Annotated in this window: 101 protein-coding genes, 8 tRNA genes and 2 pseudogenes; 45 read left to right on the forward strand and 66 right to left on the reverse strand. The window is 58.4% G+C overall.

Annotated features, from left to right (window positions below):
- The 5 genes from Q8X51_RS17525 to Q8X51_RS17545 form a co-directional block, all read left to right on the forward strand.
- A partial coding sequence (locus Q8X51_RS17525; protein WP_407694972.1) for an alkaline phosphatase family protein occupies positions 1–670 on the forward strand: 670 nt, incomplete at its 5' end.
- Positions 667–1512, forward strand: a complete 846-nt coding sequence (locus tag Q8X51_RS17530; RefSeq protein WP_027607116.1) for an ABC transporter permease — start codon at positions 667–669, stop codon at positions 1510–1512. The genes Q8X51_RS17525 and Q8X51_RS17530, both read left to right, overlap by 4 nt.
- Positions 1499–2299, forward strand: coding sequence for an ABC transporter permease (locus Q8X51_RS17535; RefSeq protein WP_065924531.1), 801 nt, complete (start codon positions 1499–1501; stop codon positions 2297–2299). Before Q8X51_RS17530 ends, Q8X51_RS17535 begins: the two co-directional genes overlap by 14 nt.
- Positions 2296–3285: an ABC transporter ATP-binding protein gene (locus tag Q8X51_RS17540; protein WP_065924530.1), complete on the forward strand. Its 990-nt coding sequence runs from the start codon at positions 2296–2298 to the stop codon at positions 3283–3285. Before Q8X51_RS17535 ends, Q8X51_RS17540 begins: the two co-directional genes overlap by 4 nt.
- 30 nt (positions 3286–3315) lie before the next feature.
- Positions 3316–3969, forward strand: a complete 654-nt coding sequence (locus tag Q8X51_RS17545; protein WP_027607113.1) for an HAD family hydrolase — start codon at positions 3316–3318, stop codon at positions 3967–3969.
- A 97-nt stretch (positions 3970–4066) separates the two neighbouring features.
- Here Q8X51_RS17545 and Q8X51_RS17550 read toward each other — a convergent pair whose 3' ends face one another.
- Positions 4067–5029 (reverse strand): zinc-binding dehydrogenase, encoded by a 963-nt coding sequence (locus Q8X51_RS17550; protein ID WP_407694057.1) that lies wholly within the window; start codon positions 5027–5029, stop codon positions 4067–4069.
- 138 nt (positions 5030–5167) lie between these two features.
- Here Q8X51_RS17550 and Q8X51_RS17555 point away from each other — a divergent pair, with 138 nt between their 5' ends.
- A complete protein-coding gene (locus Q8X51_RS17555; protein WP_174562728.1) occupies positions 5168–7249 on the forward strand; it encodes a carboxy terminal-processing peptidase in 2082 nt (693 codons plus the stop codon).
- A gap of 118 nt (positions 7250–7367) precedes the next feature.
- On the forward strand, positions 7368–9137 hold the full coding sequence (locus Q8X51_RS17560; RefSeq protein ID WP_043293707.1) for a bifunctional diguanylate cyclase/phosphodiesterase: 1770 nt from the start codon (positions 7368–7370) through the stop codon (positions 9135–9137).
- On the opposite strand, the gene Q8X51_RS17565 is transcribed toward Q8X51_RS17560, so the two are convergent.
- The 4 genes from Q8X51_RS17565 to Q8X51_RS17580 all read right to left on the reverse strand — a co-directional run bounded on the left by Q8X51_RS17565 (position 9134) and on the right by Q8X51_RS17580 (position 11436).
- Entirely contained in the window at positions 9134–9505 is a 372-nt protein-coding gene (locus Q8X51_RS17565; RefSeq protein WP_005786715.1) for a hypothetical protein, read from the reverse strand. The two genes, Q8X51_RS17560 and Q8X51_RS17565, sit on opposite strands and share 4 nt — an antisense overlap.
- On the reverse strand, positions 9502–9840 hold the full coding sequence (locus Q8X51_RS17570) for a helix-turn-helix domain-containing protein (RefSeq protein WP_065924556.1): 339 nt from the start codon (positions 9838–9840) through the stop codon (positions 9502–9504). The genes Q8X51_RS17565 and Q8X51_RS17570 overlap by 4 nt, the downstream gene beginning before the upstream one ends.
- Before the next feature lie 93 nt (positions 9841–9933).
- Positions 9934–10392 (reverse strand): YkvA family protein, encoded by a 459-nt coding sequence (locus Q8X51_RS17575; protein ID WP_027607108.1) that lies wholly within the window; start codon positions 10390–10392, stop codon positions 9934–9936.
- Positions 10393–10704: 312 nt separating this feature from the next.
- Positions 10705–11436 carry an FKBP-type peptidyl-prolyl cis-trans isomerase gene (locus Q8X51_RS17580; RefSeq protein ID WP_012723274.1) on the reverse strand — a complete coding sequence of 244 codons (732 nt, stop codon included), beginning with the start codon at positions 11434–11436 and terminating at the stop codon, positions 10705–10707.
- A 258-nt stretch (positions 11437–11694) separates the two neighbouring features.
- Here Q8X51_RS17580 and Q8X51_RS17585 point away from each other — a divergent pair, with 258 nt between their 5' ends.
- Positions 11695–13503: a di-heme-cytochrome C peroxidase gene (locus tag Q8X51_RS17585; protein WP_065924527.1), complete on the forward strand. Its 1809-nt coding sequence runs from the start codon at positions 11695–11697 to the stop codon at positions 13501–13503.
- Positions 13500–14666 (forward strand): catalase family protein, encoded by a 1167-nt coding sequence (locus Q8X51_RS17590; protein ID WP_065924526.1) that lies wholly within the window; start codon positions 13500–13502, stop codon positions 14664–14666. Before Q8X51_RS17585 ends, Q8X51_RS17590 begins: the two co-directional genes overlap by 4 nt.
- A gap of 337 nt (positions 14667–15003) precedes the next feature.
- On the opposite strand, the gene Q8X51_RS17595 is transcribed toward Q8X51_RS17590, so the two are convergent.
- The 4 genes from Q8X51_RS17595 to Q8X51_RS17610 form a co-directional block, all read right to left on the reverse strand.
- Positions 15004–15080 (reverse strand) — tRNA-Asp (locus tag Q8X51_RS17595).
- Positions 15081–15099: 19 nt separating this feature from the next.
- Positions 15100–15175, reverse strand: a tRNA-Val gene (locus Q8X51_RS17600).
- A gap of 176 nt (positions 15176–15351) precedes the next feature.
- Positions 15352–15428: transfer RNA gene (locus Q8X51_RS17605), tRNA-Asp, on the reverse strand.
- 19 nt (positions 15429–15447) lie between these two features.
- Positions 15448–15523: transfer RNA gene (locus tag Q8X51_RS17610), tRNA-Val, on the reverse strand.
- A gap of 159 nt (positions 15524–15682) precedes the next feature.
- Between Q8X51_RS17610 and rdgC the strand changes: the two genes are divergently transcribed.
- The 3 genes from rdgC (at position 15683) to sugE (ending at position 18083) form a co-directional block, all read left to right on the forward strand.
- Positions 15683–16603 carry a recombination-associated protein RdgC gene (rdgC, locus tag Q8X51_RS17615; protein ID WP_065939896.1) on the forward strand — a complete coding sequence of 307 codons (921 nt, stop codon included), beginning with the start codon at positions 15683–15685 and terminating at the stop codon, positions 16601–16603.
- A 92-nt stretch (positions 16604–16695) separates the two neighbouring features.
- Complete coding sequence (locus tag Q8X51_RS17620; protein WP_407694056.1) at positions 16696–17661, forward strand: bile acid:sodium symporter family protein; 966 nt, start codon at positions 16696–16698, stop codon at positions 17659–17661.
- A 107-nt stretch (positions 17662–17768) separates the two neighbouring features.
- A complete protein-coding gene (gene sugE / locus Q8X51_RS17625) occupies positions 17769–18083 on the forward strand; it encodes a quaternary ammonium compound efflux SMR transporter SugE (protein ID WP_027607103.1) in 315 nt (104 codons plus the stop codon).
- Between the two features lie 56 nt (positions 18084–18139).
- Here sugE and Q8X51_RS17630 read toward each other — a convergent pair whose 3' ends face one another.
- From Q8X51_RS17630 to Q8X51_RS17640, 3 genes are all read right to left on the reverse strand, one after another.
- Complete coding sequence (locus tag Q8X51_RS17630; RefSeq protein ID WP_065924523.1) at positions 18140–20014, reverse strand: MFS transporter; 1875 nt, start codon at positions 20012–20014, stop codon at positions 18140–18142.
- Between the two features lie 57 nt (positions 20015–20071).
- Complete coding sequence (locus tag Q8X51_RS17635) at positions 20072–21220, reverse strand: TDT family transporter (protein WP_407694055.1); 1149 nt, start codon at positions 21218–21220, stop codon at positions 20072–20074.
- An 88-nt stretch (positions 21221–21308) separates the two neighbouring features.
- Complete coding sequence (locus tag Q8X51_RS17640; protein WP_323146948.1) at positions 21309–22508, reverse strand: MFS transporter; 1200 nt, start codon at positions 22506–22508, stop codon at positions 21309–21311.
- 91 nt (positions 22509–22599) lie between these two features.
- Here Q8X51_RS17640 and Q8X51_RS17645 point away from each other — a divergent pair, with 91 nt between their 5' ends.
- Entirely contained in the window at positions 22600–23139 is a 540-nt protein-coding gene (locus Q8X51_RS17645; protein WP_323146949.1) for a TetR/AcrR family transcriptional regulator, read from the forward strand.
- A 128-nt stretch (positions 23140–23267) separates the two neighbouring features.
- Here the strand turns inward: Q8X51_RS17645 and Q8X51_RS17650 are convergent, their stop codons facing one another.
- The 4 genes from Q8X51_RS17650 to Q8X51_RS17665 form a co-directional block, all read right to left on the reverse strand.
- Positions 23268–24047, reverse strand: coding sequence for an ABC transporter permease (locus Q8X51_RS17650; RefSeq protein ID WP_012723134.1), 780 nt, complete (start codon positions 24045–24047; stop codon positions 23268–23270).
- Positions 24044–24976, reverse strand: coding sequence for an ABC transporter ATP-binding protein (locus Q8X51_RS17655; RefSeq protein ID WP_027607098.1), 933 nt, complete (start codon positions 24974–24976; stop codon positions 24044–24046). The genes Q8X51_RS17650 and Q8X51_RS17655 overlap by 4 nt, the downstream gene beginning before the upstream one ends.
- A gap of 134 nt (positions 24977–25110) precedes the next feature.
- The gene (locus Q8X51_RS17660; RefSeq protein WP_407694054.1) at positions 25111–25728 is read right to left on the reverse strand and encodes a glutathione S-transferase family protein; all 618 of its coding nucleotides are present in this window, start codon (positions 25726–25728) and stop codon (positions 25111–25113) included.
- A gap of 56 nt (positions 25729–25784) precedes the next feature.
- Complete coding sequence (locus Q8X51_RS17665; RefSeq protein WP_065924519.1) at positions 25785–26444, reverse strand: transglutaminase-like domain-containing protein; 660 nt, start codon at positions 26442–26444, stop codon at positions 25785–25787.
- A 191-nt stretch (positions 26445–26635) separates the two neighbouring features.
- Here Q8X51_RS17665 and Q8X51_RS17670 point away from each other — a divergent pair, with 191 nt between their 5' ends.
- Both Q8X51_RS17670 and Q8X51_RS17675 read left to right on the forward strand, forming a co-directional pair.
- Complete coding sequence (locus tag Q8X51_RS17670; RefSeq protein ID WP_407694053.1) at positions 26636–29083, forward strand: acyl-CoA dehydrogenase; 2448 nt, start codon at positions 26636–26638, stop codon at positions 29081–29083.
- Between the two features lie 75 nt (positions 29084–29158).
- Positions 29159–29566, forward strand: coding sequence for a PA2817 family protein (locus Q8X51_RS17675; RefSeq protein ID WP_200625087.1), 408 nt, complete (start codon positions 29159–29161; stop codon positions 29564–29566).
- A 69-nt stretch (positions 29567–29635) separates the two neighbouring features.
- On the opposite strand, the gene Q8X51_RS17680 is transcribed toward Q8X51_RS17675, so the two are convergent.
- Positions 29636–30568: a LysR family transcriptional regulator gene (locus Q8X51_RS17680; RefSeq protein WP_074844743.1), complete on the reverse strand. Its 933-nt coding sequence runs from the start codon at positions 30566–30568 to the stop codon at positions 29636–29638.
- An 89-nt stretch (positions 30569–30657) separates the two neighbouring features.
- On the opposite strand from Q8X51_RS17680, the gene Q8X51_RS17685 reads away from it, so the two are divergent.
- Both Q8X51_RS17685 and Q8X51_RS17690 read left to right on the forward strand, forming a co-directional pair.
- Positions 30658–31284 (forward strand): hypothetical protein, encoded by a 627-nt coding sequence (locus Q8X51_RS17685; RefSeq protein WP_065924517.1) that lies wholly within the window; start codon positions 30658–30660, stop codon positions 31282–31284.
- A gap of 145 nt (positions 31285–31429) precedes the next feature.
- Entirely contained in the window at positions 31430–33169 is a 1740-nt protein-coding gene (locus Q8X51_RS17690) for a dipeptidase (protein WP_407694052.1), read from the forward strand.
- 64 nt (positions 33170–33233) lie between these two features.
- Here Q8X51_RS17690 and Q8X51_RS17695 read toward each other — a convergent pair whose 3' ends face one another.
- The 5 genes from Q8X51_RS17695 to Q8X51_RS17715 all read right to left on the reverse strand — a co-directional run bounded on the left by Q8X51_RS17695 (position 33234) and on the right by Q8X51_RS17715 (position 34530).
- Complete coding sequence (locus Q8X51_RS17695) at positions 33234–33971, reverse strand: hypothetical protein (RefSeq protein ID WP_065924516.1); 738 nt, start codon at positions 33969–33971, stop codon at positions 33234–33236.
- A gap of 144 nt (positions 33972–34115) precedes the next feature.
- Positions 34116–34191: transfer RNA gene (locus Q8X51_RS17700), tRNA-Gly, on the reverse strand.
- 3 nt (positions 34192–34194) lie between these two features.
- Positions 34195–34270 (reverse strand) — tRNA-Glu (locus tag Q8X51_RS17705).
- Between the two features lie 105 nt (positions 34271–34375).
- Positions 34376–34451 (reverse strand) — tRNA-Gly (locus Q8X51_RS17710).
- A 3-nt stretch (positions 34452–34454) separates the two neighbouring features.
- Positions 34455–34530 (reverse strand) — tRNA-Glu (locus Q8X51_RS17715).
- Positions 34531–34889: 359 nt separating this feature from the next.
- On the opposite strand from Q8X51_RS17715, the gene Q8X51_RS17720 reads away from it, so the two are divergent.
- Positions 34890–35660, forward strand: a complete 771-nt coding sequence (locus Q8X51_RS17720; protein WP_027607090.1) for a hypothetical protein — start codon at positions 34890–34892, stop codon at positions 35658–35660.
- A 126-nt stretch (positions 35661–35786) separates the two neighbouring features.
- Positions 35787–36599, forward strand: a complete 813-nt coding sequence (locus tag Q8X51_RS17725; protein WP_065924515.1) for an alpha/beta fold hydrolase — start codon at positions 35787–35789, stop codon at positions 36597–36599.
- A gap of 36 nt (positions 36600–36635) precedes the next feature.
- On the opposite strand, the gene Q8X51_RS17730 is transcribed toward Q8X51_RS17725, so the two are convergent.
- The 4 genes and pseudogenes from Q8X51_RS17730 to Q8X51_RS17745 all read right to left on the reverse strand — a co-directional run bounded on the left by Q8X51_RS17730 (position 36636) and on the right by Q8X51_RS17745 (position 41095).
- Positions 36636–37517 carry a methyl-accepting chemotaxis protein gene (locus Q8X51_RS17730; protein WP_371914624.1) on the reverse strand — a complete coding sequence of 294 codons (882 nt, stop codon included), beginning with the start codon at positions 37515–37517 and terminating at the stop codon, positions 36636–36638.
- Positions 37497–38603: pseudogene (locus tag Q8X51_RS17735) on the reverse strand (HAMP domain-containing protein); the annotation flags it as partial. The pseudogene Q8X51_RS17735 and the gene Q8X51_RS17730, both read right to left, overlap by 21 nt.
- A gap of 115 nt (positions 38604–38718) precedes the next feature.
- Entirely contained in the window at positions 38719–40131 is a 1413-nt protein-coding gene (locus Q8X51_RS17740; RefSeq protein WP_065924513.1) for an aminotransferase-like domain-containing protein, read from the reverse strand.
- A 202-nt stretch (positions 40132–40333) separates the two neighbouring features.
- The gene (locus Q8X51_RS17745) at positions 40334–41095 is read right to left on the reverse strand and encodes an SDR family oxidoreductase (protein ID WP_065924512.1); all 762 of its coding nucleotides are present in this window, start codon (positions 41093–41095) and stop codon (positions 40334–40336) included.
- A 228-nt stretch (positions 41096–41323) separates the two neighbouring features.
- On the opposite strand from Q8X51_RS17745, the gene Q8X51_RS17750 reads away from it, so the two are divergent.
- Complete coding sequence (locus Q8X51_RS17750; RefSeq protein ID WP_065924511.1) at positions 41324–42331, forward strand: NADP-dependent oxidoreductase; 1008 nt, start codon at positions 41324–41326, stop codon at positions 42329–42331.
- A 49-nt stretch (positions 42332–42380) separates the two neighbouring features.
- Here the strand turns inward: Q8X51_RS17750 and pyrF are convergent, their stop codons facing one another.
- Positions 42381–43079, reverse strand: a complete 699-nt coding sequence (pyrF, locus tag Q8X51_RS17755; RefSeq protein WP_065947279.1) for an orotidine-5'-phosphate decarboxylase — start codon at positions 43077–43079, stop codon at positions 42381–42383.
- A 259-nt stretch (positions 43080–43338) separates the two neighbouring features.
- On the opposite strand from pyrF, the gene Q8X51_RS17760 reads away from it, so the two are divergent.
- Positions 43339–44103: a response regulator gene (locus Q8X51_RS17760; RefSeq protein WP_065924552.1), complete on the forward strand. Its 765-nt coding sequence runs from the start codon at positions 43339–43341 to the stop codon at positions 44101–44103.
- On the forward strand, positions 44103–45140 hold the full coding sequence (locus Q8X51_RS17765) for a sensor histidine kinase (RefSeq protein WP_065924509.1): 1038 nt from the start codon (positions 44103–44105) through the stop codon (positions 45138–45140). The genes Q8X51_RS17760 and Q8X51_RS17765 overlap by 1 nt, the downstream gene beginning before the upstream one ends.
- On the opposite strand, the gene Q8X51_RS17770 is transcribed toward Q8X51_RS17765, so the two are convergent.
- The 8 genes from Q8X51_RS17770 to Q8X51_RS17805 all read right to left on the reverse strand — a co-directional run bounded on the left by Q8X51_RS17770 (position 45137) and on the right by Q8X51_RS17805 (position 51334).
- Positions 45137–46198, reverse strand: coding sequence for an AI-2E family transporter (locus Q8X51_RS17770; RefSeq protein WP_065947278.1), 1062 nt, complete (start codon positions 46196–46198; stop codon positions 45137–45139). The genes Q8X51_RS17765 and Q8X51_RS17770 overlap by 4 nt on opposite strands.
- Positions 46199–46269: 71 nt before the next feature.
- Complete coding sequence (locus tag Q8X51_RS17775; protein ID WP_065924507.1) at positions 46270–47088, reverse strand: DUF4892 domain-containing protein; 819 nt, start codon at positions 47086–47088, stop codon at positions 46270–46272.
- Positions 47089–47190: 102 nt separating this feature from the next.
- Positions 47191–48045, reverse strand: a complete 855-nt coding sequence (locus Q8X51_RS17780) for an alpha/beta hydrolase (RefSeq protein WP_065924506.1) — start codon at positions 48043–48045, stop codon at positions 47191–47193.
- A complete protein-coding gene (locus tag Q8X51_RS17785; protein WP_027607078.1) occupies positions 48042–48845 on the reverse strand; it encodes an alpha/beta fold hydrolase in 804 nt (267 codons plus the stop codon). Before Q8X51_RS17785 ends, Q8X51_RS17780 begins: the two co-directional genes overlap by 4 nt.
- 97 nt (positions 48846–48942) lie before the next feature.
- Complete coding sequence (locus tag Q8X51_RS17790; RefSeq protein ID WP_065924505.1) at positions 48943–49386, reverse strand: hotdog fold thioesterase; 444 nt, start codon at positions 49384–49386, stop codon at positions 48943–48945.
- Positions 49387–49504: 118 nt separating this feature from the next.
- Entirely contained in the window at positions 49505–49954 is a 450-nt protein-coding gene (gene sixA, locus Q8X51_RS17795; protein WP_065924504.1) for a phosphohistidine phosphatase SixA, read from the reverse strand.
- Complete coding sequence (locus Q8X51_RS17800; RefSeq protein WP_065939916.1) at positions 49951–50298, reverse strand: DUF4389 domain-containing protein; 348 nt, start codon at positions 50296–50298, stop codon at positions 49951–49953. Before Q8X51_RS17800 ends, sixA begins: the two co-directional genes overlap by 4 nt.
- 10 nt (positions 50299–50308) lie before the next feature.
- Positions 50309–51334: an NAD(P)H-dependent glycerol-3-phosphate dehydrogenase gene (locus Q8X51_RS17805; protein ID WP_065924502.1), complete on the reverse strand. Its 1026-nt coding sequence runs from the start codon at positions 51332–51334 to the stop codon at positions 50309–50311.
- 195 nt (positions 51335–51529) lie between these two features.
- Between Q8X51_RS17805 and Q8X51_RS17810 the strand changes: the two genes are divergently transcribed.
- The 5 genes from Q8X51_RS17810 to fabB all read left to right on the forward strand — a co-directional run bounded on the left by Q8X51_RS17810 (position 51530) and on the right by fabB (position 58476).
- On the forward strand, positions 51530–53650 hold the full coding sequence (locus Q8X51_RS17810) for a TonB-dependent receptor plug domain-containing protein (RefSeq protein WP_323146955.1): 2121 nt from the start codon (positions 51530–51532) through the stop codon (positions 53648–53650).
- A 1-nt stretch (position 53651) separates the two neighbouring features.
- Entirely contained in the window at positions 53652–54581 is a 930-nt protein-coding gene (locus Q8X51_RS17815; RefSeq protein ID WP_407694051.1) for an ABC transporter substrate-binding protein, read from the forward strand.
- A complete protein-coding gene (locus Q8X51_RS17820) occupies positions 54578–56479 on the forward strand; it encodes an ATP-binding protein (RefSeq protein ID WP_407694050.1) in 1902 nt (633 codons plus the stop codon). The genes Q8X51_RS17815 and Q8X51_RS17820 overlap by 4 nt, the downstream gene beginning before the upstream one ends.
- Before the next feature lie 249 nt (positions 56480–56728).
- The gene (fabA, locus tag Q8X51_RS17825; protein ID WP_003210552.1) at positions 56729–57244 is read left to right on the forward strand and encodes a 3-hydroxyacyl-[acyl-carrier-protein] dehydratase FabA; all 516 of its coding nucleotides are present in this window, start codon (positions 56729–56731) and stop codon (positions 57242–57244) included.
- 11 nt (positions 57245–57255) lie between these two features.
- Positions 57256–58476, forward strand: coding sequence for a beta-ketoacyl-ACP synthase I (gene fabB, locus Q8X51_RS17830; RefSeq protein ID WP_027607070.1), 1221 nt, complete (start codon positions 57256–57258; stop codon positions 58474–58476).
- Between the two features lie 105 nt (positions 58477–58581).
- On the opposite strand, the gene Q8X51_RS17835 is transcribed toward fabB, so the two are convergent.
- Positions 58582–59604, reverse strand: a complete 1023-nt coding sequence (locus Q8X51_RS17835) for an amidohydrolase family protein (RefSeq protein WP_407694049.1) — start codon at positions 59602–59604, stop codon at positions 58582–58584.
- A gap of 141 nt (positions 59605–59745) precedes the next feature.
- On the opposite strand from Q8X51_RS17835, the gene Q8X51_RS17840 reads away from it, so the two are divergent.
- Positions 59746–60162: an OsmC family protein gene (locus tag Q8X51_RS17840; protein ID WP_065924497.1), complete on the forward strand. Its 417-nt coding sequence runs from the start codon at positions 59746–59748 to the stop codon at positions 60160–60162.
- A 64-nt stretch (positions 60163–60226) separates the two neighbouring features.
- Positions 60227–61093, forward strand: a complete 867-nt coding sequence (locus Q8X51_RS17845) for a pirin family protein (protein ID WP_065947273.1) — start codon at positions 60227–60229, stop codon at positions 61091–61093.
- 46 nt (positions 61094–61139) lie between these two features.
- Here the strand turns inward: Q8X51_RS17845 and Q8X51_RS17850 are convergent, their stop codons facing one another.
- From Q8X51_RS17850 to Q8X51_RS17865, 4 genes are all read right to left on the reverse strand, one after another.
- Positions 61140–61868, reverse strand: a complete 729-nt coding sequence (locus tag Q8X51_RS17850; protein ID WP_065924495.1) for a dienelactone hydrolase family protein — start codon at positions 61866–61868, stop codon at positions 61140–61142.
- Between the two features lie 179 nt (positions 61869–62047).
- On the reverse strand, positions 62048–63952 hold the full coding sequence (gene htpG / locus Q8X51_RS17855; protein WP_065947272.1) for a molecular chaperone HtpG: 1905 nt from the start codon (positions 63950–63952) through the stop codon (positions 62048–62050).
- 89 nt (positions 63953–64041) lie between these two features.
- A complete protein-coding gene (locus tag Q8X51_RS17860) occupies positions 64042–64494 on the reverse strand; it encodes a PaaI family thioesterase (protein WP_065924493.1) in 453 nt (150 codons plus the stop codon).
- Entirely contained in the window at positions 64491–64967 is a 477-nt protein-coding gene (locus Q8X51_RS17865) for a PaaI family thioesterase (protein ID WP_407694048.1), read from the reverse strand. Before Q8X51_RS17865 ends, Q8X51_RS17860 begins: the two co-directional genes overlap by 4 nt.
- A gap of 158 nt (positions 64968–65125) precedes the next feature.
- Here Q8X51_RS17865 and Q8X51_RS17870 point away from each other — a divergent pair, with 158 nt between their 5' ends.
- The gene (locus Q8X51_RS17870) at positions 65126–65377 is read left to right on the forward strand and encodes a hypothetical protein (RefSeq protein ID WP_010211724.1); all 252 of its coding nucleotides are present in this window, start codon (positions 65126–65128) and stop codon (positions 65375–65377) included.
- A gap of 97 nt (positions 65378–65474) precedes the next feature.
- On the opposite strand, the gene Q8X51_RS17875 is transcribed toward Q8X51_RS17870, so the two are convergent.
- The 11 genes from Q8X51_RS17875 to sdhC all read right to left on the reverse strand — a co-directional run bounded on the left by Q8X51_RS17875 (position 65475) and on the right by sdhC (position 79466).
- Entirely contained in the window at positions 65475–66212 is a 738-nt protein-coding gene (locus tag Q8X51_RS17875) for a DUF599 domain-containing protein (protein WP_027607062.1), read from the reverse strand.
- A gap of 143 nt (positions 66213–66355) precedes the next feature.
- Positions 66356–67669, reverse strand: a complete 1314-nt coding sequence (brnQ, locus tag Q8X51_RS17880; RefSeq protein ID WP_065924491.1) for a branched-chain amino acid transport system II carrier protein — start codon at positions 67667–67669, stop codon at positions 66356–66358.
- Positions 67670–68086: 417 nt separating this feature from the next.
- Positions 68087–68968 carry a succinate--CoA ligase subunit alpha gene (gene sucD / locus Q8X51_RS17885; protein ID WP_003172813.1) on the reverse strand — a complete coding sequence of 294 codons (882 nt, stop codon included), beginning with the start codon at positions 68966–68968 and terminating at the stop codon, positions 68087–68089.
- The gene (gene sucC, locus Q8X51_RS17890; RefSeq protein WP_003233235.1) at positions 68968–70134 is read right to left on the reverse strand and encodes an ADP-forming succinate--CoA ligase subunit beta; all 1167 of its coding nucleotides are present in this window, start codon (positions 70132–70134) and stop codon (positions 68968–68970) included. Before sucC ends, sucD begins: the two co-directional genes overlap by 1 nt.
- Positions 70135–70338: 204 nt before the next feature.
- Positions 70339–71775, reverse strand: coding sequence for a dihydrolipoyl dehydrogenase (gene lpdA / locus Q8X51_RS17895; protein ID WP_065924490.1), 1437 nt, complete (start codon positions 71773–71775; stop codon positions 70339–70341).
- Positions 71776–71876: 101 nt separating this feature from the next.
- Entirely contained in the window at positions 71877–73100 is a 1224-nt protein-coding gene (gene odhB / locus Q8X51_RS17900; protein ID WP_065924489.1) for a 2-oxoglutarate dehydrogenase complex dihydrolipoyllysine-residue succinyltransferase, read from the reverse strand.
- 44 nt (positions 73101–73144) lie between these two features.
- Positions 73145–75976: a 2-oxoglutarate dehydrogenase E1 component gene (locus tag Q8X51_RS17905; protein WP_065924488.1), complete on the reverse strand. Its 2832-nt coding sequence runs from the start codon at positions 75974–75976 to the stop codon at positions 73145–73147.
- A 261-nt stretch (positions 75977–76237) separates the two neighbouring features.
- Complete coding sequence (locus tag Q8X51_RS17910; RefSeq protein WP_003172807.1) at positions 76238–76942, reverse strand: succinate dehydrogenase iron-sulfur subunit; 705 nt, start codon at positions 76940–76942, stop codon at positions 76238–76240.
- An 11-nt stretch (positions 76943–76953) separates the two neighbouring features.
- Positions 76954–78726, reverse strand: a complete 1773-nt coding sequence (gene sdhA, locus Q8X51_RS17915; RefSeq protein ID WP_065924487.1) for a succinate dehydrogenase flavoprotein subunit — start codon at positions 78724–78726, stop codon at positions 76954–76956.
- Between the two features lie 3 nt (positions 78727–78729).
- Positions 78730–79098 carry a succinate dehydrogenase, hydrophobic membrane anchor protein gene (sdhD, locus tag Q8X51_RS17920; protein WP_003172805.1) on the reverse strand — a complete coding sequence of 123 codons (369 nt, stop codon included), beginning with the start codon at positions 79096–79098 and terminating at the stop codon, positions 78730–78732.
- Positions 79092–79466, reverse strand: a complete 375-nt coding sequence (gene sdhC / locus Q8X51_RS17925) for a succinate dehydrogenase, cytochrome b556 subunit (protein ID WP_003172804.1) — start codon at positions 79464–79466, stop codon at positions 79092–79094. Before sdhC ends, sdhD begins: the two co-directional genes overlap by 7 nt.
- A 365-nt stretch (positions 79467–79831) precedes the next feature.
- Here sdhC and gltA point away from each other — a divergent pair, with 365 nt between their 5' ends.
- Entirely contained in the window at positions 79832–81121 is a 1290-nt protein-coding gene (gene gltA / locus Q8X51_RS17930; protein ID WP_003222994.1) for a citrate synthase, read from the forward strand.
- A gap of 179 nt (positions 81122–81300) precedes the next feature.
- On the opposite strand, the gene Q8X51_RS17935 is transcribed toward gltA, so the two are convergent.
- From Q8X51_RS17935 to Q8X51_RS17945, 3 genes are all read right to left on the reverse strand, one after another.
- Positions 81301–82959, reverse strand: a complete 1659-nt coding sequence (locus Q8X51_RS17935) for a cation acetate symporter (RefSeq protein ID WP_065924486.1) — start codon at positions 82957–82959, stop codon at positions 81301–81303.
- A complete protein-coding gene (locus Q8X51_RS17940) occupies positions 82956–83267 on the reverse strand; it encodes a DUF485 domain-containing protein (protein ID WP_024074297.1) in 312 nt (103 codons plus the stop codon). The genes Q8X51_RS17935 and Q8X51_RS17940 overlap by 4 nt, the downstream gene beginning before the upstream one ends.
- 263 nt (positions 83268–83530) lie before the next feature.
- Positions 83531–84382, reverse strand: a complete 852-nt coding sequence (locus Q8X51_RS17945; RefSeq protein ID WP_027607053.1) for a glycine betaine ABC transporter substrate-binding protein — start codon at positions 84380–84382, stop codon at positions 83531–83533.
- A 332-nt stretch (positions 84383–84714) separates the two neighbouring features.
- Here Q8X51_RS17945 and Q8X51_RS17950 point away from each other — a divergent pair, with 332 nt between their 5' ends.
- Complete coding sequence (locus tag Q8X51_RS17950) at positions 84715–86268, forward strand: glycoside hydrolase family 17 protein (RefSeq protein ID WP_407694047.1); 1554 nt, start codon at positions 84715–84717, stop codon at positions 86266–86268.
- Between the two features lie 35 nt (positions 86269–86303).
- On the opposite strand, the gene Q8X51_RS17955 is transcribed toward Q8X51_RS17950, so the two are convergent.
- On the reverse strand, positions 86304–86672 hold the full coding sequence (locus tag Q8X51_RS17955) for a hypothetical protein (RefSeq protein ID WP_065924484.1): 369 nt from the start codon (positions 86670–86672) through the stop codon (positions 86304–86306).
- A 236-nt stretch (positions 86673–86908) separates the two neighbouring features.
- Between Q8X51_RS17955 and Q8X51_RS17960 the strand changes: the two genes are divergently transcribed.
- Together Q8X51_RS17960 and Q8X51_RS17965 are read left to right on the forward strand one after the other, a co-directional pair.
- On the forward strand, positions 86909–88207 hold the full coding sequence (locus Q8X51_RS17960) for a serine/threonine protein kinase (RefSeq protein ID WP_027607050.1): 1299 nt from the start codon (positions 86909–86911) through the stop codon (positions 88205–88207).
- Positions 88200–88988, forward strand: a complete 789-nt coding sequence (locus Q8X51_RS17965) for an MlaA family lipoprotein (protein WP_027607049.1) — start codon at positions 88200–88202, stop codon at positions 88986–88988. The genes Q8X51_RS17960 and Q8X51_RS17965 overlap by 8 nt, the downstream gene beginning before the upstream one ends.
- Before the next feature lie 55 nt (positions 88989–89043).
- On the opposite strand, the pseudogene Q8X51_RS17970 reads toward Q8X51_RS17965, so the two are convergent.
- Positions 89044–89235, reverse strand: a pseudogene (locus Q8X51_RS17970) (DUF808 domain-containing protein); the annotation flags it as partial.
- Between the two features lie 269 nt (positions 89236–89504).
- Positions 89505–90425 (reverse strand): DUF808 domain-containing protein, encoded by a 921-nt coding sequence (locus Q8X51_RS17975; RefSeq protein ID WP_407694046.1) that lies wholly within the window; start codon positions 90423–90425, stop codon positions 89505–89507.
- Between the two features lie 700 nt (positions 90426–91125).
- Between Q8X51_RS17975 and Q8X51_RS17980 the strand changes: the two genes are divergently transcribed.
- On the forward strand, positions 91126–91776 hold the full coding sequence (locus tag Q8X51_RS17980) for a hypothetical protein (protein WP_407694045.1): 651 nt from the start codon (positions 91126–91128) through the stop codon (positions 91774–91776).
- Between the two features lie 332 nt (positions 91777–92108).
- Here the strand turns inward: Q8X51_RS17980 and Q8X51_RS17985 are convergent, their stop codons facing one another.
- The 3 genes from Q8X51_RS17985 to Q8X51_RS17995 all read right to left on the reverse strand — a co-directional run bounded on the left by Q8X51_RS17985 (position 92109) and on the right by Q8X51_RS17995 (position 100487).
- Entirely contained in the window at positions 92109–96452 is a 4344-nt protein-coding gene (locus Q8X51_RS17985) for an NACHT domain-containing protein (protein WP_407694044.1), read from the reverse strand.
- Between the two features lie 216 nt (positions 96453–96668).
- Positions 96669–99281 (reverse strand): UvrD-helicase domain-containing protein, encoded by a 2613-nt coding sequence (locus Q8X51_RS17990; RefSeq protein WP_407694043.1) that lies wholly within the window; start codon positions 99279–99281, stop codon positions 96669–96671.
- A 327-nt stretch (positions 99282–99608) separates the two neighbouring features.
- Entirely contained in the window at positions 99609–100487 is an 879-nt protein-coding gene (locus Q8X51_RS17995; RefSeq protein ID WP_407694042.1) for a helix-turn-helix transcriptional regulator, read from the reverse strand.
- Between the two features lie 357 nt (positions 100488–100844).
- Here Q8X51_RS17995 and Q8X51_RS18000 point away from each other — a divergent pair, with 357 nt between their 5' ends.
- The 7 genes from Q8X51_RS18000 (at position 100845) to Q8X51_RS18030 (ending at position 105351) form a co-directional block, all read left to right on the forward strand.
- Entirely contained in the window at positions 100845–100991 is a 147-nt protein-coding gene (locus Q8X51_RS18000) for a hypothetical protein (protein ID WP_010220512.1), read from the forward strand.
- An 89-nt stretch (positions 100992–101080) separates the two neighbouring features.
- The gene (locus tag Q8X51_RS18005; protein WP_407694973.1) at positions 101081–101413 is read left to right on the forward strand and encodes a 4-fold beta flower protein; all 333 of its coding nucleotides are present in this window, start codon (positions 101081–101083) and stop codon (positions 101411–101413) included.
- Between the two features lie 113 nt (positions 101414–101526).
- Complete coding sequence (locus tag Q8X51_RS18010; protein WP_122584835.1) at positions 101527–102117, forward strand: DUF6338 family protein; 591 nt, start codon at positions 101527–101529, stop codon at positions 102115–102117.
- Between the two features lie 606 nt (positions 102118–102723).
- A complete protein-coding gene (locus Q8X51_RS18015; protein WP_407694041.1) occupies positions 102724–103128 on the forward strand; it encodes a helix-turn-helix domain-containing protein in 405 nt (134 codons plus the stop codon).
- A gap of 200 nt (positions 103129–103328) precedes the next feature.
- Positions 103329–104141 carry an inositol monophosphatase family protein gene (locus Q8X51_RS18020; protein ID WP_407694040.1) on the forward strand — a complete coding sequence of 271 codons (813 nt, stop codon included), beginning with the start codon at positions 103329–103331 and terminating at the stop codon, positions 104139–104141.
- 293 nt (positions 104142–104434) lie between these two features.
- On the forward strand, positions 104435–104752 hold the full coding sequence (locus Q8X51_RS18025; protein ID WP_224795539.1) for a hypothetical protein: 318 nt from the start codon (positions 104435–104437) through the stop codon (positions 104750–104752).
- Positions 104749–105351 carry a hypothetical protein gene (locus Q8X51_RS18030; protein ID WP_407694039.1) on the forward strand — a complete coding sequence of 201 codons (603 nt, stop codon included), beginning with the start codon at positions 104749–104751 and terminating at the stop codon, positions 105349–105351. Before Q8X51_RS18025 ends, Q8X51_RS18030 begins: the two co-directional genes overlap by 4 nt.
- A gap of 754 nt (positions 105352–106105) precedes the next feature.
- On the opposite strand, the gene Q8X51_RS18035 is transcribed toward Q8X51_RS18030, so the two are convergent.
- Both Q8X51_RS18035 and Q8X51_RS18040 read right to left on the reverse strand, forming a co-directional pair.
- Positions 106106–106627 carry a hypothetical protein gene (locus Q8X51_RS18035; RefSeq protein ID WP_407694038.1) on the reverse strand — a complete coding sequence of 174 codons (522 nt, stop codon included), beginning with the start codon at positions 106625–106627 and terminating at the stop codon, positions 106106–106108.
- Between the two features lie 138 nt (positions 106628–106765).
- A complete protein-coding gene (locus tag Q8X51_RS18040) occupies positions 106766–107302 on the reverse strand; it encodes a hypothetical protein (RefSeq protein ID WP_407694037.1) in 537 nt (178 codons plus the stop codon).
- A 547-nt stretch (positions 107303–107849) separates the two neighbouring features.
- On the opposite strand from Q8X51_RS18040, the gene Q8X51_RS18045 reads away from it, so the two are divergent.
- Positions 107850–108827 (forward strand): HamA C-terminal domain-containing protein, encoded by a 978-nt coding sequence (locus Q8X51_RS18045; protein ID WP_407694036.1) that lies wholly within the window; start codon positions 107850–107852, stop codon positions 108825–108827.
- Positions 108824–111469, forward strand: a complete 2646-nt coding sequence (locus tag Q8X51_RS18050; protein WP_407694035.1) for a DEAD/DEAH box helicase — start codon at positions 108824–108826, stop codon at positions 111467–111469. The genes Q8X51_RS18045 and Q8X51_RS18050 overlap by 4 nt, the downstream gene beginning before the upstream one ends.
- A 56-nt stretch (positions 111470–111525) precedes the next feature.
- Here Q8X51_RS18050 and Q8X51_RS18055 read toward each other — a convergent pair whose 3' ends face one another.
- The gene (locus tag Q8X51_RS18055; protein ID WP_407694034.1) at positions 111526–112245 is read right to left on the reverse strand and encodes a DarT1-associated NADAR antitoxin family protein; all 720 of its coding nucleotides are present in this window, start codon (positions 112243–112245) and stop codon (positions 111526–111528) included.
- A complete protein-coding gene (locus tag Q8X51_RS18060) occupies positions 112245–112877 on the reverse strand; it encodes a DarT ssDNA thymidine ADP-ribosyltransferase family protein (RefSeq protein WP_407694033.1) in 633 nt (210 codons plus the stop codon). Before Q8X51_RS18060 ends, Q8X51_RS18055 begins: the two co-directional genes overlap by 1 nt.
- A gap of 378 nt (positions 112878–113255) precedes the next feature.
- Between Q8X51_RS18060 and Q8X51_RS18065 the strand changes: the two genes are divergently transcribed.
- Positions 113256–113750 carry a hypothetical protein gene (locus Q8X51_RS18065; RefSeq protein ID WP_407694032.1) on the forward strand — a complete coding sequence of 165 codons (495 nt, stop codon included), beginning with the start codon at positions 113256–113258 and terminating at the stop codon, positions 113748–113750.
- A gap of 84 nt (positions 113751–113834) precedes the next feature.
- On the opposite strand, the gene Q8X51_RS18070 is transcribed toward Q8X51_RS18065, so the two are convergent.
- Together Q8X51_RS18070 and Q8X51_RS18075 are read right to left on the reverse strand one after the other, a co-directional pair.
- Positions 113835–114638: a hypothetical protein gene (locus tag Q8X51_RS18070; protein WP_407694031.1), complete on the reverse strand. Its 804-nt coding sequence runs from the start codon at positions 114636–114638 to the stop codon at positions 113835–113837.
- Positions 114639–114816: 178 nt separating this feature from the next.
- A complete protein-coding gene (locus Q8X51_RS18075; RefSeq protein WP_407694030.1) occupies positions 114817–115281 on the reverse strand; it encodes a hypothetical protein in 465 nt (154 codons plus the stop codon).
- Between the last annotated feature and the right edge of the window lie 62 nt (positions 115282–115343).

Here is a 115343-nt window from a genome sequence, read left to right on the forward strand (position 1 = left end):
GTCCCGCCCGCTGTACGAATGCATCCTCACCGGCGTGCCACCGATCCACAGCGGTATCGTGCACAACAACGTCTCGCGCCTGTCCAACCAGCGCAGCATTTTCCATTACGCCACCGACGCCGGCCTTACCACCGCAGCGGCGGCTTACCATTGGGTCAGCGAGTTGTATAACCGCACGCCCTTTCTCGCCGCACGGGATCGTCATACCGACGACAAGACGCTGGCGATCCAGCACGGGCATTTCTACTGGAATGACCACTACCCGGATTCCCACCTGTTTGCCGACGCCGACAGCCTGCGGCTCAAGCACGCGCCGGACTTTATGGTGGTGCACCCGATGAACATCGACGACGCCGGCCACAAGCACGGCCTCGACACGCCGCAGTACCGCAACAGCGCACGTTCGGCCGACATCATCCTGGCCGACTACCTGCAAGCCTGGCTCGATGCCGGCTACCAGGTGCTGGTGACCGCCGACCACGGCATGAACAACGACCGCTCCCACAACGGCCTGCTGCCGGAAGAACGGGAAGTGCCACTGTTCGTGCTCGGCGATGCCTTCAGCCTGGACACCCACGCCGCACCGAAACAAACCGAGCTGTGCGGCACGGTCTGCGAACTGCTGGGCGTACCCCACGACAAACCTGTGTGCCGGGAGTTACTGAAGTGAGTTCAATATCCCGTGGCAAATGGCTGGCACTCCTGTGCCTGGTGCCTTTCGCGCTGTTCTTTATCGTGTTCGAAATCGCCCCGCTGGTATGGGTGCTGATCAATAGCCTGCAGACCGAAGACACTGGCTGGGGCCTGGACAACTTCACGCGCATCTTCAGTTCGAAGTTCTACCTGCAAGCCATCCAGTTCAGCCTGGAGATCAGCTTCTACTCGAGCATCTTCGGCATCATCATCGCCACGCTGGGCAGTTATTCCCTGCGCCGGGTGGATTCGCCGCTGCGCAACTTCGTCACCGCCTTCGCCAACATGACCAGCAACTTTGCCGGCGTGCCCCTGGCCTTCGCGTTCATCATCCTGCTGGGGTTCAACGGCAGCATCACCATCATGCTCAAGCAAGCCGGGATCATTCAGGACTTCAACCTGTACTCCAAGACCGGCCTGATCATCCTCTATACCTACTTCCAGATCCCCCTCGGCGTGTTGCTGCTCTACCCAGCCTTCGACGCACTGCGTGAAGACTGGCGTGAGTCGGCGGCCCTGCTCGGCGCCAATGGCTGGCAGTTCTGGCGACATATCGGCTTGCCGGTGCTCACCCCGGCGCTACTGGGCACGTTCGTGATCCTGCTGGCCAATGCCCTGGGTGCCTACGCGACGGTCTACGCCCTGACCACCGGGAACTTCAACGTGCTGCCGATTCGTATCGCCGGCCTCGTGTCGGGGGATGTATCCCTCGATCCAAACATGGCCAGCGCACTGGCCGTGGTGCTGGTGGCGCTGATGACCGTGGTCACCGTGGTCCATCAACTGCTGCTCAAGAGGAGCTACCATGTCTCGCGCTGAAGCCGGCCCGGCCTCCCTCTACCACCGCGTGGTGGTGTACCTGTTGTTCGCGATCCTGGTGCTGCCGCTGATCGGCACGTTCGTCTACTCCATTGCGAGCAGTTGGTCGGCAACCATTCTGCCGGCGGGCTTCACGGTGAAGTGGTATGTGCAGCTGTGGAGCGACCCACGCTTCCTGATGGCCTTCGGGCAATCGTTGCTGGTGTGCGTGGGTGCGTTGATCCTGTCGGTGGTGTTGATTCTGCCGCTGTTGTTCGTGGTGCATTACCACTTTCCCAGGCTCGACGCCTTGATGAACATCCTGATCCTGCTGCCCTTCGCGGTACCGCCGGTGGTGTCGTCGGTGGGCCTTCTGCAACTGTACGGTTCCGGGCCGTTGGCGATGGTGGGCACGCCGTGGATCCTGATCGGCTGCTACTTCACCGTGGCGCTGCCATTCATGTACCGGGCGATCACCAACAACCTGCAAGCCATCAACCTGCGCGACCTGATGGACGCCTCGCAACTGCTCGGCGCCAGCACCTGGCAGGCCGCGCTCTTCGTGGTGCTGCCCAACCTGCGCAAAGGCCTGATGGTGGCGCTGCTGCTGTCGTTCTCGTTCCTGTTCGGTGAGTTCGTGTTCGCCAATATCCTCGTGGGCACTCGCTACGAAACCCTGCAGGTGTACCTGAACAACATGCGCAACAGCAGCGGCCACTTCACCAGCGCCGTCGTGATTTCCTATTTCTTCTTTGTGCTGGTGCTGACCTGGGCCGCCAATACCTTGAACAAGGACAAAAGCCAATGAGCTTCGTCAGCGTCCAACATCTGCAAAAAGGCTACGCCGGCACCCCGGTGTTCAGTGACATCAACTGCGAAATCGCCAAGGGTGAGTTCGTCACCCTGCTCGGCCCATCCGGTTGCGGCAAGTCCACCCTGCTGCGCTGCATCGCCGGCCTGACCGCAGTGGACAGTGGGAAAATCCTGCTGGACGGCCAGGACATCGTTCCGCTGAGCCCACAGAAACGCAACATCGGCATGGTGTTCCAGAGCTATGCGCTGTTCCCCAACATGACCGTGGAACAGAACGTCGCCTTCGGCCTGCGCATGCAAAAGGTCAACGCCGATGACAGCCACAAGCGCGTGCAGGAAGTGCTGCAACTGGTGGAACTCAAGGACCTGGCCGGCCGCTACCCGCACCAGATGTCCGGCGGCCAGTGCCAGCGGGTGGCCCTGGCCCGCTCCCTGGTCACCCGCCCGCGCCTGTTGCTGCTGGATGAGCCGCTGTCGGCGCTGGATGCACGGATTCGCAAGCACCTGCGCGAACAGATCCGCCAGATCCAGCGCGAACTGGGGTTGACCACGATCTTCGTGACCCATGACCAGGAAGAAGCCCTGACCATGTCGGACCGGATCTTCCTGATGAACCAGGGCAAGATCGTGCAAAGCGGCGATGCCGAGACCCTCTACACCGCACCGGTGGATGTATTCGCCGCCGGTTTCATCGGCAACTACAACCTGCTGGACGCCGACAAGGCCAGCCAGTTGCTGCAACGCCCGATCAGCGGGCGCATCGCGATTCGCCCGGAGGCCATCGAACTGAGCCGCAGCGGCGAACTCGACGCGCTGGTGCGCAGCCATAGCCTGCTGGGCAACGTGATTCGCTACCGCATCGAAGCCCGTGGCGTGGAATTGGTGGTGGACGTGCTCAACCGCTCGGCGGACGATCTGCACCCGGACGGCCAGCGCCTGGCACTTTCCATCGACCCCAGTGCGCTGTGTGAAGTAGCCTGAGCAGCAGTGAATCTTGAGAGAGCGTAACGGATGGCATTGGTAATTTTTGATTTGGACGACACCCTGATCCATGGCGACTGCGCCACCCTCTGGAGCGAACAGATGGGGCGCCTGGGCTGGGTCGACCCGGCGTCGTTCATGGGCAGGAACAACGAGCTGATGGACGCCTACAGCCGCGGCGAGCTGGCCATGGAAGACTTCATGGACTTCAGCCTGGAGCCGATGATCGGCCGCACCCCGGAGGAAATCGAGCATTTGGTGGAGCCATGGGTCGAGGATGTGATTGAGCCGCTGATCTACAGCGACGCCACCAGGACCATCGCCCGCCACCGCGCCAACGGCGACCGGATCCTGGTGATCTCCGCCTCGGGGACTCACCTGGTGAAACCGATTGCGGCGCGTATCGGCATTGATGAGGTGCTGGGGATTGAGCTGGAAGTGAGTCATGGCGTGTACAGCGGCCGTACCGTGGGGGTACTGACCTACCGCGAAGGCAAGATCACGCGCTTGCTGGAATGGCTGGAACAGGAAGGTGAATCGCTGGACGGCGCGTATTTCTATTCGGATTCGCGCAATGACTTGCCGTTGTTGCTGAAGGTGGAGCACCCGCAGGTGGTGAACCCGGACCCGGTGTTGCGCGCCCACGCCGAAAAATCCGGCTGGCCAATCCACCACTGGGTCTGAGACCGCCTATCCCGACTTGAAATCCAATCAAAGGTGGGAGGGGCGGTGCGACGATTCGACTTGCCCCCTCCTACATCGACCCTATTCCAATCCGGGATCAGGTCAGGCTCTCGTCAATTACCAACACCAGCTTCCCGGCGATCTGGTTAGTCGCCAGCTCCGCAAACGCCGCCTCGGCATCCTTGATCGGGAACGTCCTGGCCAATTGCGGGCTCAGGCGACCTTCGGCAAACAACGGCCATACATGCTGGCTCAGGTCGCTGAACAGGTCGGCCTTGAACTGATCGTCACGGCTGCGCAGGGTCGAACCCAGCAGTTGCACACGCTTGGCCAGCACCTGGACCAGGTCCAGTTGCGCCTCGCGGCCGCCCATCAAGCCGATCAACACCCAGCGACCGTCCAGCGCCAGCAGCTTGAGGTCCAGCGCGGCGTAGTTGCCGCCGACCGGATCGAGGATCACATCGAATGGCCCGAAATCCCGCAGCCCTTCGATACCGTCAGTGCGTACTACGCCGCCCTGGGCGCCCAGGTCTTCACAGTAGGCCAGGCGCTGCGCCGAGCCGACGCTGACCCAGCACGGGCTGCCAAATGCCTTGCACAGCTGGATGGCCGCCGAGCCCACGCCACTGGCGCCGGCGTGCAGCAACACTTTCTCACCGGGCTTGAGGCACGCCAGTTGGAACAGATTCAGCCACGCGGTGCTGTACACCTCCGGCAGCGCCGCCGCTTCAATCAGCGACAAACCTTCCGGCACCGGCAGCACATGACGTGCATCCACCACCACTTCTTCGGCCATGCCGCCACCGGCCAGCAACGCACAGACGCGATCGCCCACCTGCCAGGACGAACCCGGGCCCACTTCACTGATCACCCCGGAACACTCAAGTCCCAGTACGGCACTGGCGCCAGGCGGTGGCGGATAGAGCCCTGCACGCTGCAATAAATCGGCGCGATTAAGGCCCGCAGCCGCCACACGAATGCGAACTTGGCCTACATCACATGTAGGACTTGGTTCGTCCAACCACTCCACATGACCTTCAACGCCTTGCAATGCTTTCACAGTGCCTCCATAGTGAGTCTGGACTGAGCCCGTAGCAGTAGCGCCGGGCTTTTTGCATTATGCGACCGGCCCCTATGGAACCGGCAACTTCAAAGACGGCCTAATATGCGTTATCAATTGCCCCCGCGTCGAATCAGCATGAAGCATCTGTTCCCCAGCACCGCCCTCGCTCTTTTCATTGGTATCGGCTTCGCGTCGATGTCGACCAATACGTTCGCAGCCAACAGCTGGGACAACCTTCAGCCGGACCGCGATGAGGTGATTGCCAGCCTTAACGTCGTCGAGTTGCTCAAGCGTCATCACTACAGCAAGCCGCCGCTGGACGACGCGCGCTCGGTGATCATCTATGACAGCTACCTCAAGCTGCTGGACCCGTCGCGCAGCTACTTCCTGGCCAGCGATATCGCTGAGTTCGACAAGTGGAAGACGCAGTTCGACGACTTCCTCAAGAGCGGCGACCTGCAGCCCGGCTTCACCATCTACAAGCGCTACCTGGATCGCGTGAAAGCGCGTCTGGACTTCGCCTTGGGTGAGTTGGACAAGGGTGTCGACAAGCTCGACTTCACCCAGAAGGAAACCCTTCTGGTGGACCGCAAGGACGCGCCTTGGCTGACCAGCACCGCCGCCCTCGACGACCTCTGGCGCAAACGCGTCAAGGACGAAGTGCTGCGCCTGAAGATCGCCGGCAAAGAGCCCAAGGCCATCCAGGAACTGTTGACCAAGCGCTACAAGAATCAACTGGCACGCCTGGACCAGACCCGTGCCGAAGATATCTTCCAGGCCTACATCAACACCTTCGCGATGTCCTACGATCCGCACACCAATTATCTGTCGCCAGATAACGCGGAAAACTTCGATATCAACATGAGTCTGTCCCTGGAAGGCATCGGTGCCGTCCTGCAAAGCGACAATGACCAGGTGAAGATCGTGCGCCTGGTGCCGGCCGGTCCGGCAGACAAGACCAAGCAGGTTGCGCCTGCCGACAAGATCATCGGTGTGGCCCAGGCCGACAAAGAGATGGTCGATGTGGTCGGTTGGCGCCTGGACGAAGTGGTCAAGCTGATCCGTGGGCCGAAAGGCAGCGTGGTGCGCCTGGAAGTGATTCCGCACACCAATGCACCGAACGACCAGACCAGCAAGATCGTGTCCATCACCCGTGAGGCGGTGAAGCTCGAAGACCAGGCCGTGCAGAAGAAAGTCCTCAACCTCAAGCAGGATGGCAAGGACTACAAGCTGGGGGTGATTGAAATCCCGGCCTTCTACCTGGACTTCAAGGCCTTCCGTGCCGGTGACCCGGACTACAAGTCCACCACCCGCGACGTGAAGAAAATCCTTACCGAGCTGCAGAAGGAAAAAGTCGACGGCGTGGTCATCGACCTGCGCAACAACGGCGGCGGTTCCCTGCAGGAAGCCACCGAGCTGACCAGCCTGTTTATCGACAAGGGCCCGACCGTGTTGGTACGCAACGCTGATGGCCGTGTCGACGTGCTCGAAGACGAGAACCCGGGTGCCTTCTACAAAGGCCCGATGGCGTTGCTGGTCAACCGTCTGTCGGCTTCGGCTTCGGAGATTTTCGCCGGTGCCATGCAGGACTACCACCGCGCGTTGATCATCGGCGGCCAGACCTTCGGCAAAGGCACCGTGCAGACCATCCAGCCGCTGAACCATGGCGAGCTCAAGCTGACGCTGGCCAAGTTCTACCGGGTTTCCGGGCAGAGCACCCAGCATCAGGGCGTACTGCCGGACATCGATTTCCCGTCGATCATCGACACCAAGGAAATCGGCGAAAGCGCCCTGCCGGAAGCCATGCCGTGGGACACCATCCGTCCTGCGATCAAGCCGGCCTCGGACCCGTTCAAGCCGTTCCTCGCGCAGTTGAAGGCTGACCACGATACCCGCTCCGCCAAGGATGCCGAGTTTGTGTTCATCCGCGACAAGCTGGCCCTGGCCAAGAAGTTGATGGAAGAAAAAACCGTAAGCCTCAATGAAGTGGACCGTCGTGCACAGCACTCCGACATCGAAAACAAGCAACTCGCCTTGGAAAACATCCGCCGCAAGGCCAAGGGCGAAGAACCCCTCAAGGAGCTGAAGAAAGAAGACGAGGATGCGCTGCCGACCGAAGCGGATAAAACCAAGCCGGAAGACGACGCTTACCTGGCCGAGAGCGGCCGGATCCTGCTGGACTACCTGAAAATCACCAAACAGGTGGCCAAGCAGTAAATGATGGCGATTTAATGTGATCGCTCCCTGGAGTGTCATCATATAGACATCATTCTGTCGTGAAATGAAGGACCGTCGGCGTAACGCCCACGGTCCTTTTTTTTCGATCGAGATCGCCATGACTATGACCGAACAGCTGAGTGCATTGGGCTCTATCCTGGCTCAAGGCAGTTTGCACAGCCTGTTCCAACCGATCATCTGCCTGTCAGAACGGCGCATCCTTGGCTACGAAGCCCTCAGCCGCGGCCCGTCGAACAGCCCGCTGCACTCCCCCATCGCGCTGTTCTCGGTGGCGCGCCATGCCGGTCGCCTCAGCGAACTGGAAATGGCCTGCCGCGAAAGCGCATGCCGCCGCTTCAGCGAGCAAAAGCTGCCGGGCAAGCTGTTCCTGAATGTCTCGCCCGAATCCTTGATGGAGACCGCTCATCAACCGGGCCGCACCCTGCAATTGCTGCGCGACTTCGGCATTCCGCCGAGCCAGGTGGTGATCGAACTCACCGAGCAGACCCCCACCGACGATTTCGACCTGCTGCAAACCGCCCTGCACCATTACCGCAACATGGGCTTTTCGATTGCCTTGGATGACTTGGGTGCCGGCTATTCCAGCCTGCGCTTGTGGTCGGAGCTGCGCCCGGATTATGTGAAGATCGACCGCCACTTTATCGACGGTATCCATCAGGATGCGCTCAAGCGTGAGTTTGTCGGCTCTATCCTGCAGATCGCCAGGGCCTCACGGGCCCAGGTGATCGCCGAGGGCATCGAATTGCCGGAAGAGCTGGCGGTATTGACCGAGATGGGCGTCGACCTGGTCCAGGGTTACCTGCTCTGCCGTCCACAGGAGCAGCCGCCACAGGAAGCGCGCCAGATGCTGCCCAAGCCCGACCAGGCCAATGTGGCCCTCAGCGAAGAAGCCGGCGACCTCAGCGCCCTGCTCAGCGAACAACCGGCGGTCGATCAGGACACCGCCACCGCCCAGGTGTTGGAGGCGTTCCGCCGCCAGGCCAACCTTAACTCCCTGGCGGTTCTGGATGGACGCGGCCACCCGGTGGGGATCGTGCACCGGCATTCACTCTCCGATGCGCTGCTCAAGCCGTTTGCCACCGACCTGTTTGCGCGCAAGCCCATCAGCCGGCTGATGAGTACGGATTTTCTGGCGGTAGAGTTGAGCCAGTCGCTGCAACAGGTCAGCCGCCTGCTGACCAGCCGCGCACGGCAACGTATCGAAGAAGATTTCATCATCACCCTCAATGGCGATTACCTCGGCCTGGGCCGGGTAATCGATGTACTCAAGCTGATCACCGAACTGAAAATCCAGCAGGCGCGCTATGCCAACCCGCTGACCCTGCTGCCCGGCAACGTGCCGATCCAGCAGTGCCTGACGCGACTGTTGCAGCAACAGCGAGAATCGGTGATCTGCTACGTGGATATCGACAGCTTCAAGCCGTTCAACGACATCTACGGCTACGGACGTGGGGATGAGGTGTTGCTGTGCCTGGCGCAGTGCCTGAACGACCGGGTCGACCCCAGCCGCGACTTTGTCGGGCACATCGGTGGCGATGACTTTCTGCTGGTATTGGGGCCACAGGATTGGCGCAAGCGGCTCAACCAGCTACTGGACGATTTCCATACCCAGTGCAGGCGCTTCTACCGCGCCGAGCACCTCGACGCCGGCTGCTTCGTGGCGCTGAACCGCCAGGGCGTACGCCAGGAGTTTGCGTTGCTGTCACTGTCGATCGGGGTGGTGCATTTGTATCCACAGGCCTGTGGACAACTCGATGCCAGCCAGTTGGCGGAACTGGCCTCGCAGGCCAAGCACCATGCCAAGGATATGACCGGCTACAGCATCCATGTGATCGACAGCATGGACATGTTGCCCCAGGCACTTTAAGCCTCGGCAGACTCCGGATACTCGTATTCGAATACCCGCACCACTTCCGAGGCATGCCAGGAGGCGGCGGCCACACCATCGGACGGCCCGCTGAAACGCCCCAGGCGCTCCACACACTCAAAGAACCCGGTACGCGGCAGGCGGCTGGCGCCCTGGCTGATCACCAGGGAGCTGCGCAACGGTTGCTCGGCCTTGGCGTCCAGCGCCGCCAGGTGCTCCAGGGCAGCGGCCAGGGTTTGCATCGCCGGCGTCGGAAATTGCAGGCGCTCCAACAGTGCTCGGTAGGTCAGCAGATGGCGCTGGCGGCGCGCCTGGTCCAGTTCGTTAAGTAACCCATCCCAATGTTGACGACTGATACGTAGGCTCAAGATTCATCCCTCCAACCTGCAACGCCTAATTCCCAGGCCAGGCTGCGGCGGATTGCGGCATCCGGCTGACGTTCACCACTTTCGATCAATCCTAGATACGAGGGGCTGATGCCCACGGTGCGGGCCAACGCTTCAATCGCCAGGCCCTTGGCTTCACGCAAGCCGCGCAGGTCTGCGAGCGGGCGCAAATCCTGGTCAGGTGCGGCGTGTGCAGTAGGAGAAGGCGTCGGTGAAGGCTGTTGCTGACCGGCGGCTTTTAGCAGCGCCTGGTACTGATCCCATGGCAACACCGCGTACTCGGGTTCGCCATTGCGTGAAATTATCTGAATATCCATGACCGCCCCGTAGGATAACTGCACTTACTGAGTAAGCTCTTTCCTTAGGAGTGTAATCCTAACAGCCACAAAGGTCGCAGGGGGATAGCCACGTCATCCGTTTTTTTGCGGGTTTTCCTTGGCCAGCAAGGCCGGGGTGGCAGGCAAACGCTCAACCACCGCGAGTTTTTCCGGGCGCTGTGCGTCACGCCAGGCGCGAAACGCGCTCAGTTCACCTTCCAGGGTCTTCATGACCCACGCCAGTACGGCGATGTCGTCGAGCATGCCGAACATGGGGATAAAGTCCGGGATCGCATCAATCGGGCTGAGGAAATACATCAACCCCGCCACCACAGAGATCAGCGCCTTGGGGCTGATGGCTCGGTACTCGCCACGCCAGTAGGCCAGGCACAGGGATTGAAGCAGCTTGAGATCATCCTTGAGCTTACCCAGGCGGTTGCCCTGGCTGGAGCCTTTGGCGGCGACAGCGAACAGCAGGGTCGGCAAACGTCCACGGCCCAGCAAGCGTGCCGCCATGGGCAGGAAACGGGTGAAATTGAAGGGTGGTTTCATCTGTCACTCCAGTTCCATCAAACAGAAAGGTTATCCACACAAATTGTGGATAACCTTGTGAACAGAGCCTGTTTTACCGGCTGAAAGCCACGGTCTACAAGGCTTCCAGTCAGATCGGGCGTTTTTTGCGCACATCAAAAAAACCCAAGAATTCATTGACTTGGCGCAGATGTGCCGATACCCGTACTCGAGTCTTACATCAGACTGTTACAGCGTACGGGCGTTCGATCGGATGTCTACAGGTACTGATTTTGAAAACCCCGAAAACAACAACGCCCCGTCAAGACGGGGCGTTGCGTGTTCAAGCGCCGATTACTTCTTGGCGGCAGGTGCAGCAGGGGCTTCAGCCTTGGCTGGGTCCTTGATGGCCAGCAGTTCCAGGTCGAATACCAGCACCGAGTTTGCCGGGATTGCCGGGCTCGGGCTCTGGGCGCCGTAGGCCAGGTCGGACGGGATGTACAACTCGACCTTCTCGCCTACGTGCATCAGTTGCAGGCCTTCGACCCAGCCAGGAATCACGCCGCTGACCGGCAGGTCAATCGGGCTGCCGCGATCCACGGAGCTGTCAAAGGTGGTGCCGTTGGTGAGCTTGCCGGTGTAGTGAACAGTCACCACGTCAGTTGGCTTAGGCTGTGGGCCGTCGGCTTTCTTGGTGATCTTGTACTGCAGGCCGGAAGCGGTGGTGACTACGCCGTCTTTCTTGGCGTTGTCTTCGAGGAATTTCTTGCCGGCGGCTGCCGACTCTTCGCTCATTTTGGTCATGCGTTCTTCAGCACGCTTCTGCAGTGCGGCAAACGCTTCAACCAGTTCGTCGTCTTTGAGCTTCTGCTCTTTCTTGCCGACGGCATCTTCGATGCCTTGGGCTACCGCTTTGGAATCCAGGTCATCCATGCCTTCCTGGGCAAGGCTTTTGCCCATGTTCAGGCCGATGCCGTAGGAAGCTTTCTGCGCCGGGGTTTTCAGCTCTACGCTGGTCTGCGAATCACAACCCGCAAGTACCAGGCTAACCAGGGCCACCGCCGCCGCCAACCGATGCTGTTTCATGCTATTTCCTTGTTCATGCGCCAAAAGGGCATTCGAATAAAGTCGCGAGCTTATCAGGCGGCCACGACCAATGGCTACCGGCATGTGAGCAGGAAACTTCCGATAAGTTCACGTGTTTAAAAGCATTTTCATTCATTATGGGAGCCCGCGACGGATCGCGGGACCGACTCTCATCTGACTCATGGCCACTTGCCGCACCCGTGGCGTAGTGGCATAACAACGCGACCACTCGACAAGGCCGAGACAAGGATAGCCATCTTGCGCATTTTTTCCCGTGTTTTACTGCTGATACTCATCGCGCTGGGCCTGATCCTGGCCGTGGTGCTGTACTACACCGTCAACCCCAGGCTGCCCGACTACGTGCCGGTGGAACAGGTGCGCTACCAGGACCAATGGAGTGCCGCCGACCGCCAGACCTATTACTTCACGCCCCAGGGCACCCAAGTAAAAGGCCTGCACTACAACTGGTTCACCGCCCTGGAACTGCCGTTCTCCGAGCGGCGTTTTGCCACGCCGGAGTACCTGGCGCGCTTCGGTTTCCTGGTGGACCCCAAGCAGGTACCCACCACGCAAAACCCCGGCAACCTGCCCGTGGGCTTCGCCCGGCACAAAAACGCCGACAGCAACGTCGAGTACCTGGATATTACCTGCGCCGCCTGCCATACCGGCGAATTACACTTCAAGGGCCAGGCCCTGCGTATCGACGGCGGCTCGGCCCAACACGTACTGCCTTCCAGCGTACCCACCTTGCGCGGTGGCAGTTTCGGCCAGGCCCTGGTCGCCAGCCTCGCCGCCACCTACTACAACCCCTGGAAATTCGAGCGGTTTGCCCGCCAGGTGCTGGGGGATCGCTACGACGCCGAGCACAGCCAGTTGCGCGAGGACTTCAAACAGTCGCTGAACCAGTTCCTCAAGGTCGCCTGGAACGACACCCACCGCGGCCTCTACCCCACCGAAGAGGGACCAGGCCGCACCGACGCCTTTGGCCGAATCGCCAATGCCAGCTTTGGCGATGCCATTTCGCCAGACAACTACCGCGTCGCCAATGCGCCGGTGGACTACCCGCAGCTGTGGGACATCTGGACCTTCGACTGGGTGCAATGGAACGGCTCGGCCCAGCAACCCATGGCGCGCAATATCGGTGAAGCCCTCGGGGTAGGCGCGACATTGAGCTTTTTCGACGCCGCCGGCCAACCGCTTCAGGGCGATGCGCGCTACCCGTCGAGCGTCAGGGTGCGTGACCTCAACCGGATCGAAGAAACCCTGCAACGCCTCAAACCACCGACCTGGCCCGAGGACTTGTTCGGCCCCGTCGACAAGCCCCTCGCCGCCCAGGGCCGCGCGCTGTTCGCCGAGAACTGCGCCGGCTGCCATGTACCGGCCGTCACCGAGGAAAATGGCCGCCCGGTGCAGCAGCTGAAAATGCTGCCGGTGGAGTACATCGGCACCGACCCCGGCACCGCCAGCAACATTGCCGACCAGCGCTATGACCTCAGTGCCCTGCAGTGGGACCCGGCGGAACTGGCCAAGCTCAATGTCGAACTGCACCCCACCCCCACCGAGCCGCTGGACCTGAAGAAAATGTCCGTGGCCAAGGGCCTGGCCTACGTCACCGCCTTCGTCGAAGATCACGCCTACCGCGCCGCCGGCGTCACCGCGGCCGAGCGCCCGCGCCTGGATGGCTACGGCCTGCCCATTGGCGTGCGCGAGTTGCGTGCCTACAAGGCCCGCCCGCTGGCCGGTGTGTGGGCGACCCCGCCGTTCCTGCACAACGGCTCGGTGCCGACGATCTACCAGTTGCTCTCGCCTCAGGATGAACGCAGCACCACCTTCTATAAAGGCACCTTCAACTACGACCCGCGTCACCTGGGCTTTGAGACCGCAGCGTTCAAGAATGCCTTCCTGTTCGATACCAAACTCACCGGCAACCACAACAGCGGCCACGAATTCCGTGCCGGCAAGCGTGGCAATGGCGTTATCGGCCGCAGCTTGCTGCCGCAGGAACGCTGGGCACTGCTGGAATACCTCAAAGTACTGGGCGGCCCGCTGGAGCAACAACTGCCATGATGATCCGATCTCGATACGACCAACCTTCCCTGCTCGCCCGCCTGTGGCTGGGCCTTGGCCGGTTTCTCGGCAAGACCCTGTTGTGGCTGGTGGGCCTCGGCCTGCTCGGCTGGCTGGCGAGCACGGCCTGGTTTGCCTGGCAGCACAGCGGACCGGTGTCGCCGGACGAGCAGATCCCTGCGGGTGAAGCGGCAATGACCCAGGGCATTATCCAGACCGCCGTGCGCATCGTTGACCAGCATCGCGAAGGCACGCGCTACCTGCGCGATGCCCACGCCAAGGCCCATGGTTGCGTGAAAGCCGAAGTCAGTGTGCTGGCCGATCTCGACCCGGCGTTGCGCCAGGGCGTATTTGCCGAACCAGGCAAGACCTGGCAGGCCATGATGCGCTTGTCCAACGGCAACGCCTACCCGCAGTTCGACAGCATCCGCGATGCCCGGGGCATGGCGCTCAAGCTGTTGGATGTGCCGGGCAAACAATTGCTCGCCGACCAGCAGGCCCGCACGGAACAGGACTTCGTGATGTTCAGCCACCCGAATTTCTTTGTCAGCGATGTGGCGGAGTACGCGCAGAACATCGGCGCCCAGGCGGATGGCAAGAAAGTCCTGGCGTTCTTCCCCAAGGCCGACCCGCGCAGTTGGCAGGTGCGTCACCTGTTTATCGCCCTGGCAACCCTGGCACCCGCACCGGCCAGCCCGACACAGACCACCTATTTTTCGGTATCGCCCTACAAGTTCGGCGCGGCCAATGCCAAGTTCCGTGTGGCGCCCGACCCACAGAGCTGCCCGGAATACGCCCTGCCCAAGCAGAACCAGGACCTGCCGAACTTCCTGCGCAGTGCCTTGAGCCAGCAGCTGTCCACCGACCGCGTGCCGGCATGTTTCGTGTTGCAGATCCAGCGGCAGAACCCGCAGAAATTCATGCCGATCGAAGACACCAGCATCGAGTGGAAGGAGAGCGATGCGCCCTACGAGAGCGTAGCCAAGGTGCGGATCCCGGCCCAGGATTTCGATACGCCCGAGCAGAACCTGGCGTGCGACAACCAGTCGTTCAACCCATGGTTTGGCGTAGCCGAGCATCGGCCCATCGGTGGCATCAATCGCTTGCGCAAGGCGGTGTATGAAGCGGTCAGCGATTACCGCCACAGCCGCAACGCCCCGTAAAGACTGCGTAACAATGGGCCCGGCGTCGTAAGGATTGCGTCGGGTCTATTGAGGCGCTTTCGCCGTAACTCTACCGTGGACGCCTACTCCATCACGTAGGAAGCCCATCGTGGAAAGCTCAACCCTAGGCATGATCGTCCTGAGCATAATCGCCGTGTTCGGCACTGCGTCTTTTTGCTTCGAGCACTTGGCCACGCGCCAGCCACGCAAGAAAAAGGTCAGGTAGCGTCAGCGCAAAGGCAAGGCGCAGAAAGGTCAAATCGCAGGCAAAAAAATCCCGCTCAATGAGCGGGATTTCCGTGGTGACCTGGCGTTCAGTGGGCCAGGTAACCGAATATGGCGCAGCGGACGGGACTCGAACCCGCGACCCCCGGCGTGACAGGCCGGTATTCTAACCGACTGAACTACCGCTGCGCGTAACACGTGAAGCGAATGGTGGGTGATGACGGGATCGAACCGCCGACCCTCTGCTTGTAAGGCAGATGCTCTCCCAGCTGAGCTAATCACCCTTCGTTTCGGTGTGGGCGCATCATACACCAAAAAATCGTAATGTCTTGATTTAAATGCAATTTATTCAAAAAAAGTTCATCGTACGATTTTTTGCCATATTCCGGACAGCAAAAAGCCCGCGATCAGGCGGGCTTTCTGTGGTGACCTGGCGTTCAGCGTTCCAGGCTACCGAATATGGCGCAGCGGACGGGACTCGAACCCGCGACCCCCGGCGTGACAGGCCGGTATTCTAACCGACTGAACTACCGCTGCGCGTAACACATGAAGCGAATGGTGGGTGATGACGGGATCGAACCGCCGACCCTCTGCTTGTAAGGCAGATGCTCTCCCAGCTGAGCTAATCACCCTTCGTCTCGGTGTGGCGCGCATTCTACGGAGCGACCTTGGGTCTGGCAAGCACTTTCTTAAATCTTTTTTTTGAGGCCTTCCAATGGCTTAGGCAGGGTTGGCCTGGGGCGCTATCAAGAGAATAATGCCCCCCTTTGTATAAAGGAGAGACTCACCCCATGTGGTTCAAGAACCTGCTTATCTATCGCCTGACCCAAGATCTGCCTGTTGATGCCGAGGCGTTGGAAGCGGCCATGGCCACCAAACTGGCGCGCCCTTGTGCAAGCCAGGAGTTGACCACCTACGGTTTCGTCGCGCCTTTCGGTAAAGGCGAGGACGCTCCCCTGGTTCACGTCAGCGGTGACTTCCTGCTGATCGCCGCCCGCAAGGAAGAACGCATCCTGCCGGGTAGCGTGGTGCGTGACGCACTGAAAGAGAAAGTCGAAGAGATCGAAGCCGAGCAAATGCGCAAGGTCTATAAAAAGGAACGCGACCAGATCAAGGATGAAATCATCCAGGCCTTCCTGCCCCGCGCCTTTATTCGTCGTTCGTCGACCTTTGCCGCCATCGCGCCGAAACAGGGCCTGATCCTGGTGAACTCCGCCAGCCCGAAACGCGCCGAAGACCTGCTCTCCACCCTGCGGGAAGTGATCGGCACCCTGCCGGTTCGCCCACTCACCGTGAAGACCGCGCCCACGGCCATCATGACCGACTGGGTCACCACCCAGAAACCGGCCGCTGACTTCTTCGTCCTCGACGAATGCGAACTGCGCGACACCCACGAAGACGGCGGCATTGTGCGTTGCAAGCGCCAGGACCTGACCGGCGAAGAAATCCAGTTGCACCTGACCACCGGCAAAGTCGTGACCCAATTGTCCCTGGCCTGGCAGGACAAGCTGTCCTTCATGCTCGACGACAAGATGACCGTCAAGCGCCTGAAGTTCGAAGACCTGCTGCAAGACCAGGCGGAACAGGACGGTGGTGAAGAGGCCCTGGGTCAACTGGACGCCAGCTTCACGCTGATGATGCTGACCTTCGGTGACTTCCTGCCGGCGCTGATCGAAGCCCTTGGCGGCGAAGAAACCCCGCAAGGTATCTAAGCCGTTTGAAGATCAAATTGTGGGAGGGGAATTACCCCTCACACATTTGATCGCATTTGCACTTCAAGAATCTAATAACAAGGACACCCCCCATGCGCGCACTCGCCGCCTTGAGCCGCTTCGTCGGCAATACCTTCGCCTACTGGGTGTTGATCTTCGCCGTCGTGGCTTTCCTCGAGCCCAGCTGGTTCATCGGCCTGAAAAACGCCATCGTCCCGCTGCTGGGCCTGGTGATGTTCGGCATGGGGCTGACCCTCAAACTTGAAGACTTCGCCGAAGTCGCTCGCCACCCGTGGCGCGTGGCTCTGGGCGTGGTCGCGCATTTCGTGATCATGCCGGGGGTGGCCTGGCTGCTGTGCCAGGCCTTTCACCTGCCGCCGGAAATTGCCGTCGGCGTGATCCTGGTCGGTTGCTGCCCAAGCGGCACCTCCTCCAACGTGATGACCTGGCTGGCCCGTGGCGACCTGGCGCTGTCGGTGGCCATCGCTGCCGTCACCACCCTCCTCGCCCCGCTGCTCACCCCGGCGCTGATCTGGCTGTTGGCCTCGGCCTGGTTGCCGGTGTCGTTCATGGAGTTGTTCTGGTCGATCCTGCAAGTGGTGTTGCTGCCGATCGTGCTCGGCGTGGTCGCGCAACGCGTGCTCGGCGAGCGGGTCCGCCATGCGGTGGACGTGCTGCCCCTGGTGTCGGTGGTCAGCATTGTGATCATCGTCGCCGCGGTAGTGGCTGCCAGCCAGGCGAAAATTGCCGAATCGGGCCTGCTGATCATGGCTGTGGTGATGCTGCACAACAGCTTCGGCTACCTGCTGGGCTACTTCACCGGCCGCGTGTTCAAGTTGCCATTGGCCCAACGCAAGTCGTTGGCGCTGGAAGTGGGCATGCAGAACTCAGGGCTGGGCGCCGCCTTGGCCAGTGCGCACTTTTCGCCGTTGGCGGCAGTGCCCAGTGCGTTGTTCAGTGTCTGGCACAATATTTCCGGGGCATTGCTGTCGACGTATTTCCGCCGCATGAGCGAGAAGGAAGACCGCCGCGTAATGGAGAACACGCCGCAAACTTGATCGCATGATCAATTTTCGGCACTCTACCGAGCTTCGCGGGGACGACCTCGCGACGCTGTCGAGGCGCACAATCCGGGGACGACCCCGCCTATGGAAGCGAGGTCATCATGTCCTGGATCATTCTGTTTTTTGCCGGCTTGTTCGAAGTCGGCTGGGCCGTCGGCCTGAAGTACACCGACGGTTTCAGCAAGCCACTGCCCACGGCCCTGACGATTGCAGCCATGGCTATCAGCCTCGGCCTGCTGGGGCTGGCCATGAAAGAACTGCCCCTGGGCACCGCCTATGCCATCTGGACCGGCGTGGGTGCGGTGGGCACCGTGATTGCCGGGATTGTCCTGTTCGGGGAGTCCATGGCGTTGTTTCGATTGGCCAGTGTGGCGTTGATCATTTGCGGGCTTGTTGGGCTTAAGATCAGCGCTTAGGCCGCTACCGCCATCGGGGGCAAGCCCCCGATGAGTCCGGAACATCCAGCACAGAACTACCTGACACTCCCCCGCAAAACACCCACCACCGCCTGCAACTGCGCAGGTGTAGCCGCCCCCACGGCAACAGGCTCACCCGCCACCAATACCACCCGCGACCAGATCCGATGAAAGAAGCCCTTGTGCGGATCGCGGCTGAAGAAACTCCCCCACAGCCCCTGCAACGCCATCGGAATCACCGGCACCGGTGTCTCTTCCAGGATGCGCGTCACCCCACCACGGAACTCATTCATCTCGCCATCCGCCGTCAATTTGCCTTCCGGGAAGATACACACCAACTCCCCGTCCTTCAGGTACTGGGCAATGCGCGTGAAGGCCTTTTCGTAGATCTGGATATCTTCATTGCGCCCGGCAATCGGAATCGCCCCGGCGGTGCGGAAGATAAAGTTCAGCACCGGCAAACGGTAGATCTTGTAGTACATGACAAAGCGAATCGGCCGACGCACCGCGCCACCGATCAACAACGCATCGACAAACGACACGTGATTGCACACCAGCAACGCTGCGCCTTCGTCCGGGATCAGGTCGAGGTTGCGATGCTCCACGCGGTACATGGAGTGGCTGAGCAGCCAGATCATGAAGCGCATGGTGAACTCGGGGACGATCTTGAAGATGTAGGCGTTGACCGCGATGTTGAGCAGCGACACCACCAAGAACAACTCCGGGATCGACAGCTTGGCCACGCTCAGCAGCAGGATCGACACGATCGCCGATACCACCATGAACAGCGCATTGAGAATGTTGTTGGCGGCGATCACCCGCGCCCGCTCGTTCTCGGCGGTACGCGACTGGATCAGCGCGTACAGCGGCACGATATAGAAGCCGCCGAACACACCCAGGCCAAGGATATCGAACAACACCCACCAGGCTTGGCCGTAGCTGAGCACCGCGAGCCAATCGTTGGCTTGAACGTTCTGCGGGAAGCCCCCGGAATGCCACCACAACAGCAGGCCGAACACCGTCAGGCCGAACGAGCCAAACGGTACCAGGCCGATTTCCACCTTACGCCCGGAGAGTTTTTCGCAGAGCATCGAGCCCAGGGCGATGCCCACCGAGAACACCGTGAGGATCAGGGTGACCACGGTTTCATCGCCGTACAACCATTCCTTGGCGTAGGCCGGGATCTGCGTCAGGTAGATCGCGCCGACAAACCAGAACCACGAGTTACCGACAATCGAGCGCGACACCGCGGGCGTCTGCCCCAGGCCCATGCGCAGCGTGGCCCAGGACTGGGTGAAGATATTCCAATCCAGGCGCAGTTGCGGCGTGGATGCGGCCGCCCGTGGAATGCTGCGGCTGGCCAGGTAACCCAGCACCGCCACGCCGACAATCGCCACCGCCACGATCGGCGCGTAATGGGTGGACGACATCATGATCCCGGCGCCAATGGTGCCGGCCAGGATGGCCAGGAACGTACCCATCTCCACCAGGCCGTTGCCACCTACCAGCTCATCTTCGTGCAGGGCCTGGGGCATGATCGAGTACTTCACCGGACCGAACAGCGCCGAATGGGTACCCATGGCAAACAACGCCAGCAGCATCAATTCCAAATGGTTGAACAGGAAGCCTGTGGCACCGACGGCCATGATCACGATCTCGCCGATCTTGATCGCACGGATCAACGCATCCTTGTTGAATTTTTCGCCAAACTGCCCGGCCAGCGCCGAAAACAGGAAGAACGGCAGGATAAACAGCAAGGCGCACAGGTTGACCCAAATGCTGCGGTCACCGTCGATGGTGAGCTTGTAGAGAATCGCCAGGATCAGCGATTGCTTGAAGATGTTGTCGTTGAAAGCGCCCAGCAACTGGGTGATGAAAAACGGCAGGAAGCGCCGTGTGCGCAGCAAGGTGAATTGTGAGGGGTGGCTCATCGTCCGTGTTCCTGCGTGGCCTAATAGTTATCAGGCCACGACTTTACCTAACTCCGCTTACTTATTCCCTAGTCCTGCAATGCACGGCGAAACAAAAAGCTCTCCCTTATAGGCGCCCTGCACGGTGCGCTTGGCCACGATCAGCCACATCAGCGCCAACGCCACCACCAGCAGGCTACCGAAGGCGCTGAAGAAGCCCAGGTGCAGCAGGCTCGCCAACTTCAGCGTGGCCAGGGCGTACACCCCCAATGGGAAGGTAAAGCCCCACCAACCGAGGTTGAACGGGATACCGCCGCGCAGGTGACGCAGGGTGATCAATACCGCGATCAGCATCCACCACAAGCCGAAGCCCCACAGGGTGATGCCTGCGACCAGGCCGAGCCCATTGGCTATTTCACCCACGCCGGACAAGCCATTGGCGGCAAAGATCGCCGGAGCATCGCCGCCCAGCAACAACATGCCCAGGGCACCGGTACCGATCGGGCCCAGCGCCAGCCAGCTCGACGCCGCCATGTTGGCGTGGGGCAGTTTGTGCAGGGCCATGCGCAACATCAGGATGGTCAGGATGCTGAACGCCACCGGCAGGGAAAACGCCCACAACACGTAGCTGGTCACCAGCATCACCAGTTGCGAATGAGCGTCCGCCAGGTGCGGCGCGAGCAAGCCGCCGCTGGCTGCGGCGACTTCGGCCGCCACCACCGGCAGCAACCAGACCGCAGTCATCTGATCGATGCTGTGTTCCTGACGGGTGAACATCATGAAGGGAATCAGCACACCGCAGGCCAGGGCCATCGCCACATCCAGCCACCACAGGGCTTCGGCCAACGCAATCACATCGGCGCCCCAACGCGGCAGGCCAAACAGCAGCAAGCCATTGAGAATGGTCGCCAGGCCCATGGGGATGGTGCCGAAGAACATCGAGACCGTGGAGTGCCCGAAAATCCGCCGCGCCTCGTGGAAAAACATCACCCAGCGCGCGGTATACAGGGCACTGAACAGAATGAACAGACCAATGGTGAACCACCACAGTGCTTCGGCAATGACCTGCACACCTGGCAGGTTGACCGGCCATTGCGCCAGGGCCAGCGCCAGCACGCCGGTGCCCATGGTCGCGGCGAACCAGTTGGGGGTGAATTGGCGAATCACTTCCCGAGGCCGGGTCAGGTGACTGAAGGGTTTGTAGCTGATGGTCGTCGAGCAGTTCATGATGGCAATCCTCTTCCTCGCATGAGGTTGAGGCCATGGTAGAACCTGATCGAATATCTATATAACGGGTAATATCTCTAACTGTTATCTACTTTACAGATATGCAGGCCGCCTTGGATTTTGCCGAATCCTGCAGCAGCAAGGCGACCAACGCCCCGAGGGCCAGCAGGATCAGTACAGCGCCGTAACCGTCGGTGGTGACGATCAGGCCAAAGCTGCGAATCAGGTTGCCCGCCAGCAGCGAAGGTAAGCAGAACGCCAAATAACTCAGCACATAGAATGCCGACATCAAGCCTGCCCGTTCATGGGGCAAAGCCAGCGGCACCACACTGCGCAATGCGCCGAGAAAGCCGGCGCCGAAGCCGCTGCCGGCGATCAATGTGGCGATAAAAAACAGCGGCAGGCTGGCGCTGTGCACCGCAGTAAGGATCAGCGCCACCCCCGCCGCCAACAGCGTCGCGCCCAGGCGCAGCACCTTGCTGGCCGGGCGATTGCGCAGGGTGAAGATCATCAGCGCGCCACTCAACGTCAGCACCGCCACCAGGCCGCCACCGATAAGGTTCGATGTAGAGCCTGTCGCCGCCCGTACCAGCGACGGCGCCAGGGACAGGTAAAAGCCCCCCATCGCCCACACCGCCACGTCCACCGGCAATGACAGCCACAACGCGCGACGCGCCTGGGGCGGCACATGCAGCGTGGGGCGCAGGGAGGCCAGTGCACCGGGAATACGATCAACGGTTTCCGGCAGGCGCCACACATACAGCGCCTGCATCAGCATCAGCGCCAGCAGCGTCCAGTAGATCAACTGCGTCGGCAGTGGCGCGAACTCCGCCAGCACGCTGCTGCCCATCGCACCGCACGCCATGCCCAGCAGCGGTGCCACGCTGTTGACCAGCGGGCCCTGCTGGCGGTCGGTGTCGAGCAAGGCCGCGCCCAGCACCGCCGTGGCCATGCCGGTGGCAAACCCCTGTACGGTACGCGCAGCGATCAGCCAGGCCACGCTGTCTTCATTGATAAACAGCAGCATCGCCAACATATTCAGGACCAACGCCGTAAAAATCACGGGCCTGCGTCCCAGGTGGTCCGACAGCGAGCCCACGGTCAACAGCGCCGCCAACAGGCTCAAGGCGTACACGCCAAAGATCAGCGTGAGCGTGCCCGCCGAAAAATGCAGACCCTCCTGGTACAGGTGATACAACGGAGTCGGCGCACTGGAAGCGGCGAGAAACGTCAGCAACGTGACCGCGAGGAACACCAGGCTGGAACGATGAGAAGTGAGGCTGGACATGGGCACGCTCCGCTAAAGCTAATTTTTTGCTTTTGCCGAGTGTGCTACTCGCCGGCGCTTAAAGCAAATTCTTTGTGTTAAGGTCACACGCATGGCGATAAAAGAAGGCCTCCGCCCGGGGGGCCGCAGTGCCCGGGTACAGGAATCGGTCCATTCGGCCGTGCGTGTATTGCTCGAAACCCATGAGCGCTCCAGTGTCACGGTGCCGATGATTGCCGCGCGCGCAGGCGTAACGCCCTCGACCATCTATCGGCGCTGGGGCGACCTCTCGGTGCTGCTGGCGGATGTGGCCCTGGCGCGTATGCGCCCCGACAGCGAGCCCGCCAACACCGGCAGCCTGCGTGGCGACTTGCGGGCGTGGGCCGAGCAATACCTGGATGAGATGAGTTCGGAGCCGGGCCGCAACATGATGCGCGACCTGCAATGCAGGGGGACGCCGGGCTACTGCGTGAGCATCTTGAGTGGGCAGCTGCAGGCGATTGTCGACCGTTATCCGCACCAGTCGCCACCGAGCGTGGACCACTTGATCAATCTGCTGGCAGCGCCGACGGTGTTTCGTATTCTGTTCTCAAGCGCGCCGCTGAACGTTGAAGAACTGCACACGCTGATCGAGCTGGCACTGAAAGCCTGAAGACCTGACACAAAAACCAAATGTGGGAGGGGGCTTGCTCCCGATAGCGGTATGTCAGTCAGCTTATCTGTAGCTGACACATCGCAATCGGGAGCAAGCCCCCTCCCACATTTTTTGACCGCGTTTTATCAGGTACGCATCCCGCGCCCGCTCACCAGCAGCTTCGCGCAACCGATATACAACACCACAGTCGCCACCAGCATGAAGGTGATCGCCACGCTGATCTTGATATCCGACACGCCCAGGATGCCGTAGCGGAAGGCGTTGACCATGTGCAGCACCGGGTTGGCCAGCGACACGGTCTGCCAGAACGGCGGCAGCAAGGTGATGGAGTAGAAGACCCCGCCCAGGTAGGTCAGCGGCGTCAGCACGAAAGTCGGGATGATCGAGATGTCATCGAAGTTGCGTGCAAACACGGCGTTGATAAACCCCAGCAGCGAGAAGATGGTCGCCGTCAGCACCACCACCAGAATGGTGACGCCGAGGTGATGCACCTGCAGGTGGGTGAAGAACAGTGATAGCAGCGTCACGATCACGCCCACCATCAAGCCGCGCAGTACGCCACCCAGGGTGTAGCCGATCAAAATGGTATGCGGCGACACCGGCGAGACCATCAGCTCTTCGATGGAGCGCTGGAACTTACTGCCGAAGAAACTGGAGACCACGTTGCCGTAGGAGTTGGTGATCACCGACATCATGATCAGGCCCGGCACGATGTACTCCATATAGGTGAAACCACCCATGTCGCCGATCTGCCGGCCGATCAGGTTACCGAAGATCACAAAGTACAACACCATGGTGATCGCCGGCGGCAGCAGGGTCTGCGGCCAGATCCGGGTAAAGCGCTTCACTTCGCGGTAGACGATGGTCTGCAGTGCGACGAGGTTGGGTTGCAGCTCAGAACTCATACCGCCACCTTCGTCAGATTTTTCTCCACCAGGGACACGAACAACTCCTCAAGGCGATTGGTTTTATTACGCAGGCTCAGCACGTCGATGTTCTGCGCCGCCAACTGGGTGAACAACGCAGTGATGCCCATGGCTTTATCCACCTGGACTTCCAGGGTGTGGCTGTCCACCAGGCGGCTGGGGTAGCCGAGCAGTTGCGGCGGTGCCGACAGGTTGTTCTTCAGGTCGAGCAGGAAGGTTTCCACATGCAGTTGGCCCAGCAGGTTACGCATGCTGGTGTTCTCGACGATGGTGCCGTGGTCGATGATGCCGATGTTGCGGCACAGCTGCTCAGCCTCCTCCAGGTAATGGGTGGTGAGGATGATGGTGATGCCCTTCTCGTTCAGCTCGGTGAGGAAGGTCCACATCGAACGACGCAGTTCGATGTCCACGCCGGCGGTGGGCTCATCGAGGATCAACAGGCGCGGTTCATGCACCAGTGCGCGGGCAATCATCAGGCGACGCTTCATGCCGCCGGACAGCGAGCGGGACGGCACGTCGCGCTTGTCCCACAGGCCCAACTGGGTCAGGTATTGCTCGGCGCGCTCCTTGGCAACTTTCGCCGGGATGCCGTAGTAGCCAGCCTGGGTCACGACAATGTCGAAAGTCTTTTCGAACTGGTTAAAGTTGAATTCCTGGGGCACCACGCCGATGGAACGCTTGAGCGCCGCCGGGGATTTGTCCAGGTCGTGGCCGAAGATATTCACCGTGCCGCTGGTCTTATTGACCAAGGTGGAGAGGATACCGATGGTGGTGGACTTGCCGGCGCCGTTGGGGCCGAGCAAGGCGAAGAAATCACCTTCGGCAACGTCCAGATCGATACCACTCAGGGCCTGGAAACCGTTGCCGTAGGTTTTGGTTAGCTGCCGGATGGACAGAGCGGAACTCATATCGGAATACGCACCAAAGAAGGGAATAGAAAGAGTAGATGAGGGCGCAGCGCACGTAGTTCAACGGCGGCGCATGACAAGCATGGTGCTTGCCCGCGCCGCACAAGTACAGTCACCTGTATTAATAGTCAGTATTAAGTCAACGCGGTCATGACCGCTTTGCGGTAGGCCGGGCGTTGTTGCAGGCGCTGGTACCAGGCCTCCAGATGGGGCATCGAAGGGCGTTCGATGGGCATCTCGAACCAGGCATAGATAAAGCAGCCGAGGGGAATATCACCGATGCCAAAGGTGTCGCCCGACAGGTAAGGCTGGTGGGCCAATGCGCTGTCCACGGTGCTCAGTGCATCGATACAGGCCTGACACCCAGCGTTGATGCTGTCCCAGTTCCGCTTTTCCGCGGGGGTGCGCACAACGCCCCAGAACACGGCCTTGAACGGCTCTGCGAGGGTCGAGGTAGTCCAGTCCATCCATTTTTCGGCGCTGGCACGCACTTGCAGGTCGCTCGGGTAAAACGCCGACCCGTGCTTGGCACAGAGGTAGCGCACGATGGTGTTGGACTCCCACAACACAAAGTCGCCGTCCTCGATCATCGGCACCCGGCCATTCGGGTTCAATGCCCGGTATTGCGGCGTGTCGACCACACCAAAAGCCCCGCCCGCATCAATTGCCTCATAGTCCAGGCCGAGTTCCTCGGCGCACCACAGTGCTTTCCTGACGTTTGATGAATTTTTACGACCCCAGATTTTCAGCATGACCGCGCCTTATTGTTGATGAACATGGCTTGATGAACGCAGCAGCATACGCCGGTTCACCCGCGGCTCAAATCGCTCGGCAAGTCGCCCGACAAGATCGGCATCTGTTCAGCAAACAGGTGTGGGTAACATTTCTCCAGATGGGCGAAGAAGAAATCCTCGGGCACATCGGGAAACTGCCCATGGTCCACCACGTACTCCATCGAGCGCTGCCCCTGGCGGTTGAATGCATGGAATACGCTGTCGCTGATCCCGTCGAAGTCCAGTGGTGGTACGTCGAACACCTCACAGAGTTGGCGGTTGAACGCCGGCGTCGCCTTGACCCAGCGGCCGTCCAGGTAAAGCTCGGTGTAGCCATGCATGGCAAACACATCGCTTTTGAGCAACGCGATCAGGCGCGGTGTCGACAGGTGATTGCGCACATCCGCAAGACCGATGCGCGCCGGGATGCCGCAGTGACGGGCGCAGGCGGCGAGCAAGGTGGCCTTGGGCACGCAATAGCTTTCGCCGGCGGCCAGGGCGAAGCTGGCATTCAAGGTGGCGGGATCGCGGCTGAAGGTGTAGGGGTTATAGCGAATCGCCTCACGCACGGCGTAATAGAGACTGACCGCCTGGTCACGTAAATTCGCGCTGGAGCCGCGGTGTTTTTCGGCGAACTCCACCACCGCAGGGTGGTCACTATCGATGAAGCGGCTGGGACTCAGATACGTATCCATGAGCTTGATCTCCGAAGGAAGCCTGGAGTTTAACGACAGGTCCGCCACGGAGATAACGACGATTCGGCCAAATGTCGGCGCCTGATGCCAGGTGTTCCCAGTACAACTTGTAACACCCTGATCACCCCGCTTGTTCGGATGCCGACTAAGCTCCCTGGTGGTTTCGCCCCTGGTTTCACGGAGGATTGAATATGCTGTTGTTGTGGATACTGGTTCTGGTGGTCGGCATTGCCTACCTGGCACATCGCCGCGTCGCCCCTCTGCCCGCCCTGGGCGTGGTCGCCGTTTACCTGCTGGCGATGGGCACCTGGAGCCATGCACCGGGTTGGCTGCTGCTGATTTTCTGGGTATTGATCGCTGTGGTGGCCGCGCCCTTGCTGCTGCCGGACCTGCGCCGCCAATACTTCACCAAGCCGCTGTTCAGCTGGTTCCAGAAAGTCTTGCCGCCGATGTCCGAGACCGAGCGCGACGCCATCGACGCCGGCACCGTGTGGTGGGACGGCGAACTGTTCAGCGGTCGTCCCGACTGGGACAAGCTGCTGGCCTACCCCAAGGTGCAACTGACCGAGGAAGAACAGGCCTTTATCGACGGCCCCACCGAAGAACTCTGCGCCATGGTCAGCGACTGGGAAATCGGCCAGGCCATGGACCTGCCGCCGGCCGCGTGGGAGCACATCAAGACCCACGGTTTCTTCGCCCTGATCATTCCCAAGGAATATGGCGGCAAGGGCTTCTCCGCTTATGCCCACTCCCAGGTCGCGATGAAACTCGCCACCCGCAGCGGCGACCTGGCCTCCACAGTGATGGTGCCCAACTCCCTCGGCCCGGCCGAATTGCTGTTGCATTACGGCACCGACGAACAACGCAACCACTACCTGCCACGCCTGGCGCGTGGCGATGACATCCCCTGCTTCGCCCTCACCGGCCCGCTGGCGGGCTCCGATGCCGGCGCCATGCCTGACACGGGGGTGATCTGCAAAGGCGAATGGGAAGGCAAGGAAACCCTCGGCCTGCGCCTGAACTGGGAAAAACGCTACATCACCCTTGGCCCGGTCGCGACCCTGCTGGGCCTGGCCTTCAAGGCCCACGATCCAGACCACCTGCTGGGTGAAGAAGAAGACCTGGGCATCAGCCTCGCACTGATCCCTACCGACACCCCCGGTGTGGAAATCGGCCGTCGCCACCTGCCCCTCGGCGCCGCGTTCATGAACGGTCCGAACTCCGGCAAGGACGTGTTCATCCCCTTGGAATACCTCATCGGCGGCCAGGAAATGCTCGGCAAAGGCTGGATGATGCTGATGAACTGCCTGTCGGTCGGCCGTTCGATCTCCCTGCCCGCCGTGGGTACCGGCGCCGCCAAGTTCACCAGCCTGGTCACCGGCCAGTACGCCCAGGTGCGCGAGCAGTTCAACGTACCGCTGTCAGCCTTCGAAGGTATCCAGGAAGCCCTGGCGCGCATCGGCGGCAACGCCTGGCTGATGGACAGCGCACGCATGCTCACCGCCAATGCCGTGGACCTTGGGGAAAAACCCTCGGTGCTGTCGGCGATCCTCAAGTACCACCTGACCGAACGCGGCCGTGAGTGCATCAGCCACGCCATGGACGTACACGGCGGCAAGGGCATCATCATGGGCCCGAACAACTACCTGGGCCGCAGCTGGCAGGGCGCGCCGATCTTCATCACCGTGGAAGGCGCGAACATCCTCTCGCGCAACCTGATGATCTTCGGCCAGGGTGCCATCCGCTGCCATCCGTTCGTGCTCAAGGAAATGGCGCTGGCCGGGCGTGAGGACCACGATCAGGCGCTGAAGGAGTTCGACGGGCTGCTGATGCAACACATTGGTTTTGCCATGAGCAATGCCGCCAGCACCCTGGTGCTGAACCTCGGCGTGGGGCACTTCGAGAAAGCCCCGGGCAACCGTTTGAGCCAGGGTTATTTCCGCGCATTGAACCGCCAGGCTGCCGCGTTCGCGCTGCTGGCGGACCTGAGCATGATGCTGCTGGGTGGCGAGTTGAAACGCCGCGAACGCCTGTCGGCACGCCTCGGTGACGTGCTAAGCCATATGTACCTGGCGTCGGCGGCACTCAAGCGTTACCACGACCTGGATTCGCCGGATCACTTGGAACCGCTGTTCGCCTGGGCCATGGAAGAAAGCCTCGGCGAGTCCGAGCGTGCGTTGGATGAGCTGCTGAGCAACTTCCCGAATAAAGTGCTGGGCTGCCTGCTGCGGGTGATTGTATTCCCGTTCGGACGTCGCCATACCGGTCCGTCCGATGCGCTGGATGCCGAAGTGGCCGCGGTGATTGGCCGCGCCAAAGGCGACCCGACCCTGGAAGAATTGCTGGCCGGCTGCTACCGCCCACAATCGGCAGAAGATCCAGTGGGCGCTCTGCAACACGCCTACGATCTATTGGGTGCCAGCCATCCATTGCAGAAAAAACTGCACACCGCGCTCAAAAGTGGCCAGGTCAAACCCGCTGCCGGCGAACATGCGATCGATGCCGCCCTGCACGCCGGTGTGCTGCAACCGGCGGAAGCGCAGAGCTTGCGCGACGCCGAAGCGGCACGGCGCAAGGTGATCGACGTGGATGATTTCAGCAAGGAAGAGCTGGTACACGCTGAAGGTAAAGTCCGCTGAGTCCGGCGGTCATATAAAAACGGGCGCGAGAGGCATATACTCTCGCGCCCGTTTTTGCTTTAGAGGACTTATCTCGTGTCCAACGTCGTTGCCGATCATCTCGTCTTGCTCGACCACCTGCGCAGCATCCTGGTTGCCGTCGGCGAAGCCGAACAGGTGCCCGAGGAAAGCCACACCCTGTTCCTGGAGCGCTTCGACGAACTGCGCGCCCTGCTGCCGATCGACCCGATCGAAAGCCAGTACCTGGGCCAGGACCTGATGAGCCAGGTCATCCTGCGCTACCCGCAGATCGCCCACCTGGTCCCGCGCGACCTGCTGTGGTTCTTCGGCGGCGATTGCCTGCACTTCATGCCCGACGAAGAACTGAACCTGTACCAGGCCCTGGAAGAGCGTCGCTTTGAAGCCGAACAAAACGACGAACCCTTCGACTGGAACCAGGAAAAGCAACTGCTGGCCATGCCGCAGGACCAAAGCAAACACTGATTGTTCAAGACACTGCATAACTGAATGCGGGAGGGAGCAAGCCCTCCTCCCACATTTTCGACCGTGCGCCTATCGCCGGCGCAATGTCGGCTCCCTCGCCATGCACTCCACCAGATAATCGATAAACACCCGAAGCTTCGGCGGCAGGTAACGCGTGGGCGAATGCAACAACCACGCTTCGCCATGGTAGGACGCAATAAAGTCCCACCCGGGCAGCACCTGTACCAACCGCCCCTCCTCCAACGCATGCCGCGCGGTGAAATACGGCAAGCTGCCAATTCCCACGTGCTGCAACACCGCATCCAGCCGAACGCCGGTGTGGTTCGCCGCATAACGTCCACGCACGCCGACCGTCACCGCCTTGCCGCCCTGGCGGAATTTCCAGCGTGAATCCCCCGGGGTTTCACCGAGATAGATGCAACTGTGCGCCAGCAAATCATGGGGATGCTCCGGCGCACCATGCTCGGCTAGATACTGCGGCGTGGCACAGAGTAAATGCTCAATCGGCAATAACTGCCGCCCCACCAGGCCCGGCGGCGGGCTGTCGGTGATGCGGATGCTGAGGTCGACATTGTCATCGATCAGGTCCACATGCCGGTCCTCGAGGATCAATTGCACATCCACCCTGGGATAACGCCGCAGGAACTCCGGCATATGCGGGTGCACCACAAACCGCCCCACCGCCTTCGGCACACTGACCCGCACCAGGCCCTCTGCCTCGTGGGTGAACTGGCCGCTGATTTCCATCACTGAGCGCGCCGCGCTGACCATTTCCTGGCAGCGCTTGAAAACCTCCTCACCGGCTTCACTCAGGCGCAATTTGCGCGTGGTGCGTTGCAGCAAACGGGTGGACAGGGCCTTTTCCAGGCGCGAAATACTGCGGCTTACCGCCGACGGCGAAAGGCTCAACTGCCGCGCCGCTTCGGAGAAGCTGCCGGTCTCTACTACCTTGACGAAAATCGCCATTTCGCCCAGCAGCGGCAAAGGAAGATTGATGCTCATGACGCACAGGTCCATTGATATTTGAGCGGATTATCACCTATCCAGGCACTATTTATACTGCCCGCAGAACCCTGATGCGGATGTAGAAAATGACCGAGCGCCTGTTTTTCACCCATGACCACCTGACCGCCGAGCTTGAAGTACTCAGTTGCACCCCCTGCGAGGGCCAGTTTGCGGTCGTTTTGCAGTCGACGATTTTCCATCCCCAAGGCGGTGGCCAGCCGTTCGATACCGGCTGGCTGGGCGACAGCCAGGTGCTGCGAGTCACCCAGGAAACCGATCGCGTGGTGCACTATGTCAACCAACCGGTGGAACCGGGCCCCATCACCGCGCGGGTCGACGAACCACGCCGCGCCCTGCACACCCGCCTGCACTCCGCCGGGCATTTGATCGGCAACGCTGGCGAAACCCTGGGTTGGATGCCGATCAAGGCGCACCACTGGCCAGGTGAAGGCAAGATCACTTTTATCCGTGGCGAAACCGCGCAAGCCATGGACGCCGAGATCATTCAACAGCAGATCAACCAATGGATCGCCGCCGACTACCCGCGCCATATGGCCCTGGACGACGGCACCCGCGAAGTGGGCTTCGGTGATCTGCCCACCTACGCTTGCGGCGGTACCCATGTGCAAACGCTGGGCGAGTTGGGTCAGGTAACGATCCTGGCGCTTTCGGAGAAAAAGGGTGCGTTGTCGGTGCGTTACAGCCTGGACTAGAGAGCAGAGTCGGGTGCTATCGAGTTTTTAGATAAGCCTCCCAGTGGTCTCCCGGGCACACCTTGGCAGTGGTAGTGTGTCGAAATATTTCTGACATATTGATCAGGAATCCCCCATTTCCCTTTGCAAAGGAATGCCCCTGACCATGCACTTTCGACTCAAGCAATTAGCGGCTGCCACCCTGTTCGCGGCCGGCCTTTCGGTGATGACCACACCTGCCTTTGCCAACATCACCCCAGAGCAAAGCACGGCGATCCTGACGAGCTTCAGCGAAACGTCGGTCACGGATTTCCGTGGTTTCCTCGGCACCCTGGCCAAAGGCGACCTGGGCAAGGCCAACGACGTAGGCCCGGCGATCGGTGCCTTCCTCGATAACAAAACCCTGACCGCCGACCAGCAGAACGAAATCCATCGCCTTTTGGGTATTTACACCCGAGTGAAATACGGCAAAGCCGCCCTCGATACCTTGCGCGAACTGGTGGAAATTCCGACCTTCAACGTGGACGGCATGCCGCAGTACAAAAATCCGGAATTCATCCGGATTGCCGCCAAGATCCAGGCCCTGGCCAAGACCTTCAACCTGAACTTCCGCAACGTCGACAACCGCGTGTACGAGATTTCCCTGGAAGGCAACGGCGACGAAGTGGTGGGTATCCACGCCCACGCCGACGTGGTGCCGGTGACGCCGGAGAACTGGGTGTTGAAAGACGGCACCAGGCTCGACCCGTTCAAGGTCACGCTGATCGGCGACCGCATGTATGGCCGTGGCACCGAGGATGACAAAAACGGCATCGTGGTGGCGATGTACGCCATGAAGGTGATCAAGGAAGAGAAGTTGCCGCTGGCGCGCAATTTCAAGCTGCTGGTGGACACCACCGAAGAAACTTCCGGCGACGCGATCCCCTATTACTTCGAACGCAACCCGACGCCGCAGTACAACCTGGCGCTGGATGGCGGCTACCCGGTGGTGATTGCCGAAAAAGGTTATGGCACTGTCATGGCCACCTTCCCGCGCCGCAAAGGGGAAGGCCAAGGCGCGGAAATCATCGCGATGACCGGCGGCATGGCCACCAACCAGATTCCCTCGGCCTCGGTTGCCACGTTGATCAGCGACACGCCTGCCGAACTGGCCGCCAGCCTGCAAAAAGCCGGTACGGAGTATGCCAAACGCAACGGCGGTGACTTCGAAGTAACAGCCAAGGTGGTTGGCAAAGAGGTCAAGCTGACAGTGACCGGGGTTTCCGCGCACTCCTCCGAGCCCGAATCCGGTATCAACCCGGTGTCGCGCATGCTGGAGCTGATCCACAGCATCGACGGCAAGATCGCCCTCAAGCACAACCACATCACCGACGCGGCCCGTTATGCCTCGGACAACTGGGGTCTGGATTATCTGGGCGGCAAATTGGGCGTGGGTTTCTCCGATGATTTCATGGGGCCGCTGACCACCTCGCTGACCTTTGTCGGCCTGAATGACAAAGCCTTCAAGCTGGCGGTGAACCTGCGTGTACCAAAGGGCAAATCGCCGGAGAAACTGAAAGCCGAGATTTCCGACAAGTTGAGCGCCTGGGACAAGCAAACCAAGGTCAACGTGGACTTCACCTACTCGGTCGCCGAACCGATGTACCGCAACCCGGAAGGTGAGTGGGTGAAGGCCTTGTTGGCCGTGGCCAGCGAAAACCTCGGTATGGAGCACAAATTCGGCACCTCGGCCGGCGCGACGTCCGTGCATGAACTGCCCAATGGCGTGCAATTCGGCCTGGCGCGGCCGGAAGTGAAATACACCGGGCACACCGACAATGAGTTCAAGACGGTCGACCAGTTCTTGCTGGATCTGCAGATCGTCACCGAAATGATGGGGCGTATCGGACAGTTGCCGAAGCTCTGACAGCGATTGAAGTGTGCGCAAAAAAACGCCGATCAGTGATGATCGGCATTTTTACTCAGGTTCTTCATGCGCCCTGGTATCGCTTGCGCTCCTGCTCCCGCTGCAACATGTCCAGGGGTGGGTAGTAGATATACAGGGAAGACTCGATGGCAAACCATGCCGACGCCAACATTACCCCGCCCGCTACCACGACCATGCTGGCCAGAAACAGCCCCGTATCACCCAGTACATGCATGGCCGAGAAAATCAGCGAACCAGTGCCGAATCCAAAATATGGCACCGCCCAATCCACGACGGACAGCACCAAACAACCAAACACCAAGTGCGCGACTTTGTTCATCATCAACCGGTGCTGTTCTCGCAACTGCACATGCCGCTGATACCAGCTAAGCAGGAAATCACTGTTTTCCTTCAGTGCCAGGTCCAGAAGGTCGTTGGCCCACACATAACCGATCCCCCTTGAAGGAGGTGTATAGGCATCACCCAAGAGCTTTGGAAAGGCCATTCGCAACCTTGTGCCGATCCCACGAACGATTTCCGTCAACAGCGGCAGAACGAAAGACACCACCAGCGCAAAAGAGGCCGCGGTGACCGCCAGGAACCCCAAGTCAGCGAGCAATGCATCGCTGCTGGTCGTCCACTCCACCAAGGGCGTCCGGGTACGGATTAGCAAAGCGATATCGAGAAACAGCACAACGCTGACAAAGCGCATTGCCCAATGGAAATCCCATGCTTTTTCCAAGGCGCTGATACCCAATGGGGCGACCTTGGTTTCACCGGACGATTGAGAAGTTTCTGCCATCACGCGTGCTCCTTGAACTCAAACGCCAGACTATATCTCGAACACGCCAGGAACTGAGTCAGGAAGATGACAGGTTCAGGCAGATGAACAAATAACGCACAAACAAAAACGCCGATCATCACTGATCGGCGTTTTTGTTGAATATGGAGCGGGAAACGAGACTCGAACTCGCGACCCCGACCTTGGCAAGGTCGTGCTCTACCAACTGAGCTATTCCCGCAAATGGCGTCCCCTAGGGGACTCGAACCCCTGTTACCGCCGTGAAAGGGCGGTGTCCTAGGCCACTAGACGAAGGGGACACGCTACTGAAACACATGGTGTGTATTTCAGTGCCCAGAGGCCTCGTCCGAAGACTTGGTCCTGGTTTCACTCAGTGCCGCCCGAAAGCCACACTGCTTGTAAATTGGAGCGGGAAACGAGACTCGAACTCGCGACCCCGACCTTGGCAAGGTCGTGCTCTACCAACTGAGCTATTCCCGCATATGGCGTCCCCTAGGGGACTCGAACCCCTGTTACCGCCGTGAAAGGGCGGTGTCCTAGGCCACTAGACGAAGGGGACACACGTACAACATTCACTCCCTACCGCGTTTCGCTGTGTGCTTTACGCTGTAAGTGGCGCGCATTCTATGGATGGATTGAAAGGTCGTCAACCCCCAAGGATAAATTTATTTAAATCAATGACTTCGCCCGTGTTTACCGGCCCGTGCGGGGCATTCTGCCCGTCCAGGCCTTGACGCCTATATTCTGGCGTCCGACAAGGCGCTATAGTTCGTTCCAGCAAGTGATGGCAATGTGCATCTACGCAGGGAGCGGCTACTTATATAGAAGAACTACCTGGGTAACTGGTCGATCAGTCCTATCCGTCGACAAGCCCAGTCACTACACTCCACTGTAAACCCTATCAAAGAGGTCACACCGGTGACACCACTCATGATCACCCTGCTGGTAATTGCCGGGATCGTAATACTGATCGCCATTGGCTACATGAACCACGTGGTGGAAAACAACAAGCTGGAAAAGAAGCGCACCGAGATCGAGCTTAATGATCGCCTGCGCCGTTGCGGTGAGATCACCGAGACCTTCCCTGGCCAACTGATGACCCCGGCGCTCAAGCTGTTATTGGCCCGCCTGGAGCTCAACGTCAATCAGCGCCTGTTGAACCTCAACAAGACCAGTGCACCGCTCAAGGCCCGTATCACCGAGCTGAACACGCTGGTGGCCCAGGGCGAGTCCATCCCGGTGAACAACCCGCCGGCGCCGATCCAGACCGAAGCCAAGGCCAAGGACGTGCGCTTCCTGCTGGAAGCCCTGCATGGCCAGGTCACCCGCGCCGCCCAGGACGGGTTCCTGCCGACCAACGAAGCCAAGCACTGGATCAAGGAAATCCGTCATATCCTGGTGCTGTTGCACATAGAGTTCTTCAACAATCTCGGCCAGCACGCCTTGCAGCAGGGCCAGCCTGGCCAGGCGCGCCTGGCCTTCGAGCGTGGCGTGCAGTACCTGCGCAAGCAGCCTGAACCGGTGCTCTACAGTGCACAGCTGCAATTGCTGGAAGGTCAACTGGCCCGCGCCAACTCGACCGTGCTGGCTAACAGCAAACAGGCGGCGGAGGAAGTCAACGAATTGACCGAAGGCATGAAAGAAGTCGACGCCGATGCCGAGTGGAAAAAGAAAGTCATCTACGACTGATCTGCCCACTCCCCTGGGGTGAGCGGGCTGCCCGCTCGCCCCAACATGCCATCAATTTGCATCTATCGCCCCGCCCCCGACTAGCGTAAAAAAGTGCCCCTCACTCCGTGAAGTCAGAGGCCCGCTATGCCTATCGCCGTCATTGATGGACAACCGCTGCATTACGTCGACCAGGGCACCGGCCCTGTCGTCCTGCTCGGCTCAAGCTACCTGTGGGACCGCGACATGTGGGCCCCGCAGATCGAAGCCCTGTCACAACAGTACCGGGTCATCGTGCCCGAACTGTGGGGCCACGGCGAATCGGGCCAACTCCCCGCCCCCACCCACACCCTCGACGACCTTGCGCGCCAGGTCCTGGCCCTGCTTGACCATTTGGAGATCGCACAGATCAACCTGGCAGGCCTGTCGGTGGGCGGCATGTGGGGCGCACGCCTGGCATTGCAGGCCCCCGAGCGGATCAACAGCCTGGTGCTGATGGACACCTACCTCGGTGCCGAGCCAGAGGCCACGCGCCAGTATTACTTCTCGTTGTTCAAGATGATTGAAGATGCCGGCGCCATTCCTGAGCCGTTGCTGGATGTGATCGCGCCGATCTTCTTTCGCCCCGACATCGACCGCGAATCGGCGCTCTACCAGGATTTTCGCAAGTCACTGCAGGACTTTCCCCGGGAACGCCTGCTGCACAGCATCGTCCCCCTGGGTCGATTGATCTTCAGCCGCGAAGATGTACTGGAGCAACTACCGCGGCTGGACGCCGATACCACCTTGGTGATGTGTGGCGAACAGGACAAGCCTCGGCCACCCGCCGAATCCGAGGAAATGGCCGAACTGATTGGCTGTGCCCTGATCCTGATTCCAGACGCCGGGCATATCTCCAGCCGGGAGAACCCGGATTTCGTCAACGAAGCGCTGCTCACCTTCCTCGCCAACCACGCCTGATCGCCCTCCCTTTTGATCGCCGCCTCGGGGCGGCGATCAAAGGCGGAAGTGCCCCACCATCCCCTTGAGCTCCGCCCCCAACTGCGCCAGCTGGATGCTCGACGCCGCATTGCCCTGCATGCTCAACGCCGATTGATCGGCACTCGCACGAATACTGGTGACACTACGGTTGATCTCTTCGGCCACCGAGCTCTGCTCCTCAGCCGCAGCGGCAATCTGCTGGTTCATCTGCTGGATCAACGACACCGCTACCGCAATGCTGCCCAGGGCACTTTCGGTTTCCAGCGCATCGCTGACCGCCAGCTTGACCAGTTCGCCACTTTGCTGGATCTGCTGCACCGATGATTGCGCCGCGCTGCGCAAGGTACTGACCAGCCGCTCGATTTCTTCGGTCGACTGCTGGGTGCGCTTGGCCAGTGCCCGTACTTCATCGGCCACCACCGCAAAACCCCGGCCCTGTTCGCCTGCGCGGGCGGCTTCGATGGCTGCGTTCAGGGCCAGCAGGTTGGTCTGTTCGGCGACGCTTTTGATCACGCTCAGCACGGTGCCGATATTCTGGATTTCGGCACTGAGGCTCTCGATGCTGGTGCTCGCGCGTGTACTGGACGTGGCCAACAATTCGATACGCTGCAAACTCTGGCGCACCACCTGCTGGCCGCTGTCGACTTTTTCATCCGCCGTCTGCGCGGCTTGTGCGGCCTGCTCGGCGTTGCGTGCCACATCGTGCACGGTGGCGGTCATCTGGTTCATCGCGGTAGCGACCTGCTCGGTTTCTTCCTTCTGGCTGCTGACCTCGACATTGGTCTGCTCGGTCACGCTGGACAGCGACTGCGCCGAGCTGGCCAATTGTTCGATACCGGCCTGCAGGCCGCTGACCATCTGGCTAAGGCCGCCGCCCATCTGTTGCATCGCCTGCATCAACTGGCCGATTTCATCACGGCGGCTGACCTCCATGCGCCCGCTCAGATCCCCGGCGGCAATCTGTCGGGCTACCGCGATCACACTGCGCAGCGGCGCGACAATCAAGCGGGTAATCACCCAGGCCGCAATCAACCCCACCAGCAAGGCCAGGGCCGACGAGCCAATGATCAACATCGCGCTTTTCTTCAGTTGCGCCTGCATCGACAGGTCTTCAGCGTCATAGGCCTGGTTGACCCGGCTGACGACTTGGTCAGCTCGATCATGCAGTTGTTTGTAGACGACTTTTTCCTGGGCCAGCAGGCCGGTGTATTCCCCCAGCTTTTCGCTGAAGGCGGCGATATGCCCGGAAACTTCGTTGAGCACCGTCTGATAACCAGGGTCCTTGACCGACGTTTTCAATTGCTCGACCTGGGCCAGGGCCTGGTCGGCCTGCTCGATCTTGCCTTGCTCGGCGTCGTCAGCATCCGCCTTGCGGCTCTGGTCCAGGCGCACATGGGCTTCGTTCATGGCCTGCAACATCAAGCGGGAAACCTGACTGATCTGGCCTGCCTGCTCGATAAACTCGGCCCCCTCCTTACCTTGGCTTTCCTTGAGGCCATAGGCGCCGTCGTCCGCCAGCCCGGCCTGCAATACATCCAGGTTATTCGCCACGCTGGACACCGACCAACTGGCCATTTCCAGCGCCAGATCCTTGGTCTGCGTCAGCTCGACGAACTCATCGAACGCCTTCCGGTAGGCTGCCAGAGCCTGCTCGACCTCGGCCATCACCGGCACATTCGCCGCAGACTGGGCCTTGAGGCCGGCCGCCTGGGCCGCCAGGGCATCGAGACTTTCATGCAAGGCGTCGACGGCCTTGGGGTCGGTGTGCAGCGCGTAGTCCTGTTCGATCAGGCGCACCTTGAGCAAGCCGCTGTTGAGCGACGACATGGCCTTGAGGCCTTCAAAACGCTGGCCAACGGTTTGCAGGGACCACACGCCGATAGCCGCGACCAACGCCGTCAGCAGCAGCACCAGGGTGAAGCCCAAGCCCAGTTTTTTCGCCATACCCAGGTTGGCGAAACGTCGTTGCACGCCTGAAATCATTGCACTTGAATCCTCTTGCAATGGCGGACGCCATCAAGTCCGATGGACAAGCAACGAGATTCGCAATCAAAAGGCACTGAGCACAAGGCACTGGCGCCACAATAATGGCAAAAAGCTACACACTCGTCGTTTTCAGAATGGTCGAGGTCGATCTGGCGGGCCCCATCGCACGGAACAACGCCAAGGCACGTTGATCAGTAGCATAGGCGACATTAAGGCGTAGCCACTCACTGTGCCCGCCGGTGGGACTGAACAACGCCCCGGGCGACAACAACACCCCCAACTGCCGGGCGCACGCCTGCAACCGCGAAGGCTGCGCCGTCCCCGGGCGTGCCCACAGGAACATACCGCCGGTGGGTACGGCGAACACCTCCCACTCTTCGTCCTCCAGCACTTGCAGGGTCACGGCCATTTCACTGCTCAACCGCTTGCGCAGGCGCTGCACCCACTTGCGATACGTGCCATTGGCCAGCAACGTGGCGACCACCGCTTCAGCAAACCGGGAGGTGCCGAAGCCGCTCAAGGTCTTGAGGCTGGCCAGTTGCGTGATGATTGCGCTGCTGGCGCAGAGGTAGCCCACGCGCAAGGCGCTGCTCAGGGTCTTGGAAAAACTCGCGACGTAGATCACCCGATCATCATGGGGCAATGCAGAAAGCCGCGTGCAACTGGCCTGTTGCAGATCGCCGTAGACATCTTCCTCGATGATCAGGAAGTTCTTGCGGTGTGCCAGTTCCAGCAAGCGCTCGGCCACCAGCCGGCACAGGCTGGTGCCCGTGGGATTGTGATAGAGGCTGTGGATGAACAGGCACTTGGGATGATGGTGCTGCAGCAGCGCTTCAAGCGCCGGGAGGTCGGGGCCGCCTCGGGTACGCGGTACTTCCAGCAGTTGCACGCCCTGGAACGCCAGCTGCCGATAGAGGTTGGCATACCCGGGGGTTTCGACCACCACGCTGTCGCCGGCCTTGAGCAGCGTACGTATCAGCAGGTCCTGGGCATGGCTGGCACCTGCGGTGGTCAGGATGCGCTCCAGGCTGGTGGCGATGTGAATCTGGGTCAGGCGCTTGAGCAGTTGCTCGCGCAGCGCAGGCAGACCCAGAGGGGTGCTGTAGTTGAACAGGCCGGCCGTGTCGGTGCGGGTGACTTCACGAATCGCGTAACTGATGTCATCGCTTTCGCGCCAGGCATCGGGCAACCAGCCACAGCCCAGCTTCAACTCGCCCAACGGATTGTCGGCAAAGGCGCCCCACTCGCGCTCCGCCCCCTCATACCAATTGCCTTCGTGGCAGGCAGCCGGCTGGGCCACCACAAATCCCGAGCCCTGCCGGGGCGCCAGCACCCCTTGGGCGACCATCCGTTCGAATGCTTCGATCACGCTGGATTGGCTGAGCAGGTTATCCAGGGCCAACTGGCGGACGGACGGCAAGCGCGTTCCGGGGCTCACGCCGTCCTTGCGAATCCATTGCACCACTGCACTGACGATTTGCTGCACTACCGGTACAAGGGCCTGTCGATCGATCCCTAAATCCATGAGCCACTCACTTCAACTGTCTGTTATCAACCCGGAGAGTTAAGCACAGAAGCAGCAGGTTGCCGGCCGCATAAATTTATTAAATTATTGATTTTATTGACTTATTTACCTACTGACACATATTCGGTCACAGCGTTTTGCCAGCTTTGGAAAAGCCCCACGCGCGCCCAGACGTTTTCGAACAAGGGGCCGGCGCCAGGTCCTAGATAGCCGTCGCGCCACCGTCCACGGCCAAGGCGTGGCCGGTGGTGAACGCCGCTCCGTCGCTGCACAGGTACAGCACTGCGCTGGCGATTTCCTCCACCTTGCCGATACGCCCGACCGGGTGCATGGCGGCGGCGAATTCGGCCTTGCGGGGGTCGGCTTCATAGGCGCGCCGGAACATATCGGTATCGATCACCGCCGGGCAGACGGCATTGACGCGGATTTTCTTCTTCGCGTATTCGATAGCTGCGGACTTGGTCAGGCCGATCACGGCGTGCTTGGAGGCCGCATAGATACTCATCTTCGGCGCCGCGCCCAACCCCGCCACCGACGCGGTGTTGACGATCGCCCCACCGCCCTGGGCCAGCAGCAGCGGCAACTGGTACTTCATGCACAACCACACACCCTTGACGTTGACGCCCATGATCGCGTCGAACTCATCCAGGCTGCCGTCCGCCAGCCTGCCCTTCTCGATCTCGATGCCGGCGTTATTGAACGCATAGTCCAGGCGACCATAGGCGCCGATGGTCTGTGCCATCAACTGCTGCACATCCGCCTCCTGGGTGACGTTGCAGCGCACGAACAGCGCCTCGCCCCCGGCCTGGTGGATCAGCGCGACCGTACCCTCGCCGCCAGCTACGTCCAGGTCGGCGACCACGACCTTCAAGCCTTCGGCGGCGAACGCCAGCGCAGTGGCGCGACCAATACCGGCGGCGGCGCCAGTCACCAGGGCGACCTGGCCGGAAAACGTCATGCTCATGGAGGATGTCCTATTGGGATTAATGGCAGTGGCACGAGTCTAGCCAACGCCGAGACGCACACGTCAGCACTATCAGAAGTCCGGTTAGTGCTGCATGAGTCATAGTGATAAGGCAACCGGGCTCACTATCAATGGCACCTATCGATGAGCATTCGCACCCTAGGCTGACCTTGCCCCCGGGCCGTCCAAGGTCTATCAATCATGCTTCACTTCTAAAGAGTCCTTGCCATGACCGCCCAGACCAACCGCCAATTCCTGCTCGCCAAACGCCCGGTCGGCGCGGCCACGCGGGAAACCTTCACTTACCAGGTCGTGCCGGTGGGCACGCCCGGGGACGGGCAGGTGCTGGTGCACAACGAATACCTGTCCCTCGACCCGGCCATGCGTGGCTGGATGAATGAAGGCAAGTCCTACATTCCGCCCGTAGGCCTCGGCGAGGTCATGCGCGCGCTGGGTGTAGGCAAGGTGATTGCCTCGAATAACCCGAAATTCTCCGTCGGGGACTACGTGAATGGCGCCCTGGGCGTGCAGGATTACTTCCTGGGCGAACCGCGCGGCTTCTACAAGGTCGACCCCAATCTGGCGCCCCTGCCCCGCTACCTGTCTGCGCTGGGCATGACCGGCATGACCGCCTACTTCGCACTGCTGGACACCGGCGCGCCCAAGGCCGGTGAAACCGTGGTGATCTCCGGCGCGGCCGGTGCCGTGGGCAGCATTGCCGGGCAGATCGCCAAGCTCAAAGGCTGCCGCGTGGTCGGCATTGCCGGCGGCGCCGACAAGTGCAAGTTCCTGGTGGATGAGCTGGGCTTCGACGCCGCCATCGACTACAAGAACGAAGACGTGCCCGCCGCCCTGAAGCGCGAGTGCCCTAAAGGCGTGGATGTGTATTTCGATAACGTCGGCGGCGACATTCTTGACGCGGTGCTCAGTCGGCTGGCGTTGAAAGCCCGCGTGGTGATTTGCGGGGCCATCAGCCAGTACAACAACAAGGAAGCGGTGAAAGGCCCGGCCAACTACCTCTCACTGCTGGTCAACCGCGCAAGGATGGAAGGCTTTGTGGTGATGGATCACGCGGCGAACTTTGCCGCCGCCGGGCAGGAAATGGCCGGTTGGATGGCCCAGGGCAAGCTCAAGAGCAAGGAGGATATCGTCGAGGGGCTGGAGACGTTCCCGGAGACGCTGATGAAGCTGTTCAACGGCGAAAACTTTGGCAAATTGGTGCTCAAGGTCAGCTGATACACGGCAGATCCGCGCGTTCCCACGCGAACGTGGGAACGCGCATCGATCAGGCGATCTCGGCGACTACCGCCGCCAACGCCTTGGCCGGATCCGCCGCCTGGCTGATCGGACGGCCGATCACCAGGTAGTCGGAACCCGCGTCCAGTGCCTGGCGCGGGGTCAGGATGCGGCGCTGGTCGTCCTGGGCACTGCCCGCAGGGCGAATCCCCGGGGTCACCAATTGCAACGACGGATGGGCAGTTTTCAAGGCCTGGGCTTCCAGCGCCGAGCACACCAGGCCATCAAGGCCGGCTTTCTGCGCCAGGGCGGCCAGGCGCAGCACCTGCTCCTGAGGCTCGATATCCAGGCCAATGCCCGCCAGGTCCTCGCGCTCCATGCTGGTCAGCACGGTCACGCCGATCAGCAACGGCTTGGGGCCGCTGCGCTGTTCCAGCACTTCGCGGCAGGCGGTCATCATGCGCAGGCCGCCGGAGCAGTGTACGTTGACCATCCACACGCCCATCTCGGCCGCAGCCTTGACCGCCATGGCGGTGGTGTTGGGGATGTCGTGGAATTTCAGGTCGAGGAACACCTCGAAGCCTTTGTCACGCAGGGTGCCGACGATTTCCGCGGCGCAGCTGGTGAACAGTTCCTTGCCGACCTTGACCCGGCAAAGCCTGGGGTCCAACTGGTCAGCCAGCTTCAGTGCGGCGTCACGGGTGGGGTAATCCAGGGCGACGATGATAGGAGTCTGGCAGGCGGACATTGGAATGGGCTCTCAGGCAAGTCGAAATCGGCGCGGATTGTAGCGCAAGCAGCGCCGTTGCGGGATCCGATGATCGGTAAATACTGACCAACCGCCATCAGCCAGGCATTCCAGATGATTATTTCAAAGCTGATACATTCATGACATGCCCACAACACGCCCTGCCGCTAGCCTCGCCCGCACGACCCACCGACCAGCACTACCAGCCATGGGGCTGGGCGCCTATGCTGACCGTAACAACCAGGCAGATGATCGCACTATGCATACCCCTTCCGTCCCCGTGAACGACGAGCAAAAAGGCGCGGTGGTCGCCGATGACAAGCGCTGGAACACCCGTGCGCTGATCGTCGACGACGATGTGCCGATCCGCGAATTGCTGATCGACTACCTGGCACGCTTCAATATCCTCGCCACCGGCGTGACCGACGGCGCCGCGATGCGCCTGGCCATGCAAGCCGAAACCTATGATGTGGTGGTACTCGACCTGATGCTGCCGGGGGAAGACGGCCTGACCCTGTGCCGCTGGCTGCGCGCCGAATCGGATATCCCGATCCTGATGCTCACCGCCCGCTGCGAGCCCACCGACCGCATCATCGGCCTGGAACTGGGGGCCGACGACTACATGTCCAAGCCCTTCGAACCCCGTGAACTGGTAGCGCGGATCCAGACCATCCTGCGCCGCGTGCGCGATGACCGCACCGAACAGCGCGCGAATATCCGCTTCGACAACTGGCGCCTCAACAGCGTGTTGCGTCAATTGGTGGCCGACGATGGCCTGGTGGTGCCGCTGTCCAACGCGGAATTCCGCCTGTTGTGGGTGTTTATCGAACGCCCGCGCCGGGTGCTGAGTCGGGAGCAGCTGCTTGATGCCGCCCGTGGCCGCTCGATAGAGGCCTTTGATCGCAGTATCGACTTGCTGGTGTCGCGCCTGCGGCAAAAACTCGGGGATGACCCCAAGGCACCGCAGTTGATCAAGACCGTGCGCGGCGAAGGCTACCTGTTCGACGCCCGGGATATTGGCTGATGCGCGCGCCCTTCAACACGCTGTTCGGTCGGCTGTTCGGCGTGTTACTGGTGGCGATTGTGCTGGCCCATGGGCTGGCGTTCTTCTGGTTTCACCACTACGGCCAACCGCCGCCGCCCCCTCCTGAGCGATTTATCGAGCAGCCGGACGGGACCCTGGCGCCGATGCGCGACAAGCACCCACGCCCCTGGTTTGGCGGCCCGGTGGTGCCCCTGACCTTTCAATTCGTCTCGTTGATTATCGCGGCCTGGTACGGTGCCAAACTGCTGAGCCGGCCGATACAGCGCCTGAGTGAAGCGGCGGAACGCTTGAGCCTGGACCTCGACAGCCCACCCCTCGATGAATCCGGCCCGAGGGAAGCACGGCAGGCCGCCTCGACCTTCAACCTGATGCAAAGGCGTATTCGCGAGCAGGTCAGCCAACGCGCGCGCATGCTCGGCGCCGTCTCCCATGACCTGCGCACCCCGCTGTCCCGCCTCAAGCTGCGCCTGGAGCAGATCGAGGACACCCGGCTGCAGGGCCAGATGCGCCAGGACCTGAACGACATGATCGACATGCTCGACGCCACCCTGAGCTACCTGCACGAACAGCGCACCAGTGAAACCCGGCATTGGCTGGATGTGCAGGCGCTGGTGGAGTCCATGAGTGAAAACGCCCAGGACCAAGGCTCCGATGTGCAATGTGCGGGCAGCTGCCTGCCCTTGCAGGTGCAACCGATGGCCCTGCGCTCATGCCTCAACAACCTGATCGACAACGCCTTGCGTTATGCCGGCACCGCCCGCGTGGAGCTGGAGGACAGCCGCGAAGCGCTGGTCATCCGTGTGATCGACCACGGGCCGGGGATTGCGCCCGATAAGCGTGAGGCGGTGTTCGAGCCGTTCTATCGGCTGGAAGGCTCGCGTAACCGCAATTCCGGCGGCGTTGGCCTGGGCATGACCATTTCCAAGGAAGCCGCGGAGCGCCTGGGCGGCCGCCTGAGCCTGGAAGAGACCCCAGGCGGCGGCTTGACCGCCGTGATGTGGTTGCCCAGGGCTTAAAGGGGCTTGTCTTCACGCCGAACCTGGGCCTGGGTTGCGCTCCAATCCATCAGCAGGCTGTAGGCCACGGCCAGCAGGGTCGGGCCGATAAACAGGCCGATAAAGCCAAAGGCAATCAAGCCGCCGAAGACCCCGAGCAACACGATCACCAGCGGCAGGTTGCCGCCACGGCTGATCAGGTAGGGCTTGAGCACGTTGTCCACGCCGCTGATGATGAACGTCCCCCACACGCCAAGGAACACCGCATAGGTGTAGTCGCCTTTCCACGCCAGCCAGGCCGTGGCCGGGATCCATACCAGCGGCGGGCCCATCGGGATCAGGCTGAGCAGGAACGTCACGATCCCCAGCACCAACGCACCCGGCACGCCGGCGATCAGGAAGCCGATCAGTGCCAGCAGGGCCTGGGCGGCGGCAGTGCCGATCACACCGTTGACCACCCGCTGCACCGTACCGGCCACCAGTTCGATGTAGTAACCGGCACGGTCACCGATCAGTCGTTCCAGCAAGCGATGCACGAACATCGCCAGACGCGGCCCATCACGATAAAAAAAGAACACGAACACCAGGCTCAGGGTCAGTTCGAGGATGCCGCCGCCGATCTGCGCACTGCGCGCCAACAGCCAATTGCCCACCTGCCCCAGGTACGGCTTGAGGCTGACCATCAGCGCCGCGCCCTGCTCGTCGATGCTGTTCCACATGCCGACCAGGCGTTCCCCCACAAAGGGAATCGCCCCCAACCAGGCTGGCGCCTCGGGCAGCCCATCGACCTGAATATCCTTGATCAACGCCACGGCATCGCGCACATGGTCCGCGAGATTGAACCCCAGCCATACCAGCGGCACCGCCACCAGCAACATCCAGCCCAGGGTCAGGATGCCGGCGGCCAGGGATTCACGGCCACCCAGCGCGCGGGTCAGCAGCACCATCAGCGGCCAACTGGCAAACGCCAGCACCGCCCCCCAGAACAGCGCCGACCAGAACGGCGCCATCACCCAGAAGCTGGCACCAAACAGCACCAGCAGCAGGATTTGCACCAGCAGGCGATCGTTATTGAGCATGGGGTATCTCTAGAAAAGGCTGTAGGAAGAGAGCTTAGGCGAACGGCACGGGTCCGTTCGCCCTGTTGCGGTCAGCGTATCAGATGCAGGTGCAGGCCTTTGGTTTCAGTGCTGCCGGTTTCCAGGCGCGCGGCGCGCACGCCTTTGTCGACCAAAGCCTGGCGCCAGGCTTCGGCTTTCGGGCCGGTCAGGCTGACGCGCAAGGTCGTATCGAGGTTCAAGCCCCGGGAAATCAGGGTCAGCCAGGTGTCGTCGGGGTCGCCGCCAAGCGCGGGGAAATCCAGCTCACCGGTGCTTTTCAGCTCGCGCAACAAGGTGGCCGAGGTGGGCAGCAGGTCGCCCAGCGGTGCGCCGGCATCCAACTGCTCCACATGCAGGTAGGCACGACGGTTGCCTCGGGTGATGCCGTAGATGGCCACCAGGGAGTTTTCCTGCGGGGCGGCGAGACGCAGCAGCAGGTATTCCTGCTGGCCGTCGGCACCTACCAGCTTGGCATTACCGAACACTTCGTTGGCCCACAGGCTGCTTTCACCGCAATCGCGGGCCTGGCACCAGAACAACAACTGCGCGCCGTTGGCCTGCAACGCTTCGCGCGTCGACGTGAACGCAGCACTGGAGGTGTGTTCGGCAGGCAGCTCGTAGGTAATCGCTGTGGCTTGCCCACGGGCGGTGGCCTGGCCCTCATAACGCAACTGGCCACTGATCTTGCGGATCGCCCCCATGGGGTAGATGCGTTCCTTTTCTTCAGCGGGACGGTAATCGACGATCTGTGCGTCGACCTGACGGGCCACGGCAGGCAGGTCCTGGCTTCCCGGCACATCGGCGGCGAACACCAAGGGGCTGAAACAGCACAGTCCGAGGGCACGTATACATCCTTTACGCAGGCTCATCGGATCGGTGAGCCCTGGCCATCGGAGGTCGCAGCAGTGTTGAGTTGGTTCATGGTTGACTCCCTTTCAATCCGCCCAGCCTCGGCAGTTGACCGCCCCAAGTCAAGGCGCGGAGAAGAACCGATTGAAACAGTCTGCAACAAGGACCGCACCAGGCTCATCATTCAGGTGTAAATGATGGCCACCCGGCAACGTGGTTACCGTAAAGGGTAGCTGGGAAAGCAATTCGGGATGTTTCGCCAACATGCCATCGGCGGCGACCACCAACTGCGTAGGGCAACCCACGCGGCGCACGAAAGCCATCGCCTGCTCATCGGTCAGGCGCATCGGCGATGCCAGGGTCAGGCGACTGTCCGAGCGCCAGGTATAACCGCCCGGCACCGGCATCAAACCGCGCTGGGCCAGCAGTTCCGCGGCTTCACGGCTCACGGCGACCAGACCTTTCATACGCGCCTCAACCGCCCGGTCGAGGGTGGTGTAGACCGGCTTGCGCTTATCCTGCAGATTCAATTGCGCCTGCAAGGCCATGCCCAGGCGCTCGGCGGCGTTCTCACCGCTGGCAGTGGGCGGGATCACGCCGTCAATCAAACCCAGGTGCGTCACCCGTTCCGGCAAGGCACCGGCCAGCACCAGGGACACGATGGCGCCGAGGGAGTGGCCGAGTAATGCAAAACGTTTCCAGCCCAGTTGCTCGGCAACGTGCAGCACGTCGTGGACGTAATCCCACAAGGCATAACCGGCACCTGTAGGACGATGCGCCGAATGCCCATGGCCGGCCATGTCCAGCGCCACGATACGCAAACCCGCAAGCTTCGGCGCCAGGCGTGCAAAGCTGTTGGCATTGTCCAGCCAGCCATGCAGGGCGATCACCGGCAAACCGTCCTCGGGGCCAAACAGATGGGCCGCCAACTCAATGTGCGGCAGGCTCAGGCGAACCTCTTCGACGGGTGTGCTCATGCGCAGCTGCGCTCCCGGGCTTCCCAGCGGGCGAACAGGGTCTTGATCAAGGTCGCGGTGTCCTGGGGGCGTTCGAGGGGAAACATATGGCCGCCGGGCATGGTGAGCATTTCGCCCATGGGCAGACGGTCGACGCCGCTGGCGTGGTGACGCATCACCACGCGGCTCTGGCGACCGCGCACCACCGCCAGCGGCACTTTCAATTGGCGCACCTGACCGGGACTGGTGTGGGGCACGCCCCGGTAGATGCTGATTTCGGTGGCCGGGTCGAAACGCAGGCGCAGGCGATCACCCGCCTGGTACAGGCCGTGTTGCAGGTAGGCGTCGAAGCATTCCGGGTCGAAGCCTCGGAACAGGGTCTTGCCGGCGAAGTAGCTGCGCGCGGCGTCCAGGTCGCTGAATTCCTCACGACGGCCCAGGGTACGGCCGGCCGGTGTGAGGCGGTCGATAAAACCGAAGCGCTTGGCGGCGCGGATCACCCAACGGTCGGCGCGGGTCAATACCGGCGAATCGAGCATCACTACCCCGCGATACAGCTGCGGGCAGCGCAGGGCCGCGTGCAAATGCAGCACGCCACCCAGGGAGTGGCCCACGCCCCAGACGGGCTGCGGTTGCTGCTCCAGATGATGGATCAACTCGTCCACCAGGTTCTGCCAGTTATCGTCCACTGGAAACCTGGGGTCGTGACCGTGTTGCGGCAAGTGAGCCACCGCATACTCCGGGGCCAGGGCGGCAAACAGCTTGCCGTAGGTGGCCGAGGGGAAGCCATTGGCGTGGGCAAAAAACACGTGCTGCGACATAGCGGATCCATCTGCAAAAACCGAGATTGATTGTCACCAGGCCCAAGCCCCACAGCAATGACTGTAACTGCCAGGAATGATGACACTCACGCCACACCTATCGCGCCGGAGGGGTTTCGCCCAAAGGCACCACGGCCATGGTCAGCCGTGAGACACAGTTGCACTTGCCGTCATCGGTGGTCAGGCGAATGTCCCAGACCTGGGTGGTGCGGCCGATATGGATCGCCTTGGCCACCGCCGTCACCCGCCCGCTGCGCACACCGCGCAGGTGATTGGCGTTGACCTCCAGGCCCACGCAATAGAACTTGCTCGGGTCGATGCACAAATAGGCCGCCACGGAGCCGACGCTCTCGGCCAGAACCACCGACGCACCGCCATGCAGCAGGCCGTAGGGCTGGTGAGTGCGGTGGTCGACCACCATGCTGGCGGTGAGGGATTCCTCGTCGAAGCTTTCAAAACGGATGTCCAGCAGTTCACCGATGGTGTTTTTCTGGCCGGCATTGAGTTGCTCGATATTCGGTTGGGTGCGCCACAAGCTCATGGAATTGTCCTTATTAGTTTTATTACGGCCCTAATCCTGCCACACAACTGCCTCGCTGCGCTCGCTCCAACGAAAAGCGACGGACATAAGACCCGATCCTCTGTGGCCTGGCGGTAGCCTACGGATTCTTCACGCTGACCAGGCTCATCAACCCCGCCAGCGGGAAGTCGCCCTCAAGCTCTGCCAGGCTGGCGGTGGACATCGGCTGCGGCTGGCGCTGATGGCCATGCTGCAGAAAACTGATCAAGCTGCCGACCAGGGGCTGATGACTGACCAGCAGCACGTTGTCATCACTGTCGAGCTTGCTCAGGACCTCCAGCGGATTGCCCTCCGGCGTGAGCCAAGGCACCGTGCGGATGTCCGGCGCAAAACCCAACGCGTCCCGCACCAGCTGTGCCGTCTGCTGCGCACGCACGTACGGGCTGGCAATGATCGCGCTGAGCGGCTGGCCGATCAGGTGCGCCGCACTGCGCAACACCTCGGCGCGGCCATGTTCGGTGAGGTTGCGCTCGGCATCCGTGCGGGCATGCGCCTCGGCCTCACCGTGACGCAAGACCCACACCTTCATAGCTTCGGCTCCTCATCCCGCACCGGGTGCGGCGCCGGCGGCACGCTGTGGGCGGCTTCGCCCTCGGGAGCGCGCGGGGTTGGCCAGTCGGCGAACGGCCAGGGCTTCTGCTCGGTGTGGAAGCTGCCAAAGCGGCCGATCTGGGCAAGAAACTGGCTGAGGCTGTCGCCGAAGTTCATCAGGCCCAGGTTCGGCGCGCTGTAGACCAGGCGGTAGATCAACTGCACCACCACCAATGCGCCGAGCAGGAACTGCGCCACCTGCCACACCAGGGCAAACACCAGCATCCACAGGATGCGCAGGACAATGGACTCGTACTTGGGGGCTGCTTTTGGATCGTTCATGGCGCGTTCCTCAGTTGAAACCACTGGTGGAAATAAAGTCGACGTCGGTTTTGGGCTCGGCCCGCATCAGCAACTCGATGACCTGGTTCAAGGTGCGCCCTTCAAACAGGATCGCGTGCAGCCCGGCGACCAGCGGCATGTACACGCCGACTTCCTGGGCCTTGGCCTTGAGCACCTTGAGGGTGTTGACCCCTTCGGCCACTTCACCCAGGCGCGTCACCGCGTCTTCCAGGCTCAGGCCCTGGCCCAGGGCGAAACCCACCTGGTAGTTGCGGCTTTTCGGCGACGAGCAGGTGACGATCAAGTCGCCCACGCCGGCCAGGCCCAGGAAGGTCATGGGGTTGGCGCCCTGGTTCACCGCGAAGCGGGTCATTTCCGCCAGGGCACGGGTAATCAGCATGCTCTTGGTGTTTTCGCCCATGCCCAGCGCCACCGCCATGCCGGCGATGATCGCGTAGACGTTTTTCAGCGCCCCGCCCAGTTCCACGCCAAAGCGGTCGCCACTGGCGTACACGCGGAAGGTCCGGCCATGCAGCACCGCCTGGACGCGCTCGCACAACGCCTCATCCTCGCTGGCGATCACCGTGGCGGTCAGCGCGTGCTCGGCGACTTCCCGCGCCAGGTTCGGCCCGGACAGCACGCCAATGCGCGCCTGGGGGGCGATCTCGGCGAGGATTTCGCTCATCAACTTGAAGGTCTGCGCCTCGATGCCCTTGGTCAGGCTGACCAGCAGCTTGCCCGCCAGGCGCTCGGCATGGGGCGCCAGCACCGCGCGCAAGGCGCTGGAAGGCAGCGCAACAAAGCACAGGTCGCAGTCCGCCAGGGTGGCCAACAGGTCGGTGACCGGCTCGACCGCCGGATGAATCTTGATGCCTTTAAGGTAACGCGGGTTTTCGCGGTGTACGCGAATGGCCTCGGCCTGCTCGGGATCGCGCATCCACTGGCGCACCGCATGACCGTTCTCGGCCAGCAGGTTAGCCACGGCGGTACCAAAACTTCCGCCTCCCAGGACCGCAATAGGGCGCTGTTCAGTCATATGCAATCCGTTAATCCATACCAGTGGCGATGGCGGCATTATACGGGGCGACCCGCTTGCGGCCAGCCCCCGTATCAAATCGTGGGCCTGTCGGGAAATGCCACGCCTGTGGGACGGAATTGCAAGGGCGGCGACTGGCAAATAGCCTCGCCTCGGTTAACATGGACGGCTATCCGTCACTATCAAGGCCATGTCGTGTATTTGGGCCCTCCTTCCCGTTCATCTCTACTGCTTATGCTGTTGTGCAGTGCACCTGCGCTGGCTGACGACCTGTTCCTCGACAGCCAGCCGCTGCCGCAGGTATTGACCGCCACGCGCCTCAAGCAATCGGCCGCCGCCGTGCCGGGCAGCATGACCGTGATCGACAGCGAGTTGATCAAGGCCAGCGGCGCAAGGGATATCAGCGAGCTGCTGCGCCTGGTGCCGGGGATGATGGTCGGCTACACCACCGGCAACCAGGCGGCGGTGAACTACCACGGCACCAGCGCCAGCGATGCGCGCCGCATGCAAGTATTGATCGACGGGCGTTCGGTGTACCGCGCCGGCCTGGCCACGGTGGACTGGAGCGACATTCCGGTGGCGATGGAAGACATCGAGCGCATCGAGGTCTTCCGCGGCCCCAATACCGTCAGCTACGGGGCGAATGCCTTGATGGCGGTGGTCAATATCCTCACGCGCTCACCGGCCAACAGCCATGGCTCCCGGGTGAAGGTGATTCGCGGTGAGCGCGGTATCAATGACTTTTATGCCAGCCAGGGCGTGGGCTGGGAAACCGGCGATCTGCGCCTGTCGCTGTCCGGGCAACAGGACGATGGCTTTGACAGCGATGCCGTTGGCGCCGACCGCCGAGACGGCCGTCGCCTCAACCGCTTCAGCCTGGCAGTGAGCCAGACCTTGAACGCGCAACAGAGTATCGACTGGCAACTGAATGCCAAGGAAGGCACCAACCAGCGCCCTTACACCTACACCCCCGTATTCGCCGGGATTACCGAGGGCGGCGACAATTCCGATGTCACGGCCAAGGACTACGCCGGTTCCCTGCGCTGGAACTTTGATTTCAACCCAGAGCACAGCCTGTATATCCAAGGCTCGGCCCAGCAGTGGGACCGCCGGCAAATCTGGAAGGCCTGTGACGCCAAGGTCTCGTTCAGCCCCGAGCTGACCCAGTTGTGGCAGCTCAACCCCAACTATGCCGAACGGCTGGCCCGGCATATGGACACCTACAGCCAGGGCACCGCGCCACCGGGCAGCGCCGCCGAACAAGCCTTGGCCAACCAGGTACTGGACCAGTGGCGCAACGGCGCCAACCAGAGCGTATGCGGCGACATCGACCAGAGCACCCGCGAAAGCCGCTACGATGTGGAAATCCAGGACACCCTCAGCCTGTCCGACAGCCTGCGCCTGGTCAGCGGCATGAATTACCGCTACGACCGCGCCGACTCCGATACCTACTTCAACGGCACCCTGGACGACACCACCTGGCGCCTGTTCGGCCAGTTGGAATGGCGCGCCAGTGAACATTGGCTGCTGCAAGGCGGCGCCATGTTCGAAGACACGCACCTGAGCGGCCATTCGCTGACGCCAAGGGTGGCGGTCAACTATTTGATCAACCCGCGCCACGGCTTGCGCGCGGTGTACTCGGAAGCCATCCGTTCGCCGGACATGTTCGAGAACAATGTCAACTGGAGCTACCGCGTCACCAACCTCAGCTCACCGACCTATGGGCAGAGTTCCGGACAGTACTTCGTGAAGACGCGGGGCCCGGGCAACCTCGACAAAGAACTGATGCGCTCGCGGGAACTGGGCTACAACGGCTTCTTTGCCGACATCGGGCTGAACATGGACGTGAAGGTGTTCTACGACGAAATCACCGACATGATCAGCTCGCCGCTGCGCAATAACCAGTACATTGCCAGCAACGCCAACAGCTCACGCTTCACCGGCGCCGAGTCCCAGTTCGACTGGCGCGTGAGCAACGCCGACCGCCTGCGGCTGACTTACGCGTATGTCGACGCCACCACCAGCAACCCACTGGACAAAGCACAGACCGCACGTAACAGTGGCTCGGCCGGCTGGTTGCGCGAATGGGGCCAAGGTTGGTCCAGCGCGCTGTTCTACTATGGCGACGACGCACTCAACCAATATCGTTTCGAACGGGTCGACCTGCGGGTGGCCAAGCGCATTGCCCTGGGCAAAGCCAACGTGGAGCTGGCCGGCATGTTGCAACAACGCCTCGATAACCAGCCCACCACCTGGGCCGACAACACTTACGACCATCGTCACGTACTCTACTTCAGCGCGGAGCTGGAGTTCTGAGATGGGCGACTCGTCACGGATGACCTCCTTCTTTATCTATAAGTTGCGGCGACTTGCCGGGCTGCTGGCCGGCCTGTTGCTGTGCGCACCGGCGTGGAGCGCCGAGATCCTGCTGACCGCCGCCGAAGACGGCGCCGGGGTGCAGGCCTTTACCCAGGCGCTGGCCCGGCAACGCCCCGAAGACCGCGTCACCTTCACGTCCCTTGCGGCCTTGCCGGCACCCAGCCACCTGCCCGCCGGCACGCGCCTGATCCTGCTCGACCTGCCCGGCCTCGACTGGCGCCTGCGGGATACCCAAGGGCCGCCGACGCTGGTACTGCGCATCAGTCGGCTACAAGCCCATCAGCGCCCGGAGGCCTCACGGCACGCGCGGGTCAGCCTGTTGTGGAGCGACCCGCCGCTGGAGCGGCAGCTGCGCCTGATCAGCAGCGTCCTGCCCCAGGCACGGCGCATCGGTGTGCTCTACGGCACCGACAGTGAATTCCTGCTGCCCGAATTGCGCCAGCACGCGGCGGCCCTGGAGTTGGAGATCGTGCCGCAGCGCTGGGACAACACTAACGACAGTCGCCCGCTGCAAACCCTGTTCAGGAACAGCGACGTGCTGCTCGGCCTCGATGACCCGCAGCTGTACAACCCGAAGACCGCTAAAAACCTGCTGCTGAGCAGCTACGCCCAGCAATTGCCGCTGTTCGGGCCCAATGCAGGGTTTGTGCGCGCCGGCAGCCTCGCCAGCACCTACAGCGACCAGGACGATTGGCTGGCGGTACTCGATCGTTTGCTCGACCAGCCGCCGGCCGCTTGGCCACGCGGGCTGTACCCAGACCACTTCAAAGTCGTGGGCAACGCGCAGGTCGCACGCTCACTGGGCATCGAACAGGTGGACGAAGCCAGCGTCGCCGCCCGAATGGCCGAAGGAGAAAAACGCCCATGACCTTGCGTCGTCGTTGGGACATCAATACCCGCACCCAGCTCATAACCCTGGGCCCGGCGCTGTTGCTGACGTTGCTGTTGATCAGCTTCTTCACCTTCGTGCGTATCCAGGACCTGCGCCAGGAACTGGACCACACCGGCCAATTGATCGCCAACCAACTGGCACCCGCCACCGAATATGGGGTGATCTCGGGCAACAACGATGTGCTCGACAGCCTGCTGCGCGCCACGCTGGCCACGCCCCATGTGCGCTTCCTGGAGATTCAGGACAGCAGCGAAAATATCCTGGTGTACGTCGAGCAACCCGCGGAGAAACACGACCGCGCGCTGTCGGTCAAAGTGTTCCAGGCGCCGATCCGCCTGCAGCATATCCAGTTGGGCAACGACTTTTTCCAGGACAACCTTAACGAACCCAAGGCCCCCCGCGCGGACTATCTGGGCCGGGTGATCGTCGGCATGTCCAATGACGCCTTCAGCCAGCGCCAGCAGGAGATCCTGTTCAAGGCCGGTATCCTCGCGCTGTTCGCCCTGCTGTTTACGTTCCTGCTCGCCCGGCGCCTGGCGGCGAGCCTGTCGCAACCGATCAGCGCCATGGGCAATGCGGTCAAGGCCATCCAGCAGGGCGACTACAAGACGCCGCTGCCGATTGTGGATGACTCGGAGCTGGGCGACCTGTCGCGACATATCAACAACCTCGCCGAAGGCCTCAACCAGGCCAGCCGCGAACAACAGCAGGCCATGGCCCAGTTGATCCAGACCCGCGAAGAGGCCGAGCGGGCCAACAACGCCAAGTCAGACTTCCTGGCCATGATGAGCCACGAACTGCGCACGCCGATGAACGGTGTACTGGGCATGCTACAACTGCTGGAAACCACCGACATGACCGAGGAACAGACCGAATACGCGGCGCTGGCCTCCGAATCCACCGAGCATTTGCTCAAGGTGATCAACGACATTCTCGACTTCTCGCGCATCGAACGCGCGGCCCTGGAGCTGGAACATATCCCCTTCAACCTGGCCGACCTGATCAACAGTTGCGCCCAGGCCTTCCAGCACAGCGCCCAGCAGTGCGGGCTGGCGCTCAAGCTGCCGATCCCGCCCGGCATGGACGCACTGCGGGTACAGGGCGATCCGACGCGGATCCGCCAGATCCTGGTGAACCTGATCGGCAATGCCTTGAAGTTCACCGAATACGGCACCGTCAGCGTCGAGCCCCATTGGCAGGTGCTCGACCATGAGTTGGTGTGGTTCACCTGCACCGTGCGTGACAGCGGCATCGGGATTTCCGCCGAGCGCCTGGAATTGATGTTCGATGCGTTCCAGCAGGCCGACAGTTCCATTTCAAGACGTTACGGCGGTACCGGTCTCGGGCTGCCCATCGCCCGTACCCTGGCCGAACGCATGGGTGGCACGCTGCGCGCGCAGAGCGAAGAAGGCCGTGGCTCGGTGTTTACCCTGGAGATCCCGCTGGCCATCGACCCCCACAGCCAGCCGTCGATCGCCCTGGATGCCGAGGGCAAGCACAGCGCCGGCGAGGGTCGCCATGTGTTGCTGGTGGAGGACAATCCGGTCAACCGCGCCGTGGTCGAAGCCATGCTGCGCAGCCTGGGCTTTGAAGTCAGCCTGGCCACCGATGGCGCCGAGGCGATCCGCAGTGCCGAGAGCCTGATATTCACCGCGATCCTGATGGATTGTCGCCTGCCCTTGATCGACGGTTATGAAGCCACCCGGCAGATTCGCCAACTGCCCGGCTGCGCCGACCTGCCGATCATCGCCCTGACGGCCAACGCCTTGCAGGGCGACCGGGAAGCCTGCCTTGCGGCTGGAATGAACGATTACCTGGCCAAGCCGTTCAAACGCACGGATCTGCAGCAAATCCTGCAGCGCTGGGTGCAATAGCGGCGCGCCACTAGCCAACTCCGACTGGCGTGAAAGACGAAAGTGCGGCAGTCTTAGGCACCCGAACGGGCCCATAAACAGGCTCGGTTTAAAATTTCAGTGAACAAGTGTACATTCAGTACCTTGCCGCTGTGACTTTCACTACAACGCAATAGTCTATGTGTAGGCTGCCGACATGAGGCATGAACGCTTCATTCGGTTCGGGAAGATTTGCCCTACCCTGCCGCATGGGATTATTGAGGAGCTCGCATGACCAAACAAAACGCCTTTACTCGGGAAGACCTGCTGCGCTGCAGTCGCGGTGAGCTGTTCGGCCCAGGTAACGCGCAACTGCCCGCCCCGAACATGCTGATGGTGGATCGCATCACCCATATCAGCGAAGAGGGTGGCAAGTACGGCAAAGGTGAATTGGTCGCCGAGCTGGATATCACCCCGGACCTGTGGTTCTTCGCCTGTCACTTCGAAGGTGACCCTGTCATGCCTGGCTGCCTGGGCCTCGACGCCATGTGGCAACTGGTCGGCTTCTACCTGGGCTGGCAAGGCCTGCCAGGCCGTGGCCGCGCCCTGGGTTCGGGCGAAGTGAAGTTCTTCGGCCAGGTCCTGCCGACCGCCAAGAAAGTCACCTACAACATTCAAATCAAGCGCGTCCTCAAGGGCAAGCTGAACCTGGCCATCGCCGACGGTTCGGTGACTGTCGACGGTCGCGAGATCTATACTGCCGAAGGCCTTCGGGTCGGCGTATTTACTTCCACTGACAACTTTTAAGGGTTATCCGCATGCGCCGCGTCGTTATCACTGGTCTGGGCATCGTTTCTTGCCTGGGCAATGACAAAGAGACCGTCACCGCTAACCTGCGTGCAAGTCGCCCTGGCATCCGCTTCAACCCGGAATATGCCGAAATGGGTCTGCGTAGCCAGGTTTCCGGCTCCATCGACCTGCCCCTCGAAGAACTGATCGATCGCAAGATCTATCGCTTCGTGGGCCACGCTGCCGCCTATGCCTACCTGGCCATGAAAGACGCCATCGCCGACTCCGGCCTGAGCGAAGACCAGGTATCGAACGTACGCACCGGCCTGATCGCCGGCTCCGGCGGCGCATCGACCCTCAACCAGATGGAAGCGCTGGACATCCTGCGCGAAAAAGGCGTGAAGCGCGTTGGCCCGTACCGTGTCACGCGGACCATGGGCAGCACCGTTTCGGCCTGCCTGGCCACGCCGTTCCAGATCAAGGGCGTGAACTACTCGATCTCCTCCGCATGCGCCACCAGTGCACACTGCATCGGTACCGCCGTCGAGCAGATCCAACTGGGCAAGCAGGACATCGTGTTCGCCGGCGGCGGCGAAGAAGAACATTGGAGCCAGTCGTTCCTGTTCGACGCCATGGGCGCCCTGTCCACCCAGTACAACGAAACCCCGGAAAAGGCCTCCCGCGCCTACGATGCCAAGCGTGACGGTTTCGTCATCGCCGGCGGTGGCGGCATGGTGGTGGTCGAGGAGCTGGAGCACGCCCTGGCCCGTGGCGCCAAGATCTACGCGGAAATCGTCGGCTACGGCGCCACTTCCGATGGCTACGACATGGTTGCGCCAAGCGGTGAAGGCGCCATCCGTTGCATGCAGATGGCCATGTCCACCGTGGATACCCCGATCGACTACCTGAACACCCACGGCACCTCGACTCCGGTCGGCGACGCCAAGGAAATGGAAGGTGTACGCGCGGTATTCGGCGACAAAGCCCCAGCCATCAGCTCCACCAAGAGCCTGTCGGGTCACTCCCTGGGCGCCGCCGGCGTTCACGAAGCGATCTACTGCCTGCTGATGATGGAAGGCAACTTCATGGCCGGTTCGGCCAACATCGACGAGATCGACCCGGTCGTCGCCGATATGCCGATCCTGACCAAGACGGTTGAAAACGTCAAAGTCGACACCGTGATGAGCAACAGCTTCGGCTTCGGTGGCACTAACGCCACCCTGGTGCTGAAACGCTGGCAGGGTAAGTGAGCCCCGCAGGTTGATCACATGAAAAGCCCCGACTGGTTCGGGGCTTTTTTATGGGCGACGGGATTTGAGACCGCAACCGCATTTGCGTGAGACGAAAACGCAATATCAACGCGCACCCTCATCGCCGCGAGGTTTAGGCAGGATGGCCAGGAAGTTGTCCCTCGCCACTTTGTGGGCAACGTCCTCAGGCAATGCATCCAGGAAGACATCAAAGCGGTGCATTTCCTCACCCAGCTTGTTGAAACGCCCGACGACATCCGAACCCAGCATAAAGCGCTCCGGGAAGCGCTCCACCAGCGTTACCCACTCCGGCCGAGGCTTGCCCCCATCATCCAGCAAGTACGGCGTGAGCATGCTCCAGGACAGGTCGATATACAGGTTGGGGTAAGCCTCGAGCATACGGTTCAAGGTGGGCAGCAAAAAGTCCATTTGCACCTGGTGGCGGTGAATTTCCTTGCTGGTGCCGGCGTGAGCCCAGATAAAGCGGGTGTGCGGGTGGTTGCGCAGCGGCTCTTCCACTTCGGCGAGGTACAGCGGGTTACGCTCGCGCTTGGAGGTGATGTTGGAGTGCAGCATCACCGGCAAGTCGTTTTCCGCCGCCAGGTGATAGATGCGCGTCATGGCCTCGTTGTTGGCGCGCGGGGTATCCCCCGATGTGAGGGCGGTAAGGTCGTCGTGACGGGTAAACACTTCACCGATGCCCTGCCACAGCCCCGGGTTGAGGTCGAGCATGCGCTGGATATGGGCATCCGAATTCTTGTCATTGGGGTTGAAGCCGGACAGAAATGGATGAAAGTGCTGGCGCTGTTCAGGTGTCAGTTTATTTACCGCTGCGGCAACAATCACGTCCGTGGCGCTGTACCAATAGGCATCAGCGTCATCACCGGTGTAGTAGCGCGGGCGCTTGGGCTCGTCTTCGTGCCATTTCTTTGCGACGGGAATGCCGGAAATCATGACATGCTCGATGCGATTTTCTGCCATCGCCTTGAGCAACGTGTCCATCCCCGCCGTTTCCTGGAAGAAATCCACGTAATGCAGGTGGGCATCGCTGTAGGCATAGTCGCGAGCCTGCGCGGCAAGACTGTTGGCGGCGAGCAACAGGGCGAGACTCAAGCGGGTCCAGGGCACGGTATAACCTCGATAAGGGCGAATACCGGTAGACCTTGCGTGTCGTACCGGGGTTCAGCCGGCAAAAAAATGTGGAACACCCCCGTGCCAGCATGCTCTATAACTGCATGACCTTCCTTCTGCCACCCCGTGAGGTTTGCCATGCCTGTTACCGTCAATACGCTGAACGCCGACAACTTCCGCCACAGCGTCAATATCAATAACCACGAGCTGTTTACCGACCTGCCCAAGAGCCTGGGTGGTGACGACTCGGCGCCCTCCCCCCACGATTACTTCGACGCCGCGCTGGCATCGTGCAAGGCGCTGACCGTCAAGCTCTATGCCCAGAAAAAAGACATCCCCCTGACCGGCGTGACCGTGGAAGTCACCCACGACGCCAGCGAAGAGCAAAAGGGCAAATACAGGCTCAACGTCAAGCTGACGCTCAAGGGCGTACTCACCGACGAACAGCGCGACGAGCTGCACCGTGTGGCCGATCGCTGCCCGGTACACAAGCTGATGACCACCGCCGAGGTCACCATCGAAACCCGCCTCTCTGAAGGCGCGTTCAGCCAATAGCGGCAACCTCCCGTCGAGCGGGTTATGCTCATTACCCTACAACCCGCTCAGACTGGGACGCACCATGACCACCCTCACCGTGATCCGCCCACGCCCCGAAGATGTCGAAGGCCAGCCGATCCTGCGCCCGCTGCCCTCGCGGGAATGTCGCAGCGTCGGGCCCTTTGTGTTTTTCGACCATATGCTGCCTACCCGCTATGCACCGGGCAGCGGCATGAACATCCGCCAGCACCCGCATATCGGCCTGTCCACCCTCACCTATCTGTTCGAAGGCGCACTGCAGCACAAGGACAGCCTGGGGTCGGATCAAGTGGTAGAGGCCGGTGATGTGAGCTGGATGACTGCAGGCGGTGCAATCGCCCATGTCGAGCGCACACCCGAGGCACTCAAGGCCCACGGTTTCAGCATGCATGGCCTGCAAGTGTGGCTGGCGTCGCCCAAGGACCACGAAGCGGGGCCGGGACACTACAGCCATCACCCTGCAGCGAGCCTGCCGGTGAGTGACAACCTAGGCGTGCGGATTCGCCTGATCGCCGGCAGTGGCTTCTGCCTCAAATCACCGGTGCCGGTGCTGTCGCCTACGTTGTATGCAGATGTACACATGCAAACGGCCACGACCCTGCTGATTCCTGACGAGCACGAGGAACGCGCGGTGTATGTGCTGGAGGGTGAAGCCCAGTTGGAGGGTGAGCGGCTTGAGGTGCACAGCCTGGTGGTATTGCCGGCCGGGCAGGCAATGACCCTGTTCGCCGAGAGCGATTGCCAGTTGGTGGTGTTTGGCGGAGCACCGCTGGATGGGCCACGGCGGATCAATTGGAATTTTGTCGCGAGCGATCCGTTGAAGATCGAGCAGGCCAGGCAACGCTGGGCCGCTGGGGATTGGCCGACGGTGCCGGGTGAAACTGAAAGAATTGAGTTGCCGGTGAGATAGCTATCGGGGGCAAGCCCCCGATGACGCCGGAACAGGCGCTGAAGATTCAGCCCTTGAACACTTCATCCAGCAAGTTATGCATCGACCGGAACGCCCGTGCAGCGGTCTTGGCGTCATACATCATCTTGCCCGGCACATTGGCATCCGGGTCAGTGAAGGAATGCACCGCACCGCCGTAACTCAGCAATTGCCAATCCACGCCGGCCGCGTTCATTTCATCTTCGAACGCCGGCAGTTGCTCTTTCGGCACCAACGGGTCGGAAGCACCGTGCAGTACCAGCACTGGACCCTTGATGTTTTTCGCGTCTGCCGGGTTCGGCGTGTCGAGGGTACCGTGGAACGATACGGCAGCCTTCAATGGCGCACCGGTACGTGCCAGCTCCAGGGAGCAGCAACCGCCGAAGCAGAAACCAAAGGTGGCCAGCTTCGAGGTGTCCACTGCCGCTTCGGTCTGGCCCTGCAGCTGCTCAAGGGCAGCCTGCATGCGTTTGTTCAGCAACGGGCGATCATTCTTCAACGGCATCATTGCGGCGCCGGCTTCATCGCCATTCGACGGGCGCACGGTTTGCCCGTAGAGGTCGGCGATCAGCACCACGTAGCCCTTGGCGGCAACGCTCTTGGCGATCTCCTCGGCACCCGCACTCACCCCCATCCAGTTCGGCGCCATCAGCAGGCCGGGCAGCGGGTTCTTTTGGCTGGCATCGAACGCCAGGCGGCTTTCATAAGACTGGCCATCAATCTGATAGACCACGGAACGCACAGTGACTTGGCTCATCATTTTCTCCAGTTGAAGATCACTAGAACGGAAATAGGCTGTAGGTGCGAGCTTGCTCGCGAAGAACCTCAACGATCACGCGGGCAACCTGACACCCAGCGCCGCCCGCAGTTTTTTCGCGAGCAAGCTCGCTCCTACAAACGAAAAAACCCGCCGAAGCGGGTTTTTCTACAACGGTATCAAACCGACAGTTCAACCAACAGCTTGTTCAGTCGGCGCACGTAGGCGGCCGGGTCCTTGAGGCTGTCGCCAGCGGCCAGGGCCGCCTGGTCGAAAAGGATGTGGGACAGGTCGCCAAAGCGCTCTTCGCTCTGCTCGCCGTCGAGTTTCTCGATCAACGGGTGAGCCGGGTTGAATTCGAAGATCGGCTTGGAGTCCGGGACCTTCTGGCCGCTGGCTTCGAGGATCTGGCGCATCTGCATGCCCAGGTCCTGCTCGCCGATGGCCAGGATCGCCGGGGAATCGGTCAGACGGTGGGAAACCCGCACTTCGCTGACGGCATCGCCCAGGGACGCCTTGATCCGCTCAACCAGGCCTTCTTTGGCCTTGGCGACCTCCTCGGCTTCTTTCTTCTCTTCCTCGGAGTCCAGGTTACCCAGGTCCAGGTCGCCACGGGCCACGTCGACAAAGGATTTGCCGTCGAACTCGTTGAGGTAGCTCATCAGCCACTCATCGATACGGTCGGTCAGCAGCAGCACTTCGATGCCTTTCTTACGGAAGACTTCCAGGTGCGGGCTGTTCTTGACCTGTGCGTAGGTTTCGCCGGTGAGGTAGTAAATCTTGTCCTGGCCTTCCTTGGCACGTGCCAGGTACTCGGCCAGGGACACCACCTGCTCGCCCTCTTCACCCTGGGTGGAAGCAAAGCGCAGCAGACCGGCGATTTTTTCCTTGTTGGCAAAATCTTCCGCCGGGCCTTCTTTCATGACCTGGCCGAAGTTTTTCCAGAAACCCTTGTATTGCTCTGGCTCGTTCTTCGCCAGTTTTTCCAGCATGTCGAGTACGCGCTTGGTCAGCGCCGACTTCATGGAATCGATGATCGGGTCTTTTTGCAGGATTTCCCGCGACACGTTCAGCGACAGGTCATTGGAGTCGACCACACCCTTGATAAAGCGCAGGTACAGCGGCAGGAACGACTCCGCCTGGTCCATCACGAACACGCGCTGCACGTAGAGCTTCAGGCCTTTTGGCGCTTCACGCTGGTACAGGTCGAACGGCGCACGGGCCGGCACGTAGAGCAGCGAGCTGTATTCCAGCTTGCCTTCGACCTTGTTATGGCTCCAGCTCAGCGGGTTTTCGTAGTCGTGGCCGATATGCTTGTAGAACTCCTGGTATTCCTCGTCCTTGATCTCGGTACGCGGACGGGTCCACAGGGCACTGGCGCGGTTGACGGTTTCCCATTCCTGGGCAGGCTTCTCTTCACCTTCGGCAGCCGCTTGTTCTTTCGGCAGCTCGATCGGCAAGGCAATATGGTCGGAGTACTTCTTGATGATATTGCGCAGGCGCCAGCCGTCGGCGAACTCGTCTTCACCGGATTTGAGGTGCAGGACGATGCGGGTACCACGGTCAGCCTTGTCGATGGTGGCGATTTCAAATTCGCCCTCGCCCTTGGAAGCCCAGTGCACGCCTTCGCTGGCGTCAAGGCCGGCACGACGGCTGAACACTTCAACCTTGTCGGCCACGATGAAGGCCGAGTAGAAGCCCACACCGAACTGGCCGATCAGGTGCGAATCTTTCTTCTGGTCGCCGGACAGGTTTTTCATGAAGTCGGCGGTACCGGATTTGGCGATGGTCCCCAGGTGGGTGATCGCATCTTCACGGCTCATGCCGATACCGTTGTCTTCGAGGGTGACGGTATTGGCGTCTTTGTCGAAGCTCACACGGATTTTCAGTTCCGCGCCGCCTTCCAGCAGTTCAGGCTTGGACAGGGCTTCGAAACGTAATTTGTCGACAGCGTCAGAGGCGTTCGAGATCAATTCGCGAAGGAAGATTTCCTTGTTGGAATACAGCGAATGGATCATGAGGTGCAGCAGTTGCTTCACCTCGGTCTGGAAGCCCAGGGTTTCCTTTTGAGTTTCCACACTCATGGTCATCAAACTCCAATTGGATGGCAGTGGCCGCGCCCTGAAGGGTTGGCGGCGGGTTGTCATCAAAGTTGGGGGCTAAGAGCAGGATTTCAAGGGCGGACCACGTCCTCGATCTTGAAATGCGCACGGGCGGTGGCGATGGGCTCGGCGGCGGTGGTTTGCCAGGCGGTGATCGCCACATTCGCCACCCGTCGGCCCTGGCGCCACACCTGGCATTTGGCGTAAGTGTCGCGAAACTGGCCGGCGCGCAGGTAATCGAGGGAGAAATCGATGATTTTCGGGAGGCCCGGCGCTCCGGTAAACACCAGCAGGTGCAACGCCGCTGCCAGTTCCATGAAGCCGGCAATCACCCCGCCGTGAAGCGCCGGCAATATGGGGTTACCAATATTGTCCTTGTGGGCCGGCAGGCGAAACAGCAATTCATCCCCCAGCCGGGTGCATTCGATACCGATCAGTTTGGCGTAGGGGATCAGGTCCAGCAGCGCCTCGTAGTTGCCGCGCTGATGAGCCTGTTCCAGGCGGGTCTTGAATCGATGGGTCATGCCTGCTCTCCCTTGATCGCGCGCCCCAACCCGTGGGTGCCCTTGAGACGCTTGCCCATGCGCATGAAAGTGCCCACCACATGGGCGATGGGTTGTTGCGGATCGTCCTGGTAGGCAAAACCACGGGTAAAGATCACATCGGTGGTCACCCGGTAGCATTGGGCGAAACCATATACCGGCTTATGCGGCTCGGCGGGATGCATATAGTCGACACGCAGGCCCAGGGTCGGGCACACCTCGAACTCCGGCAGGACACACAGGGTGGCCATGCCGCAGGCAGTGTCCATCAAGGATATCAAAGCGCCACCATGGATCACGCCGGTCTGGGGGTCACCCACCAACTGCGGGGCGTAAGGCATGGCCAACGTGATGCCCTCCTCGCTGGCATGATGAACGCTGATACCCAGCACCTGACAATGGCGCAAGGCCGAGACAAAGCGCGTCGCGCGCTCTAACAAGGGATTTTCGGTCATTCGTTGCAGACTCTTATTAGTGTTGATGGGCGAAATAGACGGTGCAGGCGAAAGTTCCTTTGAGGTCGTTGTTTATATATCTGTGGAATAAAAGGAACTAATGCTGAACGGCCATGCTCGAAAGGCCAGTAGATATCTTCACTAAGGAGAAACACCCCATGCGTAAGACTTTAGCTATTTCCATGATGTTGGCCGCTGCCCTCGGTCTCGCTGCTTGCGACAAGAAATCCGAAGACAAAGCCCAAGATGCCGCAGCGCATTCTGAGCAAGCTCAAAAAGACATGGCGAAAGCTCAGGATAAAGTGAACGACGCTGCGAAAGAAAACGCCGATGCTGCCAAAGCTCAGGCTGAATCGAACGAAGCCGCCGCAAAAGAAGCAGCACCAGCTACCCCTGCCACCGGTTCCTGATACCGCTGCATGAAATAGCTTCGCTGCAATAAAAAGAAAGCCCGCTTATAGAGCGGGCTTTACTTTGCCTGTTGTTTTTAACTCAGCGCGTCACGCATTAAATCTCCTCTTTGGCGGGCTCAGGCATCGGTGTATCCGTCTGCGTATACACCATCACTTGCAGTACGTCGGAATGAAACTCCCGGCGATACAACACAAACACCACCCCGGCACTCATCAACATGAACAACCAGGGGCTGACGAACCACGCCAGCATGGTCATGCCGAAGTAATAAGAACGCAGGCCAAAGTTGAACTGGTTGGCGGCCATGGAGATCACCCGCGCCGCACGCAGGGCAAACGCCTTGCGCTCCTGCTCCGACACATGCCGTTCACCGATCATCGGTGCCGACCCGACCAGCACCGCGGCAAAGTTGTACTGGCGCATGCACCAACTGAAGGTGAAGAAGGCATACACGAAGACCAGCGCCAGGCAGAGCAGCTTGATCTCCGACATGCCCTGGGAGGCCTGCTGCACCATGGGTATGTCCGCCAGCAATGACACCGCCCGCTCGGAAGCCCCCAGCACCGTGAGAATGCCGGCGAGGATGATCAAGGTGCTGGAGGCGAAGAATGAGGCATTACGCTCCAGGTTGCCGATCACGCTGGCGTCGGCGATGCGGTTGTCACGCAGCAGCATGCGGCGCATCCAGTCCTCGCGATACAAATGCAGCACACTGGCCAGGCACGCGGTGTCTCGGGCTTTCCAGGTGGCATAACGGGTGTAGCCGCCCCAGCACAGGATGAACCAGAGGGCGGCAAGCAGGTGGATCTGATTGGCTTCGACGAACGACATGCGGGTCCTTGCAGAAAGAAGATTGAGAAACTTTTTGCGTCTGTTCGACGTTAGCGCAAAGAAAAAGACACTGCCTTGCGCTCAAAAAAAATGCCCCGTATCGATTGATACGAGGCATTTCCGTACTGCATGAAACCCGCTTGTTATGCGATGGCTTCGCTGCGCTTACCCAGCATGCGATCAATGACGACCGCCACAACCAGCGTCATCACCGACGGCACCAGCCACGCCAGGCCTTGCTCGCTCAGCGGCAGGTTCGCCAGCTGCGAAGGCATCCAGCCTGCCAGGCCTGCGCCCTTGAGCGCGTCGATGCAACCAAAGATGAACGACACCAGCATCACCGGCCCGACGATACGGCCCTGTTCCTGCCAGAAGTCTTTGCAGAAGCTCAAGGCCACCAGCACGATGCACGGCGGGTAGATCGCGGTGAGTACCGGGATCGAGAACGCAATCAGCTTGGTCAGGCCCAGGTTCGACACGAACAGCGAGAACAGCGCCAGGATCACTACCAGGGTCTTGTAGGACAGCGGCAGGATTTTGCTGAAGTACTCGGCACATGCGCAGGTCAGGCCGACGGCAGTGACCAGGCATGCCAGGGAGATCAATACAGCCAGGAACCCACTGCCCAGGGAACCGAAGGTGTGCTGAACATAAGCGTGCAGCACTGCGGCGCCATTGGCAGCGCCGGCAGCGACTTCATGGCTGCCCGACCCGAGGCGGAACAGGCTGACATACACCAGCGCCAAACCGACGCCGGCAATCAACCCGGCAATGATCGCGTAGCGGGTGATCAGCTTGGGCGATTCGACACCACGGGAACGGATCGCATTGACGATCACAATGCCAAACACCAGCGCCCCCAGGGTATCCATGGTCAGGTAGCCATTGATAAAGCCCTGGGAAAACGGTGCGGCGACGTATTCCGGGGTGGCGACACCCACCTCACCTGCCGGCAGGGCAAACGCGGCAATGCCGAGGATGGCCAGGGCGATGATCTTCAGCGGCGCCAGGAAGCGACCCACGGTGTCCAGCAGTCGGCCTGGGTACAGGGAGACAAAGAACACCACCAGGAAATACACCGAGCTGTAGAGGAACAGCGCCAGCGGGCTTTCGCCGGTCAGCGGCGCCAGGCCCACTTCAAACGACACGGTCGCGGTACGCGGGGTGGCGAACAGCGGCCCTACCGCCAGATACGCCGCCGCCGCGAGCAGGCCACCGGCGATCTTGCCGATCGGGCTGCTCAGCGCGTCCATGCCGCCACCGACCTTGGCCAGGGCGATCACGGTGACCACCGGCAGGCCAACGGCGGTGATCAGGAAGCCCAGCGCCGCCATCCAGACATGAGGCCCGGACTGCAAACCAACGATAGGCGGGAAGATGATGTTGCCGGCGCCCACGAACAGGGCGAAGGTCATGAAGCCCAACGCCAGGATGTCCTGGCTTTTCAACACTTTCATTTGAGGAAATACCACACTACTGAATCGGAATTTAGAGAGGGATTCCCTATGGATGAGGGAAATGCTGCCGGCCCTTATGGGCACCGACCGGTCTAGCGCGCAGCTTCCTTTTGGGAGGCGGACGCATAAAGAGGCGGCTAGGGTACAGAGTTAGCCTGACAAACGCACTGTTGCGGGGCGTACTGTCCGATAAGCGACATCTCGATGTCGCGTTTTCATACTTAATTTGGCAATACAAACAAAATTGTGGGAGGGGGCTTGCTCCCGATAGCGGTGCGTCAGTCCCACATCAGCTGGCTGATGCACTGCAATCGAGGGCAAGCCCCCTCCCACATTTGAATCGTCAACAATCTGCAGAATGCACAAAGGCCACCCGAAGGTGGCCTTTGCTGGTAAAGCGTCAGCTAAGCGCGAGGCTTACTTGACAGCCCAACCGGTCAGCTCGGCCAAGGCCTTGCCGATGTCTGCCAGCGAACGCACGGTTTTAACGCCTGCGTCTTGCAGTGCAGCGAATTTCTCGTCTGCAGTGCCTTTGCCGCCAGAGATGATTGCGCCAGCATGGCCCATGCGCTTGCCCGCAGGGGCAGTCACACCAGCGATGTAGGAAACAACCGGCTTGGTCACGTGTGCCTTGATGTAGGCAGCCGCTTCTTCTTCAGCCGAACCGCCGATCTCACCGATCATCACGATCGCTTCGGTCTTCGGGTCTTCCTGGAACAGCTTCAGGATATCGATGAAGTTGGAGCCCGGGATCGGGTCACCGCCGATGCCGACGCAAGTCGACTGACCGAAACCGGCGTCAGTAGTTTGCTTCACAGCTTCGTAGGTCAGGGTGCCGGAACGGGAAACGATACCGACTTTACCTGGCAAGTGAATGTGACCTGGCATGATGCCGATCTTGCATTCGCCTGGAGTGATCACGCCTGGGCAGTTAGGGCCGATCAGGACTACGCCCAGCTCGTCGCACTTAACTTTAGCGTCCAGCATGTCCAGGGTAGGAATGCCTTCGGTGATGCACACGATCAGCTTGATGCCGCCGAATGCCGCTTCCAGGATCGAGTCCTTGCAGAAAGGAGCTGGAACGTAGATCACGCTGGCGGTGGCGCCAGTGGCAGCTACAGCGTCTTTCACGGTGTTGAACACTGGCAGGCCCAGGTGCTCGGTGCCGCCTTTGCCCGGGGTTACGCCGCCAACCATCTTGGTGCCGTATTCGATGGCTTGCTGGGTGTGGAAACTACCTTGCGAACCGGTAATACCCTGGCAGATAACTTTGGTGTCTTTATTGATCAGGACGCTCATTATTTGCCCTCCGCAGCTTTGACAACTTGTTGAGCAGCGTCGGTCAGGCTGGTAGCCGCGATGATGTTCAAACCGCTTTCTGCCAGTACTTTAGCGCCCAGTTCAGCGTTGTTGCCTTCAAGGCGAACAACAACCGGGATTTTAACGCCGACTTCTTTCACTGCGCCGATGATGCCTTCGGCAATCATGTCGCAACGAACGATGCCGCCGAAGATGTTGACCAGTACTGCAGCGACGTTGGAGTCGGACAGGATGATCTTGAAGGCTTCGGTTACGCGTTCCTTGGTAGCACCACCGCCCACGTCGAGGAAGTTGGCTGGTTTGCCGCCATGCAGGTTGACGATGTCCATGGTACCCATGGCCAGGCCGGCACCGTTGACCATGCAACCGATGTTACCTTCCAGGGCTACGTAGTTCAGTTCGAACTTGGCAGCGTGCGCTTCGCGCGGATCGTCTTGCGACGGATCGTGGAAAGTCTTCAGCTTAGGCTGACGGTACATGGCGTTGGCGTCGATGTTGATCTTCGCGTCGAGGCAGTGCAGATCGCCGTCAGCCTTGATCACCAGCGGGTTCACTTCCAGCAGGGCCAGATCGTGATCCTGGAACAGTTTGGCCAGACCTACGAAGATCTTGGCGAACTGGGCAACTTGCTTGCCTTCCAGGCCCAGCTGGAAAGCCAGCTCGCGACCCTGGAATGGCTGGGCGCCAACCAGTGGGTCGATAGTGGCTTTCAGAATTTTTTCTGGGGTTTCGTGAGCGATCTTCTCGATGTCCACGCCACCTTCGGTGGAAGCCATGAACACGATGCGACGGCTCGAACGGTCAACGACAGCGCCCAGGTACAGCTCTTTAGCGATATCAGTGCACGATTCAACCAGGATCTTGGTGACTGGCTGGCCATTGGCATCAGTCTGGTAAGTCACCAGACGCTTGCCCAGCCACTGCTGTGCGAAGGCCTTGGCGTCTTCTTTGCTGCGAACCAGCTTAACGCCGCCCGCTTTACCGCGACCACCAGCGTGGACCTGGGCTTTGACAACCCACTCGGTGCCGCCGATTTTGTCGCAAGCTTCTGCTGCTGCTTCCGGGGTGTCTACTGCGTAGCCCTTGGAAACTGGCAGGCCGTATTCAGCGAACAGCTGCTTACCCTGATACTCGTGAAGATTCATGCTTTTTACCGTCTTCGTTAGGTACTGCGCATTCGGCGCTGCGCTCATTATGAGTGCCGCGCCACCTGTGACTGCTGCTTGCGCAACTTGCGGGGCTCAAGGCCCGTAAAGCTGCGCAAGACTGCGTCCAGCGGATATTCCGCGGTGAGTCTTGCGCGCAAGGCTCACGACGGGCAACTCCGCCGTGGTTTCTTATTATCTCGCTTAGCGCTTCTTCTTGTTGGCGATGTGGATGGCATGGCCATTCACTGCCAACGCGGCTTCGTGCAGCGCTTCGGACAGGGTCGGATGGGAGAAGACCATCATGCCGATGTCCTCGGCACTGGTGCCGAATTCCATACCGATCGCGCCCTGCTGAACCAGTTCTGCTGCGCCTGGGCCAATCACGTGGACGCCCAATACGCGGTCAGTCTTGGCATCAGCGATGACTTTGACAAAACCACCGGTGTCGTTGGCTGCCATGGCACGGCCAGAAGCGGCGAACGGGAAGGTGCCGACGTTAACTTCAACGCCTTCAGCTTTCAACTGCTGTTCGTTCTTGCCGACCCATGCAATTTCCGGGTGGGTGTAGATAACCGATGGGATCAGGTCGTAGTTCATCTGGGTCTTGTGACCCTTGATGCGCTCGACAACCATGATGCCTTCTTCGGAAGCCTTGTGCGCGAGCATCATGCCGCGAACCACGTCGCCAATGGCGTAGACGCCCGGAACGGTGGTAGCGCAGTGATCGTCAACGTGGATGAAGCCACGCTCGTCGATGTTCACGCCGCTGTCGGAAGCCAGCAGGTCGGTGGTCACTGGACGGCGACCAACGGCCACGATCAGCTTGTCGAAAGTGATGGTCTGTTCGCCATCCTTGTCGGTGTAGGTCACGACGACTTCTTCGCCATTAACCTTAGAGCCGGTCACGCGAGCGCCCAGCTTGATGTCCAGACCTTGTTTGGTCAGGGTTTTCAGCGCTTCCTTGGACACTGCGGTGTCGGCAGCCAGCAGGAACGTGTCCAGGGCTTCCAGCACGGTCACTTCGGAACCCAGGCGGGACCAGACCGAACCCAGTTCCAGGCCGATGACGCCAGCGCCGATCACGCCCAGGCGCTTAGGCACGGCCTGGAATTCCAGGGCGCCGGTCGAATCAACGATCACGTTCTGGTCAACCGGAGCCGGTGGAATGTCGATTGGACGCGAACCTGGGGCCAGGATCACGTTCTCGGCTTCGATGATTTCTACCGAGCCGTCCGGCTTGGTGATTTCAACTTTCTTGCCGGCCAGCAGTTTGCCGTGGCCTTGCAGGGAAGTCACGCCGTTGGCCTTGAACAAGGTCGCAACGCCGGAAGTCAGGCCTTTAACGATGTTGGCTTTACGGCCGACCATTGCTGGCACGTCCATGGTCACGCCGGCATGGTTGATGCCGTGGATCGCGAAGCCGTCCTGGGCTTCGTGGAATTTCCAGGAGCTGTCCAGCAGCGCCTTGGAAGGAATGCAACCGACGTTCAGGCAAGTACCGCCCAGTGCCAGTTTGCCTTCCTTGTCGGTGTATTTTTCAATGCAAGCAGTCGAGAGGCCCAGTTGTGCGGCCTTGATGGCGGCAACGTAGCCGCCAGGACCCGCACCAATCACTACAACGTCAAATTTCTGCGACATGAAAATAGTTCCTCTATTTAGCAGCAAGCTTTCAAGCCGCAAGCCCCAAGCCCAACTGCCTTATCCGGCAATCTGTCACTTGAGACCTGCAGCTGCTTCTATCAGATATCCAGCAGCAGACGAGCCGGGTCTTCCAGCAGGTTCTTGATGGTCACCAGGAAAGTCACGGCTTCTTTACCATCGATCAGGCGGTGATCGTAAGACAGCGCCAGGTACATCATTGGGCGGATCACGACTTGGCCGTTGATGGCCATCGGACGCTGGATGATGTTGTGCATGCCCAGGATCGCGGCTTGTGGCGGGTTAACGATCGGCGTCGACATCATCGAACCGAAGGTACCACCGTTGGTGATGGTGAAGGTACCACCGGTCATCTCGTCGATGGTCAGCTTGCCGTCACGGGCTTTCTTGCCGAAGCCGGCGATGCCGCCTTCGATTTCGGCCAGGCTCATCAGTTCGGCGTTACGCAGGACCGGAACCACCAGGCCACGGTCGCTGGACACGGCAACGCCGACGTCTGCATAACCGTGGTAAACGATGTCGCCGCCGTCGATGGAAGCGTTGACTGCCGGGAAGCGTTTCAGCGCTTCGGTGGCCGCTTTCACGAAGAACGACATGAAGCCCAGGCGCACGCCGTTGTGGGACTTCTCGAACAGATCCTTGTACTTCGAACGCAGGGCCATGACTTCGGTCATGTCGACTTCGTTGAAAGTGGTCAGCATCGCCATGTTCGACTGTGCTTCAACCAGGCGCTTGGCCACGGTGGCACGCACGCGGGTCATCGGTACACGCTTCTCGGTGCGGTCGCCGGCAGCGAACACAGGCGCAGCGGCAGCCGGGGCAGCAGCCTTGGCAGGCGCGGCAGCCGGAGCGTTTTTCTTGGCTTCAACAGCAGCGACCACATCTTCCTTGGTCACACGGCCGTCTTTGCCGGTGCCTTTGATGGAAGCCAGGTTGATGCCGTTTTCTTCGGCCAACTGGCGAGCAGCCGGTGCAGCGATTGGATCTTCGCCACCCGCAGCCGGAGCGGCAGCAGGTGCCGAGGCAGCGGCCGGTGCAGCAGCGGCAGCAGGAGCAGCGGCAGCGCTGCCCTCTTCGATCGAGCCGAGTACCTGGTTCGACAGAACGGTAGCGCCCTCTTCGGCAACGATTGCGCCCAGCACGCCGTCAGCTTCGGCCAACACTTCCAGCACGACTTTGTCGGTCTCGATGTCGACGATCAGGTCGTCACGCTTGACGGCCTCACCTGGTTTCTTGTGCCAGGTGGCAACGGTGCCATCGGCAACCGATTCCGGGAATGACGGGGCTTTGATTTCGATAGCCATTATCTGTGGGTCCTTAAAATTCGGTTTCAGTCAGCGCGAAGGCGTTAAACAGTGAAAGCATCTTGCAGCAGTTTTTCCTGCTGCTCGGCGTGCATCGACGCATAACCACACGCAGGTGCAGCGGAAGCATCACGGCCGGCGTATTCCAGGCCCAGGGCCTTGTTGTGGTTACCGATGCTGCGGCGCAGGTGATGCTGGCTGCTGTACCAAGCGCCCTGGTTCATCGGTTCTTCCTGACACCACACCACATTGGTGAGGTTGGTGTAAGGCGCGATGATCTCCATGAGGTCATCTTCCGGGAACGGGTAAAGCTGCTCGATACGCACGATGGCGATGTCTTCGCGGCCTTCGGCACGGCGTTTTTCCAGCAGGTCGTAGTAGACCTTGCCGCTGCACAGGATCAGGCGAGTGACCTTGGCCGCGTCCAGCGTATCGATCTCTGGAATCACGGTCTGGAACGAACCATCCGCCAGATCTTCCAGGGTCGAGATGGCCAATTTGTGACGCAGCAGCGATTTCGGGGTCAGCACTACCAGCGGCTTGCGCAGCGGGCGGATCACCTGGCGACGCAGCAAGTGGTAGATCTGCGCCGGGGTGGTCGGCACGCACACCTGGATGTTGTGCTCGGCGCACAGCTGCAGGTAACGCTCCAGACGGGCCGAGGAGTGCTCCGGCCCCTGACCTTCATAACCGTGTGGCAGCAGCATGGTCAGACCGCACAGACGGCCCCACTTGTGCTCGCCGCTGGTGATGAACTGGTCGATAACCACCTGGGCACCGTTGGCGAAGTCGCCGAACTGGGCTTCCCAGATCACCAGCGCCTGCGGCGTGGTGGTCGAGTAACCGTATTCGAACGCCAGTACGGCTTCTTCGGACAGGAACGAATCGTACAGGTCGAAACGCGGCTGGCCTTCGTACAGGTTCTGCAGCGGGATGTAGGTGCCCGCGTCTTTCTGGTTGTGCAGTACCGCGTGACGGTGCGAGAACGTACCACGGCCGATGTCCTGGCCGGTCATGCGGATCGGGTGACCTTCGAACGCCAGGGTCGCGTACGCCATGGTTTCGGCATAACCCCAGTTGATCGGCAGGCCGCCGGCTTGCATCTTCTGACGGTCTTCGTAGATCTTCGCAACCTGGCGCTGCACCACGAAGCCATCCGGGATTTCCAGCAGCTTGGCGGACAGTTCCTGCAGGGTCTTCAGATCGAACGAGGTGTCGTGACGCGCCGTCCAGGTGTGACCCAGGTACGGACGCCAGTCAACGAACAGCTCTTTGTTCGGCTCCTTGACCAGGCTTTTTACGACATGCAGACCATTGTCCAGCGCGTTGCGGTATTCATCGATCTTCGCCTGAACCCGTTCATCGTCAACGATACCGGCCTTGGTCAGGCTTTCGGCATACAGCTCACGGGTGGTGCGCTGCTTGGTGATCTGCTGGTACATCAACGGCTGGGTGCCGCTTGGCTCGTCGGCTTCGTTGTGACCGCGACGGCGGTAGCAAACCAGGTCGATCACCACGTCACGCTTGAACTGCATGCGGTAGTCGACAGCCAGTTGGGTCACGAACAGCACGGCTTCCGGATCATCGCCATTCACATGGAGGATCGGCGCCTGGATCATCTTGGCAACGTCGGTGGCGTACTCGGTGGAACGCGCATCCAACGGGTTGCTGATGGTGAAGCCAACCTGGTTGTTGATGACGATGTGAACGGTACCGCCGGTCTTGAAGCCGCGGGTCTGCGACATCTGGAACGTTTCCAGGACCACGCCTTGACCGGCGAATGCCGCGTCACCGTGGATGGAAATCGGCAGGACCTTTTCACCGGTAGTGTCGTTACGACGATCCTGGCGAGCACGGACCGAACCCTCGACCACTGGAGAAACGATTTCCAGGTGGGATGGGTTGAACGCCATGGCCAGGTGAACTTCACCGCCGGTGGTCATCACGTTGGACGAGAAGCCCTGGTGGTATTTAACGTCACCGGAACCCAGCTCGACCTTCTTCTTGCCTTCGAACTCGTCGAACAGCTCACGCGGGTTCTTGCCGAAGGTGTTGACCAACACGTTCAGGCGACCACGGTGGGCCATGCCGATCACGATTTCCTTGGTGCCGTAGGAACCGGAACGCTGGATCAGCTCGTCGAGCATCGGAATCAGGCTCTCGCCGCCTTCCAGGCCGAAACGCTTGGTGCCCGGGTATTTGGTACCCAGGTATTTTTCCAGGCCCTCGGCTGCGGTCACGCGCTCAAGCAGGTGGCTGCGCACGTCGGCGGACAATACCGGACGGCCACGCACGCCTTCCAGGCGATGCTGGAACCAGTGGCGTTGCTCGGAATCGGTGATGTGCGTGAACTCGGCGCCGATGGTGCGGCAATATGTCTGCTGCAACGCTTCGTGAATTTCGCGTAGGCTCGCTTCCTCTTTGCCGATGAACAGGTCGCCGGCACGGAAGGTCGTATCAAGATCGGCATTGGTCAAGCCGTAATGATTGATCGACAGGTCTGCAGGTGCAGGACGCTGCCAGAGCCCCAGCGGGTCAAGCTGGGCCGCCTGGTGGCCACGCATCCGGTAGGCCTGGATCAGTCGCAGTACTTCAACTTGCTTCTTCTCGTGCTCACTGCTCACGCTGCCGGCGGAAACCGGCTGGGCGCGGCGCTGGTTCTTTGCCAGCAGCACGAACTGATCGCGAATTGTTGCGTGCGATACATCGGTGGCAGCGTTGCCGTCTGAAGACAACGTCTGAAATTTGGTGCGCCATTCTTCTGGCACAGCGTTAGGGTCGTGCAGGTAGAGCTCATAAAGCTCTTCCACATAGGCAGCGTTACCACCTGAAAGATAGCCGCTGTTCCACATGCGCTGCATCACGCTTTCTTGCATGCTTGGTCACCCTCGATTTGGGGACACCACCGGCGAAAACACCGAGTTTGCTTGCAAAAGGCCAAGTGCAGCGACCAAAACAAGCCACTTAGGATCACGCTGATAGTTCGGGTACCAACCCGAATGCCCCTGCTTGTCTCATTTCTTCAAAATAAGAGCCGCGGCTTTGTAAGTCGCTGCTCAAGTTAAAACTACGGCGCCGGTTGAAGCCTGCGCCGTAGCATTTACGGGCACAACGGTCCTGCCTTGTTACAACGTCAGTTACACGCCGCTTTGCAGCAGCATGTTACGGATGTGACCAATGGCCTTAGTCGGGTTCAGGCCTTTGGGACATACGTTGACGCAGTTCATGATCCCGCGGCAGCGGAATACGCTGAACGGGTCATCCAGCGAAGCCAGGCGCTCGGACGTCTTGGTGTCACGGCTGTCTGCCAGGAAGCGATACGCTTGCAGCAGGGCAGCTGGGCCCAGGAACTTGTCCGGGTTCCACCAGAAGGACGGGCACGAGGTCGAGCAGCAGGCGCACAGGATGCACTCGTACAGACCGTCGAGCTTTTCACGCTCTTCTGGGGACTGCAGACGCTCGATGGCCGGAGCCGGCGTGTCGTTCTGCAGGAACGGCTTAACTTTCTCGTATTGCTTGTAGAAGATGCTCATATCGACGACCAGGTCACGGATAACCGGCAAACCTGGCAGAGGACGAACGATCAGCTTGTTGCCTTTGACAACAGCGGACAGCGGCGTGATGCACGCCAGGCCGTTTTTGCCGTTGATGTTCATGCCGTCGGAACCGCAAACACCTTCACGGCAAGAGCGACGATAGGAGAAACCCTCGTCCTGCTCTTTGATCAGTGCCAATACATCCAGCACCATCAGGTCTTTACCACCGGTATCGACCTGGAACTCCTGCATGAACGGCGCAGCGTCCTGATCAGGGTTGTAGCGATAAACACTGACTTTCAACATGGCAGCCACCCTTAGTAAGTCCGAATCTTCGGTTCAAACGTCGGAACCGTCTTCGGCGAGAAGTTCACGGCACGCTTGGTTACGCGCTTGTCACCCGGGAAGTACAGGGTGTGGCACAACCAGTTTTCGTCATCGCGATCTTCAAAGTCTTCACGAGCGTGGGCACCACGGGATTCCTTACGAACCTCGGCGGCGATCGCAGTCGCTTCAGCCACTTCCAGCAGGTTTTGCAGTTCAAGGGCTTCGATACGAGCGGTGTTGAACGCCTGGCTCTTATCGTTGATCTTGACGTTGGCGATGCGCTTGCGCAGATCGGCCAGCTGGGCAATACCCTTCTGCATGTATTCGCCGGTACGGAATACACCGAAGTAGTTCTGCATGCAGCTTTGCAGCTCGCGACGCAGGGTTGCCACGTCTTCGCCATCAGTGCGCTCGTTCAGAGCGTTCAGGCGCGACAGGGCGGCCTCGATGTTGGCGTCGGTGGCGTCATCGTATTCGATGCCGTCGGTCAGGGCTTTTTCCAGGTGCAGGCCAGCCGCGCGGCCGAATACCACCAGGTCGAGCAGCGAGTTGCCGCCCAGACGGTTGGCACCGTGTACCGATACGCAGGCCACTTCGCCTACCGCGAACAGACCGTGGATGATCTCGTCCACGCCTTCGGCGTTCTGGGTGATCGCCTGGCCATGAATGTTGGTCGGAACACCGCCCATCATGTAGTGGCAGGTTGGGACAACCGGAACCGGAGCAACAACCGGGTCAACGTGGGCAAAGGTCTTGGACAGCTCACAGATACCCGGCAGGCGGCTGTGCAGCACTTCTTCACCCAGGTGATCGAGCTTCAGCAGTACGTGGTCGCCATTCGGGCCACAGCCGTTACCGGCGATGATTTCCTTGACCATCGAACGGGCAACGACGTCACGACCCGCCAGGTCTTTCGCGTTCGGAGCATAACGCTCCATGAAACGCTCGCCGTGCTTGTTGATCAGGTAACCACCTTCACCACGGCAACCTTCGGTGACCAGTACACCGGCGCCGGCGATGCCGGTCGGGTGGAACTGCCACATTTCGATGTCCTGCACCGGCACGCCGGCACGCAGTGCCATGCCGACGCCGTCACCGGTGTTGATCAGGGCATTGGTGGTGGAAGCGTAGATACGACCTGCACCGCCGGTCGCCAGAACGGTAGCCTTGGCGCGGATGTAGGTGGTTTCACCGGTTTCGATGCAGATGGCGATCACGCCAACGAATGCACCGTCGGCGTTCTTCACCAGATCCACTGCGTAGTATTCGTTCAGGAACGTGGTGCCGGCTTTCAGGTTGCCCTGATAAAGGGTGTGCAGCAGCGCGTGACCGGTACGGTCGGACGCAGCGCAGGTACGGGCAGCCTGGCCGCCTTTACCGTAGTCCTTCGACTGGCCGCCGAATGGACGCTGGTAGATACGACCTTGTTCGGTACGGGAGAACGGCAGGCCCATGTGGTCCAGCTCGAACACCGCGGCCGGGCCTTCCTGACACATGTATTCGATAGCGTCCTGGTCACCGATGTAGTCGGAACCCTTGACGGTATCGTACATGTGCCAGCGCCAGTCATCGTTCGGGTCGGCGGACGCGATGGCGCAGGTGATGCCACCCTGGGCCGACACGGTGTGGGAGCGCGTCGGGAATACCTTGGTGATCACGGCAGTCTTGTGACCGCCCTGGGCCAGCTGCAGCGCTGCGCGCATGCCGGCACCGCCGCCACCAATGATGATGGCGTCGAAGGAAATAGTTGGAATGTTAGCCATGAATCAGATACCCCAAAGAATCTGCACACCCCAGACGAAGTAAGCGAACATCGCGACGCCGCATACTGCCTGGAAGAGGAAACGGACTGCGGTCGCGGACTTGCCCAGCGCCATCGGCGTCAGGTAGTCGGTCGCGATGGTCCACATGCCGACCCAGGCGTGAGCGCCCAGGGCTACAAGGGCCAGCAGGCTGAAGATTCGCATCGCATTGTGGGAAAACAGCCCGTGCCATTGCTCGTAGCCGATGCCCGGGTTTGCGACGAGGTATCCGATCAGGAAAATGAAATAAGCCGCGAGAACGACCGCAGACACACGCTGCGCCATCCAGTCATAGAGGCCCGAACGCGATAGGTTCGTAACGCTGGTTACCATATCCAAACTCCTGCCAGAACGATCAGCACCACGGAAATGGCGATGATGATTTTCGAGCCCAGGCGGCCGCCTTCCAGCGTCTCACCGATGCCCATGTCCATGATCAAGTGGCGCACACCGGCTACCAGGTGATACAGCAGAGCGGACAGGAGGCCCCATGCTACGAACTTGGCCAGCGGGCTGGTCAAGCATGCCTTCACCTCGGCGTATCCTTCCTCGGAACCCAGGGATTTGCTCAATGCATAAAGCATGATGCCCAAGCCCAGGAACAGGATGATGCCGGAAACACGGTGCAGGAACGACGTAACGCCGGTGATGGGGAGTTTGATGGTCCTTAGGTCTAGGTTTACAGGTCGTTGGCTATTCACGGCTTTTTTTCACACTGAAGAGCCCCTAACAATCAGGGCAAAGTTGTTGGGGAGTGCGACTGGTCAGGTAAGCACCACCCAGGGAGTGCGACCCCCAATGAAAGCAAGCCCAAAAGCCCTTGGCGGTCGGTGGCCGAGTATAGACAGTTAGGTTACTAATGACAACGCGCGCACCTCACCCTAATAGCGGATTGCGCTGGCGGGATAAAAGGCGTAAATGGCGGGCAATTTCGAGGAAAAAGTACGGTTAAAGCCTTCTGGGGCAAGACTTTAGGCAAATTGACATCTGAATTTATCTCACTATAGTGGTGCGGGCCCTGCGTGGGGGGTCTGTCTGATGATTTGAAGCATAAATAGGAGGCCACATGGCTGACAAAAAAGCGCAGTTGATCATCGAGGGCGCAGCCCCCGTCGAGCTGCCCATTTTAACCGGCACCGTTGGTCCCGATGTTATCGACGTACGGGGCCTGACGGCCACGGGCCGTTTCACTTTCGACCCAGGCTTCATGTCGACCGCCTCTTGCGAGTCGAAGATCACCTATATCGACGGCGACAATGGCATCCTGCTGCACCGGGGCTACCCGATCGAGCAACTGGCGGAAAAATCGGACTACCTGGAAACCTGCTACCTGCTGCTAAATGGCGAATTGCCAACAGCCGAGCAAAAAGCCCAGTTCGTCAGCACCGTGAAGAACCACACCATGGTTCACGAGCAGTTGAAGACCTTCTTCAACGGCTTCCGTCGCGACGCCCACCCGATGGCCGTCATGTGCGGCGTGGTCGGCGCCCTGTCGGCCTTCTATCACGACTCCCTCGACATCAATAACCCGCAGCATCGCGAAATTTCCGCGATCCGCCTGGTTGCCAAGATGCCGACCCTGGCCGCAATGGTTTACAAGTACTCCATGGGCCAACCCATGATGTACCCGCGCAACGACCTGACGTACGCGGAAAACTTCCTGCACATGATGTTCAACACCCCGTGCGAGATCAAACCGATCAGCCCGGTGCTGGCCAAGGCAATGGACCGGATCTTCATCCTCCACGCCGACCACGAGCAAAACGCCTCCACCTCCACCGTGCGCCTGGCAGGCTCTTCGGGTGCCAACCCGTTCGCCTGTATCGCCGCCGGCATCGCCGCGCTGTGGGGCCCTGCCCACGGCGGTGCGAACGAAGCCGTATTGACCATGCTCGATGAAATCGGCGATGTGTCCAACATCGACAAGTTCATTGCCAAGGCCAAGGACAAGAACGATCCGTTCAAGTTGATGGGCTTCGGTCACCGGGTCTACAAGAACCGCGACCCACGCGCCACCGTCATGAAGCAGACCTGCGACGAAGTGCTGAAGGAACTGGGCATCAACAACGATCCGCAACTCGAACTGGCCATGCGCCTGGAAGAGATCGCCCTGACCGACCCGTACTTCATCGAACGCTCGCTGTACCCGAACGTCGACTTCTACTCGGGGATCATCCTCAAGGCGATCGGCATTCCAACCAGCATGTTCACCGTGATCTTCGCCCTGGCACGGACCGTGGGCTGGATCTCCCACTGGAAAGAAATGCTCTCCAGCCCGTACAAGATTGGCCGCCCGCGCCAGCTGTACACCGGCTACGAGTCGCGTGACATTACCAAGCTGGAAGATCGCAAGTAAGCACCTTTCAGCAGCACCGAAAACGGCCTCCCTCAGTGGAGGCCGTTTTTATTTGTGTCGACTGATCTACCACCATCGGGGGCTTGCCCCCGATGAGGCCAGTAGCAGCCCCCCATAAACCCCAGGCAAAAAAATACCCCGGCCTTTCGACCGGGGCATTTCTTTATCCAGCTACAACCTTAGTGATTAACCGCCCCACTCGCCCCCAGGCCAGTCTGCGAACGCACAAACTGCGGGAAGTACAGCGCACGCTCTTTCTCTGCCGCCGCCGACTTGTCGGTGATGGAGAAGAACCAGATACCGATGAACGCAATGATCATCGAGAACAGCGCCGGGTATTCGTACGGGAAGATGGCTTTTTCATGATGCAGGATCGAGACCCAGATGGTCGGACCCAGGATCATCAGGCCAACGGCACTGATCAGGCCCAGCCAGCCGCCAATCATCGCGCCACGGGTGGTGAGGTTTTTCCAGTACATGGAAAGCAGCAGTACCGGGAAGTTACAGCTGGCGGCAATCGAGAACGCCAGGCCGACCATGAACGCGATGTTCTGGCTTTCGAACAGGATGCCCAGGCCAATCGCCAGCACTGCCAGGGCGATAGTGGTGATCTTCGATACGCGAATCTCATCCTTTTCGTTGGCCTTGCCTTTCTTGATCACGCTGGCGTACAGGTCATGGGACACCGCCGAAGCACCGGCCAGGGTCAAGCCGGCAACCACTGCCAGGATGGTGGCGAAGGCCACAGCCGAGATGAAGCCCAGGAAGATGCTGCCGCCCACCGCGTTGGCCAGGTGCACCGCCGCCATGTTGTTACCGCCCAGCAAGGCGCCTGCAGCATCCTTGAACGCCGGGTTGGTGCTGACCAGCAGGATCGCGCCGAAGCCGATGATAAAGGTCAGGATGTAGAAGTAGCCGATGAAGCCCGTGGCATACAGCACGCTCTTACGCGCTTCCTTGGCGTCACTTACAGTGAAGAAGCGCATCAGGATGTGCGGCAGGCCGGCGGTACCGAACATCAGTGCCAGGCCCAGGGAGAACGCGGAGATCGGGTCTTTCACCAGGCCGCCGGGGCTCATGATCGCTTCACCTTTAGGGTGAACCTTGATCGCCTCGGAGAACAGCATGTTGAAGTCGAAGTTGACGTGCTTCATCACCATCAGCGCCATGAATGAGGCACCGGACAGCAACAGCACCGCCTTGATGATCTGCACCCAAGTGGTCGCCAGCATGCCGCCGAACAGCACGTACATGCACATCAGGATCCCGACCAGGATCACCGCCACGTGGTAGTCGAGGCCGAACAGCAGCTGGATCAGCTTGCCCGCCCCCACCATTTGCGCGATCAGGTAGAACGCCACCACCACCAGAGAACCACAGGCCGACAGGCTGCGGATCTGGGTTTGCCCAAGGCGATAGGACGCCACGTCGGCAAAGGTGTACTTGCCCAGGTTACGCAGGCGCTCGGCGATCAGGAACAGAATGATCGGCCAGCCCACCAGGAAGCCGATCGAGTAGATCAGGCCGTCGTAGCCAGAAGTGAACACCAGCGCGGAAATACCCAGGAAGGATGCGGCCGACATGTAGTCGCCGGCAATCGCCAGGCCGTTCTGGAAACCAGTGATCTTGCCGCCGGCCGCATAGTAGTCGGCCGCCGACTTGTTGCGCTTGGACGCCCAGTAGGTAATGCACAACGTCGCGCCGACAAAGGCCACGAACATCAGGATCGCTGCGATATTCAGCGGTTGTTTGTGCACTTCACCGGTCAATGCATCCGCCGCCCAAACAGCGGGTGCAAAGACCGAAGCGCCGAATACAGCCAATAGACGACGGATCATTGCGCAGCCTCCTTGAGAATCGCATTGTTCAGGTCGTCGAATTCGCCGTTGGCGCGTCGCACATAGATGCCGGTGAGGACAAAGGCCGAGACAATCAGCCCGACACCGATGGGGATGCCCCAGGTGATGGATGAGCCGGGGCTGAGTTTGGCCCCCAGTATTTGTGGCCCGTAGGCGATCAACAGGATGAAGCCGGAGTACAGCCCTAGCATGATCGCCGAGAGAATCCAGGCGAACCTTTCCCTTTTTCTCACCAGCTCCTTGAAACGCGGGCTGTTTTGAATCGAGAGGTAAATGCTGTCGTTCATTGTTTTTATCCTCGCAGCACAGCTTTTTTATTATTGGAACGTATCCACTGTATGCGGCTGCGGAACAGGTTCCAGACGACCTTAGTATTAGACGGAGTGTAGCGAGGGATTGAGAGGGCGCAGAAACATTTGCGGGTGACGAAAATAATGTGGGAGGGGGCTTGCTCTCGATAGCGGTGAACCCGTCAGATCATTGACGACTGACACACCGCAATCGCGAGCAAGCCCCCTCCCACAGGGGTTGTATCAAGGCATTGGGGGGGTTATTTACCGGTCCACTCGGCTACGCGCTCAGGGTGCTTGGCCACCCAGTCCTTAGCCGCTGCATCAGGCTTGGCGCCTTCCTGGATAGCGAGCATGACTTCGCCGATCTCATCCTTGGAGGCCCACTGGAATTTCTTCAGGAACGCCGCGACTTCCGGCGCTTTCTTCTCCAGGCCCTTGCTGCCGATGCTGTTGACGGTTTCAGCAGCACCATAAATCCCTTTTGGATCGTCCAGGAAACGCAGTTTCCACTTGGCGAACATCCAGTGTGGCACCCAGCCGGTGACCGCAATGGATTCCTGTTTGTCTTCGGCACGGGTCAGCTCGGCGATCATCGCCGCACCCGAACTGGCTTGCAGTTTGTAGTCGAGGCCGTACTGCTTGATGGCTTCGTCGGTCTTGAGCATCACGCCTGAACCGGCGTCGATGCCGACGATCTTGTTCTTGAAGGTGGTGTCGGTCTTGAGGTCTTCGATGGACTTGGCCTTGACGTACTCCGGCACGATCAAGCCGATCTTCGCATCCTTGAAGTTGGGGCCGTAGTCGACCACCTTGTCCTTGTTCTTGGTCCAATACTCGCCATGGGTTACCGGCAGCCAGGCGGAGAGCATGGCATCGAGCTTGCCGGTGGCCACGCCCTGCCACATGATCCCGGTGGCGACCGCTTGCAGTTTGACGTCATAACCGAGCTTTTCCCTGATCACCTCTGCCGCCACATGCGTGGTGGCAACGCTGTCGGACCAACCATCTACATAACCGATGCTCAGGGTTTTGCTGTCGGCGCTGGCCAGTGTGGAGCTCATCGCAACTACCAGAGTGGCAGCTGCGCCCAAGAGTCGTCGCATCTTCATCGTACTTCCCCGAAAGTGCTGCGCCCGACGGATGTCGAGCGACGTCAACCTGTTGTTATGTGGTGCGCCGCGCCCCCTTCACGCGCATCGATCCGGCTGCTGCGACATCAGTGGAGTGCTGACACGTCGATCATCAACCTGCCACAGCCTTCGACCTGCTCTGTCAGCGACCTCATGCAAGCAAGAAACGACATCACATCGCCAGTAGGACTTTTTGTAGGACTTAACCCCACGATCCCGCCTGAACTTTGCATGTCAAAATTATGCAGCCCCACTGGGATAGCGCAAATCCGGGTAAGATGCGCGCCTTTGCTCCCCCAGATAAGCCGACCATGCCCGCCACTGCCCGCTTCCCTGCCCTGCCCTATTGCTTCGCTTTGATCCTCGGCCTGCTGGCCCTTGTCGGCTACTGGTATGGCCTCGGCCGGCCGGTGGTGCTGCCAGATGTGGCCAGTGCCAGTCACAAGCTGCAATGCGCGTCGTACACACCGTTCGACAAGGACCAATCGCCCTTCGACCAACCGTTCACACTGCGCCCCGCGCGCATGGACGCCGACCTGGCCCTGCTGGCCACCCGCTTCGAATGCATCCGCACCTACTCCATGACCGGCCTGGAAGCCTTGCCGGACTTGGCGCGCAAGCATGGGTTAAAGGTGATGGCGGGCGCCTGGGTCAGCAGCGACCCGGTCGCGACCGAAAAAGAAGTCGACCAACTGATCGCCTCGGCTAACGCCAACCCCGATGTGGTCACCTCGGTGATCGTCGGCAACGAAGCGCTGCTGCGCAAGGAAGTCACCGCCAAACAGCTGGTGACGCTGATCCATAAAGTCAAAAGCCAGATCAAGCAGCCGGTCACCTACGCCGACGTCTGGGAGTTTTGGCTGCAGCACCCGGAAATCGCTCCGGCGGTGGACTTCCTGACCATCCACCTGCTGCCCTACTGGGAAGATGACCCCTCCGGCATCGACCAGGCCCTCAAGCATGTGGGCGATGTACGCCAGACCTTTGGCAACAAATTCGCGCCCAAGGACATATTGATCGGCGAGACCGGCTGGCCCAGCGAAGGCCGCCAACGCGAAACTGCGGTGCCGAGCCGGGTCAATGAGGCCAAGTTCATGCGCGGTTTCGTGGCCATGGCCGAAGCCAATGGCTGGCACTACAACCTGATCGAAGCGTTTGACCAGCCGTGGAAGCGCGCCAGTGAAGGTGCCGTGGGTGGCTACTGGGGCCTGTTCGATGCCGACCGCCAGGACAAGGGCATCCTCGCCGGACCGGTGACCAACGTGCCGTACTGGCCGCTGTGGCTCGGGGTCGGCGGGATTATCCTGCTGGGCACGCTGGTGCTCGGTGGCCGCGTTCGCAGCACTCGTGCCGCGATGGCCCTGCCGCTGCTGGGTGCAGTGGCGGCCTGTTCCATCGGCACCTGGGCTGAACTGACCCGCGTGACTGCGCGCTTCAACGATGAATGGGCATGGGCCGGTTTGCTCGTGGCGCTGAACGTGCTGGTGCTGGCCCACGCTGCACTGGCTTTGAGTGCCCGTGAAGGCTGGCGCGAACGCCTGTTCAACTGGCTGGAACACCGTGCCGGCTGGCTGGTGGCAATCGCCGGGTTCGCGGGCGCCGTGATGATGCTGGCACTGGTGTTTGACCCACGCTACCGCAGCTTCCCGAGTGCGGCGCTGCTGCTGCCGGCGTTGGTGTACCTGGTTCGTCCGGTGACCGGGCCACGCCGGGAGATTGCCTTGCTGACCTTTATCATCGGGGCCGGCATCGCGCCACAGCTTTACCGTGAAGGTCTGCTGAACCAGCAGGCATGGGGTTGGGCATTGGTAAGCGGGTTGATGGTTGCGGCTTTGTGGCGGTGCTTGCGGATGCGCAAGGCTTAAAAGCGCCATCGGGGGCAAGCCCCCGATTGGCCTTATCAGGCGCGCCGCGACTGCCTGACCAACCGCAACCCCGCAATCACCACCGCAAACACCGCAAACGAGGTGTTGTACAACGCCAGGGCCGGCAGCCCGAACACCAGCCCCAGTACCGCCAAGCCCCATCCCGCACGGCCCGGCACGAAAAACGCCAGCACCGAGGTCACCAGCGCGGCCCAGCCCAGCACTTTGAAGTGAATCATCAAACCCAGGTTCGAACGTACCTGGCATTCCCAGCGGCTGGCCTCGTCGGCACAGATGCCGACCCACTGGCCATCTTCCATAAAGCCGTAACGCGCGCCATAACTGGCAGCCAGCCATAACGGCAGGGCAATAAGCAGCAAAATCAACGGCAAGCGGCGGGACATGGAGCACTCCGATAGGCAAAAACGGCGCTCAGCTTAATGCGCCGGCGGCCGTTAGCAAGGTGCGTACACACAATTAGTGTTCACTAATGCATGGCAAAGTGTATCGTCTCGCTACTATTACCCCGATTCCGACGTTATTTTCCGACTTTTCGTGCCGAGAGCTGGCACTTCGGTGGCAACGCGGTGGTCATAGCCTGCGAACTTCATTAAGCACGTTTCCTCTTAGGGATTAAGTCATGCTCCGTTCCTTGCGCTGTGCTGCCTTACTGGGCAGCCTTTTTTTGAGTGCGTCAGCACTGGCCGTCGATATCGACCAAGCCAGCTATGGCTACCCTTTGACCAATCCGTTCGAAGCGACCATCGCCACCACACCGCCTGACCTTCGGCCTACATTGCCGACCGATGACGAGATCAACCAGTCCGACTACACCCTGAATATGCGCCCCGAGCGCGAGTTCAGCCTGCCGGACAACTTCTGGGCAGTGAAGAAACTCACTTACCGCATCGCCAAGCAGGATCGCGCCGCGCCGCTGATCTTCCTGATCGCAGGCACCGGTGCGCGGTTTGACAGCAGCATCAACGAATACCTGAAAAAACTGTATTACCAGGCCGGCTACCACGTGGTGCAACTGTCGTCGCCCACCAGCTTCGACTTCATCGCCTCGGCTTCGCGCTTCGCCACCCCCGGCATCAGCCAGGAAGATGCCGAAGACATGTACCGCGTGATGCAGGCCGTGCGTGCCCAGAATGCCTCGCTGCCGGTGACCGACTTCTACCTCACCGGCTACAGCCTCGGCGCGCTGGATGCGGCGTTTGTCAGCAAGCTCGACGAGACCCGCCGCAGCTTCAACTTCAAGAAAGTGCTGCTGCTCAACCCGCCGGTCAACCTCTACACCTCGATCACCAACCTCGACAAGCTGGTACAGACCGAGGTCAAGGGCATCAACAACACCACCACCTTCTATGAACTGGTGTTGAACAAGCTGACCCGTTACTTCCAGCAAAAGGGCTACATCGACCTCAACGACGCCCTGCTCTACGACTTCCAGCAATCCAAGCAGCACCTGACCAACGAACAGATGGCCATGCTGATCGGCACCTCGTTCCGCTTCTCGGCGGCCGACATCGCCTTTACTTCGGACCTGATCAACCGCCGCGGCCTGATCATCCCGCCGAAGTACCCGATCAGCGAAGGCACCAGCCTCACGCCGTTCCTCAAGCGTGCACTGCAATGCGACTTCGATTGCTACCTCACCGAACAGGTAATCCCGATGTGGCGCGCCCGCTCCGACGGCGGCAGCCTGTTGCAACTGGTTGACCAGGTCAGCCTGTACGCCCTCAAGGACTACCTGCACGCCAGCCCGAAAATCGCCGTCATGCACAACGCCGACGACGTGATCCTCGGCCCGGGCGACCTCGGCTTCCTGCGCAAGACCTTCGGCGATCGCTTGACCGTCTACCCCTTGGGCGGCCACTGCGGCAACCTCAATTACCGCGTCAACGCCGACGCCATGCTGGAGTTCTTCCGTGGCTAAATATCTTCTGCTGCTTGCCGCCCTGATGTGCGCAGGCGTTGCCAATGCCGACAACAGCAAGGCTCACGCGCCTGTGGTGATGGACTCCGACGGTTTCAAGGAGCCGTTGAGCAAACTCAAGTTCAACCCAGGCCTGGACCAGCGTGAATTCGAACGCTCGTCGGTCAACGCCCTCAACGTGTATGACCCGCTCGAATCGTGGAACCGCCGCGTGTACCACTTCAACTACCGCTTTGACCAATGGGTCTTCCTGCCGGTGGTCGACGGTTACCGCTACGTCACGCCAAGCTTCCTGCGCACCGGCGTGAGCAACTTCTTCAACAACCTGGGCGACGTGCCCAACCTGTTGAACAGCCTCTTGCAACTCAAGGGCCACCGCTCCCTGGAAACCACCGGGCGCCTGCTGCTCAACACCACCGTCGGCATCGCCGGCCTGTGGGACCCGGCGACCGCCATGGGCCTGCCGCGCCAGAGCGAAGACTTCGGCCAGACCCTGGGCTTCTACGGCGTGCCCGGCGGTGCCTACCTGGTACTGCCGATCTTCGGTCCGTCGAACCTGCGCGACACCGGCGGCTTGCTGGTGGACTACACCGCCGAGTCCCAGATCAACTTCCTCAACGTCTCCGAAGTCAGCTCCAACCACCCGGAAATCTGGGCCCTGCGTGCGGTGGACAAGCGCTACCAGACCAGCTTCCGCTACGGTCAGATGAACTCGCCGTTCGAGTATGAGAAGGTGCGGTATATCTATACGGAATCACGCAAGTTGCAGATTGCCGAGTAAATAACGCCCGTAAAAAAGGCCATTCGATTGAATGGCCTTTTTTTGTGGCGGCGATTTATGCCCTGAGCGCTTTCCAGCTCTTGCCCACCACGCTGACCACTGCCAATACCACCGCCCCGGCAATAATCCCCGCCACCGCATTCAGTAACGTCGGCATCAACCACGCCAATGCACCTGTGCTCTGGCTCACACCCTCGATCCAGTGATGCACCACCGGCACGCCATGGGTAAGGATGCCACCGCCGACCCAGTCCAAAGGACTGTAGATATGGACACGACCAAACCCTCAGAATACATAGCCCGGGAACGCTTCACCGTTTGTCCACATGGACATGACCAAAATGGACATTCAGGCTCAAATTTGCCCACTTGCCCACCTTCGAGGAGTGCAGCTGTGGCGGCCCTCCTCTATAGCTCAGAAACTGTAGAGCCCTGGCTCCATCAGCTAGCCACCAAACTTTGCTGATAAATTGACATATTGATTCTGTGTAAAATAGTTGTGAAGCGCTTAATTTATTAGCGCGCTCCGGGTTTCCGAAATCTCGAAAAACCGTCGATAGTAACTGCAGCCACAAAACCAGCCACCACCCCTACGACTCCGAACAACACAACTTTAAGAATTGCTCCCCACCCTCCACTTGCCGAAACTGCTGCTTCAATAGCATGCTCAAGGGGGTGTATGCCTTCAGCTACAAATGTCCCCCCTACGAGGAACATAGCAAGTGTCCCAATCCAAGATAACGATTTCATCAAAAATGGAGCCGCCGCAACTAGAACCTGACCAATATTTTTGATCAATTTTCCCCAAGCGTCTTTAGATTTCGACCGTGCAAGAGCAAGCCCAGCGTCATCAAGGCGAACGATACCAGCGACCAGACCATAGACGCCTATCGTCATAGCCAAGGCAATAACTATCAACGTTAAAATTTGCTGATATAAGGGGGCTGACGCTACAACATTCAAGGTAATTACAATGATTTCTGCGCTCAAAATGAAATCTGTCTTTATGGCGCCTTTTATCTTGCGCCCTTCATACTCTGCAAGCTCTTGAGCGTTTTTTGGCATAAAGATATCACCATGCTCTGCGCCAACATGTTTCGTCCGTGAAAACTTATCTTTAATCGCTTCATACCCCTCATAGCAAAGATAGATTCCTCCTGCCAGCAGAAGCCATTTAACTGCTGCGGGCAGCACCGCACTTAAGACAAGTGCACTAGGAACTAGAATCACTTTGTTTTTTAGTGATCCTTTAAATACTGCCCAAACTACGGGCAGTTCGCGATCCGGCTTCATACCTGTGACTTGCTCAGCATTTACTGCCAAGTCGTCACTAAGCACACTCGCCGATTTTTTGGCAGCCACCTTGCTCATTACAGCAATATCATCTAACAGGGCCGCGATATCATCCAACAAAGCAAAAAAACTGCTGCCAGCCATTTCAATCTACCTTTGATATATTTTACATTGCGTTGACCAACAGCTTACAACCGTCAAGCCCGACGTCGCTCTCAAGGCAGGATGATACTCGAAGCGGTGTCCTACATAAACGCAGCCGGCAAAATAACTTGTCCATTAAAGTAGTAACGACGCTTACCATGCAATCCCCTTGCAAAATTCACCCCAAGCTCATGAGCTGGATTTGAGCTAGGTTTTAACTGTCCTGCACCGCAGCAGTATCAATACGCCTGTAAACATGTTGGTTTAAGTCAAATTAAAATGCAGTATCTGAATATAGACATGATCGGAGATTCACATCGCAACCGACTAGCGAATACTTGCTATCCACGGGCAATTTATATTTGAAAATTTCGTTAAACACCGACCGGCTCTCTCACCACCTTCAGGTAAACGCCATACAAGAGAAACTTCTAGCCTCGCCAGCTACAATTATGCACACACACCAATAGACTATGCTCAAGTTCCGCATCAGACACACCAAAGAGTATGCGCGGAGCATACCCTTATAATGTGCTGGACAGCTTCTATATTTCGCGTGCTAGGATTGGCAAATCGGCCAGCCTGGGTCGAGCGGTCGGCACGCAACGGTAACTCGCAGGTTCATCACCCCGCTCTTACAAGTCATTTGACATTAGTCTTTACGGACAGCCGACACCACCTAGACCATTGGAGAATGAACATGCGAGTACCTGTTTTTTCGAAAGACCTTGAATCCGGTAAAGGGGTTCTTCGTTTAGCGAGATGCCTTCAGCGCGACTGGCCTAGCATAAAACCAATTAAGCTAAGTGCCGCCCAGAATCTGATGAGCAGATGCCTTGGCTATGTGGACTTTCATGACGTTAAGGTGAGTGCAGACAGTGCAAACTCTGTATTTCCTTCTTTGGAAGACGTGCAAGCACAGAGCTGTGCGGTCATCAAAGCTGAATTGGCTAAATATTCTCAACCAGTAGAAATCAGCAGTGAAGACCTTTATGCGCGAATCTCCAAGTGGCCTTTCATGCATCTACATGCCTTCCATATACGGTCAGGCGAACCAGGTGCCAAGCTATCTGAGGAAGCACTCCTAATGTCTGAAAAAGCAGCGCTGTACTATGCCTTATCAGTCCCTAAACTTGAACTGGATGAAATCGACGTTCAGGCTATCTTTGAACGAGTGAGATCTGCTATGGGCCATGATCCGAAAGAAATGACACTGAGCTATCTTAAAGCCCCGATTGGCCAGTGCCGGAGTTCTGACGATACATCCGAAGCCTCCGTCTTTTTTACCGAATGCTTCGACTGTGGGCCTGCCAGGGTTGATCGCCTGAAGCCAAATTCGAGTGAGAGTTAAAATCCTTGTCCAACCATATTTTTGTCGCCTACGAATTCCGTAGTTTCCAAGCCACCGTTTGATGAAGCGATGATGACCTTTTTATGATTTTTATGAGGTAATTTTAGCGTGCCCTAACGGGCCGGCTGTCGTGAACCAGGCCCGGCGATACTCGCCGCTGTCCTGGCCCCGCGGGGCTTCCATCCTCACGCCTGCGACCCTCCTGGTCTGCGCGCTCCGCTTGCCGTCGGAGCCAGATCCAGGTAGTAGGCACTCTGCTCGCTGAAAGCGGAGCCCCCCCCAATTTCAGCGGCCGTTGAAGCTCTCAGTCTAAGTCGCGCTATTAGATATTTTCATTCGTCATCGCTCGGGCTGACCCTTGCCTCACGAGCCTCGATCGCCTTGATCGCAGCCACCCCTCCCCGTTTAGTAAGGTCTATGCCGATGACCATGATGTCTTCAACGTTAGGGAACCTCGGCGCGATTGCCAACCAGTGCTCTTGTAAAGCATCTACTAGCTCATTGAATCCAATCAGGCCTTTGGTGGGCGCCTCCCACTTCGCTTGCCCCCCATGGTTCACCAGTAAAAAGATGCCGCAGCTTGAGCTTACGTCGCGTAGGTAATCGCCGCAGAGCTGGTTCTCAAGCCTTTCGAAATGCGCGGGGCCGCTCCAGTTCTGAGAAAGCTTTAGTTCGACAGGTACGGGCGTGTAGGCCTGGCTGTTCTGGAATCGATAATCCGGGCGTTTATCATCGGCAAGCTGCTCTTCCTGCGGGATGACGTACCGTCCTGCTGCGCGATCTCTCAACCAATTTCCGATGAACTTACGAATGGATGTCTCCTGATTGGTGAGCAGCAAAATTTCTGCATAGCTCGAGTCGCCTTCCTCTAAATCGTGCTTCAAGTCCAGCAGACGATCGACCGCTAGATTCCAGAGTTCACGATGGGTAGAAGGCGTACTTTCCAGCGACTCATGGAATTCGATCACCTTCGCTGGCTCCCAAGGCGGAGTCTGCGAATCAGCGGTAGCTTTCTGTTGAGCGTAGAACGCGCTCCAGGGACGTAATGGTTCCGCAGGGTGGGCTTGTGCGATCTCCTGCAATGCGAGAAATGCTTCTTTCCCGGGCGTTTCCCGGATGAAAGCCAAAAACCCATCACGAGCACTTTGGGCGTCGTCCCTAAGTCCTGGGGAATAGACACCTGTTCCTGCACGTTCAATGTCTTCTGCAATACGTATATAGCTGTGCATCATCAGATACAGCGCTTTAGCATGCTCGACTGTTTTGTAGTTCTGCCGGCTGCGGCTAGCGGTGCGGCTTCCTACGATGGCAACCAAGCACAGCATGGCAAATCTGGCTTTTTCCTCGTCTGACGACAGAGAATCGATGCGAACTGCCAACGCCGGGATTGCGAGCGCCGGCTCCACTCCAATCCATAATGCGTACCAGGTCGGCGCGATTTCCAGACTGACCACTTCTGTCGCACGGTTCCTGGCTAGTTCGGCCAAGACTTCATCATCGACTGAAGAGTCCTGCACAATGCTCAGCAAGGACTGAAGCGACTCAAGGTCTTCGATGGGTTGCGACAACCTAACCATGAGCGGAACAGCTAACTCACCAAACATCCAGTCCCCGTTCCAGCGCACTCTCTGTAACACGCGACCACAACCTGATTCAGGGCGAGGTGCGTCCAGCTCGTAATTGATTTCACGCATCACGATTTCTCGCACAAGACTCGGATAAAACCCGATAAGTGCAGGAAACCACTCAGGGAAGCCGTTCAACTCAAGCAACCCGTAGCGAACCGCGTAGTCAGCGTTATCTGCAGACATTTGCGAGAAGCTGGAAGCTTCCTCATTGGCCTCAATAGCAAGCCCAATCAAACCAAAAATGACGTGATAGGGCGTCGAATTGGCGGGAGCACCCTCGGATGGAAGCGTTGGACGATAGCTTCGCCAGAAATCAATAGCGCCCACGCGAAACGCTTGAGCAACAGGCATGCCGAATTCAGTTACTAGCGACTGCCAGTTGTTACTACTCCACGTATTTGAAGAGGATGACGCATCTCGCATCTGCTCCATCAAATAAAGTTGGCTGCGGGTCATCACGCCTGGATCACGGCTGTTTATCAGGTCTACTTCAGCGGCGAGCCCTTCACGCCATTCGCGACGACGCTTTGCATCTTCTAACGTCCGTTGGGCAGCCTGCTCCTTCCACTGAGCCTGTTGTATCTCCCACGCCTGAACTTCTCGTTCCGGTGGGCTCAAGAAAGCTTCAAGCTTCTCGCAGAGCTCGTCACTCTCGTCGACTGCCTGCCTGAGTTTAATCTCCCATAAAGATGGTTTGTCATGTTGCGCGTAGATGTTGAAAGCCATGCTGAGCGCCATTAGACGATCATGCATATTCGTGAGGCCAACGACCTGGTCGCAGGCGAGACTGAAATTCTGCTTATTGAGTGACCAGAATGGCCGGAAACCAAGCAGCTGCCAGACATGAATGACGGGGTCACCGCGATGCACACGGCCGTTACGAGCCAGTTCAACGTCATACCAGAACAGCTTGTTGTCGAGCTCCGGCCACGTAGGCACAATCTCCCTGAGTTTTTCGCCGAGCTCCCGATCATCCCGCTCGTCATAAACGTGCGCTTGGGCGAGCTTGCTTAGAACCGCGAGAGAGGACTCATCAAGCGCAAATGGGTGTCTCGCTTGAAGTAGATGGAGCACAGCTAAGCCTGCAATTTCAGCAAGCCAGCTATACCTCTTCGAGACAGTGCTGAAGCCTTGCTCGGTCGCGGGGGGCTTGTCTAAAAGCTTGCCCAAACCGGTAATGAGAGCTGGCAGGTCTGCCAACGGACAATCAGCTGTCAAGGCGGAAAACTTCACAGCCAGGTTGTCCCTGCCGCTATAACGCTCCTTCTTTGCAGTTCTCTCAATCGCTTCTAAGAGCCAGGGTAGCCAACGACTGTCGAGTACAAGTCCGTCAAGCAGCTCTGCTAACCACTCCCGGTTAACCTTGGAGTTTCCTTTCAACAGCGCCACGCGCACATCGGCTAAATCCTGAGCTGTCCCGAGGTCGATCACGGCGCGGATTGCGGCCAACCGTGTATGTACGTGCTGAGCATTGAGGGCAAACTGTTTAGTCTGTGCAAGAGCACCTACTACCTCGCCCTGCAATACCATTCTCAACAGGAACCATGCAATATCATCGTCGCTGCGGTACAGCGCTAGTAATTCATTAATGTCTTCCGTGAGGTCATGGTGCGCGAACCGCTGTACGGCTGAATAGTCTGTCATCGTCCAGCAATGAGCCGGCTGCGCCAAGTGCTCGCAAGCCTTGCGAAGGACTCTACGGCGTGTAATCAGTGGAAGCTGCCCAGGATCCCCCCCCTCAAAAAACACCTCTGGAGCAACCTCTTCCAGGCGCGTACAGATACGCTCATCTAAAAGCGCGAGCCAGGGCAGAACTGGACGCATCGAAGGGTTGATTACCTGCAGTCCGTACTGGGTGCGAAAGAACAGATTCTCGATCTTGACCCGTGAAGCTGCACCGCGTATCAGCCCATGTAGCCACTCTGCTGTCAGATACTCCCGAACAGTTCGATGGTGAAAGCGAACCGTTCCATAAATGCCAGGTTCGAAAATAGGCCGACTTAGTAAGGCGGCGGCTTCAGCATCATCCCAGCCCTTCAATACTGTCCGAATTGCAATTCCTTTCCTGTGAGCGTCACCATCAGGGACGCATATCACAGATATCTGCCCCAACGTCGTTGCGGCGGCGATCAGTCGCACTCCATCACGCAATCTCTCTGGAGCGATGGGCCTGAATTCAGCGCGATTCTGGTCGCGCTCCTCGAGACGGCGATCAATGCTACTTTTCATCAACTCCAGGCGTGAGCCTATCCGCTGGTGCTGATGCCAAAAATCGACCAGCTCCAAGAAATCCAATGGCCGCGTGGTAAGCGACCAGGCTTCTCTACGCTCAACTTCAGTGCGGAACGCCTTGATGTCTTGGACGCCAGTGGCAGCTAGAAAACGATCAATCTGTTCGTTATGAATGTCGTCTAATGTAACGACGAGAAATGACGCATCTGGATTTGGTTCCGGAGCAACTGTTCGTAAGGTGTTTCCGAGCTCACCCGTTGGCTGAGGCGAAGCCTGCCGAGCCAGAGGTTCGATTTTAAAAGCTCTTTCACATATCGCTAAATCCGTGCTCGCTCGCCAAGCCGTGCTACGTCCTGTGATAACGATGTGCGCATGCGCGCCAGCTCTTCGAATGACACGACCAAGCTTTTGGATCGCGCGCTCAAAGTCTCTTGGATCCTTCAGCCGAGCCTCGTCCACTGAGTCCAAGAGCAGCCAGCCTTCGGATCCTGAATCAAGCCAACTTTCAAAAGCATCGAATAAGTCATCCTCAATCGCGTCCTCCCACCCTAGGCTTACATTTTCAATCCGTAGAAAGAAGGCGTTTTTTCCTTCACTTTGGAGCTGGCGAGTGACATTTCGAATTTCAGCCGTTTTGCCTGAGCCCGCCTCGGATAGCAGTATCACTCGCTGATGGCCGAGCAAGTCTGCCCAATGAAGATCCCCGTGCCTGCTATGTCTACCGCTCAGATCTAAATCATCGGACACATCAGCATCAACAGGGATTTTGGAAAAGGTGCGATCAAGGTCAACGAAGGCGGCCGAGTGCATTGTCATAGGGAGTCTCAAGGCAGGTCAGGAGCAGTCCAACGGGGGCTGCACAGGCTCTGCCATCCTAACCGAAATGCCACCTCCATCGGCGTAGCCTGCGAGGTTCAACTCACGTATCTCGTGAGTCTCTCCGTGATCCTCACAAATAACGCCTTCAGACATTTCCTCGATCAAGCATGGATGCGAGATATCACGTCTGATTACCTCAGTTTGGTAGGTCATTCACTTCCGACAATCGCTGAAATAGGATTGGCGACTGTCAATCTTCTCCGACGCCTTCGGGAAGCTCTTTGCACCGCCCTTCGACTCGTCTAGGAACCAGTAGCAGTGAAGCTTCGCTCTGGTGATAGCCACATACGCAAGCCTCATGACCTCTTCTCCCTGAGCCAAATCATAGGCCCTGGCTTCGCCATTCATGACGAGCTTGGCTAAGGCGTAAGCTTGGTTACGCCAGTCGGACGAGGTTAGTTGCTCACAGTCTCCCACCATGAAAACTGCGTCTGCTTCCAATCCCTTGGAGCCATGGTAAGTCATGAGTCGAATACGGTCGGGATGCTTATCTTTCCTAGCTCGCTGCTTCAGGTGGGCAAGCTGCTGACCGATATCATCCAGCGTACGTCTAGAGCGAGACAGCACCATAATCTCGTGCCCCTGCTCATAATGCTGCTCAACCATCTCTACGAGACGATCGTCATCCCTTTCCCATAGCTGAACTGGGTAATTTAAATCTTTCACGTCAGGGTGAGCCGCTTCGCCGTGCTTACCAGGAATGCCGCGAGTGTGCTTCACGATACTTTCAGCAGCATCAATAATCATCTGCTGAGACCTGAAGTTCTGTTGCAGCTTCAGATCCAGAGTTTTTGGTGACTGGAAGTATTGCTCGAATTGTTGGAAAAACTTTGGAGAGCTACCTCGCCATCCGTAAATGCTTTGCCAATCGTCGCCCACCGCCATGAGAGAGGGGAAGATCAAACCCTCAGGCGAATGGAATTTAAGACCACGAAGACGAAGTTCCCCAAGGACACCCCGCAACCAACCAATGGTGTTCGCTCCACAATCCTGAAATTCATCGACGAGGGTGACCATCTGAGCATTCAGTACAGCATCGGGCACGTCTCTGAAATTTTCTTCCGCATGCTCATTGAACATCGCGAACATCTTATTGAAGGTAAAGATCGGTGGGCTATGATCAGCCAAGAAAGTATTAAACGCCGGCCAGAAGAGGCCAAGCGCCTCAAAGAATTTCGCTTCAATATCAGTCTTTTTGAAGCTCATGCCCTTGGTGGCAGTAGGTACATCCAACCCAAGGTTTTCCAAGAACGAAGCACAACTGTGAAATGCCTGCATGATCGGTGCTGGCTTGATGTCACCTCCGACCTGATAGCTGAACTTCGGCACGCCTGAAACTCTACCTCGCAAGGTCTCAAGGGAGTTGAGCGCATCTGCGTAACTCGTGAAATAGAGAATGCGCTTTGAGAAGAATATCTGGAAAAAAATCCTCCGCATGTGCAGTGCCTGAGAGAGATTTACCTGACGTTTCCCGTCTTTGATTTTGATGGTGTCGGTCTCGTTTCCATCAAGCCCAAGCACTACGTAAGCATTCAAGTCCTGTGCATAACCATGGACATGGAATTTCTGACCGCAGAGGGTGACTGGCTCAAGCTGAGCACTGATCTCTGGCAGAGGCCAGTGACCGGCTTTCCGCCATAGAGCTTCTACAGTCTCACAGGCCTCCTTATCACGAGCTGAGCACGCCTTGATGGCGGAGATGCGTTTTGCGTTTTCTGGATCCTCAGGGTTTAGGCGAGCACCCACTCCGATGCCGTATTCAAATAGATCCAGAATCAGCTCTCGAAAACGCTTGTCAGTTTCGAAGAGGTTTTGATAGCACCGATCCATGAGACTCAGCTGTCGCACATTGAGCCGGATATCCAATACGTTTTCTGGCTCTTCGTCCTCTTCGGCTGGATTTTTACTAAGGAACTCAAAAGCCTTAGTGCCTTGAAGCTGCGGCGACCATCTGAAGAAATCGAGAATTCGAGAGTGAAATGTCCGAACGAAAGATTTGCCTTTCTCTTCGTCCATCGGGATTTCCCACTTGGTAAAGATCTTGACAACCTTGGAGATAAAGTCGAAACGAGAGTCGCGCGTAAATGTTACGACGGTAATTTTCGACTCAGGAACTTTCAGATAGTGTCGCAGCACAAGGAGCCGCAAAACCATCGTAGTGGACTTACCACTGCCGGCGCCAGCGACGATGTAGGTGGATGGACTGCGAGACAATATCATCTCCCACTGAGGATCAGTGGGCTGTTGGTGCACTGGTAGCTTGGCCTTGATGTCGTAGCGAATGCGTTGCTCAAGCTCCTCCGAAATAGGGAAGTCGAAGTGCTCAAACAGGTTTACGTCTACTCCTGGCGCAACGTCGGTAGGGCGAACACCTGGGTTCAACTCCAATACCAGCTTGCCAGCTTCATAGCCTACTTGATGACCAGCCTCATGCCCGCTGAGAAATCCGTCCTGAAGGCCTTCAGTACGGCCCTCATCGAATCCCTGCTTATAACCTTCCTTATGGCCCAGTACACGACCGGAGTCTAGGCCTTCTTGATTACCTAGCGTCTTGCCATCCTGGTGGCCAGATTCGTAGCCAGACGCACGACCAGCTGACCATGAGGTAGCGTCATGAGCATTGATTTTCTCTAGCAGCCACTGTGCAAAAGTGTGCGCTCTTTTTTGCCATGTACGATCCTTAGGTTTCAGCTGCTCATACGATGGCCCGTTTTCCGGCGAGCTCTGAGCAGCTGCTTTGTTTCCTGACTCATGTAGAGAACCCAATTGTTACTAGCCTTTTATGATTTCCTATCAACCAGGCGAGACATCGCCTGCCGCTCGGCATTTTGTCGACAGCGGTCATCGACGACGATCTTTAGGTTGATCACTCGTCAGCTAAGATACCGCTGAGGATGAAGCCACAATATGGAGAAAGGTAGCACGGCGCCATGCGCCATAGGCAGTAAAAGGCTCTATCTAGGCTGGCGGGCAGCAGAGTGAGAAAATATTTGCGAGGGCGTACGCCCTGCCCCATGACCATTGACAGGCTGCGATCTTCACCATCCCTCCAGGGCAGGACGCTCGCCCTACAACGGAAGCGCTAGCTTACGATCAATTGGGGCTTTTATAGCCAGGCGCGAACATGGAGCTCTCCACTCCGTAAAGCGCCAGAGGATCCTTGAGCCATAGTCGGTAAGCCTTGTCCGTGATGCTGTGATCAGGTGAACAATCGACATGGTACTGCTGCAGTACGTAGCCCGCCATGGCGGCGCGAACTCGTAGTTTGAGCACGCCATCAAGCATGTCGTAGTCACGCTTAACGATCTCTGTAGAGTCTTTATCGGGATGCGGGACAATAGGTAACTCAAGCATCCGATTCCACTGATCATCATGCTTAGGCGTTTCATCGTCCCCAGCTTTATCCCCCATCTGAATCTCGGCATGCCCCACTCGAGTTAGAACGAAGTCTGCAAATTTTTTACGTTTCCGATCAAACGCTCGGACGTGCCAGCGAAGACCGTCACAACCAATAGCGAACGGTACGATGGTTCGCTCTGACTGACCTGAACCAGAGGTGTAGCTGATTTTAACGACACGCTTAAGGTGTATTGCCCGGGTGATGGGCGCTAAAACTTCAACCTTCGGTTTGCTGAGCAGTGACACCGACTCGTGCGGGATGAGCGGCTTTTCATACGAATCCAGACCATAACCAAATCCCTGCGAAAGCGCAGTGAGAACTCGCTCAGATGCGTGCGCGATCAAAGGAGAGAATTTTTCGCGTATCACGTACTGCTTCGTGACCGTGTCGAGCTCCGTATTCTGTGGAGCAACATCCTTGTACTGAGCGAAATCACGGGTGGCAGCAGCGGCGCCTACGCCAAACCTATCCATGAGATCCGCACGTGAGACGGCGCCTGTGAAGTAGAGGCGGAAATCGATGTACACCAGGCGCTCCCGTTGCGCTTGGCTGTACTCGCTCAAATCAATCATGTCATCTCCATCGAATCTAAAAGTCGGTCAAGCCCGTCACGTTTCACCCAGCATAACACATGAGCAGTTGACGTCATCAAAATGATGATGATAGGCTTTGCAAATTGCTCAGATACATATTCATCACTAGCGCTACAAGGAGGCTTCTGAGCCTGCATTGGACTAGATGGTGGAAAGCCAGAAACAAAAAAGCCGATCAAGTTCGCACCTTGACCGGCTTTTGGGAAAAGACGTCTGAACAGGCTCCAGATGTCTCTCGCGCTTCGTTGAGGAAAGCTTTGCGATGGTAGTCCCTGTGGGCTCCTTTCGCAAGGGAGCGAGTTCTGTGTTTGAGCCTACCTCAGCAGGAGACATTTTATGTCCCAGATTGAGATGTTCGAAAAGCCCGACGAGGAAGGTGAGGTCATCTATCGCATGACCATCACCACCAAGACGGGGAAGGTGATTCGACGTGCGAACGGTCAGCCGTTTCGTATCGTCATTCGCCCTAAAGCAGCCAAGTGATTTGACTGCTTAACAGAGCTCGGGGCACACAAGTGCCCTGTTCTCCCATCGCTGCAATGAAGAGCCTCATGAGCCTAGATTTCTATGATATGCAACACAAGCCGATCGCGTATACCGATGACGACGAGCACTTATATGCATACTGTGGCCGTCCACTCGCCTACTTTCACGAAGGTTCGGTCTACTCCTATCCAGGCTTACATCTAGGATTTATAGCGAATGGCTACATTCGCGATAATAACGGCCACATCGTGCTACGCACACCAGAGTCAGGCGGTGGTTCAATGAAGATGTGGCTCCTACCCCCTCCACCGAAGGGCCCCAAGCAAATGCGATATCTCAAATGTCGAAGGCGTCCCAAATTTTATGCTCTGATGCGTCTCTTTCAATCAAAGATACCTGGGGATGAGTTTTTCTCTTAAGAGATGACATGCCTGCTCTCTCGGCCATGGTTAAGAACGATAGCGGTGTAAGCACCGGCTTTGAGCCAACGGATGATTCAGGCGTCCGCCCAATCAAGTAAGAGAGACAGGCAATGGAAGATCTAGCAACGAAAATCATCCCATTGGTACAGACGCTCGTTCCTGGCTTTCTGACTACCATGATCTTCTATTGGTTGGCCGATGTTAAAAAGCCCGGGCAGTTTGAGCGCACAGTTCAAGCACTGATCAGCACTGGGCTAATAACGATGCTGGTGTCAGGCATCAAGCCCGTGCTGTTTTACATCGGCGAGCATCATTTTCAGCTGGGGCAGTGGACGGTTCAAGTAGAAGGCGTTTGGGGAATAGGCTTGGCGACATCTCTAGGCCTATTGCTAGCCTTCGCTTCGAACCACGACTACCTGTACAGATTTGGCAGGTGGCTGACCTTAACGTCTCGCTCGTCGTATCCCGAGTGGATTTATGCCTTCCGCAAACGTGAAGGCAAAAGCGTGGTGCTTACCCTGCTTGATGGACGGCGATTATTCGGGTACCCGGCAGTATGGCCAACCGAGCCTAAAGATGGGCACTTCCTCATTACACAGCCGAGCTGGATGAACGAAGAGAATGAGTGGGTCGACACGCCCGGCATCGAGAGTTATTTGATTGCAAACAGCGATGTGTACCTAGTCGAATTTCTAGAGTAGGAGATCAGAAGTGAATAACGAAAATAAACCTAAGCATCACGTGCTTGAACAGCGAACTGGTAATGAGGGGATGAATGTTAATCCTCCTGCACCAGCTAACATTCGTCCCTCAGCACCACCGCCTGCGCCCCCTAAAGCGCCGAAAAAATAGAGGTCGAAATGTACGAGGAAAGAGGTATATCGCCCCAACCACGCAAACCGAGTGGCGGACATTCAAATCCACCCAAGCCATTCGCTCAGCGCCCGGCAACTCCACCTAAGGCCCCACCACCACCCACCAAAAGGTAATCCCATGACAAACCAATCTGGCGGCAGAGTTCATGTGAATGACGGTATCAGCAAACAAACAACCAGCCAAAGACCTGCCGCGCCGCCTCCACCGCCGCCACCTAAAAAACGATAGAAGATCACCTCGCAGCTTCATAGCGAGGAGCCTACGTCCTAATGGGTAGCCCGCCTGGATAATTGTATGCAGGCCCGCTCCCCTCTCAGACAACATCGCTAGCGTGCATCGAGCGCAGACATACCGTATTAGTCTTCAGATGCCTAGAATGGCTCCGCCAGCGCAATCACGCTAAAAAGGACTGGCTCATCAGGAACGTGTTTATGACGCTCAAAATTGCGTTTGCTGCCGTGCTTAAAGCGATGCGCGCGGGCAAAGGACTGACTCAAAGAAATCTCGCCGAAGTCAGCAGTCGAACATACGTCTCAAAATTGGAGCGTGCCCAGTCGAGCCCCACGTTAGAGATGATTACGGCGTTGAGTGGCCCACTCAATGTGAACCCTCTGACACTCGTGGCCGTTACTCTTTGCGCCGAGTCCGGGCAGTCCGTTAGCGCTTTGCTTCTTCGTACCCAAGAGGAACTGGCTAATCTAGCCCAAGAGGGCGTTCTCAAAAACCTGGTGATTTCGACGGGCGATGAGTTGCCGGTGCCACGTCCTTCAATTAAGCCATCAAGTAATCGCTCAGTTCCGAACTCCCAGCAAGTCGAATTCTGCTTCGCTGACTAGACGCCTCACCTTGCCGCATTGTCGTGAGCCGACGGCACACACGGCTAGGTGTCGTAGCACACCTACGGGCAGCCCCGGTAAGTCTAGTAATGCGTAATTTCGGCCTCGATCTATGGCTGAATCGCAGCTCCGGCTAGATGGTAGGAGTACGCTCGTCTAGAGTCCTCAGCTCACCCTGTTAATTAACTCGAAAGATCCCCATGACTAATCAATGGCTGCAGCACATTCTCCACCAAGTGATCGAAGTAGTGGAGCGAGCCGGCGTTCTGTTGGCAGAAGAATGCGAACGTCCGGGTGGACGGAGAGGATCAGCAGACAAAGCAGAAATCGATGTCGAGATTGAGTTTCTGCTCAGAGCCGAACTGCTGGCACTCGTGGATTGCGATTGGTGGGGCGAGGAAACAGGCCACATTCTTACTGGATATCCTTTCTGCTGGGTCGTCGACCCTAACGATGGCACCAGCGATTTTTTGAGGGGCCTTGCAGGCTCTGCCATATCAGTCGGCTTGCTCCATGACGGCAAGCCCATCCTTGGAGTGGTGCACGCCCCTGTTACGCCTTCGGGAGTTTCTGACTGCATTGCCTGGGCAAAGGGCATGGATCATCTGCTCAGAAATAACAATCGCATTGTTGTCGACCTCTCTGATCAAAAACTTTCCGAGACTGCCACCGTAATGGTTAGCGCAGCAGCTACTGGCAAGCCCGAAATCAATAACCAGTTGTGCGCGCCGGCAGAGTTTTACGCGATGCCTTCCATTGCATATCGGCTCGCTAAAGTTGCTGCGGGAGACGGGGTTTGTGGTATCTCGCTATACCCTGTTAGCGCTCATGATGTAGTGGCTGGTCATGCGCTGTTGAGTGGTGCCAAGGGGGTGCTGATTGGCGAGGATGGAACTCCAATTCAATACACAACTGAGGCCACCATGGCGAAGGTATCCGGACGTGTATTCGGTGGCGCACCAGATGCATGCAGCGAGCTCAATAAACGGGACTGGAATAGGGTGTTTGAGTAATGCTGACTGCATGCAAAAATTCAGTCAGACGGCTTATTCCTGCAGACCGGCGTTTGGCACGCCCTTCGGGCCAGCTGTCGTGAATCAAGCCAGCCATTTTCAATGGCTATCTTGCCCCTCCGGGCTTCCATCTTCGTGCCTGCGCGCTCCGCTTGCCTGACGTGACAGTCCAGTAACACATCAGTCCCAGCTGCAGCATTTGGGCAAACATGTATTTCTTCAAAAAACATCGCTTCAGGCTCAAGGTTTTCCGAAACCAACCGTTTGTGATGGATAAGTACCTTTTTTGAGCGATGGCTTTGACCCTCTCTACACATGACTTCGCACAGCGCCTGAGCGGTGCCTTGTCGCTCCCCTTCACGATTCTCGGCAACCGACAACGGCGCACATGGGAGCGGCTGATCAGCTACATCGAATCGTCAACCTGCACATCCGAATTCGATAAAGCGGCGGCCTACGCTGAGGGCTATGCACATGCATTGGCCGATAGCGGCCAGATCGATATCTCCACAGATCGGGATTTGCTGATCATTGAAACGGTGGATGCATGGCGATGCTCCCGTACGTACCCAAATACTTCGACCAACCTGAGCTACCCAGGAAAACCATGACTTCCTTTTTTAAACGCTACGCCGACGGCGGAACATCAGACCTACACATCCATATGCCGCAGCGTCTTCTGCCCACGACCGTCAGTCATTCTCCCCTCGAGGTCTTAGTCGGCCATTGGGAAAAGTATCTGGTAGACCCCTCCTCCGTGCGTGAGCAGTTTCCGTGGGCGGCGCGATTCGTTATGGGCATGCCCGTTCCATCGTGGGCGCGCGGACTGGAGTGGAACCTAGGGCAAAAGGCTCGCTTTATCTCTGCTGTGTGGTCAGGCGCGGATCTGGGGAGCTACCTCACGAATGACTGGTACCAGCCAGAGATCACTGGCAGGGCATTGGCCGAAAACAGCGAGATTCTGGTTGATGGCCAACAACGTCTGCACAGCCTGGAAGAGTATCTCCTCGACCGGTTGGCGATTCCTGATGCACAAGGGCAGCCAAGGATTTGGTCTGAGCTCGGCAATGGCGAGCGGAGGCGGTTTTTGTCGACGATCTTCAGCCATATGAGGGTTTCTTCTGGCGACGAGGCGGCACTGCGCAGGACATACGATCTTTGCGGGCTGGGCGTAGTGCCTCGGTCATTTGATCAACGAGCTGTTCGGTAACCTTTTAATCAAGGCGGTCGGGCGTATCCCTTCGGGAGCGGCTGTTTTAAACCGAGCCCCGCTACGCTAGGTCTCGGCCCTTCGGGCTTCCATCCTTACGCTCTTCGACCATCATGGTCGGCGCGCTCCGCTTGCAGAGCGATCCGACTTACCTTCTTGCTTGGACATTGACTACCGCTCCCACATACTGCTGAGCATCCGATCAAAGATGAGGCCGGGCACATGGGTTGGCTTTTTTGGAAAGACACGCGCCCTGAGTGGGTTCAGGCGGAGGAACGGGAATTCATCAAGGCTGCGAACCGCTTAAAGACGCTCCAGGTCACGCCTCGCGGTGGCATACGCATTGACCCCGAGGAGCTCAGGGATCAGATCCTTGCGGCCCGTGAGTTATACAAAGACCTGGTTAAAAAATAGCGATACCGAAAGGCCAACCAAATCGGAGCCTCAACCCGCGTAAAATAACCTCTTTGTCACCCACCCCCGCCCTGCTAACCCCTACTTGTTCGAGGGCAGGTAATTTGGCGGCGTCGCTCCGCTTGCTTTAGCTTAAAGGTGGTCGAGCGTCTCCTTATCGCCCACACCAACCAACGTAAAAAGAAGGCTCCAGTACAGCTACGGAGCAGCTTCCTCATTAATGCGCTAGACGCATACCCCTCCTGGATTGCATCCAGTCAGCATGGATCGGAGTCATTCCTAAACGGTCTGTTCGACCACATGACGTGACAACGATCCAGGTGCGGCCCGCCCCCTCAATTTAACATTTCGATATTTCTTGGAAGGCTCTAAATAATTGCTCGCTCAGCCAGACCGCATCATCTTCAGTGAACGAGTAACACATAAAGGGGAAGACCAACTCAAAACCTCCGCCCTCAATTGTGCAGGCCACGATTGACGTGGTGCCTGAAGGTGAACCTTCACAGACGTCTTCGGTCGCGTCTTCAATCCTAATCTCGCCAGAAGCCGAATACTGAAGGCCGCGTACTCCAGTCGTCCTGCGAATCTTGAACAATCCATTCAGTCGATTTTCTCCGTCGGATTGATCACTTTCCTCGTCACCATCAATTGCCAGTGCTTCTCTGAGGCATGATGAAATCTCTAGTGCTACCTCGGGAGTGACGCTGAACTTTACGATGTCTAGCTCAATCATGATTCGCGCAGTCGGAAGCAGTTCGATAGCGCATGTATACGTTTCATCAAAATCCAGTCCACGCCACGAATCAAATTCTTTAGAAACACGAAAATCAGAGAAATCTTTTGAAGTCTGGTAAATGCTCATCGAAACGCCCTAGAATTTTTGCTCTTATAACTACAAACGGATGCGTTTCGAGAAACTTGAGGTATTTTCTGGAATTATATTTAGATGGCCAAGCGGAGAGTTTTCAAGTGCTGTCACTCGGCTCAAGGGATCGCACCATCAGCCATTTTCAGTGCCTTGACTTGAGCCGACAGTCAGTCGACGGTACAGGTCGCCTAAAAGACGAGCATCCAGCAGCGCGTGATGGGGAAGTTCTGGGAGCGTCATGTTGCCAATATCATCCGCTTCGAGATGTCTAAATAGCTGGATGAGGTTTGCTGGGCGATTGGTAACGTGAGCTGGCCAACGGTGATCTACATAGGCCAGTTGGCAAAAGAAATCCCAGTCCCAATCCGGGGCGTCGGAGCAAATCTCGAGCGGGCCTTCAAGGTTGCTCAGGAAAGCGAGCAGTGAGGATTGGGCTTCGACCAAGGTTTGCCCGTGCGCCGCTAGGTTGAGCTGAGGCAGCACGTTCAGGATCACGAAATCGCTGCAGTCCCCCACTAGATATGTATCTGTGAGCTCGACGTAAAACTCGTGCCCGGCTTCGGACACGAGCGCCAAGGAAATCAGCTTCGTATCTCGGTTCAGCTGTGTGAACTCACAGTCCAAAAATAGCTTCATCTGCTCCTCCCTGTGAGTACCTGGTTCATGCATGCCGGTGTACCTTTTGCAAAACGACCAAAGCCGACTGATTTCTTTTATGACTTTAACCTATTGCCCTGACGAGTCTATGTCTGCACTCACAGCTAGGGAGGTTTGCCAGGCGCTGCGCGATTCGATCTTTGGGCGAAGCGTGACGGCTAGAGCAGGCGCTCAGGATTGGGACAGGTTTGGTGCAGATCCAATTGCGCTACTGAGCACTTGGGAGCATCGGAGTCTCGAGCTGATATCGAAGGCCCTTCGATTAGACCATAGCGTGTCCCTTTACAGCCCGCTGTCATGAAAGCCATTCTCTTTCAATCTCGCCCCTATCGGGGTTCCGTGTTCATGCCGGCGCGCTCCATCGCCCCGGTCGCTGAGACATGACGTACAACGAATAACTTTCATCGTTAAACACGCCGACTTTCGCTGGTGAGATCCGCGATGTCATAGACCTGAGTGGAGAATCGCCTTCTGTCCAGATTTCTCATGTCAGGACGGTACCAAGCGCAACCGCTGTAGTATCATTCTGGCACTACACAGCCATTCGAAAGGGATTCAGATGCAGAAGCTGTTCGAGGATATTACTTGGAGTGAATGCCTCACGGTAAAAACCGATTGGGTTGAAAACTACTTCCATCGGATCCCCGAGGCGCTTGATCTCAAAGTGCGAGCTCACGCTTTGTCTCTGAAGTTTTCTGGAAACCGCCAGGAAAGCCTAGCGCTAGCAAAGTATGTCGGGAGCAGAATCGAGCATTACGTTTTCGACCGTAAGGAGCTTGATGACTACAAAGCGAGAGACGAAAACGCTTACCCGATGGCGTCAAGCTTCTTCGCAAATACAGACCCTGTTTATGACGGGAAGTACGGCGAGCTAATCCTCTACCTTTTGGTCGAGGCCATTTTTCAAACGCCGATGGTGTGTCACAAACTTAGTCTTCTTACAAACGTTAAAGATCAAGTTAAAGGTGGTGACGGAATATTCTTTGGACAAAGGCATAATAACATCTCGATTCTAATTGGAGAATCGAAGATCTATCAGGATCTAGGCGGTGCAATCAGCAGCTCTTTAGACTCCATTGACAGGTTCAACCAAAACCACCTCCCAAGCTCGTTAGATCACGAGCTATTTATTGCACGATCCAACATCTCGAAAAACTTTACTCTCGAACAAGCAAACGCGCTATTAAAAGCATTTCGCCCCGGCACGGATGAATACCAGGCCTGCAACAAAATCTTTCCTATCCTGCTCATATACGACGATAAAAATATCGACAGCATTGAGGAGAAGGCTAGCAACAAAGAGCATGCTGAAGAGCTTGTAGCCGAGTGGATCAAAGAACATTCCGACGAAGCGGTGAACACAATAAGAACTCGCCTGCAAAACAAGTCAGAGCTACGCAAACTATTCCTTGAGTTTTTCTTAGTCCCAATGAGCAGCGTTGAGACCTTCAAGAAGACACTCTTTAAGCAAATTCACGGCATTGAATTTAAAGCTCAACTCAAAGAACCAAAGGCAGCTAGGAAGGCGAAAAAATGATTAGGGACTCAGAAAGTCTACCCCTCGAAGCCTCTAGGGATAAAGATTTCGTAGAGACTTACGACAATTTGCTGAAGCACCTATTTCTTAGCAAGCAGGCAGGGGTGACTGAGGAGATTTCAGTTTCTCCTCAAAAACTCCAGCATGCAACATGGCTCGCATCAATAATTTCACTCAGCAAATCCGAAGCATTGAAGAACCTCGCCAACTCCTTCGGAGCCCTTCTATATCTCTACGCCCCAACTAATCCTACATACCAGCGCGCTTGCTACATCCTTCAATCCAGATCTGGAAACTTGCTATCAAGCAAGCACATTCCGAATATATTTGCAGATGGCAAGTACCTAAGCAGCTTCGGCACGCTACTTGACCTAGAGCTAGGTACAACAAGGGGACGCCTGACCCATGAGTTAGCAGGCGCTGGCAAATTTGTATTCACCGACTACCAGGCAAAGCTCTGGTACGCGATCCAAAGCGGATCGAACGTTGCGATCTCGGCTCCAACTTCTGCAGGCAAGTCGTTCATCATCAGACGCTATATTGTTGAAAAACTCAGAGCTAATGCTGAGACAGCGATATTCATCGTACCTACAAAAGCGCTAATCAACCAAGTTAGCATGGACTTCAAGTCAGACCTTAAGGACGACGCTCATGTATATACCACATACCGCCCTCAGGAAGAAGACGGCAAATCTACTATCTATGTACTAACACCTGAGCGATGTAACAAGCTACTTCAAGACAAGACAACAAGAGCTCCTTCTATCATATTCATTGACGAAGTCCATAACCTCGAAGCAGAAGGTCGTGGAATGGTCTTTGAAAACTGCCTATATGGTCTGGTAGCCCGTTTCCCTCAAAGTCAATTCATCTTTGCCGGCCCTTTTATTGAGGATATCGTTACCCCTCTAAAGGAACTCTCAGGACTAGAGATCATAGACGAGACGACAGTCGCCACTCCAGTATTCCAAGTGAGAGCAGCAATTACATTCTTACCTAGAAGTTTAACAGCTGAGTATAGAATTTTTAGCCAGACCGGCAATATAATATCTGGCGACACGAATTTGACCAAAAAGCTCTTTTCCAAAGCAAAAATAAAAAAAGGCGAAGCGATTGCAACGTTCCTGCAGAATCTTAAACAGGGCGAAAGTTGTATAATTTTCGCCCCTCGAAAAACAACTGCAGAGAGTTGGGCCCTCGAACTACCTCGTTCGAATAACGCTAACGTTGAGCAATCGGAAGCTATCGGTGAACTCATCGACTTTCTACCTGAAGAAATCCACCCTGATTACTCGCTCATCAGAACCCTAAAGAACGGTGTCGCGTTCCACCACGCAGGGCTGCCTGATATCGCAAGGATTGAGATCGAAGAGTTATATTCGCAGGAGGCGATTACAAGCCTAGTATGCACCTCTACCCTTCTACAAGGTGTTAACCTACCAGCAGACAAGCTTATTGTTATCAGCCCCAAAAATGATACAACCCCGCTAACCCCGTTCGAGTTCAAAAATCTAATTGGCCGAGCCGGACGCATTAGCACTAACCTTTATGGTGAAGTCTACTGCCTAGAGGTTAAGGACGAAGAGTGGGGAGAAGCAAGGCTCACTAACGACGATAAGACGAAAATCAAACCAAACACTACTGCAATTCTACAGGAACATGCTGATACACTCATTCGACTCGCCACAGCGACGCGCAGCGAAATTGTCGAGGATTTAGAGGGTGGAAATCTTTACACGACCATTTGTTATCTGAGGCATTTGTTCGTATCAGATGAAAAGCACTTCGACCGCATACTCGACACCTCTGAGATAAGCGACGAACGACGCAAGCTGCTTGAAGGGCAGCTAGCAGCAATTAAGGATCAGCTATCCATTCCCCTTGAGCTTCTCCGCCAGAATCCTTATGTAGATCCATTACTACAAAATCAGCTTTACCTGGATATTTTGGCGGATCCATATGCTTGGATACCTACTAGCTTTCCAAACTCTAAACGCTCAACGACGCCATCCGAGGAAGTTGCATTCGAGGATCAAAGTTTCTATGAGCAGTTCGATGATATCGCTCGACGGCTCGATGCTATTTTCCACATAGAAGCTGAAGTCAACTCCAAGTGGGGTGAATATATCGGGATCGGGCCATTAGTTTATGATGCATTTCAGTGGATGTCTGGAAAGCCACACAGATACTTCATTGACAAGTTTTTAGACAAACTTTCTAAAAATCCTGAAGCTATTAATCAAGGCGATGAATCCGACAGTGGCTCAAAAAGGAGGAGCGTGGATAGAGCTGCTAGCCATGTCACCAAAAACATTAGCAGTAACATCACATTCAAGCTAGTCAAATACTTTTCGCTTTGGTCAGATATAACGAGAGCCTGCCTGCCTGAGGCTGAACATGAAGAGCACGCTTATGCTCTTAGCCTCCCTTCCATGATAGAACTTGGAAGCTACGACCCTAGGGTTTTAGAACTTATGTCACTTGGGATAAATAGAAGCATTGCGCTTAAGCTGCGGAAGGATCTCCCAAAAAATGTGGAGAATATTGAAGAATGGTTAAAAAAATATAACACCTCCCGTTTGTCACCTCTCCTTCGCAGGTATCTTGAGCGCTCAGGGCTCACAAAACAAAACAATTTATAAGCCGATGGTTTTCACATAGGAGGAGGCTTGCCAACTCCTATTTGATACATATCCCATTAAATTCTATTCTTCAACATATCGCCTTGAACGTCGTCACTCTCACCTGCGCTTGAGACAAGAACTCTGCTCACCGTTTCGAGGAACGACTCTTTCGACGCTGTAGCCTGGTCTAGCAAGTTCTGCTTATGCAACGAAACGAACAAAGCTATAGAGTAAGCCTGACAGTTGATAGATTTCTCTGGATTAAATTCAATGTCGGTAAATGCCGAATACGACAAAATTTCGTCAATCACATTCATAGGCTGCTTTTTCAGGGCATTAATATATAACCAATCATAAAAAGCCGTGCGAGGCTCGAGTTGCCAATCTGTACCGTAGAAGCTGAACCTCACCAACCTGCCTGAATTCTTTATTCTTTCATCCAGCTTTGCTTCACGTGAGGTTCGAGTGAACAAGTCCTTGAAAGGGCCGCCCCTTTCAAAAACTTTACTTCCTTGGAAGGCGCATTCCACGCTCATCGTAAAATTTTGCTTACGGGTAGTAAAAGTTAGATTGAAAGCACTCAGCGCGACTCCAAGTTTATCCTTAGACTTACTTGACACCTCTAGTATTTCCCTGACTACTGGAATCGTCTCCCTAGCAGAAGCGTGCAGCGAGTCAATCGAACGCTGCTTCTGAGCCACAGACATGCCTGGGAACCACTTGAAATCTATCGAGGTTGTCCGCGCAAGGGTCTCTGCCCCGGGCGTGGGTATGAAGACGGGTCTGGATGCCATCAGTACAACCTTACAAATGAGCGAGCAGCAAAAAATCCACCATTAGCGCTTTGAGTCAACAGGTCTCGATTTCCGCAGAGCCCAGCATGATTGTTTCGAGCGAGTTGACTTTGAAAAGCTACGCCTGTGATGAGATTCGGTTCAATTCGGTCGAAGACTAACACTTCAGCTTGAGGATCTGTAGGATCGAACGGTTTCAGCCCTTGTTGCTGGCGTGTGCCCAAGCCTTCGATTTCGTCGAACATGCCTTGGAAAGCTGCCAGCGTCCTCAGATTCTCGAGTGGCTGCTGGGCCATCTCGTTGGTAGCAGCGTTTCGTTGACAGAAACCACAGTCCTTCGTCCAGAGCACTGATGGATGTATACGCAGGACGACCCACTCCGTATTTGGAAGCTGCCGATATTTGTAGAACATATGATAGTTAGGAAACCCGATAGAAAGCGATGTGCCATCGAGGTGTCCGTCAAAGCGATTTTCATCATTAATTACTGGACGGCTCCGTAAAGTGCCATGCTCGGTTACAGCGTAGAGGCCGTGCTGGAGGATCGAGGGGAGATTGACGAGTCTGGTGAAGTGCAGGAGGAACGCAATCGTGCGTTCCTGGCTGAAAGCTTGAATTTCGGGTCTTGGCATAGCAGGCACCTGCGAGGTTGCATGGATGCGTCTAGCCTAGTTGAGCAAAACGAATATGCAGTGGCGCAACGCCATCGCCAATGTAACCAAATACTTCATTTTCTCAGCAGTCCAATGTCACGTCCGCGCGTCAGGACGGCCTCACACGCATTGACGCTGGTATGGAACGCGAGGTCTCGGTATTTTATGTCCCGCATCGCTGCCCCAGCGCTTCAACCTCAGGCTTCCTGACATTAGGCACATAAACTGAGCTCACTGCTTGCAGCACGCGCGTTCAAGCTCCGTCGCTGCTAGCTCATCGGGTCGCGCATCTGCCATGTGATGAGACTTCATGGAGTTTAATAACTTGATCTTAACTCGCAAGTTTCAAGCGGAAGCATGATCATGAATTTCCGGCCAATGCTCGATTTTGACCTCAAACGCGTCTCCCGCGAAGACTACATAACAGGCAAGGCCGCCATCAATTTCCCTCATCCCGGAAGCACCACAGGTGGGTGGCATTTCCTTTCGTATTTTGATCGGGAGTCCGGCGTGGCTAAGGTGTCGTTGGCAGGCATCCATTATCCTGACACCACAGCCTACTTTGGTGAGCTTGGCATCATCGACGTAACCGATGAGCTAGCAAAGCGTGGATGGTCTGTGGATGGCCATCGCCTGTTCATGGCAGATCACTACAGAGCCGCTGCAGACATGATCGTGAGATGGGCACTGAGCGAGTCCAACCACTGCAGCGTCGAGATTGATGATTGGTTCCCCTCTCGTGCGGAGAGACAGCGACTGCTTGAGATTCTAGATACAGCAAGGCCAAAGCTTTCCAAGGTTGGCCGATGGCAAAAAGTGGACGCGTGGCTGCGTACGCAAGCCTTCAGCTAGGCGTGGCGCCCGGCGTGCCTACAGGCGGAGCAACGAACCACCTTGGGTAGCAACTCAGAAATAGGACGCAGACCTTCACAAATTTCACACCCTGCGCTCACACTTTCGTTTATGACCGCTGCCTGTGTCCTGATAAACCTCATACTCTTCCCAGCCGCCAGGTAAGGTCACTTGAGCCTCTATCTCATTTCGCAACCCAAGCAAAGTCATCGGATCCGCACACCGAAAGACGATTGAGGGTGCCAAATGACCACCGTAGCGCACGACATAGTAGCCCCACAGCGTATCTCGGGGTTGAATGCTAGAAGGATTGTCGGAATCGGAGTCAATCCGAGTCACAAAATCGCGAATCCTCTCTACCAAGCCAATCAGACTCTCAAAACTAGACTGGCCCTGATTGCGGCGCGTAATTGAATTGAGCTTATCGAAGAAGTTTCCATCAATGGTGGGAGTGACAGGGTACCTCGCCTCATCCACAACGCTCTTTGCCAGTCCTTTCAACTGACGATATTGGCTTTCAGCTATCGGAGCCCCTAACCGTTTAGCCAAAAGCTCGTATTGATGCCCATACACCCTCAGTTCTCGCTCAACCAGCTTCTCAGGGCAATATCTATAAAGTTTCACTAGACCGCCCTTCAGGTACATCTCGACGGCATACCCCAGTAGCAGCATGGACGACCGGGCGAGCGCATGATCTTTTGTAAACACCTCAGGGGAACGAGGAACCTGATCAGTAATGATCTGCCTAACCTCGTCCTTGTTGCGCAGCCACTGCTCTCTCAATGCCTTAGCTGCAATCAACAGGCCATCGCCCTCCTTCTTCCAATTCGAGAAGCGAAATATTCCTTGGCTGTTCTGGTTCACAACCTGTGAGTTCTGAGCTTCCATCGCCTATCTCGCATGTTAGTTCCAGCAAGCCCGCGTGCAGCGAGACCAATACTCAGCTGTAATCATCTAATGGCCATATTTTTTTTGTGAGACTCGTGGATTGAATCAACGCAGTTGTAACCGGCTTTGTTGCTATCGCAATCCCTAGCTGAGGGTCGGTATCCCCCCCTCTGATAGTTCAAGCTTCGAAAAAAACACGGCAGGTGTTCATCAAAGCAGTTGCGTCATTTAGAGCTCGGTGGTGCCTGGCTGTCGGCAGTCGCCGGTAGATTTCACTGGCAGCCTGCCGACCCACGAACACCTCCAAAGGCTTCAACTCGAAGGTAGGTCTCAGATCTGCTGCCTCATAAAGGACGTCGAACCAAAACACGTCTTGAGGTGAGTCGCTGCAAAGCACCTGCCCTGAAAACAGCTGATTCATTCGTTCCGCCACGGTGTGTGGGGTATCACCTTCCTGAAGCAAATGATCCTGAGTGAGACCATGCATGTCTTGCGCATCGAACGACCAGTGCGTCCAGTACCGGACTGGCTTGATAAGCGAGCTGAAGGAGGTCTCACTCGACACGACGGCGACCTCGATAGGATAGCTATCAGGAGCTATTCCAGAGGCTTCAAAATCAATAAAAAACGAAGGCCGTTCCACCTTGTTGCTCCTGTTTGAGACTGCGATTTTCAGCGGCTACACCTACTGCTTGTGTGTTTGCG

The organism is Pseudomonas sp. Yb2C2, assembly GCF_052112325.1.
In the GTDB taxonomy this organism is placed as follows: Bacteria; Pseudomonadota; Gammaproteobacteria; order Pseudomonadales; family Pseudomonadaceae; genus Aquipseudomonas; species Aquipseudomonas marginalis.

Bases quoted from the DNA above. Each gene is read 5' to 3' on its own strand.
- Q8X51_RS17535 (WP_065924531.1), top strand. From the start codon at position 1,499: ATGTCTCGCGCTGAAGCCGGCCCGGCCTCCCTCTACCACCGCGTGGTG.
- Q8X51_RS17540 (WP_065924530.1), top strand. From the start codon at position 2,296: ATGAGCTTCGTCAGCGTCCAACATCTGCAAAAAGGCTACGCCGGCACC.
- Q8X51_RS17545 (WP_027607113.1), top strand. From the start codon at position 3,316: ATGGCATTGGTAATTTTTGATTTGGACGACACCCTGATCCATGGCGAC.
- Q8X51_RS17555 (WP_174562728.1), top strand. From the start codon at position 5,168: ATGAAGCATCTGTTCCCCAGCACCGCCCTCGCTCTTTTCATTGGTATC.
- Q8X51_RS17560 (WP_043293707.1), top strand. From the start codon at position 7,368: ATGACTATGACCGAACAGCTGAGTGCATTGGGCTCTATCCTGGCTCAA.
- Q8X51_RS17570 (WP_065924556.1), bottom strand. From the start codon at position 9,840: ATGGATATTCAGATAATTTCACGCAATGGCGAACCCGAGTACGCGGTG.
- Q8X51_RS17575 (WP_027607108.1), bottom strand. From the start codon at position 10,392: ATGAAACCACCCTTCAATTTCACCCGTTTCCTGCCCATGGCGGCACGC.
- Q8X51_RS17580 (WP_012723274.1), bottom strand. From the start codon at position 11,436: ATGAAACAGCATCGGTTGGCGGCGGCGGTGGCCCTGGTTAGCCTGGTA.
- Q8X51_RS17590 (WP_065924526.1), top strand. From the start codon at position 13,500: ATGATGATCCGATCTCGATACGACCAACCTTCCCTGCTCGCCCGCCTG.
- rdgC (WP_065939896.1), top strand. From the start codon at position 15,683: ATGTGGTTCAAGAACCTGCTTATCTATCGCCTGACCCAAGATCTGCCT.
- Q8X51_RS17620 (WP_407694056.1), top strand. From the start codon at position 16,696: ATGCGCGCACTCGCCGCCTTGAGCCGCTTCGTCGGCAATACCTTCGCC.
- sugE (WP_027607103.1), top strand. From the start codon at position 17,769: ATGTCCTGGATCATTCTGTTTTTTGCCGGCTTGTTCGAAGTCGGCTGG.
- Q8X51_RS17630 (WP_065924523.1), bottom strand. From the start codon at position 20,014: ATGAGCCACCCCTCACAATTCACCTTGCTGCGCACACGGCGCTTCCTG.
- Q8X51_RS17635 (WP_407694055.1), bottom strand. From the start codon at position 21,220: ATGAACTGCTCGACGACCATCAGCTACAAACCCTTCAGTCACCTGACC.
- Q8X51_RS17640 (WP_323146948.1), bottom strand. From the start codon at position 22,508: ATGTCCAGCCTCACTTCTCATCGTTCCAGCCTGGTGTTCCTCGCGGTC.
- Q8X51_RS17645 (WP_323146949.1), top strand. From the start codon at position 22,600: ATGGCGATAAAAGAAGGCCTCCGCCCGGGGGGCCGCAGTGCCCGGGTA.
- Q8X51_RS17650 (WP_012723134.1), bottom strand. From the start codon at position 24,047: ATGAGTTCTGAGCTGCAACCCAACCTCGTCGCACTGCAGACCATCGTC.
- Q8X51_RS17655 (WP_027607098.1), bottom strand. From the start codon at position 24,976: ATGAGTTCCGCTCTGTCCATCCGGCAGCTAACCAAAACCTACGGCAAC.
- Q8X51_RS17660 (WP_407694054.1), bottom strand. From the start codon at position 25,728: ATGCTGAAAATCTGGGGTCGTAAAAATTCATCAAACGTCAGGAAAGCA.
- Q8X51_RS17665 (WP_065924519.1), bottom strand. From the start codon at position 26,444: ATGGATACGTATCTGAGTCCCAGCCGCTTCATCGATAGTGACCACCCT.
- Q8X51_RS17670 (WP_407694053.1), top strand. From the start codon at position 26,636: ATGCTGTTGTTGTGGATACTGGTTCTGGTGGTCGGCATTGCCTACCTG.
- Q8X51_RS17680 (WP_074844743.1), bottom strand. From the start codon at position 30,568: ATGAGCATCAATCTTCCTTTGCCGCTGCTGGGCGAAATGGCGATTTTC.
- Q8X51_RS17685 (WP_065924517.1), top strand. From the start codon at position 30,658: ATGACCGAGCGCCTGTTTTTCACCCATGACCACCTGACCGCCGAGCTT.
- Q8X51_RS17690 (WP_407694052.1), top strand. From the start codon at position 31,430: ATGCACTTTCGACTCAAGCAATTAGCGGCTGCCACCCTGTTCGCGGCC.
- Q8X51_RS17695 (WP_065924516.1), bottom strand. From the start codon at position 33,971: ATGGCAGAAACTTCTCAATCGTCCGGTGAAACCAAGGTCGCCCCATTG.
- Q8X51_RS17725 (WP_065924515.1), top strand. From the start codon at position 35,787: ATGCCTATCGCCGTCATTGATGGACAACCGCTGCATTACGTCGACCAG.
- Q8X51_RS17730 (WP_371914624.1), bottom strand. From the start codon at position 37,517: ATGCAGGCGATGCAACAGATGGGCGGCGGCCTTAGCCAGATGGTCAGC.
- Q8X51_RS17740 (WP_065924513.1), bottom strand. From the start codon at position 40,131: ATGGATTTAGGGATCGATCGACAGGCCCTTGTACCGGTAGTGCAGCAA.
- Q8X51_RS17745 (WP_065924512.1), bottom strand. From the start codon at position 41,095: ATGAGCATGACGTTTTCCGGCCAGGTCGCCCTGGTGACTGGCGCCGCC.
- Q8X51_RS17750 (WP_065924511.1), top strand. From the start codon at position 41,324: ATGACCGCCCAGACCAACCGCCAATTCCTGCTCGCCAAACGCCCGGTC.
- pyrF (WP_065947279.1), bottom strand. From the start codon at position 43,079: ATGTCCGCCTGCCAGACTCCTATCATCGTCGCCCTGGATTACCCCACC.
- Q8X51_RS17760 (WP_065924552.1), top strand. From the start codon at position 43,339: ATGCATACCCCTTCCGTCCCCGTGAACGACGAGCAAAAAGGCGCGGTG.
- Q8X51_RS17765 (WP_065924509.1), top strand. From the start codon at position 44,103: ATGCGCGCGCCCTTCAACACGCTGTTCGGTCGGCTGTTCGGCGTGTTA.
- Q8X51_RS17770 (WP_065947278.1), bottom strand. From the start codon at position 46,198: ATGCTCAATAACGATCGCCTGCTGGTGCAAATCCTGCTGCTGGTGCTG.
- Q8X51_RS17775 (WP_065924507.1), bottom strand. From the start codon at position 47,088: ATGAGCCTGCGTAAAGGATGTATACGTGCCCTCGGACTGTGCTGTTTC.
- Q8X51_RS17780 (WP_065924506.1), bottom strand. From the start codon at position 48,045: ATGAGCACACCCGTCGAAGAGGTTCGCCTGAGCCTGCCGCACATTGAG.
- Q8X51_RS17785 (WP_027607078.1), bottom strand. From the start codon at position 48,845: ATGTCGCAGCACGTGTTTTTTGCCCACGCCAATGGCTTCCCCTCGGCC.
- Q8X51_RS17790 (WP_065924505.1), bottom strand. From the start codon at position 49,386: ATGAGCTTGTGGCGCACCCAACCGAATATCGAGCAACTCAATGCCGGC.
- sixA (WP_065924504.1), bottom strand. From the start codon at position 49,954: ATGAAGGTGTGGGTCTTGCGTCACGGTGAGGCCGAGGCGCATGCCCGC.
- Q8X51_RS17800 (WP_065939916.1), bottom strand. From the start codon at position 50,298: ATGAACGATCCAAAAGCAGCCCCCAAGTACGAGTCCATTGTCCTGCGC.
- Q8X51_RS17805 (WP_065924502.1), bottom strand. From the start codon at position 51,334: ATGACTGAACAGCGCCCTATTGCGGTCCTGGGAGGCGGAAGTTTTGGT.
- Q8X51_RS17815 (WP_407694051.1), top strand. From the start codon at position 53,652: ATGGGCGACTCGTCACGGATGACCTCCTTCTTTATCTATAAGTTGCGG.
- Q8X51_RS17820 (WP_407694050.1), top strand. From the start codon at position 54,578: ATGACCTTGCGTCGTCGTTGGGACATCAATACCCGCACCCAGCTCATA.
- fabA (WP_003210552.1), top strand. From the start codon at position 56,729: ATGACCAAACAAAACGCCTTTACTCGGGAAGACCTGCTGCGCTGCAGT.
- fabB (WP_027607070.1), top strand. From the start codon at position 57,256: ATGCGCCGCGTCGTTATCACTGGTCTGGGCATCGTTTCTTGCCTGGGC.
- Q8X51_RS17840 (WP_065924497.1), top strand. From the start codon at position 59,746: ATGCCTGTTACCGTCAATACGCTGAACGCCGACAACTTCCGCCACAGC.
- Q8X51_RS17845 (WP_065947273.1), top strand. From the start codon at position 60,227: ATGACCACCCTCACCGTGATCCGCCCACGCCCCGAAGATGTCGAAGGC.
- Q8X51_RS17850 (WP_065924495.1), bottom strand. From the start codon at position 61,868: ATGAGCCAAGTCACTGTGCGTTCCGTGGTCTATCAGATTGATGGCCAG.
- htpG (WP_065947272.1), bottom strand. From the start codon at position 63,952: ATGAGTGTGGAAACTCAAAAGGAAACCCTGGGCTTCCAGACCGAGGTG.
- Q8X51_RS17860 (WP_065924493.1), bottom strand. From the start codon at position 64,494: ATGACCCATCGATTCAAGACCCGCCTGGAACAGGCTCATCAGCGCGGC.
- Q8X51_RS17865 (WP_407694048.1), bottom strand. From the start codon at position 64,967: ATGACCGAAAATCCCTTGTTAGAGCGCGCGACGCGCTTTGTCTCGGCC.
- Q8X51_RS17870 (WP_010211724.1), top strand. From the start codon at position 65,126: ATGCGTAAGACTTTAGCTATTTCCATGATGTTGGCCGCTGCCCTCGGT.
- Q8X51_RS17875 (WP_027607062.1), bottom strand. From the start codon at position 66,212: ATGTCGTTCGTCGAAGCCAATCAGATCCACCTGCTTGCCGCCCTCTGG.
- brnQ (WP_065924491.1), bottom strand. From the start codon at position 67,669: ATGAAAGTGTTGAAAAGCCAGGACATCCTGGCGTTGGGCTTCATGACC.
- sucD (WP_003172813.1), bottom strand. From the start codon at position 68,968: ATGAGCGTCCTGATCAATAAAGACACCAAAGTTATCTGCCAGGGTATT.
- sucC (WP_003233235.1), bottom strand. From the start codon at position 70,134: ATGAATCTTCACGAGTATCAGGGTAAGCAGCTGTTCGCTGAATACGGC.
- lpdA (WP_065924490.1), bottom strand. From the start codon at position 71,775: ATGTCGCAGAAATTTGACGTTGTAGTGATTGGTGCGGGTCCTGGCGGC.
- odhB (WP_065924489.1), bottom strand. From the start codon at position 73,100: ATGGCTATCGAAATCAAAGCCCCGTCATTCCCGGAATCGGTTGCCGAT.
- Q8X51_RS17905 (WP_065924488.1), bottom strand. From the start codon at position 75,976: ATGCAAGAAAGCGTGATGCAGCGCATGTGGAACAGCGGCTATCTTTCA.
- Q8X51_RS17910 (WP_003172807.1), bottom strand. From the start codon at position 76,942: ATGTTGAAAGTCAGTGTTTATCGCTACAACCCTGATCAGGACGCTGCG.
- sdhA (WP_065924487.1), bottom strand. From the start codon at position 78,726: ATGGCTAACATTCCAACTATTTCCTTCGACGCCATCATCATTGGTGGC.
- sdhD (WP_003172805.1), bottom strand. From the start codon at position 79,098: ATGGTAACCAGCGTTACGAACCTATCGCGTTCGGGCCTCTATGACTGG.
- gltA (WP_003222994.1), top strand. From the start codon at position 79,832: ATGGCTGACAAAAAAGCGCAGTTGATCATCGAGGGCGCAGCCCCCGTC.
- Q8X51_RS17935 (WP_065924486.1), bottom strand. From the start codon at position 82,959: ATGATCCGTCGTCTATTGGCTGTATTCGGCGCTTCGGTCTTTGCACCC.
- Q8X51_RS17940 (WP_024074297.1), bottom strand. From the start codon at position 83,267: ATGAACGACAGCATTTACCTCTCGATTCAAAACAGCCCGCGTTTCAAG.
- Q8X51_RS17945 (WP_027607053.1), bottom strand. From the start codon at position 84,382: ATGAAGATGCGACGACTCTTGGGCGCAGCTGCCACTCTGGTAGTTGCG.
- Q8X51_RS17950 (WP_407694047.1), top strand. From the start codon at position 84,715: ATGCCCGCCACTGCCCGCTTCCCTGCCCTGCCCTATTGCTTCGCTTTG.
- Q8X51_RS17955 (WP_065924484.1), bottom strand. From the start codon at position 86,672: ATGTCCCGCCGCTTGCCGTTGATTTTGCTGCTTATTGCCCTGCCGTTA.
- Q8X51_RS17960 (WP_027607050.1), top strand. From the start codon at position 86,909: ATGCTCCGTTCCTTGCGCTGTGCTGCCTTACTGGGCAGCCTTTTTTTG.
- Q8X51_RS17975 (WP_407694046.1), bottom strand. From the start codon at position 90,425: ATGGCTGGCAGCAGTTTTTTTGCTTTGTTGGATGATATCGCGGCCCTG.
- Q8X51_RS17980 (WP_407694045.1), top strand. From the start codon at position 91,126: ATGCGAGTACCTGTTTTTTCGAAAGACCTTGAATCCGGTAAAGGGGTT.
- Q8X51_RS17985 (WP_407694044.1), bottom strand. From the start codon at position 96,452: ATGACAATGCACTCGGCCGCCTTCGTTGACCTTGATCGCACCTTTTCC.
- Q8X51_RS17995 (WP_407694042.1), bottom strand. From the start codon at position 100,487: ATGATTGATTTGAGCGAGTACAGCCAAGCGCAACGGGAGCGCCTGGTG.
- Q8X51_RS18000 (WP_010220512.1), top strand. From the start codon at position 100,845: ATGTCCCAGATTGAGATGTTCGAAAAGCCCGACGAGGAAGGTGAGGTC.
- Q8X51_RS18005 (WP_407694973.1), top strand. From the start codon at position 101,081: ATGCAACACAAGCCGATCGCGTATACCGATGACGACGAGCACTTATAT.
- Q8X51_RS18010 (WP_122584835.1), top strand. From the start codon at position 101,527: ATGGAAGATCTAGCAACGAAAATCATCCCATTGGTACAGACGCTCGTT.
- Q8X51_RS18015 (WP_407694041.1), top strand. From the start codon at position 102,724: ATGACGCTCAAAATTGCGTTTGCTGCCGTGCTTAAAGCGATGCGCGCG.
- Q8X51_RS18020 (WP_407694040.1), top strand. From the start codon at position 103,329: ATGACTAATCAATGGCTGCAGCACATTCTCCACCAAGTGATCGAAGTA.
- Q8X51_RS18025 (WP_224795539.1), top strand. From the start codon at position 104,435: ATGGCTTTGACCCTCTCTACACATGACTTCGCACAGCGCCTGAGCGGT.
- Q8X51_RS18030 (WP_407694039.1), top strand. From the start codon at position 104,749: ATGACTTCCTTTTTTAAACGCTACGCCGACGGCGGAACATCAGACCTA.
- Q8X51_RS18035 (WP_407694038.1), bottom strand. From the start codon at position 106,627: ATGAGCATTTACCAGACTTCAAAAGATTTCTCTGATTTTCGTGTTTCT.
- Q8X51_RS18040 (WP_407694037.1), bottom strand. From the start codon at position 107,302: ATGCATGAACCAGGTACTCACAGGGAGGAGCAGATGAAGCTATTTTTG.
- Q8X51_RS18045 (WP_407694036.1), top strand. From the start codon at position 107,850: ATGCAGAAGCTGTTCGAGGATATTACTTGGAGTGAATGCCTCACGGTA.
- Q8X51_RS18050 (WP_407694035.1), top strand. From the start codon at position 108,824: ATGATTAGGGACTCAGAAAGTCTACCCCTCGAAGCCTCTAGGGATAAA.
- Q8X51_RS18055 (WP_407694034.1), bottom strand. From the start codon at position 112,245: ATGGCATCCAGACCCGTCTTCATACCCACGCCCGGGGCAGAGACCCTT.
- Q8X51_RS18060 (WP_407694033.1), bottom strand. From the start codon at position 112,877: ATGCCAAGACCCGAAATTCAAGCTTTCAGCCAGGAACGCACGATTGCG.
- Q8X51_RS18065 (WP_407694032.1), top strand. From the start codon at position 113,256: ATGATCATGAATTTCCGGCCAATGCTCGATTTTGACCTCAAACGCGTC.
- Q8X51_RS18070 (WP_407694031.1), bottom strand. From the start codon at position 114,638: ATGGAAGCTCAGAACTCACAGGTTGTGAACCAGAACAGCCAAGGAATA.